Source organism: Mesorhizobium sp. B2-4-18 (assembly GCF_006441385.1).
Classification (GTDB): domain Bacteria; phylum Pseudomonadota; class Alphaproteobacteria; order Rhizobiales; family Rhizobiaceae; genus Mesorhizobium; species Mesorhizobium australicum.
The window spans coordinates 164,578-276,926 of sequence record NZ_VFUW01000003.1 but is presented as its reverse complement, the minus strand read 5'-3'; the positions used below and the strand labels follow the sequence as shown (position 1 = coordinate 276,926).

The 112,349-nt window shown below is 63.6% G+C and carries 113 protein-coding genes, 1 tRNA gene, 1 other RNA gene, 1 pseudogene and 1 riboswitch (2 of these 117 only partly in view); of the genes and pseudogenes, 78 read left to right on the top strand and 38 right to left on the bottom strand.

Annotated features, from left to right (window positions below; all coding sequences use genetic code 11):
- From FJ527_RS08485 to FJ527_RS08475, 3 genes are all read right to left on the bottom strand, one after another.
- Positions 1–1,329, bottom strand: partial view of a phospholipase D-like domain-containing protein gene (locus FJ527_RS08485; protein ID WP_015315186.1) — the 5' portion only. Its footprint begins 15 nt before the window's first position; 1,329 of the gene's 1,344 nt are visible here — the first part of the coding sequence; its start codon is at positions 1,327–1,329; the stop codon falls past the left edge of the window.
- A 1-nt stretch (position 1,330) separates the two neighbouring features.
- A complete protein-coding gene (locus FJ527_RS08480; RefSeq protein ID WP_348642613.1) occupies positions 1,331–1,723 on the bottom strand; it encodes a low affinity iron permease family protein in 393 nt (130 codons plus the stop codon).
- A 559-nt stretch (positions 1,724–2,282) separates the two neighbouring features.
- A tRNA-Ser gene (locus FJ527_RS08475) sits at positions 2,283–2,372 on the bottom strand.
- Positions 2,373–2,696: 324 nt separating this feature from the next.
- Between FJ527_RS08475 and FJ527_RS08470 the strand changes: the two genes are divergently transcribed.
- The 3 genes from FJ527_RS08470 (at position 2,697) to FJ527_RS08460 (ending at position 4,444) form a co-directional block, all read left to right on the top strand.
- Positions 2,697–3,368, top strand: coding sequence for a 50S ribosomal protein L21 (locus FJ527_RS08470; protein WP_140822654.1), 672 nt, complete (start codon positions 2,697–2,699; stop codon positions 3,366–3,368).
- A 100-nt stretch (positions 3,369–3,468) separates the two neighbouring features.
- Positions 3,469–3,738 carry a 50S ribosomal protein L27 gene (rpmA, locus tag FJ527_RS08465; protein ID WP_015315190.1) on the top strand — a complete coding sequence of 90 codons (270 nt, stop codon included), beginning with the start codon at positions 3,469–3,471 and terminating at the stop codon, positions 3,736–3,738.
- A gap of 118 nt (positions 3,739–3,856) precedes the next feature.
- Positions 3,857–4,444, top strand: coding sequence for a GNAT family protein (locus FJ527_RS08460; protein ID WP_140712513.1), 588 nt, complete (start codon positions 3,857–3,859; stop codon positions 4,442–4,444).
- A gap of 99 nt (positions 4,445–4,543) precedes the next feature.
- Here FJ527_RS08460 and FJ527_RS08455 read toward each other — a convergent pair whose 3' ends face one another.
- Positions 4,544–5,413: an endonuclease/exonuclease/phosphatase family protein gene (locus tag FJ527_RS08455; RefSeq protein ID WP_015315191.1), complete on the bottom strand. Its 870-nt coding sequence runs from the start codon at positions 5,411–5,413 to the stop codon at positions 4,544–4,546.
- A 132-nt stretch (positions 5,414–5,545) separates the two neighbouring features.
- On the opposite strand from FJ527_RS08455, the gene obgE reads away from it, so the two are divergent.
- From obgE to FJ527_RS08430, 5 genes are all read left to right on the top strand, one after another.
- A complete protein-coding gene (gene obgE / locus FJ527_RS08450) occupies positions 5,546–6,577 on the top strand; it encodes a GTPase ObgE (protein WP_140822653.1) in 1,032 nt (343 codons plus the stop codon).
- A gap of 4 nt (positions 6,578–6,581) precedes the next feature.
- Complete coding sequence (proB, locus tag FJ527_RS08445; protein WP_015315193.1) at positions 6,582–7,718, top strand: glutamate 5-kinase; 1,137 nt, start codon at positions 6,582–6,584, stop codon at positions 7,716–7,718.
- A 3-nt stretch (positions 7,719–7,721) separates the two neighbouring features.
- Complete coding sequence (locus FJ527_RS08440) at positions 7,722–9,008, top strand: glutamate-5-semialdehyde dehydrogenase (protein ID WP_140822651.1); 1,287 nt, start codon at positions 7,722–7,724, stop codon at positions 9,006–9,008.
- 27 nt (positions 9,009–9,035) lie between these two features.
- On the top strand, positions 9,036–9,668 hold the full coding sequence (locus FJ527_RS08435; protein WP_224591736.1) for a nicotinate-nucleotide adenylyltransferase: 633 nt from the start codon (positions 9,036–9,038) through the stop codon (positions 9,666–9,668).
- Positions 9,669–9,739: 71 nt separating this feature from the next.
- Positions 9,740–11,038, top strand: coding sequence for an MFS transporter (locus FJ527_RS08430; protein WP_140822649.1), 1,299 nt, complete (start codon positions 9,740–9,742; stop codon positions 11,036–11,038).
- Here FJ527_RS08430 and FJ527_RS08425 read toward each other — a convergent pair whose 3' ends face one another.
- Entirely contained in the window at positions 11,039–11,890 is an 852-nt protein-coding gene (locus tag FJ527_RS08425) for a mechanosensitive ion channel domain-containing protein (RefSeq protein WP_140822647.1), read from the bottom strand.
- Between the two features lie 242 nt (positions 11,891–12,132).
- On the opposite strand from FJ527_RS08425, the gene rsfS reads away from it, so the two are divergent.
- From rsfS to FJ527_RS08375, 10 genes are all read left to right on the top strand, one after another.
- Positions 12,133–12,510: a ribosome silencing factor gene (rsfS, locus tag FJ527_RS08420; RefSeq protein WP_015315198.1), complete on the top strand. Its 378-nt coding sequence runs from the start codon at positions 12,133–12,135 to the stop codon at positions 12,508–12,510.
- Between the two features lie 82 nt (positions 12,511–12,592).
- A complete protein-coding gene (gene rlmH, locus FJ527_RS08415; RefSeq protein WP_140822645.1) occupies positions 12,593–13,075 on the top strand; it encodes a 23S rRNA (pseudouridine(1915)-N(3))-methyltransferase RlmH in 483 nt (160 codons plus the stop codon).
- Positions 13,076–13,232: 157 nt separating this feature from the next.
- Positions 13,233–14,582, top strand: a complete 1,350-nt coding sequence (locus FJ527_RS08410) for a murein hydrolase activator EnvC (protein ID WP_140822643.1) — start codon at positions 13,233–13,235, stop codon at positions 14,580–14,582.
- 1 nt (position 14,583) lies between these two features.
- Entirely contained in the window at positions 14,584–15,915 is a 1,332-nt protein-coding gene (locus FJ527_RS08405; protein ID WP_015315201.1) for a S41 family peptidase, read from the top strand.
- A 182-nt stretch (positions 15,916–16,097) separates the two neighbouring features.
- On the top strand, positions 16,098–17,279 hold the full coding sequence (locus tag FJ527_RS08400) for a divergent polysaccharide deacetylase family protein (protein ID WP_140822641.1): 1,182 nt from the start codon (positions 16,098–16,100) through the stop codon (positions 17,277–17,279).
- A gap of 36 nt (positions 17,280–17,315) precedes the next feature.
- Complete coding sequence (locus tag FJ527_RS08395) at positions 17,316–17,837, top strand: RNA pyrophosphohydrolase (protein WP_140662582.1); 522 nt, start codon at positions 17,316–17,318, stop codon at positions 17,835–17,837.
- 97 nt (positions 17,838–17,934) lie between these two features.
- Positions 17,935–19,074, top strand: a complete 1,140-nt coding sequence (alr, locus tag FJ527_RS08390) for an alanine racemase (RefSeq protein WP_140822639.1) — start codon at positions 17,935–17,937, stop codon at positions 19,072–19,074.
- Positions 19,075–19,345: 271 nt separating this feature from the next.
- Positions 19,346–19,768, top strand: a complete 423-nt coding sequence (rnk, locus tag FJ527_RS08385; RefSeq protein ID WP_140822637.1) for a nucleoside diphosphate kinase regulator — start codon at positions 19,346–19,348, stop codon at positions 19,766–19,768.
- A gap of 14 nt (positions 19,769–19,782) precedes the next feature.
- A complete protein-coding gene (locus FJ527_RS08380) occupies positions 19,783–20,325 on the top strand; it encodes a nucleoside-diphosphate kinase (RefSeq protein WP_140822635.1) in 543 nt (180 codons plus the stop codon).
- A gap of 121 nt (positions 20,326–20,446) precedes the next feature.
- Positions 20,447–21,703, top strand: a complete 1,257-nt coding sequence (locus tag FJ527_RS08375) for a D-amino acid dehydrogenase (protein ID WP_140822633.1) — start codon at positions 20,447–20,449, stop codon at positions 21,701–21,703.
- Positions 21,704–21,764: 61 nt separating this feature from the next.
- Here the strand turns inward: FJ527_RS08375 and FJ527_RS08370 are convergent, their stop codons facing one another.
- The 3 genes from FJ527_RS08370 to FJ527_RS08360 form a co-directional block, all read right to left on the bottom strand.
- Complete coding sequence (locus FJ527_RS08370) at positions 21,765–23,909, bottom strand: phosphatidylserine/phosphatidylglycerophosphate/cardiolipin synthase family protein (protein WP_140822631.1); 2,145 nt, start codon at positions 23,907–23,909, stop codon at positions 21,765–21,767.
- Positions 23,906–24,349 (bottom strand): hypothetical protein, encoded by a 444-nt coding sequence (locus FJ527_RS08365; RefSeq protein WP_015315209.1) that lies wholly within the window; start codon positions 24,347–24,349, stop codon positions 23,906–23,908. Before FJ527_RS08365 ends, FJ527_RS08370 begins: the two co-directional genes overlap by 4 nt.
- Positions 24,350–24,537: 188 nt before the next feature.
- Positions 24,538–25,419, bottom strand: coding sequence for a LysR family transcriptional regulator (locus FJ527_RS08360; RefSeq protein WP_140662594.1), 882 nt, complete (start codon positions 25,417–25,419; stop codon positions 24,538–24,540).
- Between the two features lie 159 nt (positions 25,420–25,578).
- On the opposite strand from FJ527_RS08360, the gene FJ527_RS08355 reads away from it, so the two are divergent.
- Both FJ527_RS08355 and FJ527_RS08350 read left to right on the top strand, forming a co-directional pair.
- Positions 25,579–27,075 (top strand): CoA-acylating methylmalonate-semialdehyde dehydrogenase, encoded by a 1,497-nt coding sequence (locus tag FJ527_RS08355; protein WP_140822629.1) that lies wholly within the window; start codon positions 25,579–25,581, stop codon positions 27,073–27,075.
- 236 nt (positions 27,076–27,311) lie between these two features.
- Complete coding sequence (locus FJ527_RS08350) at positions 27,312–27,617, top strand: hypothetical protein (protein ID WP_015315212.1); 306 nt, start codon at positions 27,312–27,314, stop codon at positions 27,615–27,617.
- Between the two features lie 25 nt (positions 27,618–27,642).
- Here FJ527_RS08350 and FJ527_RS08345 read toward each other — a convergent pair whose 3' ends face one another.
- Positions 27,643–28,293 carry a GntR family transcriptional regulator gene (locus tag FJ527_RS08345; protein ID WP_246677695.1) on the bottom strand — a complete coding sequence of 217 codons (651 nt, stop codon included), beginning with the start codon at positions 28,291–28,293 and terminating at the stop codon, positions 27,643–27,645.
- 110 nt (positions 28,294–28,403) lie between these two features.
- Here FJ527_RS08345 and FJ527_RS08340 point away from each other — a divergent pair, with 110 nt between their 5' ends.
- From FJ527_RS08340 to FJ527_RS08280, 13 genes are all read left to right on the top strand, one after another.
- Positions 28,404–29,297, top strand: coding sequence for a dihydrodipicolinate synthase family protein (locus FJ527_RS08340; protein WP_015315214.1), 894 nt, complete (start codon positions 28,404–28,406; stop codon positions 29,295–29,297).
- A gap of 19 nt (positions 29,298–29,316) precedes the next feature.
- Positions 29,317–30,654, top strand: coding sequence for an FAD-dependent oxidoreductase (locus FJ527_RS08335; RefSeq protein WP_181166304.1), 1,338 nt, complete (start codon positions 29,317–29,319; stop codon positions 30,652–30,654).
- Positions 30,655–30,668: 14 nt separating this feature from the next.
- Positions 30,669–31,670, top strand: coding sequence for a 4-hydroxyproline epimerase (locus FJ527_RS08330; protein ID WP_140822620.1), 1,002 nt, complete (start codon positions 30,669–30,671; stop codon positions 31,668–31,670).
- Between the two features lie 335 nt (positions 31,671–32,005).
- Positions 32,006–32,908 carry a branched-chain amino acid ABC transporter permease gene (locus tag FJ527_RS08325; protein WP_015315217.1) on the top strand — a complete coding sequence of 301 codons (903 nt, stop codon included), beginning with the start codon at positions 32,006–32,008 and terminating at the stop codon, positions 32,906–32,908.
- Positions 32,909–32,912: 4 nt separating this feature from the next.
- The gene (livM, locus tag FJ527_RS08320; RefSeq protein ID WP_140822614.1) at positions 32,913–34,508 is read left to right on the top strand and encodes a high-affinity branched-chain amino acid ABC transporter permease LivM; all 1,596 of its coding nucleotides are present in this window, start codon (positions 32,913–32,915) and stop codon (positions 34,506–34,508) included.
- A complete protein-coding gene (locus FJ527_RS08315) occupies positions 34,508–35,989 on the top strand; it encodes an ATP-binding cassette domain-containing protein (protein WP_140822612.1) in 1,482 nt (493 codons plus the stop codon). The genes livM and FJ527_RS08315 overlap by 1 nt, the downstream gene beginning before the upstream one ends.
- A complete protein-coding gene (locus FJ527_RS08310) occupies positions 35,989–36,717 on the top strand; it encodes an ABC transporter ATP-binding protein (RefSeq protein ID WP_015315220.1) in 729 nt (242 codons plus the stop codon). The genes FJ527_RS08315 and FJ527_RS08310 overlap by 1 nt, the downstream gene beginning before the upstream one ends.
- A gap of 16 nt (positions 36,718–36,733) precedes the next feature.
- Positions 36,734–37,081 carry a DUF6867 family protein gene (locus tag FJ527_RS08305; protein ID WP_013892487.1) on the top strand — a complete coding sequence of 116 codons (348 nt, stop codon included), beginning with the start codon at positions 36,734–36,736 and terminating at the stop codon, positions 37,079–37,081.
- Between the two features lie 137 nt (positions 37,082–37,218).
- The gene (locus FJ527_RS08300) at positions 37,219–38,337 is read left to right on the top strand and encodes a branched-chain amino acid ABC transporter substrate-binding protein (RefSeq protein ID WP_015315221.1); all 1,119 of its coding nucleotides are present in this window, start codon (positions 37,219–37,221) and stop codon (positions 38,335–38,337) included.
- Positions 38,338–38,626: 289 nt separating this feature from the next.
- Positions 38,627–42,085, top strand: a complete 3,459-nt coding sequence (gene pyc, locus FJ527_RS08295; protein WP_140822610.1) for a pyruvate carboxylase — start codon at positions 38,627–38,629, stop codon at positions 42,083–42,085.
- Positions 42,086–42,244: 159 nt separating this feature from the next.
- Positions 42,245–42,505: a DUF2312 domain-containing protein gene (locus tag FJ527_RS08290; RefSeq protein WP_015315223.1), complete on the top strand. Its 261-nt coding sequence runs from the start codon at positions 42,245–42,247 to the stop codon at positions 42,503–42,505.
- 49 nt (positions 42,506–42,554) lie between these two features.
- Positions 42,555–42,995, top strand: coding sequence for a hypothetical protein (locus FJ527_RS08285; RefSeq protein ID WP_140616613.1), 441 nt, complete (start codon positions 42,555–42,557; stop codon positions 42,993–42,995).
- On the top strand, positions 42,996–43,295 hold the full coding sequence (locus FJ527_RS08280) for a hypothetical protein (protein WP_140822608.1): 300 nt from the start codon (positions 42,996–42,998) through the stop codon (positions 43,293–43,295).
- Positions 43,296–43,359: 64 nt separating this feature from the next.
- Here the strand turns inward: FJ527_RS08280 and msrB are convergent, their stop codons facing one another.
- The 4 genes from msrB to FJ527_RS08260 all read right to left on the bottom strand — a co-directional run bounded on the left by msrB (position 43,360) and on the right by FJ527_RS08260 (position 46,434).
- Positions 43,360–43,764 (bottom strand): peptide-methionine (R)-S-oxide reductase MsrB, encoded by a 405-nt coding sequence (gene msrB, locus FJ527_RS08275; RefSeq protein WP_140793055.1) that lies wholly within the window; start codon positions 43,762–43,764, stop codon positions 43,360–43,362.
- A 103-nt stretch (positions 43,765–43,867) separates the two neighbouring features.
- Positions 43,868–45,058, bottom strand: coding sequence for a VWA domain-containing protein (locus FJ527_RS08270; protein WP_140719972.1), 1,191 nt, complete (start codon positions 45,056–45,058; stop codon positions 43,868–43,870).
- A gap of 6 nt (positions 45,059–45,064) precedes the next feature.
- A complete protein-coding gene (locus tag FJ527_RS08265) occupies positions 45,065–45,511 on the bottom strand; it encodes a GNAT family N-acetyltransferase (RefSeq protein WP_015315228.1) in 447 nt (148 codons plus the stop codon).
- Between the two features lie 83 nt (positions 45,512–45,594).
- Entirely contained in the window at positions 45,595–46,434 is an 840-nt protein-coding gene (locus FJ527_RS08260; protein ID WP_140822606.1) for a MoxR family ATPase, read from the bottom strand.
- Positions 46,435–46,570: 136 nt separating this feature from the next.
- On the opposite strand from FJ527_RS08260, the gene ssrS reads away from it, so the two are divergent.
- From ssrS to FJ527_RS08240, 4 genes are all read left to right on the top strand, one after another.
- Positions 46,571–46,726, top strand: a non-coding RNA gene (ssrS, locus tag FJ527_RS08255) — 6S RNA.
- A gap of 96 nt (positions 46,727–46,822) precedes the next feature.
- Positions 46,823–47,410, top strand: coding sequence for a 5-formyltetrahydrofolate cyclo-ligase (locus tag FJ527_RS08250; protein WP_041163649.1), 588 nt, complete (start codon positions 46,823–46,825; stop codon positions 47,408–47,410).
- 63 nt (positions 47,411–47,473) lie between these two features.
- The gene (locus FJ527_RS08245) at positions 47,474–48,298 is read left to right on the top strand and encodes a YmdB family metallophosphoesterase (RefSeq protein ID WP_015315231.1); all 825 of its coding nucleotides are present in this window, start codon (positions 47,474–47,476) and stop codon (positions 48,296–48,298) included.
- A 68-nt stretch (positions 48,299–48,366) separates the two neighbouring features.
- Positions 48,367–49,134, top strand: a complete 768-nt coding sequence (locus tag FJ527_RS08240) for a TerC family protein (RefSeq protein ID WP_140712561.1) — start codon at positions 48,367–48,369, stop codon at positions 49,132–49,134.
- A gap of 21 nt (positions 49,135–49,155) precedes the next feature.
- On the opposite strand, the gene FJ527_RS08235 is transcribed toward FJ527_RS08240, so the two are convergent.
- From FJ527_RS08235 to FJ527_RS08225, 3 genes and pseudogenes are all read right to left on the bottom strand, one after another.
- Entirely contained in the window at positions 49,156–49,623 is a 468-nt protein-coding gene (locus FJ527_RS08235; protein ID WP_140822604.1) for an SRPBCC family protein, read from the bottom strand.
- A 24-nt stretch (positions 49,624–49,647) separates the two neighbouring features.
- Positions 49,648–50,010 carry a hypothetical protein gene (locus tag FJ527_RS08230; RefSeq protein WP_140822602.1) on the bottom strand — a complete coding sequence of 121 codons (363 nt, stop codon included), beginning with the start codon at positions 50,008–50,010 and terminating at the stop codon, positions 49,648–49,650.
- Between the two features lie 16 nt (positions 50,011–50,026).
- Positions 50,027–50,508: pseudogene (locus FJ527_RS08225) on the bottom strand (SRPBCC domain-containing protein).
- Between the two features lie 51 nt (positions 50,509–50,559).
- Here FJ527_RS08225 and FJ527_RS08220 point away from each other — a divergent pair.
- The 3 genes from FJ527_RS08220 to FJ527_RS08210 all read left to right on the top strand — a co-directional run bounded on the left by FJ527_RS08220 (position 50,560) and on the right by FJ527_RS08210 (position 52,202).
- A complete protein-coding gene (locus FJ527_RS08220; protein WP_140616621.1) occupies positions 50,560–50,883 on the top strand; it encodes a helix-turn-helix domain-containing protein in 324 nt (107 codons plus the stop codon).
- Between the two features lie 232 nt (positions 50,884–51,115).
- A complete protein-coding gene (locus tag FJ527_RS08215; RefSeq protein WP_015315237.1) occupies positions 51,116–51,865 on the top strand; it encodes a YebC/PmpR family DNA-binding transcriptional regulator in 750 nt (249 codons plus the stop codon).
- Between the two features lie 16 nt (positions 51,866–51,881).
- Positions 51,882–52,202 carry a SelT/SelW/SelH family protein gene (locus FJ527_RS08210; protein WP_140822600.1) on the top strand — a complete coding sequence of 107 codons (321 nt, stop codon included), beginning with the start codon at positions 51,882–51,884 and terminating at the stop codon, positions 52,200–52,202.
- A 31-nt stretch (positions 52,203–52,233) separates the two neighbouring features.
- On the opposite strand, the gene FJ527_RS08205 is transcribed toward FJ527_RS08210, so the two are convergent.
- Positions 52,234–52,710, bottom strand: coding sequence for a DUF1772 domain-containing protein (locus tag FJ527_RS08205; RefSeq protein ID WP_015315239.1), 477 nt, complete (start codon positions 52,708–52,710; stop codon positions 52,234–52,236).
- Between the two features lie 144 nt (positions 52,711–52,854).
- On the opposite strand from FJ527_RS08205, the gene FJ527_RS08200 reads away from it, so the two are divergent.
- Complete coding sequence (locus tag FJ527_RS08200; protein ID WP_140822598.1) at positions 52,855–53,484, top strand: TetR/AcrR family transcriptional regulator; 630 nt, start codon at positions 52,855–52,857, stop codon at positions 53,482–53,484.
- An 81-nt stretch (positions 53,485–53,565) separates the two neighbouring features.
- Here FJ527_RS08200 and rpmE read toward each other — a convergent pair whose 3' ends face one another.
- Positions 53,566–53,787 (bottom strand): 50S ribosomal protein L31, encoded by a 222-nt coding sequence (gene rpmE, locus FJ527_RS08195; RefSeq protein WP_010912060.1) that lies wholly within the window; start codon positions 53,785–53,787, stop codon positions 53,566–53,568.
- Positions 53,788–53,991: 204 nt separating this feature from the next.
- Between rpmE and FJ527_RS08190 the strand changes: the two genes are divergently transcribed.
- Complete coding sequence (locus tag FJ527_RS08190) at positions 53,992–55,791, top strand: ABC transporter transmembrane domain-containing protein (RefSeq protein ID WP_140822596.1); 1,800 nt, start codon at positions 53,992–53,994, stop codon at positions 55,789–55,791.
- Between the two features lie 50 nt (positions 55,792–55,841).
- On the opposite strand, the gene FJ527_RS08185 is transcribed toward FJ527_RS08190, so the two are convergent.
- Positions 55,842–57,326 (bottom strand): carboxypeptidase M32, encoded by a 1,485-nt coding sequence (locus FJ527_RS08185; protein WP_140822594.1) that lies wholly within the window; start codon positions 57,324–57,326, stop codon positions 55,842–55,844.
- 142 nt (positions 57,327–57,468) lie between these two features.
- Here FJ527_RS08185 and FJ527_RS08180 point away from each other — a divergent pair, with 142 nt between their 5' ends.
- Entirely contained in the window at positions 57,469–57,822 is a 354-nt protein-coding gene (locus tag FJ527_RS08180) for a DUF1304 domain-containing protein (RefSeq protein ID WP_015315243.1), read from the top strand.
- Between the two features lie 103 nt (positions 57,823–57,925).
- On the opposite strand, the gene FJ527_RS08175 is transcribed toward FJ527_RS08180, so the two are convergent.
- From FJ527_RS08175 to FJ527_RS08135, 9 genes are all read right to left on the bottom strand, one after another.
- Positions 57,926–58,351, bottom strand: coding sequence for a hypothetical protein (locus FJ527_RS08175; protein WP_140793042.1), 426 nt, complete (start codon positions 58,349–58,351; stop codon positions 57,926–57,928).
- Positions 58,352–58,602: 251 nt separating this feature from the next.
- Positions 58,603–59,634, bottom strand: coding sequence for a peptidoglycan -binding protein (locus tag FJ527_RS08170; protein WP_109664719.1), 1,032 nt, complete (start codon positions 59,632–59,634; stop codon positions 58,603–58,605).
- 1 nt (position 59,635) lies between these two features.
- Positions 59,636–60,661, bottom strand: a complete 1,026-nt coding sequence (locus tag FJ527_RS08165) for a MotA/TolQ/ExbB proton channel family protein (RefSeq protein ID WP_041163650.1) — start codon at positions 60,659–60,661, stop codon at positions 59,636–59,638.
- Between the two features lie 120 nt (positions 60,662–60,781).
- Positions 60,782–61,468 carry a hemolysin III family protein gene (locus FJ527_RS08160; protein WP_140822592.1) on the bottom strand — a complete coding sequence of 229 codons (687 nt, stop codon included), beginning with the start codon at positions 61,466–61,468 and terminating at the stop codon, positions 60,782–60,784.
- A 135-nt stretch (positions 61,469–61,603) separates the two neighbouring features.
- Complete coding sequence (locus FJ527_RS08155; protein ID WP_140616630.1) at positions 61,604–62,404, bottom strand: inositol monophosphatase family protein; 801 nt, start codon at positions 62,402–62,404, stop codon at positions 61,604–61,606.
- An 85-nt stretch (positions 62,405–62,489) separates the two neighbouring features.
- Positions 62,490–63,056: an elongation factor P gene (gene efp / locus FJ527_RS08150; RefSeq protein ID WP_015315249.1), complete on the bottom strand. Its 567-nt coding sequence runs from the start codon at positions 63,054–63,056 to the stop codon at positions 62,490–62,492.
- Positions 63,057–63,221: 165 nt separating this feature from the next.
- Positions 63,222–64,262, bottom strand: coding sequence for a tetratricopeptide repeat protein (locus tag FJ527_RS08145; RefSeq protein WP_181166303.1), 1,041 nt, complete (start codon positions 64,260–64,262; stop codon positions 63,222–63,224).
- 1 nt (position 64,263) lies between these two features.
- On the bottom strand, positions 64,264–64,911 hold the full coding sequence (locus FJ527_RS08140; protein WP_140616631.1) for a thiamine phosphate synthase: 648 nt from the start codon (positions 64,909–64,911) through the stop codon (positions 64,264–64,266).
- A 133-nt stretch (positions 64,912–65,044) separates the two neighbouring features.
- Positions 65,045–65,950 carry a DMT family transporter gene (locus FJ527_RS08135; protein WP_140822590.1) on the bottom strand — a complete coding sequence of 302 codons (906 nt, stop codon included), beginning with the start codon at positions 65,948–65,950 and terminating at the stop codon, positions 65,045–65,047.
- Between the two features lie 132 nt (positions 65,951–66,082).
- Here FJ527_RS08135 and FJ527_RS08130 point away from each other — a divergent pair, with 132 nt between their 5' ends.
- The 3 genes from FJ527_RS08130 to FJ527_RS08120 all read left to right on the top strand — a co-directional run bounded on the left by FJ527_RS08130 (position 66,083) and on the right by FJ527_RS08120 (position 68,230).
- A complete protein-coding gene (locus FJ527_RS08130; RefSeq protein WP_140822588.1) occupies positions 66,083–66,535 on the top strand; it encodes an Lrp/AsnC family transcriptional regulator in 453 nt (150 codons plus the stop codon).
- Between the two features lie 90 nt (positions 66,536–66,625).
- Positions 66,626–67,354 (top strand): class I SAM-dependent methyltransferase, encoded by a 729-nt coding sequence (locus FJ527_RS08125; protein ID WP_140822586.1) that lies wholly within the window; start codon positions 66,626–66,628, stop codon positions 67,352–67,354.
- Positions 67,355–67,459: 105 nt separating this feature from the next.
- Positions 67,460–68,230: a sulfite exporter TauE/SafE family protein gene (locus tag FJ527_RS08120; RefSeq protein ID WP_015315255.1), complete on the top strand. Its 771-nt coding sequence runs from the start codon at positions 67,460–67,462 to the stop codon at positions 68,228–68,230.
- A 13-nt stretch (positions 68,231–68,243) separates the two neighbouring features.
- On the opposite strand, the gene FJ527_RS08115 is transcribed toward FJ527_RS08120, so the two are convergent.
- Entirely contained in the window at positions 68,244–68,795 is a 552-nt protein-coding gene (locus FJ527_RS08115; protein WP_140616634.1) for a DUF2269 family protein, read from the bottom strand.
- Between the two features lie 327 nt (positions 68,796–69,122).
- On the opposite strand from FJ527_RS08115, the gene FJ527_RS08110 reads away from it, so the two are divergent.
- The 8 genes from FJ527_RS08110 (at position 69,123) to FJ527_RS08075 (ending at position 74,583) form a co-directional block, all read left to right on the top strand.
- Positions 69,123–69,515, top strand: coding sequence for a hypothetical protein (locus tag FJ527_RS08110; protein WP_015315257.1), 393 nt, complete (start codon positions 69,123–69,125; stop codon positions 69,513–69,515).
- Between the two features lie 373 nt (positions 69,516–69,888).
- The gene (locus tag FJ527_RS08105; RefSeq protein ID WP_015315258.1) at positions 69,889–70,422 is read left to right on the top strand and encodes a DUF1465 family protein; all 534 of its coding nucleotides are present in this window, start codon (positions 69,889–69,891) and stop codon (positions 70,420–70,422) included.
- Between the two features lie 92 nt (positions 70,423–70,514).
- The gene (gene ruvC, locus FJ527_RS08100; protein ID WP_140719994.1) at positions 70,515–71,024 is read left to right on the top strand and encodes a crossover junction endodeoxyribonuclease RuvC; all 510 of its coding nucleotides are present in this window, start codon (positions 70,515–70,517) and stop codon (positions 71,022–71,024) included.
- Positions 71,025–71,079: 55 nt separating this feature from the next.
- Positions 71,080–71,349 carry an AbrB/MazE/SpoVT family DNA-binding domain-containing protein gene (locus FJ527_RS08095; protein ID WP_015315260.1) on the top strand — a complete coding sequence of 90 codons (270 nt, stop codon included), beginning with the start codon at positions 71,080–71,082 and terminating at the stop codon, positions 71,347–71,349.
- Positions 71,327–71,746, top strand: coding sequence for a type II toxin-antitoxin system VapC family toxin (locus FJ527_RS08090; RefSeq protein WP_140822584.1), 420 nt, complete (start codon positions 71,327–71,329; stop codon positions 71,744–71,746). Before FJ527_RS08095 ends, FJ527_RS08090 begins: the two co-directional genes overlap by 23 nt.
- A gap of 28 nt (positions 71,747–71,774) precedes the next feature.
- Positions 71,775–72,395 (top strand): Holliday junction branch migration protein RuvA, encoded by a 621-nt coding sequence (ruvA, locus tag FJ527_RS08085; protein ID WP_140822582.1) that lies wholly within the window; start codon positions 71,775–71,777, stop codon positions 72,393–72,395.
- A gap of 43 nt (positions 72,396–72,438) precedes the next feature.
- Positions 72,439–73,476 carry a Holliday junction branch migration DNA helicase RuvB gene (gene ruvB / locus FJ527_RS08080; RefSeq protein WP_015315263.1) on the top strand — a complete coding sequence of 346 codons (1,038 nt, stop codon included), beginning with the start codon at positions 72,439–72,441 and terminating at the stop codon, positions 73,474–73,476.
- A 210-nt stretch (positions 73,477–73,686) separates the two neighbouring features.
- Positions 73,687–74,583, top strand: coding sequence for a metallophosphoesterase (locus FJ527_RS08075; protein ID WP_140616637.1), 897 nt, complete (start codon positions 73,687–73,689; stop codon positions 74,581–74,583).
- A gap of 25 nt (positions 74,584–74,608) precedes the next feature.
- On the opposite strand, the gene FJ527_RS08070 is transcribed toward FJ527_RS08075, so the two are convergent.
- A complete protein-coding gene (locus FJ527_RS08070; RefSeq protein ID WP_140822580.1) occupies positions 74,609–75,859 on the bottom strand; it encodes a cellulase family glycosylhydrolase in 1,251 nt (416 codons plus the stop codon).
- Positions 75,860–75,912: 53 nt separating this feature from the next.
- On the opposite strand from FJ527_RS08070, the gene ybgC reads away from it, so the two are divergent.
- From ybgC to ftsH, 10 genes are all read left to right on the top strand, one after another.
- Positions 75,913–76,392, top strand: coding sequence for a tol-pal system-associated acyl-CoA thioesterase (gene ybgC / locus FJ527_RS08065; protein ID WP_140822578.1), 480 nt, complete (start codon positions 75,913–75,915; stop codon positions 76,390–76,392).
- A gap of 269 nt (positions 76,393–76,661) precedes the next feature.
- Positions 76,662–77,372, top strand: coding sequence for a protein TolQ (gene tolQ, locus FJ527_RS08060; protein WP_015315267.1), 711 nt, complete (start codon positions 76,662–76,664; stop codon positions 77,370–77,372).
- A 9-nt stretch (positions 77,373–77,381) separates the two neighbouring features.
- Entirely contained in the window at positions 77,382–77,837 is a 456-nt protein-coding gene (gene tolR / locus FJ527_RS08055; protein ID WP_015315268.1) for a protein TolR, read from the top strand.
- A gap of 7 nt (positions 77,838–77,844) precedes the next feature.
- The gene (locus FJ527_RS08050) at positions 77,845–79,002 is read left to right on the top strand and encodes a TonB family protein (protein ID WP_140822576.1); all 1,158 of its coding nucleotides are present in this window, start codon (positions 77,845–77,847) and stop codon (positions 79,000–79,002) included.
- A gap of 78 nt (positions 79,003–79,080) precedes the next feature.
- Entirely contained in the window at positions 79,081–80,352 is a 1,272-nt protein-coding gene (gene tolB / locus FJ527_RS08045) for a Tol-Pal system beta propeller repeat protein TolB (protein WP_224531044.1), read from the top strand.
- A gap of 32 nt (positions 80,353–80,384) precedes the next feature.
- Positions 80,385–80,789 carry a four helix bundle protein gene (locus tag FJ527_RS08040; RefSeq protein WP_140822574.1) on the top strand — a complete coding sequence of 135 codons (405 nt, stop codon included), beginning with the start codon at positions 80,385–80,387 and terminating at the stop codon, positions 80,787–80,789.
- A gap of 258 nt (positions 80,790–81,047) precedes the next feature.
- Positions 81,048–81,554: a peptidoglycan-associated lipoprotein Pal gene (gene pal / locus FJ527_RS08035; RefSeq protein WP_015315272.1), complete on the top strand. Its 507-nt coding sequence runs from the start codon at positions 81,048–81,050 to the stop codon at positions 81,552–81,554.
- Between the two features lie 212 nt (positions 81,555–81,766).
- Positions 81,767–82,861, top strand: a complete 1,095-nt coding sequence (gene ybgF, locus FJ527_RS08030) for a tol-pal system protein YbgF (RefSeq protein ID WP_140822572.1) — start codon at positions 81,767–81,769, stop codon at positions 82,859–82,861.
- A gap of 58 nt (positions 82,862–82,919) precedes the next feature.
- Positions 82,920–84,287 (top strand): tRNA lysidine(34) synthetase TilS, encoded by a 1,368-nt coding sequence (gene tilS, locus FJ527_RS08025; RefSeq protein WP_140823066.1) that lies wholly within the window; start codon positions 82,920–82,922, stop codon positions 84,285–84,287.
- Positions 84,288–84,409: 122 nt separating this feature from the next.
- On the top strand, positions 84,410–86,338 hold the full coding sequence (ftsH, locus tag FJ527_RS08020) for an ATP-dependent zinc metalloprotease FtsH (protein WP_015315275.1): 1,929 nt from the start codon (positions 84,410–84,412) through the stop codon (positions 86,336–86,338).
- Between the two features lie 276 nt (positions 86,339–86,614).
- On the opposite strand, the gene FJ527_RS08015 is transcribed toward ftsH, so the two are convergent.
- Positions 86,615–87,073: a hypothetical protein gene (locus FJ527_RS08015; protein ID WP_015315276.1), complete on the bottom strand. Its 459-nt coding sequence runs from the start codon at positions 87,071–87,073 to the stop codon at positions 86,615–86,617.
- Between the two features lie 296 nt (positions 87,074–87,369).
- Positions 87,370–88,227, bottom strand: coding sequence for a hypothetical protein (locus FJ527_RS08010; protein WP_015315277.1), 858 nt, complete (start codon positions 88,225–88,227; stop codon positions 87,370–87,372).
- A gap of 367 nt (positions 88,228–88,594) precedes the next feature.
- Here FJ527_RS08010 and glmM point away from each other — a divergent pair, with 367 nt between their 5' ends.
- From glmM to FJ527_RS07970, 8 genes are all read left to right on the top strand, one after another.
- Complete coding sequence (gene glmM, locus FJ527_RS08005) at positions 88,595–89,950, top strand: phosphoglucosamine mutase (protein ID WP_015315278.1); 1,356 nt, start codon at positions 88,595–88,597, stop codon at positions 89,948–89,950.
- Positions 89,951–90,201: 251 nt separating this feature from the next.
- A complete protein-coding gene (locus FJ527_RS08000) occupies positions 90,202–91,062 on the top strand; it encodes an outer membrane protein (RefSeq protein ID WP_015315279.1) in 861 nt (286 codons plus the stop codon).
- A 208-nt stretch (positions 91,063–91,270) separates the two neighbouring features.
- Positions 91,271–92,125, top strand: a complete 855-nt coding sequence (locus FJ527_RS07995; protein ID WP_140822569.1) for an outer membrane beta-barrel protein — start codon at positions 91,271–91,273, stop codon at positions 92,123–92,125.
- Positions 92,126–92,382: 257 nt separating this feature from the next.
- Positions 92,383–93,558, top strand: coding sequence for a phosphoserine transaminase (locus tag FJ527_RS07990; protein WP_140822567.1), 1,176 nt, complete (start codon positions 92,383–92,385; stop codon positions 93,556–93,558).
- Between the two features lie 65 nt (positions 93,559–93,623).
- Positions 93,624–95,225, top strand: coding sequence for a phosphoglycerate dehydrogenase (gene serA / locus FJ527_RS07985; protein WP_140616645.1), 1,602 nt, complete (start codon positions 93,624–93,626; stop codon positions 95,223–95,225).
- A 467-nt stretch (positions 95,226–95,692) separates the two neighbouring features.
- Positions 95,693–96,346, top strand: a complete 654-nt coding sequence (locus FJ527_RS07980; protein ID WP_246677694.1) for a gluconate 2-dehydrogenase subunit 3 family protein — start codon at positions 95,693–95,695, stop codon at positions 96,344–96,346.
- 2 nt (positions 96,347–96,348) lie between these two features.
- Positions 96,349–98,115, top strand: a complete 1,767-nt coding sequence (locus FJ527_RS07975) for a GMC family oxidoreductase (protein ID WP_015315284.1) — start codon at positions 96,349–96,351, stop codon at positions 98,113–98,115.
- Positions 98,112–99,323 (top strand): cytochrome c, encoded by a 1,212-nt coding sequence (locus FJ527_RS07970; RefSeq protein ID WP_140822564.1) that lies wholly within the window; start codon positions 98,112–98,114, stop codon positions 99,321–99,323. Before FJ527_RS07975 ends, FJ527_RS07970 begins: the two co-directional genes overlap by 4 nt.
- Positions 99,324–99,335: 12 nt before the next feature.
- On the opposite strand, the gene FJ527_RS07965 is transcribed toward FJ527_RS07970, so the two are convergent.
- Positions 99,336–100,232: a DMT family transporter gene (locus FJ527_RS07965; RefSeq protein ID WP_140822562.1), complete on the bottom strand. Its 897-nt coding sequence runs from the start codon at positions 100,230–100,232 to the stop codon at positions 99,336–99,338.
- Between the two features lie 211 nt (positions 100,233–100,443).
- Here FJ527_RS07965 and FJ527_RS07960 point away from each other — a divergent pair, with 211 nt between their 5' ends.
- Together FJ527_RS07960 and FJ527_RS07955 are read left to right on the top strand one after the other, a co-directional pair.
- The gene (locus FJ527_RS07960; protein WP_015315287.1) at positions 100,444–101,742 is read left to right on the top strand and encodes an adenylosuccinate synthase; all 1,299 of its coding nucleotides are present in this window, start codon (positions 100,444–100,446) and stop codon (positions 101,740–101,742) included.
- Between the two features lie 78 nt (positions 101,743–101,820).
- Positions 101,821–103,584, top strand: coding sequence for a hypothetical protein (locus FJ527_RS07955; RefSeq protein ID WP_140822560.1), 1,764 nt, complete (start codon positions 101,821–101,823; stop codon positions 103,582–103,584).
- A gap of 27 nt (positions 103,585–103,611) precedes the next feature.
- On the opposite strand, the gene FJ527_RS07950 is transcribed toward FJ527_RS07955, so the two are convergent.
- From FJ527_RS07950 to FJ527_RS07935, 4 genes are all read right to left on the bottom strand, one after another.
- Complete coding sequence (locus FJ527_RS07950; protein ID WP_015315289.1) at positions 103,612–103,911, bottom strand: CcdB family protein; 300 nt, start codon at positions 103,909–103,911, stop codon at positions 103,612–103,614.
- The gene (locus FJ527_RS07945; RefSeq protein WP_140822558.1) at positions 103,911–104,153 is read right to left on the bottom strand and encodes a type II toxin-antitoxin system CcdA family antitoxin; all 243 of its coding nucleotides are present in this window, start codon (positions 104,151–104,153) and stop codon (positions 103,911–103,913) included. Before FJ527_RS07945 ends, FJ527_RS07950 begins: the two co-directional genes overlap by 1 nt.
- Before the next feature lie 151 nt (positions 104,154–104,304).
- Positions 104,305–106,125: an ABC-F family ATP-binding cassette domain-containing protein gene (locus tag FJ527_RS07940; RefSeq protein ID WP_140822556.1), complete on the bottom strand. Its 1,821-nt coding sequence runs from the start codon at positions 106,123–106,125 to the stop codon at positions 104,305–104,307.
- A 1-nt stretch (position 106,126) separates the two neighbouring features.
- A complete protein-coding gene (locus tag FJ527_RS07935; RefSeq protein ID WP_140662666.1) occupies positions 106,127–106,786 on the bottom strand; it encodes a thiamine diphosphokinase in 660 nt (219 codons plus the stop codon).
- A gap of 86 nt (positions 106,787–106,872) precedes the next feature.
- Positions 106,873–106,987, top strand: a riboswitch (TPP riboswitch).
- Positions 106,988–107,030: 43 nt separating this feature from the next.
- Here FJ527_RS07935 and thiB point away from each other — a divergent pair.
- The 4 genes from thiB (at position 107,031) to FJ527_RS07915 (ending at position 112,193) form a co-directional block, all read left to right on the top strand.
- Positions 107,031–108,029, top strand: coding sequence for a thiamine ABC transporter substrate binding subunit (gene thiB, locus FJ527_RS07930; protein ID WP_140822554.1), 999 nt, complete (start codon positions 107,031–107,033; stop codon positions 108,027–108,029).
- A 68-nt stretch (positions 108,030–108,097) separates the two neighbouring features.
- Complete coding sequence (gene thiP / locus FJ527_RS07925; RefSeq protein WP_140822551.1) at positions 108,098–109,726, top strand: thiamine/thiamine pyrophosphate ABC transporter permease; 1,629 nt, start codon at positions 108,098–108,100, stop codon at positions 109,724–109,726.
- Entirely contained in the window at positions 109,719–110,495 is a 777-nt protein-coding gene (gene thiQ / locus FJ527_RS07920; RefSeq protein WP_140822549.1) for a thiamine ABC transporter ATP-binding protein, read from the top strand. The genes thiP and thiQ overlap by 8 nt, the downstream gene beginning before the upstream one ends.
- Positions 110,496–110,723: 228 nt before the next feature.
- The gene (locus tag FJ527_RS07915; RefSeq protein ID WP_023784820.1) at positions 110,724–112,193 is read left to right on the top strand and encodes a M48 family metalloprotease; all 1,470 of its coding nucleotides are present in this window, start codon (positions 110,724–110,726) and stop codon (positions 112,191–112,193) included.
- A 16-nt stretch (positions 112,194–112,209) separates the two neighbouring features.
- On the opposite strand, the gene FJ527_RS07910 is transcribed toward FJ527_RS07915, so the two are convergent.
- On the bottom strand, positions 112,210–112,349 hold the final stretch of the coding sequence (locus tag FJ527_RS07910) for an RNA polymerase factor sigma-32 (protein WP_015315297.1). It continues 724 nt past the right edge of the window; 140 of the gene's 864 nt are visible here — the last part of the coding sequence; its start codon lies beyond the right edge, outside the window — the gene reads right to left on this strand; its stop codon occupies positions 112,210–112,212.

Sequence of the window (112,349 nt, the reverse complement as noted above, 5' to 3'; positions counted from 1 at the left end):
CAGCCTGCTGGCCAGCCAGTCCGAAATTTTTTCCCGCAGGGGACGCGCTTCCCATTCGGCCAGGGTAACTTGCCGGGATCTCCCAAGGTCTTGGTTGAACAGGTCGATCTGCGTGTTCGCGAAATCCCTGCCATAGACGTTCAGACTGGCTTCATCGTTCAGCCGCAAGGAGCGTTCGTCCAGATTGGTGGAACCAAAGCTCGTCCAGATGTCGTCAACGATCAGCAGCTTGGGATGATACATGGTGGGTTGAAACTCGTAGATACGCACTCCAGCCCTAAGCAAGTCGCCCCAGAAATAGCGCGAGCCCTTCCGAACCAAAGGCACGTCGGTGAGCGCATTCGGAACGATCACATCGACAGACACGCCTCGCTTCCTGGCGTCCAGGATCTGCTGGAGGGCGATGTCGTCGGGGACGAAATAGGCCATTCCGATTCGCAGGTGATCCCTCGCGGCGGCTATCGCGGCCAGCATCATCAATTCCATGTTCTCCGAGCCATTTGGCTGCGAAGAAAGTATCAGCTGGGCGCCGAGCGACCCCGCCGGTTCGGGCGGAGGGTAGAACTTCCGACCCTGCAATGTCTCACCGGTCGTCTCCAACCAATTTTCGGCAAAGGCTGCCTGGAAAGCAGGCACGGCGGTCCCTTCGATCCGATAGTGCGTATCGCGCCATTCATCCGGATTGCGGGCGTCTCCCCGCCATTTGTCGGCGATGCCGACGCCGCCCGTAAAGGCCACCCGTCCGTCGACGATGAGCAGTTTGCGATGGGTTCGGTTGTTCACGCGGTCCAACGTATACCAATGGATCGGCCGGTAGCGCTGGAACCTCACGCCGGCTCCTGTCATGATATGGATCAGGTTTTCATCGAAAGGCAGACTGCCGACCCAGTCGACAAGCACCCGGACCTCGACACCTTGCCGCGCCTTGGCCGCCAAGGCTTGTGCGAATTCATATCCAACGGCCCCAGACCAATAGATATAGGTCTCAAAATCGATGGTGGACCGGGCCGCGCCGATCGCCTGGAGCATCGAAGGAAAAATCTCGTCGCCGTTCACAAGGGTCTGCACCGCGTTCGCGTTTGACATCTGTCCCAGCGAGTAGCTGCTCATCGACCTCGCGAACTGCGGATCCGATGCGTCGAAGCGATGCGGGACAATCGTCCGCAAAACCCGCGGTTCAGGGGTCAGGTTTATGGCCGCCAACGTGGCCAGACCGGCGACAACCGCAACGGCCACATAGCTTAATCCCTTGAGCAGCGGGCTGAATTTTCGATCCAACCGCGTTGGCTTCGCGCCCCTCAGGAACGCCACGAGACCGGCAGCGCGCATGTTAGTCGCCCTGCTGCTTGCGATCGCGATGTTTCTCGATGTCCTCGGGCTCTTCATCGTCGATGCGGGTGATGGTCGAAGCCGAACTGTTTGATCTCAGCATTTCGTCCAACTTGGCATGAATGGCCTGGGTATCGCGATGTTCAGCCCGCTGAATGAAGAGCGTCATGGCCCAGGTGAGGAGCGTAGCCGCGCCATGCCAGTTCAAGCTTTGCCGGTCGAAAACGATCCAGAAGATCGCATAGGCCAGCAGGACCAGGAATGCTGCCGGACGAGAGGTCCACGTGCCGATCGAGGTGAGCGCGCCGGTAATGGGGTGATTTGCCATCAGCAGGAACTTTCCACGGTAACGCAGGTTCCCGCGAGCGCGTCGGCGAAGGCTGCCGTACGGCACAGTTGTCTGCAGAAAGCGCCGCCAGGCCCTGACCATCCGTCTGGGGTGGGCGTTGGCTCGAATGGCTGCAGCGTCAGAGGCTGCAATGGGAGCCTTGCGATCGCGGGCCTGTCTCGGAGCGCCGCAGCGTCGGGACGTCGTCAAGCAGGCAGCCCGGCGAGTACTGCGCCAATACCCTTTCCAGACGCGCCAGAAGGACTTTCCTCGACTTTATCTCGTACCCCAACCGCAATGTGCCTCCCATGCTTTTGCGGTTGGTGGTCAACTCCTGCTGGAGGATGCCGATGCGGATGCGTACCTCATCGGCCTGTGCTCGAAGTGCTGCCTTGATTGGCCCTCGACCTTGCATGCTGAACTCGATCTCCCCTGGAAACGGATATCGAACTTGAGGGACATGCTTTGGTTCCTCGGCATCGCTTCTTATTTTCCGACCCGCGACAGCCGGTCGCGTCCCGCCGCGTGCATGCCGGCGCCTGTCGGCGATCATTATCGCCGAGGATGGGGACGAACCCGCGAATTGGCGGTAGCCGATGCCGCCGGCATTTTCTATTTGGGGGAATGGCGGAGAGGGAGGGATTCGAACCCCCGATGGGCTTGCACCCATGCCGCATTTCGAGTGCGGTGCATTCGACCACTCTGCCACCTCTCCGCGGTCATGGTCGGCCGTTGCCGGCGCGGCGCACTAGATAACGGCTGAACGGGCAGGTTACAAGGCCAAATCCACCGGAAATTCAGCTTCCTGTCCGGGCTCGTTCGGAGTGCCACGCTCCGTCCTGGGCAGGAGTCTCGCCCGCATCGCAGGGAAACCGGCCCGTTGCCTTGACTCCCACGCAACCTTCGGTTAGGGACAGCGCGCAATCGGCGTGGAGGGTTCTTCCACGCCGCTTGTTTTTTGAACCCGCAGACTGACAAAAAGACGGCCGAACCGCCAGAGGCGGTTCATCAAGGCCGACCGAACAGCGAAAGGCAAAAAATGTTCGCAGTCATTAAAACGGGCGGTAAGCAGTATCGCGTTGCCGCCAACGATCTCCTGAAGATCGAAAAAGTCGAAGCCAATGTCGGCGACATCGTCGAGATCGGCCACGTGCTCGCTCATGGCGAGGGCGAGAATGTCACGTTCGGCGCGCCGTTCGTCGATGGCGCCCTGGTGACCGCCGAAGTCGTCGAGCAGGGCAAGAACCGCACGGTCATCGCTTTCAAGAAGCGTCGCCGCCAGAATTCGCGCCGCAAGATCGGCCATCGCCAGCTTTTGACCACCGTGCGGATCTCCGAGATCCTGCTGGGTGGCGCCAAGCCCGCCAAGAAGGCGGCCGTCAAGGCGGAAGCCAAGGCTGAGGTCGCTCCCGAGGCCGCGCCGAAGGAAGCCAAGGCCAAGAAGGACGCCGCCCCCAAGGTAGACGCGAGGGCCGAGGCCGTCGCCGCGCCGCTGTTCAAGGCGCCGAAGGGCGAGCCGGACGACCTGACCGTGATCAAGGGCATCGGCCCGGTCGCCGCCAAGGATCTCGCCGAGCAGGGCATCATCACCTTCGCGCAGCTCGCCAAGCTGACCGAGAAGGACGTTGCCAAGATCGACGAGAACATGCCGTTCAGCGCCGACCAGATCAAGGACTGGCGCGAGCAGGCCAAGGAGCTGGCCAAGAAGTAAGGCGAACCGGCGCGAAACGTCGCCGGATCGGACTTGAAACGGAACGCGAACGCGTTCATAAGACCATTCAAGCGCCCATGGGCGCATCGGAGTTAGTTAGATGGCACACAAGAAAGCTGGCGGCTCGTCGCGCAACGGTCGCGACTCGCATTCCAAGCGTCTGGGCGTGAAGAAGTTCGGCGGCGAAGCCGTCATCCCGGGCAACATCATCATTCGTCAACGCGGCACCACCTGGCATCCCGGCGTCAATGTCGGCATGGGCACGGACCACACCCTTTTCGCGCTCGAAACCGGCGCCGTGACGTTCAACAAAAAAGCCAACGGCCGAACCTACGTATCGGTCAACCCGATTACCAAAGCCGCGGAGTAGCCGGTTCCGCACTAGAACACCGGCGCCCATCTCGGGACCGGTGTCTGGCAAAACCAGGAAAAGGATCAGGGGAGATGGGTTTCCATCTCCCCTTTTTCTTGTGCCTGGAGGACTTCAAATGGTTGCCGAAGCGGAAGATTCAGAAGACGAAAGTTACGCGATAGATTGCCCGGTGCTGGTCACCGAGCGGCTGGTGATGCGCGCTCCCGATGAGCGGGATATCGCGCAACTGGTCGAACTTGCCGACAACCGTCACGTTGCCGAGATGCTGGCGCGCATGCCGCACCCCTATGGGGAGGCCGAGGGACGTGCTTTCCTCGCCATGACCAAGGCGCGGCGCGCCGGCATCGCCTATGCCTTGACGCTGGCCGGCACCGACACTTTCGTCGGCTGCGCCGGGCTGAACACCACCGATCGCGGCCTTGAGCTCGGCTACTGGATCGGCGAGCCCTACTGGAAGAAGGGCTACGCCACGGAAGCCGCGCACGCGCTGGTCGACCTCGCCTTCCAGAAGACGTCGATCCAGGTGCTGCAGGCCTCGACCAGGGTCATCAATCCGGCTTCACGCCGCGTCATCCACAAATGCGGCTTCCAATATGCCGGCCAGGGCATGCTGAATTCGATCGTCGCCGGCCAGGTGCCGGTCGAACGTTATCGGCTCGACAGGAAAACCTGGACGAGCCTGCGCAATTGGATCCACTTCTAGGTGCGTCGATATTCAGGTGAGGCCGGCCTGACCTGAATATCGGCAAACCTTGGCGCGTGGGGCGAAACAGTACAAATCAGCTCGGGACCGGACTTGGGCTTAGCCCAGTTCGACCCAGACCGGCCGGTGGTCGGAACCGACTGATTGTCTGTCGACCCACAGGCGCTTCAGCGACCGGGCAAGCGAGGCGCTGGTGAAGATATAGTCGATGCGCTTGTGGCGGCTGGCGTTGGTGGGGTCGTTGGGATCGACCCAGGAGACGAGATCGTCGCCGGCGACATCGAGGCGCAGGGCGGCATCGACGGCGAAGTCGGCGGTCAGCGGCATGCCGAATTCATGGTCCGGCCGGCCGGCGAGTTCGACATATTCGGGCGAGCCGGCCAGCATGTTGAAATCGCCCATGCCGACAAAGGCTTCCGGATGCGGCAGTTCCGGCAGGCCGATCTCGGCGACGCCGGACAGCGCACCGCCTTCGAGCGCATAGTTCAACAGGCGCTGGCGCAGGAACTGGATCTGGCTGGCGCGTTCGACCGGGCTGCGGTGATCGAGATGGATGGAATAGAAGCGGATGAAACCAAGCGGCGTCTCGATCAGGGCTTCCAGCGCGCCGCGCTGGAAGTTCATCATCTCGAAGCTGCGGCTGCGCGGCAACAACAGGTTGCGCGACAGATGAATGGGCGTTTTCGACAAGACCATGTTGCCGAGCTGGAAGGTCGTGGTGATGGCGCGGCCGTCCTCGATGCGCGAGCCGATATTGGCCTCGAAATTGCTGCCATAGACGGCGAAATAATCGGGCAGCGCCTCGCCGATCTCGGCCACCATGTCGCGGCTGCCGTTCCGGGGATTGTTGCGGGTGACCTCCTGCAGCGCGATTACGTCGGCTCCGCGCACCGCGTCGGCGATGCGCCCGAGATCGTAGCGTCCATCGAGACCGATGCCGTACTGGATGTTGTAGGTTACAAGCTTCATTCCGACGTCTCTCCGGCCAACCCCGCGCGGCCATCGTCACAAAACGGCCTCGCCCTTCGCCGCGCCTTGGTTTAGAGCAAGGCCCAAGGTTTAGAGCAATGCCGCAAGGCCAATAAAAGAAACTGCAGTCCCATGAAATTTCTCGATCAAGCCAAGGTCTATGTCCGCTCCGGTGACGGGGGCGCCGGTTCGGTGTCGTTCCGGCGCGAGAAGTTCATCGAGTTCGGTGGGCCGGATGGCGGCGATGGCGGCCGCGGCGGCGATGTCTGGCTGGAAGCGGTCGACGGGCTGAACACGTTGATCGACTATCGCTACCAGCAGCATTTCAAGGCCAAGACCGGCGTCCACGGCATGGGCCGCAACATGACCGGCGCCAAGGGCGCCGATGTCACGCTGAAAGTGCCGGCCGGAACGCAGGTCTTCGAAGAGGACAATGAGACGCTGATCTGCGACCTGACCGTCGTCGGCCAGCGCTTTCTCCTGGCCAAGGGCGGCAATGGCGGCTTCGGCAACCAGCATTTCAAGACCTCGACCAACCAGGCGCCGCGACGCGCCAATCCCGGCCTTCCCGGCGAAGAACTCAACATCTGGCTCAGGCTGAAGCTGATTGCCGATGCCGGTCTGGTCGGGCTGCCCAATGCCGGCAAGTCGACATTCCTTGCCGCGGTCACCGCGGCAAAGCCGAAGATCGCCGACTATCCGTTCACGACGCTGCATCCGGGTCTCGGCGTCGCCCGCATCGATGCGCGCGAATTCGTCATCGCCGACATTCCAGGTCTGATCGAAGGCGCGCATGAGGGCGTCGGCATCGGCGACCGCTTCCTCGGCCATGTCGAGCGCACGCGCGTGCTGCTGCACCTGGTCTCCGCGCAGGAGGAGAACCCGGGCAAGGCCTACAAGACCGTGCGGGCCGAGCTCGAGGCCTATGGCCACGGCTTGACCGACAAGGCCGAGATCTTGGCGCTGAGCCAGGTCGACACGCTCGACGCAGACGCGCGCAAGAAGAAGGTTGCCTCGCTGAAGCGTGCCGCCGGCCGCGCGCCGATGCTGCTGTCGGCGGTCACCGGCGAGGGCGTCGAGGCGGTGCAGCGGGCGTTGATGGCTGTCATCGCGGAGGCGCGTGCGCGGATCGCCGCGCCGGTCGAGTCGCGCTGGGAAAAGTAAGGCCATGCAGCCGCTCAGGAAATACCGGCGCATCACCGTCAAGATCGGCTCGGCATTGCTCGTCGACCGCGCGAGCGGCCTGAAGCGCGACTGGCTGGCCTCGCTCGCCGACGACATCGCGGTGCTTGCCCAGGGAGGCGCCGAAATCCTCGTCGTGTCGTCGGGCGCCATCGCGCTCGGCCGCACCATCCTTGGCCTTGGCAAGCGCGCCCTGAAGCTCGAGGAGAGCCAGGCCGCCGCCGCCGTAGGGCAGATCGCGCTCGCCGGCGCATGGTCGGACGCGCTCGGCAAGGGTGCCTTGAAATCGGGCCAGATCCTTTTGACGCTCGGCGACACCGAGGAGCGCCGGCGTTATCTCAACGCGCGGGCCACCATATCGACGCTGCTCAAGATGAAGGCGGTGCCGGTCATCAACGAGAACGACACGGTGGCGACCTCCGAAATCCGCTATGGCGACAATGACCGGCTGGCGGCCCGCGTCGCCACCATGATGGGCGCGGACCTTCTGGTGCTGCTCTCCGACATTGACGGGCTCTACACCGCGCCGCCAGCGTCGGACCCCGGTGCAAAGTTCATTCCGGTGGTCGACCGCATCACACCAGACATCGAAGCGATGGCGGGAGCCGCCGCGTCCGAGCTGTCGCGCGGCGGCATGCGTACCAAACTCGACGCGGGCAAGATCGCCAATGCTGCGGGCACGGCGATGATCATCACCTCCGGCACAAGGCTGTCGCCGCTGATGGCGATCGAGCGCGGCGAGCGCGCGACGTTCTTCAAGCCCAGCGCCAATCCGGTGAAAGGCTACAAGACCTGGATCGCCGGCCAGCTCGAACCGGCCGGGCGGCTGACCGTCGATGCCGGCGCCATCGGCGCGCTCATTTCGGGCAAGTCGCTGCTGCCGGCCGGCGTCAAGCTGGTCAGCGGCAATTTCTCCCGCGGCGACACGGTGGCGATCCTGTCGCCCGAAGGCCGCGAGATCGCGCGCGGGCTGGTTGCCTACGATGCCGCCGATGCCGTAAGGATCGCAGGCCTGAAGACGGCCGAGATCGAGACGGTGCTCGGTTACGAGGCGCGTTCGGCGATGATCCACCGCGACGATCTCGTCGTAAGTCACGCCGGAAGCGACACAAGCGGAGGATGAGCCATGCTGAAGCTGCATGAAAAATCCGGGGACGACACCGTGGCGCTGATGGCCGATATCGGGCGCCGCGCCCGCGCTGCCGCCCGACCGCTGGCCATCGCCACCGCCGCCGCCAAGAACGCCGCTCTTGTCGCTATGGCCGACGCGATCATTTCCCGCGCGCGGGACATTCTCGACGCCAACGCCATCGATGTCTCGAATGGCCACGAATCCGGGCTTTCCGGCTCTTTCATGGATCGGCTGAAGCTCGATCCGGCACGCATCCGCGCCATGGCGGACGGTATTCGCGAAATCGCTGCCCTGCCCGATCCAGTCGGTGATGTCATCGCCGCGTGGGAGCGGCCGAACGGTCTGCGCATAGAGCGCGTACGTACGCCGCTCGGTGTTGTCGGCGTCATCTATGAAAGCCGACCGAACGTGACGGCGGATGCCGGCGCTCTCTGCCTCAAGGCCGGCAATCCGGTCATCTTGCGCGGCGGCTCGGATTCGCTCAATTCCTCCTCGGCGATCCATGCCTGCCTGGTCGAGGGACTGAAGGCGGCCGGTCTGCCCGCGGATGCCATCCAGCTGGTGCCGACCACCGACCGCGCCGCGGTCGGCGAGATGCTCAAGGGGCTTGGCGGCAATCTGGACGTCATCATCCCGCGCGGCGGCAAAAGCCTGGTCGGGCGGGTGCAGAGCGAGGCGCGGGTGCCGGTCTTCGCCCATCTCGAAGGCATCTGCCATCTTTATATCGACCGCTCCGCCGAGCTCGACATGGCGGTGCGGATCGCCGTCAACGCCAAGATGCGGCGCACCGGCGTCTGCGGTGCCGCCGAAACGCTGCTGGTCGACCGTGCGGTCGCCGCCACCCATCTGGTGCCGATCCTCGACGCGCTGCGCGCCGCCGGCTGCGAGATCCATGCCGATCAAGAAGTGATGAAAATGTTCTTCGACGCCAAGCCAGCGACCGATGCCGACTGGGTGACCGAATATCTGGACGCCGTCATCGCGGTGAAGCTGGTTGACGGCGTCGATGGCGCAATCGAGCATATCGAGACTTTCTCCTCGCACCACACCGAGGCGATCGTCGCCGAGGACGCGAAGGCGGTCGAACGGTTCTTCAACGAGATCGATTCGGCGATCCTGCTGCACAACGCCTCGACGCAGTTCGCCGATGGCGGCGAGTTCGGCATGGGTGCCGAGATCGGCATCGCCACCGGCAAGATGCACGCGCGCGGGCCGGTCGGCGTCGAGCAGTTGACCTCGTTCAAATATCGCGTGCGCGGGTCGGGACAGGTGAGGCCTTGAAGCTTTTCGTCGCCAGAGCCTGAAGCGATGCTGGCCTCTTCCGAACCGGCGATACCCTCCAGCTATCTGAAGATGCCGCATGCCGAGAAAGGGCTGGCCGTCGGACTGTTCGGCGGTTCGTTCAACCCGCCGCATGCCGGCCACGCATTGGTCGCCGAAATCGCTTTGCGGCGTCTGGCGCTTGACCAGCTTTGGTGGATGGTGACCCCAGGCAATCCGCTGAAGAGCACGCGCGAACTGGCGCCGCTGGGCGAGCGCATCGTGCTTTCCGAGAAGATCGCCAAGAACCCGAAGATCAAGGTCACCGCCTTCGAGGCGGCACACAATGTGCGCTACACCGCCGACACGCTGGCGCTGGTCAAGGCGCGCAATCCCGGCGTCGACTTCGTCTGGATCATGGGCGCCGATTCCCTGCGGGACTTCCATCGCTGGCAGCGCTGGCGCGAGATCGTCATGACCTTTCCGATCGCGGTCATCGACCGACCCGGCGCGACACTGTCCTTTCTGTCGTCGGTTGTCGCCAAGACCTTCGATTACGCCCGCATCGACGAAGGCGACGCGCCAAGGCTTGCGCGGATGAAGGCGCCGGCCTGGACCTTCATCCACGGTCCGCGTTCCTTGCTGTCGTCGAGCGCGATCCGGAAGATGGCGAAGGGTTGAGCGTCTCGTCCGTCCGGCCATGTCGTTTTTACAGCGGCGTCCGCCTGACCCATGGGCGATGCTGACCAGCCATGGCGATTCACAAGAAAACCCATCCCACGATCGATCCCGACCAGGGCAGCACGCCTGCGCCGCTGATCGCGATTGCCAGTGTCATCGTGTCGATGGCGCTGATTGCCATCGGCAACGGGCTGATGTTCGCCTATATCCCCGTCCGGCTCGGCGTCGAAGGGTTCGATCCGGTCTGGGCAGGGCTGATCGTCACCGGCCTGTCGGCCGGCGGCCTCGCCGGCTGTATCCTGACCGGTCCGCTGGTGCGCCGGGTCGGCCACGCCCGCGCCTTCATGGTGCTGTCGGCGCTGATCGCGCTGTCCAATGCCGCCATCGGCGCCGGACCGCACCCGCTGCTGTGGATCGTGGCGCGCGCGCTTTACGGCTTTGCCATATGCGGCCTGTTCATCGTCGCGCAAAGCTGGCTCAACGACGCGCTGCCGAACGCCGTACGCGGCCGGGTGATGGCCGTGTTCTATGTCGCCTACATTGCCGGTCTTGGCGTTGGTTATGCGACGCTTGCCGTGATCGACATCCACACGGCCACCGCGTCGCTGATCGGCATCGCCTTTACCGCTCTGTCGATCCTGCCTGTCGGCATGACACGCCTTGCCCAGCCGCCGGCGCCGCAGGCGGCTTCGGTGGCGTTGCGCCAAGCCTGGCGAATTTCGCCGGTCGGCGTCGCCGGCATGCTGGCGGTCGGCGGCCTGTCGATGATCATTTCCGGCTTCGCGCCCATCCACGCGACGGCCAAGGGCTACAGCCAGGCCGATGTCGCGCTGCTGCTGTCGGCAATGCCGGTCGGCACGCTGATCCTGCAGATACCGCTCGGCTGGCTCTCCGACCGTACTGATCGGCGCTACGTGCTTGCCGGCGCCGCGGCGCTGGCGGTCGTTGCCAGCGTGCTCGCCATCGCCTTCGACGGCGGTGCGCTGATGGCGCTGGTGGTGATCTACCTGATCTGGGACGGGGCGGCGGAATCGATCTATGCGCTCTCCAGCGCGCATGCCGCCGACCGCGCCAGGAAGGATGAACTGCTTGCCCTGTCCAGCTCGATGCTGTTTGCCTGGTCACTCGCCGGCTTCATCGTGCCGGGCATTGTCACGGCGCTTTCCGCCGTCTTCGGCACGGCAACCTTCATCTATGTCGGCATCGTCATCGCCTCGGCATTCTGCCTTTTCGTGCTGTGGCGGGTGATCGCGGCGGTCCGCGTTCCGGCGGCCGCCACGGGCAGTTTCGCACCGATGTCGGCGCAAGCGCCCTTGCCGGTCGAACTCGCCTTCGCGCCGGACGAAGTGGTCCGCCACAGGGGCGACTGATTACTGTTTGCGGGCCTCGGGTGGCGGTGCCTTCGGAGGCGGCTGCGGGATCGAGATGCCCTCGCTGTCGAAGGCCTGCTTGGCGCGTTTCGTCATGTCGATCTGGGTGGCGAAATGGTCCGCCGCCGCGGTCCAGTAGCGCAAGGTGAGCGAAACGGTCGTATCGCCGAGCCCGGCCACGAAGGCGATCGGCGCCGGTTCGCGGCGGATGCGCTTCTCGGCACCGGCAATGGCAAGCAATGTCTTCTGGGCGCCGTCTATGTCGTTCCAGGAGCCGATGCTGAGCGTGATGTCGGTGCGGCGCACGCCGTTGCGGGTGAAATTGCGCACCGGCTGATTCCACAGCGTCGAATTCGGCGCCAATATGTAGATGCCGTCGGCGGTCCTGAGCTTGGTGGCGAAAAGGCCGATTTCCTCGACCGAACCGGCAATGGAACCGACCTCAACGGACTCGCCAATGCGGAATGGCCGCAACGCGAGCAGCATGATGCCGGCGGCGATGTTCTGCAGCGTGCCTTGCAGGGCGAGACCGATGGCGAGGCCGATGGCGCCGATCGCGGCGATGATCGATGCAGTCTGCACGCCGAACTGGCCGAGCACCATGATGGCCACGAGGATCAGAATGGCGTAGCGCGCGATCTTTGAAAAGAAATGCCGCAGCGTCGCGTCGAAACCATGGATATGGCCGAGGCCAGCCGAGATCGAGCGCTCGGCAAGGTTGGCAACGATGTAGCCGACCACCAGGAGGATGACGGCGCCGATGGCGGAAAAGGAATAGGAGACGATCAGCGTACTCAGCTGCGCGAGGCCGGTCTGGACGGTGAGAAGGGTGTCTTGCGGGTCGATCGGCATGGCGGGATTCCGGTTGGTCGGTCAGCCGGTAACCGCTGTGGAAGGCCTGGGTTCCGATGTTTTTGCGTCACCCGTGGAACAACAGTCCACTCGGCGAGTTCGCGTCGATCGGGGTTCCGTCTTGAAACTGCAACGGAACTCTGCCTATCTAAGTGGTGTCACCTGCTTTAAGGGGTGATTTGGTTGTTCTTGCTGCGAAAGGAAATACACTGAGAACAGCACTGCGGAAGAAGGCCGACATCGTGCCTTCGCCGGCCAGGATCAGCGTAGACGACGCCGTGTCCCGTGCCATCAAGACAGTCCTTGCCAGTCTGGAAGACTCCAAGGCCGAAAACATTGTCTCAATCGACATTCAGGGGAAATCGAGCCTCGGCGACTACATGGTCGTTGCGTCGGGCCGATCGCACCGTCATGTCGCGGCTGTCGCCGACCATCTCCTCAAGGCGCTCAAGGATGCCGGCCTCGGCACCGCGCGCGTCGAGGGACTGTCAGGCGCCGACTGGGTCCTGATCGATTCTGGCGATATCATCGTCCATGTCTTCCGCCCCGAAGTCCGCGAATTCTACAATCTCGAAAAGATGTGGCAGGCGCCGGATCTCGAGGAAGAGACCCTCCACTAAGCCGATTGTGTTCGATGCATGTCGTTGCCGTAAACCGGTTCCCCCTGTCGGGTGACATGCATTAGCGGCTATAGAGGCGAGGATGAGGATTTCAGTTCATGCCGTGGGCCGAATGAAAGCCGGCCCCGAGCGGGAGTTAGCCGACCGCTATTTCGAGCGGTTCGCCAAGAGCGGACCCGGCGTGGGGCTCGAATTCGCCGGGATCACCGAGATCGTCGAGGGCCGCGCGCAGAGCGCCGCCGAGCGCCAGCGCGACGAAGGTTCGCGGCTGCAGGCACAACTGCAGCCAGGTACGGCCCTCATCCTGCTCGACGAGCGAGGCAAGAGCCTGTCTTCACAGGATTTCGCCGGCAGTCTCGGACAGTTGCGCGACGGCGGACGCAAGGCGCTGGTCCTCGCCATTGGTGGCGCCGACGGCCACGATCCGTCGCTGCGCGGCCAGGCCGAGCTGGTGATGTCGTTCGGGGCGCTCACCTGGCCGCATCAGCTGGTGCGGGTGATGCTGGGTGAACAACTCTACAGGGTGGCGACGATCCTGTCGGGTCATCCCTACCACAGGTCCTGAAAGCCGCCGGATCGCACCGAATTTGGCCCCAAATGCCGCGCAAGATTCGACGTGGGCCTGTTTTTCCGTTGCATTGCGTTATTGCGAACCCTTTGGGCGACAGGCGCTAACATGGTTGATGATTCGTTAACGAAGGCGCGGATAGAATCGATCGCGAATGTCTGAAGGCTGGAAATCGACGACGGGCCCATCGACGGGAGGCTCCTGGCGCATGCGCTGCGGTGTCGCGGCGGTGGCGGCGCTTCTGTCGTTGCATGCGGTGCGGGCCGAAAACACGCTCGACATGGCGCCCGATCCGGACCAGAGCCGTGCCGAATACGAGCAGGTTTCGAAGGAAATAACGCTGTCGTCCGAACGGCTGGCCAAGCTCGCCGCCGATATCGCAACGGTCAAGAAGGACCACGCCTCGATCACCGCGGCACTCATCCAGTCGGCGATGACCGAGCAGAAGCTCGGCCAGGACATCGAGGACATCGGCGCCAAGCTGGAAGGGCTGAAGGGCCAGCAACAGAAGATCCGTACTTCGCTGGCGGCGCGGCGCGACGTGCTGGCCGAAGTGCTGGGCGCCCTGCAGCGCATGGGGCTCAACCCGCCCCCGGCGATCCTGGTCAAGCCGGAAGATGCGCTGTCGTCGGTGCGCAGCGCCATCCTGCTCGGCGCCGTGGTGCCGGAACTGCGCCAGCAGACCGACAGCCTGCTGGCCGATCTCAAGGAGCAGACCCGGGTGACGGCTTCGATCGAAGCCGAACGGGCGCGGCTGACGGCGGCGGTCGGCGATCAGACGGCGGAAAAGAAGCGGCTCGGCATGCTGCTCGAAGCCAAGCAGAAGCTCGAGACCGACACCAAGGCGCAGATGGCGGCCGAACAGCAGCGTTCCGAGCAATTGGCGGCCAGAGCGAGCAGCCTGAAGGATCTGATCGCCTCGCTCGAAGCGCAGGCAGACAAGAACCGCAAGGCGGCGGATGCCGCAAAGGCAGCCGCCGCTGGCCAGGCCGGCGGCACCGACCCCGGTGGCGACCAGACAGCATCGCTGCCGGTTCCCGAAGGCAACAGGTTGACCGCCGCGGCGCCTTTCTCGGCACTGCAAGGACAGGTCGCCCTGCCGGTCACCGGCCGCATCAAACGCAGGTTTGGCGCCGACGACGGTAACGGCGCCTTGATGCTTGGGGACATGGTTGCGACACAATCGGGAGCCATCGTTACCGCGCCGGCGGATGGGAATGTGCTTTATGCGGGGCCGTTTCGCTCCTACGGTCAACTCTTGATCCTCAATGCCGGCGACGGTTATCATGTCGTCTTGGCTGGGATGAGCAGAATCAGCGTCGCGACTGGCCAGTCGGTGCTTGCAGGAGAGCCGGTCGGCGCGATGGGAGAAGCCCGGGTGGCAAGCACCTCGGTTTCGAAGAATGGAAATGCCACGCCGGAGCTCTATGTCGAGTTCCGCAAGGATGGAAAACCCGTCGATCCGGCCCCATGGTGGGCGGACCGTTTTTCTGGAAGGACGTGAAATGATGCGGAAACTGTCGCTTCTGTTTGCCGGTGCGCTGATGGGCGCGTCCGCCATGAGCCTTGTCTATGGCGCACCCGGCTCGGCGGCGAACGCTGCGGGGTCGGAGACCTACAAGCAACTGGCGATCTTCGGCGACATCTTCGAGCGGGTGCGGGCGCAGTATGTGACCCCGCCCGACGACAAGTCGCTGGTCGAGAACGCCATTAACGGCATGCTTTCCTCGCTCGACCCGCACTCCTCCTACATGAACGCCGAACAGGCGCAGGACATGCGCGTGCAGACCAAGGGCGAGTTCGGCGGCCTCGGCATCGAGGTCACCATGGAGAACGACCTGGTCAAGGTGATCACGCCGATCGACGATACGCCGGCCGCCAAGGCTGGCGTGCTGGCCGGCGACTATATCGCCAAGATCGACGGCGAGGAGGTTCGCGGCCTGACGCTCAACGACGCGGTCGACAAGATGCGCGGCCTGGTCAACACGCCGATCAAGCTGACCATCCTGCGCCAGGGCGCCGACAAGCCGATCGAGCTGACGGTGGTGCGCGACATCATCAAGGTCAAGGCGGTCAAGTTCCGGGTCGAGAACGATATCGGCTACATGAAGATCACCTCCTTTACCGAGAAGACCTATGACGACCTCGAGAACGCCATCGAGACCATCAAGAAGCAGGTGCCGGACGACAAGCTGAAGGGCTATGTGCTCGACCTGCGCCTCAATCCGGGCGGCCTGCTCGACCAGGCGGTGAGCGTGTCGGACGCCTTCCTCAAGCGCGGCGAGATCGTCTCGACGCGCGGACGCGATCCAAAGGACGTCACCCGCTTCGACGCCAAGCCGAAGCAGACCGACGACATCAACGGCAAGCCGATGATCGTGCTCGTCAATGGCGGCTCGGCCAGCGCTTCGGAAATCGTCGCCGGCGCGCTGCAGGACCTGCGCCGCGTCACGGTGGTCGGCACGCAGTCCTTCGGCAAGGGCTCGGTCCAGACCATCATCCCGCTCGGCGAGAATGGCGCGCTCAGGCTGACGACGGCGCTCTATTACACGCCATCGGGCAAATCGATCCAGGGCAAGGGCATCACGCCCGACATCAAGGTCGACCAGCCCCTGCCGCCCGAACTGCAGGGCAGGGACCTGACGCGCGGCGAATCCGATCTCAAGGGCCATATCAAGGGCGCCGACGAGAGCAAGACCGGCTCGGGCTCCGCGGCCTATGTGCCACCGGATCCGAAGGACGACCTGCAGCTCATCTATGCCGAGCAGCTGCTGCGCGGCCAGAAGACCGATCCGGCCTTCCCGCCCAATCCGGAAAAGGCCGTGCTCAACCAGTAAGGCAACCGGTCTGGCCGGTTGAACGAAGCAATGCAATGCTGCCGGGACCGAAAGGTTCCGGCAGTTTGATTCGGGGGGCAGGACCAGGCCTCCAGATATGGCGCCTAGGCGCCAGGATTGATGAATTCGTGCATGTGTTGCCGAAGGAGGTCACCTTCGGAACCGTGCATCGGGGATAGGGCTTGGCTGATATCGGCAAGGACATCGAACGCCCGCTTGGACAGGCCGTCCGGGCGCCTCGCGGCGCCGGCAAGATCAGCGTCGGTGTGATCGCGGCGAGCGCGATCGTGCTTGCCGTGGTCGGCGTCTCGGCCGCGATCGCGTTCAGGGAAAAGCCGTTTCGAAAGCCGCAGGAAGTCGCCGTCTCGACGCCGAAAGTGACCGCGGCGGCCGAGCCCGCCGCGTCGCCTCCCGCATTGGCCCCGGCGGCGGCGCCAAAGGTGGAGATGCCGGCCAAGACGGGCGGTCCGCAGATCATTCATGTGCAGACCGAAGAAGGCGATGGCCCGCCAAAGGCGGCAATCGTCATTCGCGATCCATCGACCGTCGGCCAGAACCTCAAGATCGCGCATATTCCCGACAAGGCGCTGATCGAAACCAGTGAAACCGGGCCCTTGCCGATGCGCTCCGCCGACGGAAGGCGACCGTTCGACGTCTATGCGCGGCCATGGTCCGGCACGCGTGGCGCGCGTGTGGCGATCATCATCGGCGGGCTCGCGGTTTCACAGACTGGTACCCAGGCGGCGATCGCCAAGCTGCCGGCGGAAGTGACGCTGGCCTTCGCGCCACAGGGCAACAGCATCGGCCGCTGGATGCAGGCTGCAAGGCAGAGCGGCCACGAGGTCGTCATGCAGGTGCCGCTCGAGCCGTTCGACTATCCCAAAGTCAACCCCGGCCGCAACACGCTGACGGTGGCGGCGAGCGCGGAAGAAAACCTGAAGAACCTGCACTGGGCGCTGTCGCGGACGACGAACTACACCGGTGTCATGAACTATATGGGCGCGCGGTTTTCCGCCGACTCCGCGGCGATGGAGCCGTTCATGGCCGAACTTGGCAAAAGGGGCCTCGCCTATATCGACGACGGCTCGTCGGCGCGCAGCTTGGCTCCGGACATGGCGCTGAGGAATGGCGTCCCTTTTGTCGCCGGCGACACGGCGATCGATGCGGTGCAGGATCGCGGCGCCATCCTGAAGAAGCTCGACAGTCTCGAAGCGATCGCGCGTGCCAAAGGCACGGCCGTCGGCATCGGCTCGGCTTTCGACCTGACGGTCGACACGGTCTCGTCATGGGTGGCCGAGGCCAAGAAGCGCGGCATCGAGATCGTGCCGATTTCAGCGGTGGCCGTCGATCCGCAAAAGGGTTAGCCAAGGCCTTCGGAAGGCGACTGGAGAGACTAAGTGATGCCGCAGACGAAAAAAGTCGACCGCGAAACGCTGCCCTACCGACCCTGTGTCGGGCTGATGATCCTCAATGGCGAGGGGCTGGTCTGGGTCGGGCATCGCATTGCCGAACCCGACAGCGAGTTCGCCGGCACGACGCAGCTCTGGCAGATGCCGCAAGGCGGCATCGACAAGGGCGAGGAGCCGTTGCAGGCCGCCGAGCGCGAGCTCTACGAGGAGACCGGCATGCGCAGCGTCTCGCTGTTGGCAGAAGCGCCGGACTGGATCAACTATGACCTGCCGGACCATCTGGTCGGTATCGCCTTCAAGGGGCGGTATCGCGGCCAGACGCAGAAATGGTACGCCTTCCGCTTCCATGGCGATGCCAGCGAGATCCAGATCAATCCGCCGCCGGGCGGCCACACAGCCGAATTCGACAAATGGTCATGGCGGCCGATGCAAGACCTGCCCGACCTGATCGTGCCGTTCAAGCGCAAGGTCTATGAAGAGGTGGTGGGCGCGTTCCGTCACCTTGTGCCATAGCTGGACGGGCTCCGGCCGCGGTTCAAACGCCCGCGGTTGCCGCGCCGGTTCGACCGCCTTATTGATTTGATGTCTGTCCGTCACAAGAAGGGCCGCCATGTACGACGCCCCCAAAAGATCACTGCCCGAGGAAGCCGACGCCCCGAGCGAGGCTGCTGCCGGGGCCATCCTCACCATCGATCTTGGCGCGATCCGTGAAAATTACCGGCGACTGAAGGCGCGGCTGGGCGGCGTGCGCTGCGCGGGCGTGGTCAAGGCCGACGGCTACGGTCTGGGTGCGAGCCAAGTGGCATCGGCGCTGATGAAAGAAGGCTGCGACATCTTCTTCGTCGCTCTGCTGGACGAAGGAATCGCGCTCCGCAAGGCGATCGGGGCCGGACCCGCGATCTATGTGCTGAACGGTCTGCCGCCAGGTTCCGAGGGGGAAGCGGTCGCATCTGGTCTTTGCGCGGTCATCAACAGTGGCGCACAGTTGAGGGCCTGGCGCGCGGCGGCCCATCGCGTTGGCCAAAGACTTCCGGCCGCGATCCAGATCGACAGCGGCATGTCGCGGCTTGGCATGGCGCCGCCCGAAGTCGAGGCCATGGCCGGCGACACCGCCGCGTTCGATGGCATCGCCATCAGGTATGTAATGAGCCACCTGGCCTGCGCCGACGAGCCGCACCATCCCGCCAACGAACAGCAGCGGCGGGCCTTCGAGCGGTTGCGTGCCATGCTGCCCGGGGCACCCGCCTCGCTCGCCAATTCCTCCGGCATCTTTCTGGGACCGTCCTACCATTATGATCTCGCCCGCCCTGGCGCCGCGCTCTATGGCATCAATCCGACGCCTGCCGAACCCAACCCGATGCTGCCCGTGGTGCGGCTGCAGGCCAAGGTGGCGCAGACGCGCAGCGTCGAAAAGGGCACCGGCATCGGCTATGGCCACACCTACCATGCGGAAGGGCCGCTCAGCCTGGCGACGATCTCGTTCGGCTACGCGGATGGCTGGCTGCGCCGGTCCGCGTCGGCCGCCTGGTTCGAGGGCGCGCGCCTGCCCTTCCTCGGACGCGTGTCGATGGATTCGATCATTCTCGACATCTCGGCCTTGCCGCCCGGCAGGCTCCGCGAAGGGGATCTCGTCGAACTGCTCGGCCCTTCACAGAGCGTCGACGATGCCGCCGGCCATGCCGGCACCATCGGCTACGAAATCCTGGCCAGCTTTGGGACGCGGTTTCATCGGCGCTATGTCGGCGGCTGAGCGGTTTGGCCGCGCTTGACAAGCGGACGCCTGTCGGCAAGGTTCGGCGCATGAGCAACCTCGCTTATAGCACAACTTTGTTCAGGGTCTGCCCGATCGCGGGATCGTAGCCCCGGCGCGGCCGCCTTCTGGCGTCCGTCCGTACCGGGGCATCCATACATCCACAAGCGCAAGCCGAACAGCTCTTCGCGGCTGCCGGCCTTTCATCACGCCGCCATCAGTGCGGCGGCAGGCGCGCATCCGTTCGATGCGCCGATCCATGAGGTTTGCCATGCAACATGCAAAAGAACTGCGTCCAAACAGCCATATTCTGATCAGCGAAGCCGACCATGACAGGCTGACCGGCCTGGCGAGGGCGTTGCTCGATCGCGCGCCCGAGAGGGCCGAGGAGCTGCTTTCGGAAATGGACCGGGCCGTCGTCACGAACGCGGCGGCGATGCCGGCCGGTGTGGTGCGAATGGGCTCGACGGTTATGGTGCGCGGCGAAAGCGGGGACACCCAGCGCATCATGCTGGTCTACCCGGGCGAGGCCGACATAGCCGAGAACCGGATCTCGGTGCTGACGCCGATGGGAACCGCGCTCATCGGCGCGAGCGTTGGGCAGGCGGTTTGCTGGAGCGGTCGTGGTGGTCGGGAACTGTCAGTGACCGTCGAAGCCGTCGATACGCCGGCTTCCGGCCCGCAACGAGCTTGAAGGCGGAGACGGTGATGACGAGCACGAATTGCTGCCTGACGACGAAGGACTTTGCCGTTCTCGAAGTCATGCTGGAGCGGCGGCGGGCATTCGCGGATCCGATCGTGCGCATGCTCGAACACAAGCTTTCACGCGCCGATGTCGTGCCGATCGATTCGGTCGGCCTTGACATCGTCACGCTGAACAGCAGGGTAGTGTTCGGCGTCGATACCGGTCCCGCGGAGACGCGAACCCTGGTGCCGCACGAGGTGCGCGGGCCGGTCGGCTCCAGCCTGTCGGTCGCAACGAGGCGCGGGCTCTGCATGCTTGGCATGGCGCAAGGCCAGACGGCAATGGTCGAACACGCCGACGGCCGGCGGGAGTCGATCCTGATCCGGGCCGTGCTTTACCAGCCGGAGGCTGCCCGGCGCACGGTCAGGCAGAAACACCAGGCTGACGCGCAGCGACCGCACGGGCTCAGGCTTGTCTACAGTGCCGCAGCCGATTGGAGGCCTCTTGGCGAGACGGCCGGAATGCGGCAGACAGACGACGACGACCTCGGTCCCTCGGCGGCGTGAATGGGCAACAGCGCGTGGTCTCGAAGATCGGCATCGATTTTCGCTCGGGATCATGCGCAAATCGAAAAATACGGCTGCGTCCACGCGCGTCCTGAGGACGCTCGGCGGCAAGGAGTGAATGATGAAAATTATGGTGCTGGGCAGTGGCGTGATCGGGGTGACCACGGCCTACTATCTCGCCGAGGCCGGCCACGAGGTGACCGTGATCGACCGCCAGAAAGGGCCGGGGCTGGAAACCAGCTTTGCCAATGCCGGCGAGATTTCGCCCGGCTATGCCTCGCCTTGGGCCGGCCCCGGCATCCCGCTCAAGGCGATCAAGTGGCTCTTGATGAAGCATGGTCCGCTGGTGGTGCGGCCGGCCTTCGATCTGCACATGTGGACGTGGCTGGTCAAGATGCTGCGCAACTGCACCGCCGAGCGCTACGCGATCAACAAATCGCGCATGGTGCCGCTGGCGGAATACAGCCGCGACACGCTGAAGGCGCTGCGCGAGGCGACCGGCATCGCCTATGACGAGCGGGCGCAGGGCACGCTGCAGCTGTTTCGCACGCAAAAGCAGCTCGATGGCACCGGAGGCGATGTCGAGGTGCTGAAGAAATATGGCGTGCCCTATGAGGTCCTTGATCCCGACGGCTGCATCGCGGCGGAACCGGCGCTGGCCGGGGTGCGTGAAAAATTCGTCGGCGGCCTGAGGCTGCCGGGCGACGAGACCGGCGACTGCAAGATGTTCACCGATAGGCTGGCCGAGCTCTGCGTGGCGCGCGGCGTCAAGTTCGAATACGACACGACGATATGGCGCGTCATCCGCAGCCGCAACCGCGTCAACAATATGAGCACCAGCAAGGGCTGGCTGACCGCCGACGCCTATGTGATGGCGCTGGGCAGCTATTCGGCTGGTTTCATGCGCCGGATGAAGCGACCGATCCCGGTCTATCCGGTCAAGGGCTATTCGATCACGGTGCCGATCAAGGACGCCGCCGCCGCACCGGTGTCGACGGTGATGGACGAAACCTACAAGGTCGCGATCACCCGGCTCGGCGATCGCATCCGCGTCGGCGGCACGGCCGAGATTTCCGGCTTCGACCTCAGGCTGCATGAATCGCGCCGGCGCACGCTCGAACACTCGGTCGGCGACCTGTTTCCGGGAGCCGGCGCGATGCGCGATGCGACGTTCTGGTGCGGGCTGCGGCCGATGACGCCGGACGGACCGCCGCTGATCGGCCGCACGGAGTTGTCCAATCTCTATCTCAACACCGGCCATGGCACGCTCGGCTGGACCATGGCCTGCGGCTCGGCCAAGGTGCTGGCCGACATCGTCTCCAACCGGGTGCCCGACATCGACGTGCGTGCCTTGGCGCAGGAGCGTTACCTGAAATAGCAGCCGCGCGTCTCGCGCTTTTTTCTTTGCTTATATCGTTGCCCCGGTACCGGGGGCGATATCAGAACGCCTGCCTGACCCACGCCTCGTCGAACAGCAGCCGGTAGGCCCACGGGATCGTCACATTGGTGGCGACCGGGTTCGAGTGGGCGAGGTAGTCGTCATAGACCGGCTTCATCCTGGCGTAGAAGGCGGGGTCGAGCACCATCATGCCGTTCTCCGAATCGTGGAAGAAGCTGCGGTTGTTGAGGTTGACCGAGGAGATGGCAACCAGCCTTTCATCGATCATCATGATTTTGGAATGCAGCACCACGTCAGGCGCCTTGAACTCGCGGATATCGATACGGTCGCCATATTTCTCGACGAACAGCTTGTTGAGTGCGGTGAGAAACCTGCCCCCGATATCGCCCTTGAGGTCGATGCGGCCGACAACGTCGATCCTGACGCCGCGGGCGAGCGCCCGGTCAAAAGCTTTGGCGAGGCTCGGCGTCAGATTGAGGTAGGGGTTGACGATCTGGATATGGTGCCGGGCGGCATCGACCAGTTCGACGAAATAGGCCTCCAGCGCATGGTCATCCTCATAGGGCATCGAGATGAAATGCCGGGCATTGCCCCGGGGGCCATCTCCGCGGACCGGGATGGAGAAGGGGCGCGCCAGGTTGGTGTCGGCGTCGCGCAGCCATATCGTCGACAGCTGCGCGGCGAGCGTCTCGACCGTCGCCCGGTCGGCGAACTCGATGTCGAAGTCGCTCCAGTTCGAGTAGTAATTCAGCGAAAACCCGTCGGTCTTGCCGTATTGCTCGAGGTCCGGATAGCGCGACAGATCGATCGGCTGGTGGAACAGGAAACCGTCATGGATGTTGCGGCCGCCGATGATGACGCGCGAGCGCGCGGGGTCCTGCGCCAGCGTGGCCAGCATCTTGACATGATGGACCTTGTGCAGTTGTGAAATCTGCTCGTCGATCGGCGCGCCGTGGTCCGCCCGCCAGCGATATTCCTGCAGCTCCACATTGGGGAATTCGGCGGCCAGCCGGTGCAGCATGGCGTCGTCCTTTTCGCGCTCCAGCACGTCGGTGACCATGATGCGCACCTTGGTGCCAAGCGCGGCATGATGGCGGATCAGCCGTTCGATGACCCGGCCGGAAAAATCGGCCTTGAATTCCAGCGAGGACAGATAGATCAGCTTCAGCCTTGGCGCCTTCGAGAAATCGAGCGGCAGTTCCGGATCGCCCCTGTCTATTGCCGCATCGGGCAGCGGCGCGCCCATCAGCGCCTCGACCTTGGCGTTGAAGCCGTCGCGCGACTTGCGCAGCAGCCTGGGCTCGCCGATCGGCATGGCGCAGGTCTGCGACAGCCAGCGGCCGGCATAGAAGGCGCGCTCGAGCGCATCGAGGCCGGCACCGCCGGGGACTGGGCAGCGCTGGTAGCGGCTGTCCAAGCTGGCAAGCGCCGGATCCGCGGTTTCTTCGCGCCGGATGGTGAGCGGTGTACCGGTGGGCGCAAGGCTGGAGCGGATCCTCGCCGTGCACCGGTTCAGGCTGTCGCCCGGGAACAGGCTGACCGTGTCGTCCTCGCCGGAGAGGTGAAAGCGGAATGCCGCGCCGGCGGCGATGGTGCGTGAGGCTCCGCCAGCGCGGAGCGCCAACGCGCCGTCGCAATTGCCTTCGATGTCGGCCGGCTGTTTGCCCGCCTGTCGCACGACGATCTCGGTGCTGCGTGCCTGCAAGCCGGAGAAATCGAAAATCCCGGGGGCCGAGGGCCGCGCCGCCGCATCGATATAGAGCGTCTGCCGCGACACCCGCCAGCGGCCGTCGAAATGACCGTCGCCGCTGCCCCCACCGACCGGCGGCAGATGAGCGTTGGCGACTGGTCCGGCCAGGTGCTGGAGCGTCGAATAGGTCGCCTGGAAATCGCGGTTCTGGACATCGAGGCGGTTGCGCCCGAAGGGGCCGGTGCCGTTGGCACGGTCCATGGCGCCGAGCTGGTTGTGGGCGAGCAGTGCCAGGAACCGTCTTTCATAGTCGCTGCCGCCGTCATTGCCGAAGAACTGCTCAGCCGCGACCCGCGACCCGGGCGTGCCAGCCGACAGCGAGGGCCGTGCGCAAGCCTCCTGCCCGGCCGATAGTTCGCAGGCATTGCGGCCCGCACCGCAGCCGGCAAGGGCGGCCAGCCCGAACAGGGCGAGGATGGCCGTGCGGATGTTCACCCCGTCGCCCCGGCCTTCATGACGCTCAACTGCGCCGGGTCGCGGGGCGGCATGAAACCTTGCGGGAAAACCTTGCAGACAGGGATGGCGAAGGTGGCGATCAGCAGGTCCGCCTCGCCGCGCATCTTGCGGGGGGCCGTCATGTCATCGCGGATCGCCCTCGCCGAGGCGACAAGGGCGCCGTCGCAGTCGCAATGGTTGCGGCGGGCGATGTAGCAGGCATCATGGGTTCGGCAAACGGCGTCGAGGCGATCGACAGGCCGGGCCGACAGATCGCCGGTGCGGGTGCCGGGACCGCAGTAATTGCCGATGACGAAAGGCGAGGGACGCGCCATGGCGTAGCGGATCGGTTTCGGCAATTCGGCTTCCGGAACTTTTGTCCATGGGTTGGCGCATGCGGAGACGAACAGCAGCGGCAGGATGGCAAGAACGGCTCGCATGTCTATCCGCGCCAGCTTTCTGAAAGATTTCCCCACCCGACCTGTCCCATGGCCGGCGACCGCACGCCTGATGCCACACTGGTCGGTTTTGTGGCAAGGAAAAGGCGGCGTGCGTGATCCAGGCCCGCGTTATTGTGATGTCGGCACCCTGCCTGAAGGGCGCGAAACCCGCAGGCATCTGGGCGAAATCAGGTAAACAACCCCCGCTCCCGTTCCACCGCCTTGGTGATGAAGGAGGCAACGATCTGGACGCGGCGCAGCGGTCTCACCGATTCGTGATAGACCAGCCAGTAGGCGCGGCGGATGGGCGCGACCACATCGACGGCGACCAACTCCGGCATCGAGCGGGCGACGAAGGTGTGCAGGATGCCGATGCCGGCGCTCGAGCGCACCGCTTCGGCCTGACCAAGTGCGGAGGAGATGGCAAAGCTGGTCCGCCAATCGGCGCTGAATTCGGCGGCGTAGTCGAGCGACGGGCTGACGATCAGGTCAGGCACATAGCCGATGAGGGTGTGCTGGCCAAGTTCGGCGGCGGTTTTGGGCAGGCCATGCGCGTCGACATAGCCGCGGGAGGCAAACAGCCCGAGCGAGTAGTCGACCAGTTTTCCCGCCACCAGCCGGCCTTCGGTCGGCCGCTCGACGGTTATGGCAATGTCGGCCTCGCGTCGCGACAGGGAGAAGGAGCGCGGCACCGGGACGAGCTGGATGGTGAGTTCGCGGTGCTGGGCGGTGAGTTCGCCCAGCCGCTTGGCCAGGAAAGCGACGCCGAAGCCGTCAGGCGCGCCGATGCGCACGGTTCCGGACACGTCGTCGCCTTCGCCCGATATGGTCGAGCGGGCGGCGATCATGTCGCCCTCCATGCGCTCGGCGATGTCGAGGAAGCGCTCGCCGGCCGGGGTCAGTTCGCTGCCGGTGGTCAGCCGGCGGAAGAGTTTCGTGCGTAACGCGTCTTCAAGGGCCGCGATGCGGCGCGAGACCGTGGCGTGGTTCAGCTCCAGCCGCCTGGCGGCGCCAAGGATCTGGCCGGCCCGCGCCACGGCGAGAAAGATGCGGACGTCATCCCAGTTCATGGCGTTCCCCTGATGGAGATCTCGGGCGAGTATTTGCGAGAATTGATGCTCACGCGTCAATCGATATCTATTTTACGCACAACGGTTGCGTTCTCCCTCGCGTTGCCATCGGCCGGCCAAAGGCGGACAATGCGACATCACAACCCAGGGAGAGAAATCATGATCGACTACGGTCATTTCATCGGCGGCAAGCGTGTCGCCGGCACCAGCGGCCGCAAGCGGGACGTCATGCAGCCGATGGACGGCACTGTGCGCGGCACGGTGGCACTGGCCTCGCAGGCGGAATTGCGCGCCGCGGTCGAGAACGCCAAGGCCGCACAGCCCAAATGGGCCGCGACCAATCCGCAGCGCCGCGTGCGCGTGCTGATGAAGTTCCTCGAACTGGTCGCCCGCGACTATGACGAACTGGCCGAGATCCTTGCGCGCGAACATGGCAAGACCATCGCCGACGCCAAGGGCGATATCCAGCGCGGCCTGGAAGTGGTCGAGGTTTGCATCGGCGCTCCGCACATGATGAAGGGCGAGTTCACCGACGGCGCCGGCCCCGGCATCGATGTCTATTCGATGCGCCAGCCGCTCGGCGTCGTCGCCGGCATCACGCCGTTCAATTTCCCGGCGATGATCCCGCTGTGGAAGATCGCGCCGGCGATCGCCTGCGGCAACGCCTTCATCCTGAAGCCTTCGGAGCGTGATCCGGGTGTGCCGATGCGCATTGCCGAACTGTTCATCGAGGCCGGTCTGCCGGCCGGCATCCTCAATGTCGTCAACGGCGACAAGGATGTCGTCGACGCCATCCTCGACGATCCCGACATCAAGGCCATCGGTTTTGTCGGCTCGACGCCGATCGCGCACTACATCTATTCGCGCGGCACGGCGGCCGGCAAGCGCGTGCAGTGCTTCGGCGGCGCCAAGAACCACATGATCATCATGCCCGACGCCGACATGGACCAGACTGTCGACGCGCTGATCGGCGCGGGCTACGGCTCGGCCGGCGAGCGCTGCATGGCCATCTCGGTGGCCGTTCCGGTCGGCAACGACACCGCCAACCGGCTGATGGAAAAGCTGATTCCGCGCGTCGAAAGCCTGAAGGTCGGTCCCTCGACGGATTCGGCAGCGGATTTCGGCCCGCTGGTTACCGCCCAGGCGCTGGAGCGCGTCAAGGGTTACGTCGACACCGGTGTCAAGGAAGGCGCCAAGCTTGTCGTCGATGGCCGCGGCTTCAAGATGCAGGGCTATGAGGACGGCTACTATATGGGCGGTTGCCTTTTCGACAATGTCACGGCCGATATGCGCATCTACAAGGAAGAGATCTTTGGGCCGGTGCTCTCGGTGGTGCGCGCGCCGACCTATGAGAACGCCATCAAACTCGCCAACGATCATGAGATGGGCAATGGCGTTGCCATCTTCACCCGCGATGGCGACGCCGCGCGCGACTTCGCCAGCCGTGTCCAAGTCGGCATGGTCGGCGTCAACGTACCGATCCCGGTGCCGATCGCCTATTACACTTTCGGCGGCTGGAAGGCGTCTTCCTTCGGCGACCTCAACCAGCATGGCCCGGACGCGTTCCGCTTCTACACCAAGACCAAGACGGTTACCTCGCGCTGGCCGTCCGGCATCAAGGACGGCGCCGAGTTCGTTATCCCGACGATGAATTGACCGGACGCTTTTTTATCTGGTCTTCCTCGCTGCAGGGCGGATGAGAAGATCGATTGAACCTGAGGCCTAAGTCCCCGGACTTAGGCCTTTTGTTTTTGCAAACGCTAATGTGATGGAACCGGTGGGGGATTGCGCGACTTAGGGCTGCAATCCTGCCGTGGAGGAGGCGCGGCAGACAACCAGGGCGCCGACGGCGGGCCGGTGGCATTGCATCGTCCGGCGCAAGGAGGTGTCAAATGACACGACGTCTTACGGCGACAATGTTCGTTGCGGCGATGGCGATGTGCTCGTGCGCTGCTCAGGCAAATGCAGCTGGGCAATGCGCGCCACGCGCCGATATCGTGAAGGCGCTCGGCGAGAACTTCCACGAAAGCGAAGCCGGGCGCGGCCTGATCAACCCCAATGTGGTCCTCGAGGTCTTCGTTTCGGAACAAGGCAGCTGGACGGTCTTGGCTTCCGATACGAAAGGCCAGAGTTGTATCCTGTCGGTTGGCGAAGGCTGGGACAGCCCGACACTCAAGGCGGCCTTGCCGGGCGCCTGAGCGATTTGCCTTCGCGCTCTTGCAACTAGCGCGTGGCGGCGACCTCGGCATGGCCGCGCAGCAGTGCCATCAGTTTCTTGGCGTCCTTGGCGGCGCCTTCCTCATCGCCGTCCAGGATCGAGCGGATCAATGCAACATGGTGCTCGGCGGACTCCGCCAGCCCGGTGTCGGCCTTGTAGCGGAACCAGAAGCGGCGGCTGTGGGTCTGCAGGGGGGCGGCCAGCCGGGCGGCGAACGGGTTGTCGGCGGCCAGCGCCAGCGCCTCGTCGAGCGCCTTGTCGGCCTGGATGAAGGCGAGCACATTGCCTGATATCACTGCTTTCTGCATGGCGAGCGCCGCCTCGTGGAACAGGTCGGCGGCCTCGCGGGTGACGAAGCGTGCGGCCGAACGGGCGAGCACCACCTCGACGCCGCGCCTTGCGTCGAGCACGCGCAGCCAGTCGCCGGGGTGCAGTGGCGCGATCGAGATGCCGGCGCGGGGCCTGACGTCGAGCAATCCCTCCCAGGCAAGCCGTTGGATCGCCTCGCGCACCGGCGTGCGGCCGAGCGCCAGCCGCTCGATCAGGGAACCCTCGGTGACAAAACTCGCCGGGGCCAGTTCGAGCGTGACGATCATGTTTTCGAGGACGCGATAGGCCTTGGTCGCCGCGGGCTCCGACACGATGCTTGCTTCCATGGATATCAAAGGCTCTCTCCTGATATATCTGGAATATATCATACAGATTCCGCATTGACAGCAGCTTTCCTAACAGATATACGGCTGATATATCAGATGGAGAGATAGCTATGTGGACCGGAGTTTTCCCCGCCGTCACGACCAAATTCACCGCCGACGACCGGCTCGATCACGCCGAGATGGAGCGCTGCTTCGGCCTGCAAATGGATGCCGGCTGCGATGGCATCATCGTCTGCGGCTCGCTGGGCGAGGGACCGATGCTGTCGCCTGACGAGAAGATCGAGGTGCTGAAGACCGCGCAGAAGATCGCTGGCAAGAAGCCGGTGCTGCTGACGGTCAACGAGGCCGGCACCCGCGAGGCCGCCAGTATCGCCAAGCGCGCCGCCAAGGAAGGCGCCAATGGCCTGATGGTGGTGCCGAGCCCGATCTACCACACCAACGCGGAAGAGACGGTGGCGGCGCTGCGCGCAGTGGCGGAAGCCGGCGACTTGCCGGTCATGATCTATTCCAACCGACTCGCCTACCGCGTCGATGTAAGCGTCGACCAAATGGAGGAGCTGGCGTCGGACAAGCGCTTCGTCGCCATCAAGGAATCCTCCGACGACATCCGCCGCTCGACCGAGATCATCAACCGCCTGGGCAGCCGCTACGACCTGTTCACCGGCGTCGACAACCTGGCCTTCGAGGCGCTCTCCGTGGGTGCCATCGGCTGGGTGGCCGGTCTGGTCACCGCCTTCCCGCGCGAGACCGTCGCCATCTACCAGCTTATGAAGCAGGGGCGCCGCGAAGAGGCGCTCGCCATCTACCGCTGGTTTCGGCCGCTGCTCGACCTCGATGTCTCGACCTATCTGGTGCAGAACATCAAGCTTGCCGAAGTGTTCGCAATCAACACCAATGACCGCGTGCGCATGCCGCGCATGCCGCTGTCGGGCGAACGCCGCAAGGCTGTCGAGAAGATCATCAAGGATGCGCTGGCGGCGCGGCCGACACTGCCGCAGTTCTAAAGAGGGTGGCGACAGCCAGATGAGAGGCAGCGCCCAGGTGCAAGGAAAGTCCAAATCGACAGACAAGGGGCGGCGCTCCTCATCCGCCCTGCGGGCACCTTCTCCCCGTGAACGGGGAGAAGGGAGAGACATCGCCATCGTCGGTGGCGGCATCATCGGCATTTGCGCGGCTGCCTTCCTTGCCGAGGCGGGACTGGACGTCACGCTCTTCGACCGCACGGGTATCTGCGAGGAGACGAGCTCCGGCAACGCGGCCGCCTTTGCCTTCTCCGACGTGTTGCCGCTGGCGCACAAGGGCGTGATCCGGCAGCTGCCAAAATGGCTCGCCGATCCACTCGGCCCGCTCAGCATTCCGCCCGCCTACCTGCCGAAGCTGCTGCCTTGGCTGATCCGGTTCTGGCGCGCCGGCGCGCCTGGGAAATACGAGGCGAGCCTGACGGCGCAGGCCGGCATGATGAAGCTTGCCGAGGCCGAATGGATGGATCTGCTCGATCGTTCCGGCACCCGGCCGATGCTGCGCGAGGACGGTTCGCTCGAACTCTACGAAGGCGAGGCCGAGTTCCGCGCCTCGCTGTCGGGCTGGGCGGCGCGCGAGCGCTTCGGCATCGGCTTCCGCCATGTCGAGGGCGAGATCCTGGCGGACCTGCAGCCGGGGCTGTCACCGCGCTTCGTCAAAGGCACTTTCGTGCCTGGATGGAAGACCGTCGCCGATCCAAAACTGCTCGGCAAGGCGGTGTGGGCGTACGCGCAGTCCAAGGGCGCCCGCTTCGAGATGGCCCGCATCGACCGCGTCGCGGCGGATCAGGATGCCGTGACGCTGACGCTGGCCGACGGCACGAGCAGGCAAGCCAGGCGCCTTGTCATCGCGGCGGGCGCCTGGTCGCATCTGCTGACGCGGCAACTCGGCGATCGCATTCCGCTGGAGACCGAACGCGGCTACAACACGACGCTGCCGACGAGCGCCTTCGACGTGAGGCGACAGTTGATCTTTTCCGGCCATGGCTTCGTCATCACCCCGCTCGAAACCGGCCTGCGTGTCGGCGGTGCCGTGGAACTCGGCGGCATCGAGCGGCCGCCCAATTTCAACAGGTCGAAAGCGCTCTTGCGGAAGGCGCGGGAATTCCTGCCGGGGCTCGATCCCTCGGGCGGGCGCGAATGGATGGGGTTCCGGCCCTCCCTGCCGGATTCGGTGCCCGTCATCGGCAAGGCGGCGCGAAGCCAGTCCGTGATCTACGCCTTCGGCCACGGCCATCTCGGCCTGACGCAGGCCGCGGCAACCGGGCGGTTGATCAGGGAATTCGTTCTGGGACAGACTTCATCCGTTGATCTGGCCCCCTTCAGTCCACAACGGTTTTGATCTCGAGGAGCGACATGGCCAAGAAATCCTTCTTCTGCATCGACGGCCACACTTGCGGCAACCCGGTGCGGCTGGTCGCCGGCGGCGGCCCGCTGCTGCAGGGCTCGACCATGATGGAGCGACGGGCGCATTTCCTGGCCGAATACGACTGGATCCGCACCGGCCTGATGTTCGAACCGCGCGGCCATGACGTGATGTCCGGCTCGATCCTCTACCCGCCGACCCGTGAGGATTGCGACATCGCCATCCTGTTCATCGAGACGTCCGGCTGCCTGCCGATGTGCGGTCACGGCACCATCGGCACGGTGACGATGGCGGTCGAACATGGGCTGATCAAGCCGAAGACGCCGGGTGTGCTGCGGCTCGACACGCCCGCCGGCCTGGTCATCGCGGAATACAAGCAGGTCGGCGAGTATGTCGAGGAGGTGCGCATCACCAACGTGCCGTCCTTCCTTTATGCCGAAGGACTGGCGGTAGAATGTCCGGGGCTCGGCGAGATCACCGTCGATGTCGCCTATGGCGGCAATTTCTACGCCATCGTGGAGCCGCAGGCGAACTATCGCGATATGGCCGACTATTCCGCCGGCGACCTCATCGCCTGGAGCCCGGTGGTGCGGCAGCGGCTCAACGAGAAGTATTCCTTCGTGCATCCGGAGAATCCCGGGATCACCGGGTTGTCGCACATGCTGTGGACCGGCAAGCCGACGGTCGAGGGAGCCGATGCCCGCAATGCCGTCTTCTACGGCGACAAGGCGATCGATCGCTCGCCCTGCGGCACCGGCACCTCGGCACGCATGGCGCAACTCCATGCCAAGGGCAAGCTCAAGGCGGGGGATGCGTTCGTCCATGAATCGATCATCGGCTCGCTGTTCAAGGGCAAGGTTGAAAAGGACGTCACCGTCGCCGGCAAGCCGGCCATCATCCCTTCGATCGGCGGCTGGGCCCGCATGACTGGACTGAACACGATCTTCATCGACGACCGCGATCCGTTCGCACATGGTTTCGTGGTCAAGTAGGAGAATCCTGACCCTGCGGAAAGGAGCGTGACGAAAAAACGAACCGTGTCAGGAATGCAACGATTCCTCTCATCACCTAATTTTGACGGTGATTTCTTCGAAACGGAGCGCATGATGCGGCTCAATCGTCAAAGACATTGCGTTATGCCAATGATAGGGTCCGCGATAGTCCAGGGGCTGGGTGCGAAAAGCGGGCGATCGGGAAGACGTGACTTGCAAACACGCGGAGCGGTCAAAAAAATCACGTTGCAATCCGGGCTCGAAACTTTACGACTAGGGGAAATACGAAAAGGAATGCGTCTGCATGGGCGACATTCCAGGGGAGCCATGTACACATGCAGTACTTTGTCCAGCAGCTTATCAATGGGCTGACGCTGGGATCGATCTATGGGCTGATCGCGATCGGCTACACGATGGTCTACGGCATCATCGGCATGATCAATTTCGCCCATGGCGACATCTTCATGGTGGGCGCTTTCACGGCGCTGATCGTCTTCCTCATCCTCGGCGCGCTGTTTTATTCGGTGCCCGTGGTCATCGCGCTGCTGGTCATGATGATCGTGGCGATGCTGCTCACCAGCCTCTACAATTGGACGATCGAGAAAGTGGCCTACCGGCCGCTGCGCGGTTCGTTCCGGCTGGCGCCGCTGATCACCGCCATCGGCATGTCGATCGCGCTGTCGAACTTCGTCCAGGTGACGCAAGGCCCGCGCAACAAGCCGATCCCGCCGATGGTCAGCCAAGTCTACAACATCAACGGCGTCAGCGTTTCGCTGAAGCAGATCATCATCGTCATCGTCACGGCTTTGCTGTTGGCGCTGTTCTGGTACCTGGTCAACAAGACCTCGCTTGGCCGGGCGCAACGCGCTTGCGAGCAGGACCGCAAGATGGCCGCACTGCTGGGCATCGACGTCGACCGCACCATCTCGATCACCTTCATCATGGGCGCCGCTCTTGCCGCCGTCGCCGGCACGCTGTTCCTGATGTACTACGGCGTCATCGCCTTCTCGGACGGCTTTACCCCCGGGGTCAAAGCATTCACGGCGGCGGTTCTTGGCGGCATCGGCTCATTGCCAGGTGCGGTGCTGGGCGGCCTCCTGATCGGCTTCATCGAGAGCATGTGGTCGGCCTATTTCTCGATCGACTACAAGGACGTCGCCGCGTTCTCGATCCTGGCAATCGTGCTGATCTTCCTGCCTTCCGGCATATTGGGCCGGCCAGAAGTCGAAAAGGTCTGAGACCATGGCCGTGACCGTATCTCCAGAGCGCGACACCGTCGCCAGCCCCATGCAGCGCGCGCTGCGCGAGGGCTTCTATGCCGGCGCCATCTCGCTTGGCCTGTTCGTGCTGTTCATCGGCCTCAAGACAGACCAGAACATCTCCAATGAACTGGTCCTGGTGAAGCGCTGGGGCCTCTTGGCCGCCGTGGTGATCGCCACGGCTATCGGCCGTTTCCTTTATGTCGCCTATGGTCAACCCTTCATGGCCAACCAGAAGATCGCCGATGTCGCCACCGGCCTGTTGCCGGCCAGTGCGGCGTCGCGCTTCTTCCTGTTGCCGGCGTTTGTCGTGGCGATCATCGCGGTGGTGCTGCTGTTCGTGTTCAACGGCTCGCTTCCCGGATGGATAGGAGCAGAGGCGGCCGGCTATCTGCAGTTCCTGCGCGCGCTCGCAATCATCTATGCGCTGGCCTGCGTGATCTACTATTACCGCGGCTTCATCCACGCCAACTTCACCAGGCTCGGCATTGCCGCGCTGGTGCTCTATCCGATCCTTGTCATCGTCGTGCTGTCGCTGATGTCGTGGTCGGTCGCCACCGGATTGCAGGGCTCGCTGAAATGGGTCGACAATTTCGGCATCCAGATCCTGATCTACGTGATGCTGGCCTGGGGGCTGAACATCGTCGTCGGCCTCGCCGGCCTGCTCGATCTGGGCTACGTCGCCTTCTACGCCGTCGGGGCCTACGCCTATGCGCTGCTTGGCACAACCTACGGCCTGTCGTTCTGGATACTGCTTCCGGCGGCCGGCGCCATGGCCGCCTTCTGGGGCGTGCTGCTCGGCTTTCCGGTGCTGCGCCTGCGCGGCGATTACCTGGCGATCGTCACCCTTGCCTTCGGGGAGATCATCCGCCTGGTGCTGATCAACTGGCGCGATGTGACCAACGGTTCGGCCGGTATCTCCGGCATCCCGAAAGTCACCTTTTTCGGCTTGATGACCTTCAACGTCTCGGACCCCAACTACATCGCCAAGGTCCTGCACCTCGCAACCTCGAGCGCCTACTACAAGATCTTCCTCTATTACCTGATCCTGGCGCTTTGTATGCTCACCGCCTTCGTCACCATCAGGCTGAGGCGCATGCCCGTCGGGCGTGCCTGGGAAGCGCTGCGCGAGGACGAGATTGCCTGCCGCTCGCTCGGCATCAACACCACCACGACCAAGCTGACGGCGTTTGCCACCGGTGCCATGTTCGGCGGTTTTGCCGGGGCATTCTTCGCCGCGCGGCAAGGCTTCGTCAGCCCGGAATCCTTCGTCTTCCTGGAATCGGCCATCATCCTGGCCATCGTCGTCCTTGGCGGCATGGGGTCGCTGGTCGGCATCGCCGTCGCCGCGATGGTGATGATCGGCGGCACCGAGGCGCTGCGCGAGCTCGACTTCCTCAAACAGGTCTTCGGGCAAGATTTCACCCCCGAACTCTACCGCATGCTTCTGTTCGGCATGGCCATGGTCATCGTCATGCTGTGGAAGCCGCGGGGCTTTGTCGGCAGTCGTGAACCGACAGCCTTCCTCAAGGAGCGAAGGGCTGTCTCAAGCTCCTTCACCAAGGAGGGTCACGGCTGATGAATGCGAACGCACAAATGAACGACGCCATCCTGCAGGTCGATCATCTGTCGATGAAGTTCGGCGGCCTGGTCGCCATCGGCGACCTGTCCTTCACTGCCAGGCGCGGCGAAATCACCGCGCTGATCGGCCCCAACGGCGCCGGCAAGACCACCGTGTTCAATTGCATCACCGGCTTCTACAAGCCGTCGGAAGGCATGATCACGCTCAACCGGGCCGATGGCTCCAGCTACCTGCTGGAACGGCTGCCCAACCATGAGATCCCGGCGCGCGCCAAGGTGGCGCGCACCTTCCAGAACATCCGCCTGTTCTCGGGCATGACGCTGCTGGAGAACCTGCTCGTCGCCCAGCACAACAAGCTGATGAAGGCGTCCGGGTATACGATCCTGGGCCTGTTTGGCTTCAGCGGCTACCGCAAGGCCTCGGCCGAATCGGTGGAGCTTGCCAAGCACTGGCTGGAAAAGGCCGATCTCGTTGATCGCGCCGACGATCCGGCCGGCGACTTGCCCTACGGCGCACAGCGGCGGCTCGAGATCGCGCGCGCCATGTGCACCGGTCCCGAGCTTCTGTGCCTCGACGAACCGGCGGCCGGCCTCAACCCGAAGGAATCGGCGGCTCTCAACGAACTGCTGATGGGGATCAAGCACACGACAGGCACCTCGATCCTCCTGATCGAGCACGACATGTCGGTGGTCATGCAGATCTCCGACCATGTCGTGGTGCTGGAATATGGCCGCAAGATCTCCGACGGCAATCCGCAGTCGGTGCGCACCGACCCGCGCGTTATCGCTGCCTATCTTGGCGTCGACGACGAGGAGGTCGAGACCGTACTTACCGAAGTCGGCGACGAGGACGTCATCGAACAGCTCGACATCGGCCCCGATTCCGCGCATGGCCCGGGGACATCGTCGTCGTATCTGGCCGGGCCGGTGAGCGACACCGTCGGCCATAGCCAAGGCGAACGCGTAACCGTGTCGAAAGGCGCCTCGAAGGCAGCGCAGGTCGATGCCCGCGTCGCCAGCGTGGCAAGCAGGCCTGTTGCCCCGACACCGGCGCCGGCCAAGCCCGCCGCGAAGAAAGCGGCACCAAGGAAAACGGCCGCCAAGGCGCCCGCCGCGAAGGCCGAAGGCGTTTCGAACCGCCTCGCTGCCCCCCGTGGCGGGAAGGCCGACAATCTGACCCGCATCAAGGGCATCGGCACGGTCAACGAGAAGAAGCTCAACGAACACGGCATCTTCCACTTCGACCAGATCGGCGCCTGGAAGAAGGCAGACGTCGAGGCGGTCGAGGCCTATCTCGCCTTTGACGGACGCATCGCGCGCGAGGAGTGGGTCAAGCAGGCCAAGCTGCTCGGCCAAGGCAAGGATACGGAATTCTCGCGCCGCGTCGATGCAGGCAAGGTGGCGACCAGTCATGTGTCCGGCAAAGCCAAGGCGAGCACAGCCAAGCCCGTTCAGGGCAAGCGTGGAGGGGGCAAGTGATGGCCACGACAACGCTGCTCGATATCAAGGGCGTGGAGACTTATTACGGCAACATCCGTGCGCTGAACGGCGTCAATGTCAGCGTCAAGCAAGGTGAGATCGTGGCGCTGATCGGCGCCAACGGCGCCGGCAAGTCGACGCTGATGATGACCATCTTCGGGGCTCCACGCGCCCGCACGGGCACCATCACTTTCAACGGGACCGATATCACCCAGTTGCCGACACACGAAATCGCGCGCATGCGCATTGCTCAGTCACCGGAGGGCCGGCGCATCTTTCCGCGCATGACGGTGATGGAAAACCTGCAGATGGGCGCCAGCCTCGACAACCTCAAATATTATGGCGAGGACGTCGAGAAGGTGTTCACGCTGTTCCCCAGGCTGAAGGAGCGCATCGCCCAGCGTGGCGGTACGCTGTCGGGCGGCGAACAGCAGATGCTGTCGATCGGACGCGCACTGATGGCGCGGCCGAAACTGCTTCTGCTCGACGAGCCGTCGCTGGGTCTGGCGCCGCTGATCGTCAAGCAGATCTTCGATGCCATCCGCGAGTTGAACCGCACCCAAGGGCTGACCGTGTTCCTGGTCGAGCAGAACGCGTTCGGCGCGCTCAAGCTTGCCACGCGCGGCTATGTCATGGTCAACGGCAATGTGACGATGAGCGGCACCGGCAAGGAGCTGCTCGCCAATCCGGAAGTGCGCGCCGCCTATCTCGAAGGCGGACATCACTGAGTTCAGGAGACTTCCCATGCAAGGCATTCTCTACGAGGAACCGTCGATCTGGCAGTTCTTCTTCGTCACCTGCCTGCTCGGCGGATGGGCGGCCTGGATGACCGGCAAGGCCAGTGCCCAGACATGGCGCAGCTTCATCCAGCTGTTTGCCTATCTGCTCGGGCTCGGCATCGGAATCCGCTTCATCCATCACGCGCTGTTCGACGGCACGATGTTCTCGCTGCATTACTATATCGTCGACACCATCGTGCTGATGATACTGGGCTTCGTCGGCTATCAATACACACGAACCAACCAGATGGTCACACAGTATAATTGGCTCTACGAAAGAGCTTCAATCTTGAGCTGGAAACCGAAAGGTTGACGTTCATCATTAACGCCGCGTCAGGGATGAATCGGCGTGACAAGTGCCTGAAAATCGGCAAACTATGCTTTCTGCGATAAGGGTGGGCATCGCATGAAAGCTTCATCCACGCCCACTCCGTTAATGGGAGCGTTTAAATGAAAAAGTCACTTTTGTCCGCCGTGGCCCTGACCGCGCTCGTCGCGTTCGGCGGCAACGCGTGGGCTGATGTAATGTTCGCCGTCGCCGGGCCGATCACCGGTCCGAACGCGGCCTTCGGCGCACAGTTGCAGAAGGGCGCCGAAGCGGCGGTCGCCGAGATCAATGCCAAGGGCGGCATCAATGGCGAGCAGATCAAGCTCGAAGTCGGCGACGATGTCTCCGATCCGAAGCAGGGCATCTCGGTCGCCAACAAGTTCGTCGGCGACGGCGTCAAGTTCGTGATCGGCCACTTCAACTCGGGCGTGTCGATCCCGGCCTCCGAAGTGTACGCCGAAAACAACATCGTCGAAATCACGCCGGCCGCAACCAACCCGAAGTTTACCGAGCGCGGCTTGTGGAATGTGTTCCGTACCTGCGGACGCGACGACCAGCAGGGCAGCATCGCTGGCGCCTATATCGCCGCGAACTTCAAGGATGCCAAAGTCGCCGTGATCCATGACAAGACCCCTTATGGCCAGGGCCTCGCGGACGAAACCAAGAAGGCGATGAACGCCGCCGGCATCAAGGAAGTGATGTATGAAGGCGTCAATGTCGGCGACAAGGACTTCTCGGCGCTGATCGCCAAGATGAAGGAAGCCGGCGTCACCCTGATCTACTGGGGTGGCCTGCATACCGAAGCCGGTCTGATCATCCGTCAATCGGCGGACCAGGGCCTCAAGGCGCCGATGATGTCGGGTGACGGCATCGTGACGGACGAACTCGCCGCCATCGCGGGCGACGCTGTCGCCGGCACCCTCAACACGTTCGGCCCCGACCCGCGTCTGATCCCGGCCAATAAGGAACTCGTCGAGAAGTTCCGCGCGCAGGGTTTCGAGCCGGAAGCCTACACGCTCTACGCCTATGCCGCCGTGCAGGTGGTCGCCGAGGCGGCCGCTGCCGCCAAGACGAACGATCCGCAGGCCGTCGCCAAGGCGATGCATGAAAGCGGACCGTTCCCGACCGTTCTGGGCGATCTCGCCTATGACGCCAAGGGTGATCCGAAGCTGCCAGGCTACATCATGTACGAATGGAAGAAGAAGGACGACGGGAAGTATTCCTGGTTCCCGAAGTCGTAATTCATTCGGATCCGAAACCAACGATGCCCGGCGCCTCGCGCCGGGCATTTTCTTTTGATGCGCGCCGGCAGCCGGGTTACGTCACGGCGAGCCTTCCCTGGCCAGGAAGATCGCATCCAGGATCGAAATTGTCGCCATTGTTCCGTCCACTCGAACCGATGCATGCGAGTGTTGGCCGGACAATCGATCTAAATCGGTTTAAATCAGCGTCGATTTTGTTTGCACTGCAGCATTTTCGCGCTAATCATTGCCCCGATTTCCCGTTCCTTCCGCTGCTGGAGCCCAGTCCTTGGCCATCACGAAGATCCTCGTCGCCAACCGGTCAGAAATCGCCATCCGCGTCTTTCGCGCGGCCAATGAGCTGGGCCTCAAAACCGTGGCGATCTGGGCCGAGGAAGACAAATACTCGCTGCACCGCTTCAAGGCCGATGAGAGCTACCAGGTCGGGCGCGGCCCGCATCTCGGCAAGGACATGGGTCCGATCGAGAGCTATCTGTCGATCGAGGAGGTGATCCGCGTCGCCAGACTTTCAGGCGCCGATGCCATCCACCCCGGCTACGGGCTGCTGTCGGAAAGCCCCGAATTCGCCGAAGCCTGCGCTCAAGCAGGCATCACCTTTATTGGCCCGAAACCCGACACGATGCGCCGGCTGGGCAACAAGGTCGCCGCGCGCAATCTGGCCATCGAGGTCGGCGTGCCCGTGGTGCCGGCGACCGATCCGTTGCCGGACGACATGGAGGCGGTCAAGGAACTCGCCAAGACGGTCGGTTATCCGGTCATGCTCAAAGCCTCGTGGGGTGGCGGTGGCCGCGGCATGCGCGCCATCCGCTCCGAGGCCGACCTCGCCCGCGAGGTCATGGAAGGCAAGCGCGAGGCGAAGGCCGCCTTCGGCAAGGACGAGGTCTATCTCGAAAAGCTGATCGAGCGCGCCCGCCATGTCGAGGTGCAGGTGCTTGGCGACACACACGGCAATGCAGTGCACCTGTTCGAGCGCGACTGCTCGATCCAGCGCCGCAACCAGAAGGTCGTCGAGCGCGCGCCGGCGCCCTATCTCGGCGAGGAGCTGCGCCAGGAGCTTTGCGGCTACGCGCTGAAGATCGCGCGCGAGACCAGCTATATCGGCGCTGGCACGGTCGAATTCCTGCAGGACGCCGATACCGGCAAGTTCTACTTCATCGAGGTCAATCCGCGCATCCAGGTCGAGCACACCGTCACCGAAATGGTGACCGGCATCGACATCGTGAAGGCGCAGATCCACATCCTCGACGGTTTCGCCATCGGCACGCCGGAATCGGGTGTGCCGGCGCAGAGGGATATCCGGCTGAACGGCAATGCCTTGCAGTGCCGCATCACCACGGAAGATCCCGAACACAATTTCATTCCGGACTACGGCCGCATCACCGCCTATCGCGGCGCCACCGGCTTCGGCATCCGCCTCGATGGCGGCACGGCCTATTCCGGCGCGGTCATCACCCGCTTCTACGATCCGCTGCTGGAGAAGGTCACCGCGTGGGCGCCGACGCCGGCCGAGACGATCGCCCGCATGAACCGCGCTCTGCGCGAGTTCCGCATCCGCGGCGTCGCCACCAACCTCACCTTCCTCGAAGCGATCATCAATCACCCGAGCTTCGCCGACAATTCCTATACGACCAGGTTCATCGACACGACGCCGGAGCTGTTCCAGCAGGTCAAGCGCCAGGACCGCGCCACCAAGCTGCTCAACTACCTGGCCGACGTCAGCGTCAACGGGCATCCCGAAACGCGCGGCCGGCCGACGCCAAAGGCCGACGCGGCGCCGCCCGTGGTGCCCTATATCAACGGCAATGTGCCGAGCGGCAGCAAGCAGAAGCTCGACGTGCTCGGGCCGGAAAAGTTCGCCGCCTGGATGCGCGAGCAGAAGGAAGTGCTGGTCACCGACACGACGATGCGCGACGGCCACCAGTCGCTGCTCGCCACTCGCATGCGCACGCACGACATTGCGGGCATCGCCGGCACCTATGCGCGTGCCTTGCCGCAGTTGCTGTCGCTCGAATGCTGGGGCGGCGCCACTTTCGACGTCGCCATGCGCTTCCTCACCGAGGATCCATGGGAGCGGCTGTCGCTGGTGCGGGAAGCCGCCCCCAACCTGTTGCTGCAGATGCTGCTGCGCGGCGCCAACGGTGTTGGCTACACCAATTATCCCGACAATGTCGTGCAGCATTTCGTCAAGCAGGCGGCGTCGGGCGGCGTCGACCTGTTCCGCGTCTTCGACTGCCTGAACTGGGTCGAGAACATGCGCGTCGCCATGGACGCGGTCGGCGCCGAGGGCAAGCTGATCGAGGCGGCGATGTGCTATACCGGCGACATTCTCGATCCGGCGAGGGCCAAGTACGACCTGAAATACTATGTCGGGCTCGCCACGGAATTGCAGGCCGCCGGCGCCCATATCATCGCGGTCAAGGACATGGCCGGCCTGTTGAAGCCGAGCGCTGCCCGCGTGCTGTTCAAGGCGCTGCGCGAGGCGACCGACCTGCCGATCCATTTTCACACCCACGACACATCGGGTCTGTCGGCGGCAACCGTGCTGGCGGCCGTGGAAAGCGGTGTCGATGCCATCGACGCGGCGATGGACGCCTTCTCCGGCAACACCTCGCAGCCGTGCCTGGGTTCAATCGTCGAAGCGCTGAAAGGCACCGAACGCGATCCAGGCCTCGACCCGCTGTGGATCCGCAAGATCTCGTTCTACTGGGAAGCCGTTCGCAATCAGTACGCTGCTTTCGAGAGCGACCTGAAAGGCCCGGCTTCCGAGGTCTACCTGCACGAAATGCCGGGCGGGCAGTTCACCAATTTGAAGGAACAGGCGCGTTCGCTTGGGCTGGAGACACGCTGGCATGAAGTGGCGCAGACCTATCACGACGTCAACCTGATGTTCGGCGACATCGTCAAGGTGACGCCGTCCTCCAAGGTCGTGGGCGACATGGCGCTGATGATGGTGAGCCAGGACCTGACCGTCGCCGATGTCGAGAACCCGGCCCGCGACATCGCCTTCCCGGACTCGGTCGTTTCGATGCTGCGCGGCGATCTTGGCCAATCCCCTGGCGGCTGGCCGCAGGCGCTGCAGAAGAAGGCGCTCAAGGGCGACAAGCCGATCACGGCGCGGCCCGGCTCATTGCTCAAGCCGGCCGACCTCGAGAAGAGCCGCAAGGAGATCGAGGACAAGCTCGAGCGCAAGCTGTCGGAATACGAATTCGCCTCGTGGCTGATGTATCCGAAGGTGTTTTCCGACTTCGTCGCCGCGCAGGAGACCTACGGCCCGGTCAGCGTCCTGCCGACGCCGACCTATTTCTACGGCATGAAATCGGAAGACGAGATTTTCGTCGATATCGAAAGGGGCAAGACCTTGGTCGTGCGCTGCCAGGCGTTCGGCGATGTCGACGACAAGGGCATGGTCACGGTGTTCTTCGAGCTCAACGGCCAGCCGCGGCGCGTGAAGGTGCCCGACCGCGCGCATGGTGCGTCGGCGGCCAAGGCGCGTCGCAAGGCGGAGCCCGGCAACGAGGCGCATGTCGGGGCGCCGATGCCGGGTGTGGTCTCCGCACTTTCGGTCGCCGCCGGCCAGGCGGTCAAGGCCGGCGACGTGCTGCTCTCCATCGAAGCGATGAAGATGGAAACGGCGCTGCATGCCGAGCGCGACGGGACGGTCGCTGAGGTGCTGGTGAAGGCCGGCGACCAGATCGATGCGAAGGATCTCCTGATCGCGTTCAACTGAGAGCTCGCAAGGAACGGGCAGGCTGTCGGCTTATGGCGGCAGGCCTTGGCGAGCTGTTCGATAACGGCTTGACCCGCCGGCTCCGGTCGGGCATCGAACCGCTGAAATTCGTCGCGGCACGTTCCCCGAGTCGCGGCGCGGAACCGATTTGGAGAAAACATGGCCGACGATATCACCGAGACCAGCCAGACTGTTGCCGCCGGCCAGCTGCGTGCCTTGATCGAGCGCATCGAGCGGCTCGAGGAAGAAAAGAAGACGATTTCCGACGACATCAAGGAAGTCTTCGCCGAAGCCAAGGGCACCGGCTTCGACACCAAGGCAATCCGCACCATCATCCGTCTGCGCAAGAAGGACCAGGCCGAGCGCCAGGAGGAGGACGCCATCCTCGATCTGTACATGGCCGCCCTCGGCATGGTGTAAGACTAACCGGCCGGAGCCCGACGCGGTTGCCGGAGATGCGGTTCGAACCATGAGCGAATTCGACTTCGGCGGTCGCCGCGCCTCGGAATTCCGCCATCGCGGCTTCTGGTCGCTGTTTGCCGAACGGCATCCGGAAGAAAGAGCCCGGCTGGCGCGACGCGGACCCTGGTTCTGGCAGCGCGGACTGCCCGATTTCGCTCTGGTGCTTTCCATGTATGTCGCGCCGGCGCAGAACCATGTCGGCGTCTTCTTCGGCCGCAACGAGAAGTTCGGCGCCACGCAAAGCTGGTCGCGGCTGAAGCCGTTCCGACCGGCGATCGAAGACAGGCTGAAGCTCAGGCCGGAACAAAGCTGCGAAGGCCTTGGCATCAATTCGATGTGGCGCGTCAACTGCTTTGCCGAGGACAACTGGCCTGCCATGACCGACTGGCTGGTGACGGAATGCTCGCGGGTCGAGTGCGCCGTGACCGAAGTGCTGAGGCAGGGGTAAGTGATCGCGGATTTCTTCCGCTCGCGTTGGCTTGGCGAGGTGCCGATCGACCGGCTGTTCTGGCGCGACATGATGCTTGTCGGAACCGCGATCAATATTGGGTCGTCTGCCGCGGCGCTGATCCTGCTTGGGCTGAAGATGCCGCTCGGCCTCGTCCTGGCGGTGCATTTCGCACCGGTGCCCTACAGCATCTTCCTGGCTTTGGCGGTCTGGCGCACGGCTGACAAGGCCGGTGGTGCCAGGGCTTCGCTCTTCATGCTGGGATCAGCACTCTGGCTGATCGCCACGATCGTCGTCTGACGAAGCTGCCCGTACGAAAAAGGGCGGCCGGAGCCGCCCTTGGCAAGCGTTCATGACGCGTTGTTCAGGCGGCCGGCTCGAATTTCAGCGCCACGCCATTGATGCAGTAGCGCAGGCCGGTCGGCGGCGGGCCGTCCTCGAAGACATGGCCGAGATGGCTGCCGCAACGGGCGCAATGGCATTCGGTGCGGACCATGCCGTAGCTGCGGTCGACGGTGTTCTCGACCGAGCCCGGCACGGGATCGTTGAAGCTCGGCCAGCCGGTGCCGCTCTCGAATTTCAGCGTGGATTGGAACAGCGGCTGGTCGCAGCCGACGCAGGAAAAAGTACCGGCGCGCTTCTCGTACAGCAGGGCACAGCTTCCCGGCCGCTCGGTGCCATGGTTGCGCATGACGGCGTATTGCTCCGGCGTCAGCCGGGCGCGCCATTCGGCGTCGGTGCGGGTGACGGGGTAGGTGTGGGTGTCCATTTGATCTCCTCAGCCTTGGCGGCTCGTTCTTGGTTGCAACCGGATATTCGCAACAAGATAGGGGTTTGTTACAGACCTGCCCAGTCCGACCGCTCCGGATATCTCAATGTTTGCGCGACAATTGCCTCGTGGCGCCCTCCAGTCCGGCCAGTGTCAACGGGAACATGCGGCCGCCGAAGATGTCACGGATTATCGCGATCGAATGAGTAAAGCCCCAGTTCTTCTCGTTCTCGGGGTTAAGCCACACCGCGTTCGGCCATTGCCGCAGCAGCCGGCCGAGCCAGACGGCTCCGGCCTCGGGGTTCCAGTGTTCCACCGAGCCGCCTGGGTGGGCGATCTCGTATGGGCTCATCGAGGCATCACCGACGACGATGACCTTGTAGTCGGGGCCATATTTGTGGATGAGATCGAAGGTCGAGATCGTCTCGGCATGGCGGCGGCGATTGTCCTTCCACACGCCTTCGTAGAGGCAGTTGTGGAAATAGAAATATTCGAGCTGGCGGAATTCGGCGCGGGCGGCGGAAAACAGCTCCTCGACGCTCTTGATATGATCGTCCATCGAGCCGCCGACATCGAAGAACATCAGGAGCTTCACCGCATTGCGGCGCTCGGGCCGTGTCTGGACGTCGAGATAGCCGTGCTCGGCGGTGGCGTGGATGGTACCGGGCAGGTCGAATTCTTCCTCGGCGCCCTCGCGCACCCAGCGGCGCAGGCGCTTCAGCGCGATCTTGATGTTGCGGGTGCCGAGTTCGACCGCATCGTCGAGATTCCGGAACTCGCGCTTGTCCCAGACTTTCACCGCGCGACGGTTGCGGCTTTCGTTCTGGCCGATGCGCACGCCTTCGGGGTTGTAGCCATAGGCGCCGAAGGGAGAGGTGCCGCCGGTGCCGATCCATTTCGAACCGCCCTGGTGGCGGCCCTTCTGTTCCTCGAGCCGCTGCTTTAGCGTCTCCATCAGCCTGTCGAAACCGCCCAGCGCCTCGACCAGCTTTTTCTCTTCCTCGGTCAGGTGCTTTTCGGCGAGCCGGCGCAGCCATTCCTCGGGAATATTGGCGACGTCGACCGCATCCGGCCCGCCCAGTGCCTCGACGCCCTTGAAGACATGCGCGAAGACCTGGTCGAAGCGGTCGATATGGCGTTCGTCCTTCACCAAAGCGGCACGGGCGAGATAATAAAAACCCTCGACGTCGTAATCGACCAGCCCGGCGGCCAGCCCCTCCAGCAGAGAGAGGTATTCCCTGAGCGAGACGGGAACGCGCGCTGCCTTCAGCTCGAGGAAGAAGGGGATGAACATGGCCGGTTACAGCAAATCATACTCGATAAAGCCCGTCCTGCGCGCGACATGGTCGTAGAGCTTGCGGGCGGTGGCATTGGTTTCGTGCGTCATCCAATAGACGTTCTTCACGCCGATTTTGCCGGCCTCCTGCTTCACCGCCTCGATGAGGGCCGCGCCGATGCCCTTTCCGCGCACATCCGGGTCGGCGAACAGATCCTGCAGGTAGCAGTTGTTTTTCTCCGACCAGCCGGAGCGATGGTAGAGATAATGGGTGAGGCCGACGGCCTTGCCGCCCGATGTGGCGATAAAACCCTTCGGCTCGAACTCGCCTTCGGTGAATAACCGTTTCCAGGTGATGGCATAGACCTCTTCCGGCAGCTTGGTTTCGTAGAAGGTCAGATAATCGGTCCACAGGCGGTGCCAGTCGGCGTGGTCGGATTGCGCGAGCGGGCGGACAACGATCTCAGACATTTTATCTCCTCCGAAGGGTTCTGGCCGAAGCTGACCTTCTCTTCGGCCCGCGGCAACGGTCCACAGCCGGGGAAAGCGCTGCCCTATTGCTGTCTTCTCGCCATGAATGCCAGCCGCTCGAACAGATGCATGTCCTGCTCGTTCTTCAACAGGGCGCCATGCAGTTTAGGCAATGCGTTCTTGGGGTCGGCGCGCAAATCCTCCGGCGCGATGTCGTCGGCGACCAGCAGGCGGATCCAGTCGAGCGCCTCGGAGGTCGATGGCTTCTTCTTCAAGCCTGGCACGTCGCGAATTTCATAGAACTGGGTGAGGGCCGCGCGCACCAGGTTCTGCTTGATGCCAGGATAGTGCACGTCAACGATTCTGTGCAGCGTGTCGACGTCGGGAAAGCGGATGTAGTGGAAGAAGCAGCGGCGCAGGAAAGCGTCCGGCAACTCCTTCTCGTTGTTGGAGGTGATGATGACGATCGGGCGAACGGCGGCACGGATGGTCTCGCCGGTCTCGTAGACGAAGAACTCCATCCGATCGAGTTCCTGCAGCAGGTCGTTGGGGAATTCGATGTCGGCCTTGTCGATCTCGTCGATCAGAAGCACGACCTTCTTGTCGGCCGCGAATGCCTCCCAAAGCTTGCCGCGCTTGATGTAGTTCTTGATGTCGTTGAACCTGACATCGCCGAGCTGGCTGTCGCGCAGCCGCGACACCGCATCGTATTCGTAGAGGCCTTGCTGCGCCCGCGTCGTCGATTTGACGTGCCACTCGATCAGGTCGAGGCCGAGTGCCGCCGCCACCTGGCGGGCGAGTTCCGTCTTGCCGGTGCCGGGCTCGCCCTTGACCAGCAAGGGCCGCTCTAGCGCGATCGCCGCGTTGACCGCCACCATCAGATCCTTGTCGGCGACATAGGCCGCCGTGCCTTCGAAACGCATTTTTGCTCCTTGGTTGGTCGTCGCGACCGTAAGGACGCCGCCGCGGCTGTGCAAGGGTTGCGCCGGATGGCGAATAAAGCCGCCGTGACTGCCTGCGTCACTGGCGCTTGAGCCACCAGCGGCCTATATTGGGCAGGACGGTCTGTGCTTCCCGGCAGGAGAACATTTTCCCCGGGGCCTTAACGATCCTTAGGGAGCTGTCCCTGGGAAGACCCGTGGGTTTTCTCACACGGCGCCCACCTACTTTGTAGGTTCCCGGGATCGCTCTCTCCACCGGTTGTGTGGATCGTCACTTGTCGCAACGTATCCACGCATCTTGGTGGATGATGCGGTGGAAAACGTCGCACTTGAGACCCCGCACAGCTCTGACCTTTTCTACCTTGGCCGCATGACCTCTCCCAAAGACTTGAAGAAAAAGCTGCGTCTCGAGGCACTCGCCCGCCGCGACGGTCTCGATGCATTCTGGCGGGTGGAGGCTGCGCTCGAAATGGCGGAGACGGCGCGCGACCATCTGGAGATCGGGCCCGGTCAGATCGTCTCCGGTTTCTGGCCGATGCGCTCGGAGGTCGATGTCAGGCCGCTGATGTTCGCCTTGCGAGAGAAGGGCGCACGGCTCTGCCTGCCTGCCATTCTCGACAAGACCACCATCGTCTTTCGCGAACTGGTTCGCGGCGCGCCGATGGTCGACATGGGCTTTGGCACGGTCGGGCCGCATGCTGAGGCCGAAGTTCTCGATCCTTCGGTCGTGCTGGTGCCGCTCGCCGCCTTCGACGCGCGCGGTCACCGCATCGGATATGGCGCCGGCTATTACGACCGGGCGATCGCGAAGCTCGTCGACAAGGGGCTCGCGCCCCGGCTGATCGGCATCGCCTTCGACTGCCAAGAAGTTTCGCAAGTTCCAGACGAACCCCATGACGTGGTCATCCCGGAAATACTCACCGAGAGCGGGTTGCGCCGCTTTGCGCCAAAATTGTAGATAGTTCTTTGAAACGCATGATCTTTGCCGAAAAGTCATGCAACTTTTCGGGATCAGGCATAGATGCGACTTCTTTTCCTCGGGGACATGGTCGGCAAGACGGGGCGCACCGCGGTATGGGAACAACTGCCTGGCCTGATCTCCGACTTCAAGCTCGATTTCGTCATCGTCAACGGCGAGAACGCGGCCGGCGGCTTCGGCATCACCGAAGAGATCTTGCGTGAGACGATCGCGGCGGGCTGCGATGTCGTGACCACCGGCAACCATGTTTGGGACCAGCGCGACGCTCTGGCCTTCGCGCCGCGCGAGCAGCGGTTCCTGCGGCCTTCCAATTTCCCCAAAGGCACGCCCGGGCGCGGCTCCGGTGTCTACATCGCCAAAAACGGCGCGCGCGTGCTGGTCGCCAACATTATGGGCCGGGTGTTCATGCACCCGGAACTCGACGATCCCTTCCAGGCCGGCGAACGCGAGCTTGCCGCCTGTCCGCTCGGCGAGCAGGCGGATGCGGTGGTGATCGACTTCCATGCCGAGGCAACCTCGGAAAAAATGTGCTTCGCGCATTTTGTCGATGGCCGCGCCAGTCTCGTCGTCGGCACCCACACGCACCAGCCCACCGCCGACCACCAGATCCTCAATGGCGGCACCGGGTACCTGTCGGATGCCGGCATGTGCGGTGACTATGATTCCTCGCTCGGCATGGACAAGGAAGAACCGCTCAACCGGTTCCTGTCGAAAGTGCCGAAAGGGCGTTTCGAGGCAGCGACGGGACCGGCGACGTTGTGCGGCGTCGGCGTCGATATTTCCGACCGCACGGGGCTGACCGAGAAGATCGCGCCGTTTCGTCGCGGGCCAAGGCTGGAAGAAACGGCTCCGTCCTTCTGGGCGTGACATTGATATAGGGGGTCGCAGTACCTAATTGCCGGCGACACTGCTCTAGATCGTAGGGGACGACCTCCATGCAGCTTATCGAATTCCTGGCGCCGCATTTTCAATTCGTTTCCGACCCGACCGCCTGGGTCGCGCTGCTGACGCTGGTGGTGCTCGAGATCGTGCTCGGCATCGACAACCTGATCTTCATCTCGATCCTCACCAACAAGCTGCCCGTGGAGCAGAGGGCTCGCGCGCGGCGTCTTGGCATCTCGGCGGCGCTGGTCATGCGCCTGGTGCTGCTCGCCACCATTTCCGTCATCGTCCAACTGACGACGCCGGTCTTCACGGCGTTCGGCCACGGCTTCTCCTGGCGCGACCTGATTCTGATCGCCGGCGGTCTGTTCCTGGTGTGGAAGGCGACCAAGGAGATCCACCACACGGTCGATCCCGACGACCATCAGGACACGATGCTGGGCGAAACGCTCAAGATCTCGCTTGCCGGCGCGATCTTCCAGATCCTGCTGCTCGACCTCGTCTTCTCCATCGATTCCATCATCACCGCCGTCGGCATGACCGACGAGATCGCCATCATGTATATCGCGGTCATCGCGGCCGTGACCGTGATGATGCTGGCGGCCGGACCGCTGGCGGACTTCATCGCCAAGAACCCCAGCATCGTCATGCTGGCGCTGGGCTTCCTGCTGATGATCGGCATGACGCTGATCGCCGACGGCATGGGCTATCATGTGCCCAAGGGCTACATCTATGCGGCGATGGGTTTTTCGGCGCTGGTCGAGGGGCTCAACATGCTGGCGCGGCGGCGCAAGAAAGCGAAAACCGGCGACGGCCACTGATACTGGTCGGCCGGGGCGAGCCTAGTGCCCCGGAACACCCTTCGGATGGCGGTCACCCATCAAGCCGAGCGTCAGGCCCTGTTCCAGCCAGGCCTTGGCGCCGGCGAGCACAAGCGCAAAGCCGTCGGTTGAGCCGACCGCTTGTTTCACCTGCTCGTCGCCATTGCCGGCAAAGCCGAAATTGTGGACCTCGAGGAATGTCGCTTCGCCAAGCATTTCGGTGAAGGTCCAGACCACCGTGGTCGGCGGATCGCTCCACGTCATGACGATCTTCTTGTCCCTGACGATCTCGCTGACCTCGACTGTCGTCGAGACCCCATACATGCGCCACTCCCACTGAACCGGTTTGCCGCCATCAAGCCGGCCGCTGCCATGGGTGAACCAGAATTTGGTCGTGATCGCCGGATCGACGACGGCTTCGAAAACCTCAGCGACCGGCCGCCGGATCAGCATGGCGGCTTCGGCTGTCGGTGTCTCACGGATTTCCATGGCGATCTCCTTTCGAATACGCCCTCACCAGGCGTCGGGTTCGCGCACCATATGGATGATGTTGGCCGGATTGGTGATCCAACCACCTCGGAAACCCGCGTCCAAGGGCTCGACGGCATCGCAACGCACAATTCCTGCCTTGGCCAGATGATCCGCGGCGCCCGGAAAATCCCGCGTGAAAAGCTCCAGCCAGATCTCGGCCTGGCTCATCGTCGGCGCCTCGTCGATCCAAAGCCTGTTGGGGCCGAGTTTGAAGCCGATGGCCGGCGCCTTGGCTGTGAACGGCTTGAGGCCGACGACATCGCGGTAGAAGGCGATCGTCGCTTCGTACTGGTGCGATGGCACCTTCATGGCGATGTTGATGCCGCCGGTGATCTTCGCGGTCATGACTGGGCTCCGTTTTTCAAATGTTGTTTTCGCTGGCGGGTTCGCCCTTCATCTCGCTGCGGTAATAGCCGTCGCGCAGATTGATGCCGTATTCGACATAGGCCTTCATGCAGGCCAGCATCTGCGACCAGCCCTCGCAATTCAGGTAGGACTTCTTCAGGCCGACCGCGCCTTCCTGCCAGCCGCTCTCGGCGATGGTGACGAAGGTGCCGCCATCGTCGAGCGGCTCGAAATTCATCTCGATGCGGGTTTTGTAGGCGGGCTTGCCGTCGGCTCGGTGGCATCCCAGCGCAGCACGATGCGGCTGTCCTTGACCACTTCGTCGACCTCGACCGGCACCTTGCCCCACCAAACGACACCCGAACCGGCCACCAATGGCGCGCTGGCACCGCCGATGGTGGTGAAATAGCCGCTCAGCTTCTTTGGGTTGACGACCGCGTCGAAGACTTCGGCGACCGGTTTGCCGATGCGCCCTGAAACGCTGAATCCAAGAGACATATCCACAGCTCCTTGCTTGAACGAGCCAACGTTATGTTATAGAAATATAACATGTCAAGCCGATCGCAGGACGACAATGTTTTCAAGGCGCTGGCGCATCCGCGCCGGCGCGAAATGCTGGATCGGTTGAAAGACGAGCCAAAGACCACCGGCATGCTGTGCGAAGCCTTTCCCGATATCGACCGCTGCACGGTCATGCTGCATCTCAAGGTGCTGGAGGAGGCGGACCTGATCGTCGCGCGCCGCGACGGACGCGAGCGCTGGAACCATCTCAATGCGTTGCCGATCAAGCAGATACACGACCGCTGGATCAGCCAGTATGCCGGCCATGCGCTCAGCATCATCGACCGGCTGAAGTCCGATCTGGAAGGGTAGGACAAAGGCCGGGCAAAGCCTGCTTGCCGGGCCGCCGCATGCCGAGTGCCCGGCAACGCGGCGCGGCTGGACGAATTGAGCCGATTTATCTATAAGCCGGCCATTCCGACACAGGGCGCCGTACGTTCACCCGGACGCATCGGGACGCTCTGAAATTGAATTCGAGCCTTTTGCAAAGGCGAGATGACGCATCTCGCGGCAAGACGCTCTAGCCGAACACGACAGGGGTGCCATGGCTGGCCATTCACAGTTCAAGAACATCATGCACCGCAAGGGCCGTCAGGACGCGGTGCGGTCGAAAATGTTTTCCAAGCTGGCGCGCGAAATCACCGTCGCCGCCAAGAGCGGAACGCCGGACCCATCGATGAACCCGCGCCTGCGCCTGGCGATCCAGAACGCCAAGGCGGTGTCGATGCCCAAGGACAACATCCAGCGCGCCATCAACAAGGCCTCGATGGGCGACGCCGAAAACTACGAAGCGGTGCGCTACGAAGGGTATGGGCCTGGTGGCGTCGCCGTGATCGTCGAGGCGCTGACCGACAACCGCAACCGTTCGGCGTCCAATGTGCGCGCCGCCTTCACCAAGGCCGGCGGCGCGCTCGGCGAAACCGGATCGGTGTCGTTCATGTGGGACCGCGCCGGCGAAATCTACTATCCGGCCTCGGCCGGCAGCGCCGACAAGATCATGGATGCGGCGATCGAAGCCGGCGCCGACGATGTCGAATCGGACGAGGAAGGCCACACGATCTATTGCTCCTTCGAGACTCTCGGCGAGGTGTCCAAGGCGCTTGAAACCTCGCTCGGCGAGGCCGAATCGGTCAAGGCGATCTGGAAGCCGCAGAACAATGTCCCCGTCGACGAAGAGCGGGCGCAATCGCTGATGAAGCTGGTTGCCACGCTCGAGGATGATGACGACGTGCAAAGCGTCTACGCCAACTTCGAAGTCGACGACGAGACGATGGCGAAGCTCAGCGCGGCGTGAGCGAAGGTCGTCCGATATGAGCAAAGCTGAGTTGCCGGCCATCCGCATCACCTATTGCACGCAGTGCCAGTGGCTGCTGCGTGCCGGCTGGATGGCGCAGGAGCTGCTCTCCACCTTCGGCACCGATCTCGGCGAGGTGACGCTGGTGCCGGGCACCGGCGGCATCTTCACCATCTCCTGCAATGAAGTGCTGGTCTGGGATCGCAAGCGCGACGGCGGCTTTCCGGACGCGGCCAAACTCAAGCAGCTGGTCCGCGACGTGATCGATCCGGATCGGGATCTCGGTCACGCCGACCGCAAAGGCCACAAGGGTGACGCGCAGAAAAACCCCGCCTGAGCGGAATTTTTCTGCGTCTCGTTAGGCCTCTTCAGAGCAATGCGAAGATAAAGCACGCCATCGCCACGATGGCGGTGACGGTGCGGACGTGGTTCCACATCACCCATTGGCTCAGATGGTTCGCCCACACGGCAGCGCCGTTGCTGCTGGCCGGGTCGACGGCGGCGAGAGCATCGTTGAGCGGCACGTTGAAGACCATGGTCACGATAGGGTTGCCGACCAGATAGATCACCGCGCCGGCCAGTAACCAGTACGAGCCGGACTGGCTCCAGCCCAAGAGAGCGGCGGCAATGAGAACGAGGCAGATGAGGCCGGTGCCAAACAGCGCTGTCATGAAGGTCGGGGTGATCACCGTGACATTGATCGAATTCATCGCGGCGATGCCCGCTGGGACGGGCAGCCGGGCAAGGGCCGCCATGACGAAGTTGGAAAAGGCGAAGAATACGCCACCGACGACGCCCGCGCCGATCGCGGCAATGAAGGTGAGGGTTGGAAGAAGCTTGATCATCTCAGTTGCTCCAGACGCCGGTTGCGGCGGTTTGCTCTCTAAAATGTGAGCATACCTCACATTTGCAAAACGTGATAAACCCTCGTATTTTGTAAGTCAAGTCGTTCCCAGCGATTTTGCCGGGCGCGTTTGTTGGAGACGGTCATGGAAGGCACGCAAACCAATGAGCGGATCGGTTCGCCGCGCCGGGCGCCAAGCCAGCAGCGCAGCCGCGAGCGGGTCGAGCGCATGCTGGCCGCCGCCTCGGCGCTGATTGCCGAACAAGGCAGCGACGCAATGCGCATGGGCGAGGTGGCGGAGCGGGCTGGGGTGTCGATCGGCTCGCTCTACCAGTTCTTTCCGGACAAGAGGGCGATCGTCTGGGCGCTGGCCGAACGCTACACAGCGGAAAGCCAGGCTTGTATCTCGGCGGCACTCAGGGATGTCAGCGACGCCAAAGGCCTGCGGCAGGCTTTCTCGGAGCTGGTCGATATTTACTACGAGCTGTTCCTGGCCGAGCCGGTGATGCGCGACATCTGGTCGGGCACGCAGGCCGACAAGGCGCTGCGCCAGCTCGAACTCGCCGACAGCCGCGCGAGCGCGGAATTTCTGATCGCGGTACTCAAGCGCCTGCGGCCCGATGCCGATCCGGTGGCGCTCGACACGACGGCATTCTTGGTGTGGCAGATGGGCGAGGCGGCCATGCGGCTGGCGATCTCGGTCGACAGGCAGGAGGGCGACAGCCTGGTCGCGGCCTACAAGCGCATGGCACTCAGGGAATTGCTGGCCGAATAGGGCCGAAGACCCAGCCTTCGGCCAAGCAACAAAAAACCCGCCACAAGGGCGGGCTCTTGATCCGCGAAAAAGCTCTTCGCCTTAGAGGCCGAAACCTTCGAAACGCTTCTTGAACTTCGACAGGCGGCCGCCGCGGTCGAGCAGGGTCTGCTGGCCGCCGGTCCAGGCCGGGTGGGTGGTCGGGTCGATATCGAGGTTCATCGTATCGCCTTCCTTGCCCCAGGTCGAACGGGTCGTGTATTCGGTGCCGTCGGTCATGACGACCTTGATGGTGTGGTAGTCGGGATGGATTGCGCTCTTCATGGCTCTGTTCCTGGCTTGCCGGCGCGGCGGACGGGCATAAGCCTGCGTCGATGCGCCTCTTTTTAAAACTCGAAGCCGCAGCTATTGAGGAGCCACGGCTTCTAAAACGGTCGGCGTGCCTATACATCAGCCGGAATTGAATCACAAGGCCGCGGCAAGCGCATATTGAGGCGCATAGGCTGAAGTGGCTAGAGGAACACCGAGATGGCGCAATCAAGCAGCGCAGACGAGCGCCGACGCTCGCTCAAGCCGCTCAGGCGCCTGTTTCCGTATATCGCCGGATATCGCACGCTGGTCATCGGCGCCCTTATTTCACTGGCCATCGCCGCGGCAACGACATTGGCACTGCCGCTGGCCGTCCGGCGCATGATCGACCACGGTTTCTCGTCGGCCAGCACCACCTTCATCGCTGAATATTTCGGCGCCCTCGTGGCGATGGCCGCCGTGCTGGCCGCGGCGTCGGCCGGCCGTTACTATTTCGTCATCACGCTCGGCGAGCGCGTCGTCGCCGACATCAGGCGCGATGTCTTTGCCCATGTGACGACGCTGTCGCCTGCCTTCTTCGACACCGCCCAGTCGGGGGAAATCGTGTCACGGCTCGCCGCCGACACCACGCAGGTCAAGTCGGCGGTAGGCGCCACCGCTTCGGTGGCGCTGCGCAATGTCATCCTCGGCCTCGGCGCGGTGGGCATGATGGTCGTCACCAGCCCGAAACTCTCCGGCCTGGTCATCGGGGCGATCCCCGTGATCGTGCTGCCGCTGGTCGCCTTCGGCCGCTCGGTGCGGCGCAAGTCAAGGCAGGCCCAGGACACGCTTGCCGACGCGACGGCCTATGCCAGCGAGCAGATCGGCGCGGTGCGCACGCTGCAGGCCTTCACCAATGAGAGACTGGTCACCGGACGATTCTCGGGCGCGGTGGAAGCGGCCTTCGAGGCAGCGCGCGCTTCGATCTTCGCGCGCTCCTTCCTCACCTTCTTTGCCATCTTCACCATTTTCTCCTCGGTCGTGGCGGTGCTGTGGTTCGGCTCGCGCGACGTGCTCGACGGCACGATATCGCCTGGCACGCTTGGCCAATTCCTCCTCTATTCGGTGTTCGCCGCTGGCGCGCTCGGCGCGCTGTCGGAAGTCTGGGGCGAACTCGCGCAAGCCGCAGGTGCCGCCGAACGGCTGACCGAGATTCTGGCCGAGACGCCGGCGATCCAGGCGCCGGCCGATCCGAAGCCGCTGCCGGCGGTTGCCAAGGGCGCGATCGTCTTCGAGAATGTGTCCTTCTCCTATCCGGCGAGGCCCGATCGCGCCGCCGTCCACGGCCTGAGTTTTCAAGTCATGCCCGGCGAGACGGTCGCCATCGTCGGCCCCTCGGGTGCCGGCAAGAGCACGGTGTTCTCGCTGATCCTGCGCTTCTACGATCCGGAAACCGGCAAGATCCTGATCGATGGCGTCGATGTGCGCGAGGCCGATCCCGTCGTGGTCAGGCAGCGCATCGCCATCGTCCCGCAGGACGTCACCATCTTCGCGGCGAGCGCGCGCGACAATATCGGCTTCGGCCGGCCAGGCGCCAGCGAGGCCGAGATCGAGGCCGCGGCCAGGGACGCACTGGCCGACGAGTTTATCCTCAGGCTCGAGAACGGCTATGACAGCCAGGTCGGCGAGCGTGGCGTGACGCTGTCCGGCGGCCAGCGCCAGCGTGTGGCGATCGCACGTGCCATCCTGCGCGACGCGCCGATCCTGCTGCTCGACGAGGCGACCTCGGCCCTCGACGCCGAAAGCGAGACACTGGTGCAGACCGCGCTCGAGCGGCTGATGCGGGGGCGCACCACCATCGTCATCGCCCACCGGCTGGCGACGGTGCTGAAGGCCAACAGGATCCTGGTGATGGATGGCGGCCGCATCGTCGAGGAAGGCACGCATCAGAGCCTGGTCGCCAAGGGTGGCATCTATGCACGGCTCGCCAAGTTGCAGTTCGAGACCGGCGCCAGCGCCTTCAGGGGCGCGGCGGAGTAGCAGGTTCAGTTCGCCTCGGCGCAACGAAAATTGTCGTCTCAGGCGGCATCTCAGCCGCCGTAGCGCTGCCTCAAATGGTTGACGAAGTACGTGGCGTTGAGCTTCTCGCCGGTGGCGCGCTCAAGCAGGTCCGGCGTCGACCAGCGCGACCCCTGCGACCAGATTTTCTCGCGGCGCCAACCGTTGATCGCCTCGAAATTCCCCTTTGCAAGGTCTTCGTCGGCTGAAGGATGCTCGCGCGTCAGCGCGGTCCATTGCTGCGCCGCCATCATCGCGCCCAGCGTATAGGACGGGAAATAACCGAAGGCGGCACCCGGCCAATGGACGTCCTGCATCGGCCCGTCGGCGGGGTTGTCGATGGTCGAGAGACCAAGATAGTCGCGCATCCTGGCATCCCAGGCTTCGGGCAAATCAGCCACTTCGAGGCTGCCCGAAACAAGCTCCTGCTCCAGTTCGTAGCGAAGGATGACGTGCAAGGGATAGGTCACCTCGTCGGCGTCGACGCGGATCAGGCCACGTTCGACACGATGCACATGCGGCAGGATATCGTCGAGCGACCAGGCTTCGCCGAGATGCTTCTCCACCACCGGCAGCGCCCAGCGCCAGAAGGCAGGATTGCGCCCGATCTGCTTTTCGACGAACAGGCTCTGGCTCTCATGCACGGCCATGCCGCGGGCCTTGCCGAGCGGCCAGTGCGCCCACGCCTTGGGCAGGTTCTGTTCGTAGAGCGCATGACCGGTCTCGTGCAGCACGCCCATCAGCGCCGACAGGAAATCCGAGGTCTTGTAGCGCGTGGTGATGCGCACGTCGCTGGGCACGCCGCCGCAGAACGGATGGTGCGACACCGACAGTGAGCCGTGCGTCAGGTCGAAGCCGACCGCCGCCATCATGGCAAGGCCGAGTTCGCGCTGCCGGTCGATGGCATAGGTACCCGAAAGCGGTTTCAGCGGATGCTTGCGCAGCCGCGCTTCCTGGATCGCCAGCGCCTCCGGCACGAAACCCTTGAGGAAGGCCTTGAGGTCGGCGAAGACGGGCGTGATGTCGGCCGTGCGATTGCCGGGATCGTATTGTTCCATCAGCGCGTCATAGGGGGCAAGGCCGAGCACGTCGGAGCGCAGGGCGGCCTCTTCGCGCACCAGCGCCACCACGCCTTCAAGCGCCGGCTGAAAACCCGCCCAATCGTTCTTGGCGCGCAGGGCACGCCACAATTGCTCGCAGCGCATGCGCGCCGTCGTCTGGCGCTCGACGAATTGGACCGGCAGGCAGGTCAGGTTGGTGTATTGCCGCCGCAGCTCGGCGAGAGCCGCCCGCTGCTCATCGTCCAATGCCTCGCCTTCGGCCGCGGCGATCCAGTCCGATATTTCCGGCGCGGTCGCCCTGGTGTGATACATGCCGGCAAGGGCCGCCATCGCCTCGGCGCGCTTCTCGCCACCACCGACGGCCATGTGGGTCGCCTCATCGGCGCCGAGGATGGCCAGCGCATGCTCAAGCGCTTCGAGCTTGTGGCCGAGATCGTCGAGTTTGTGAAAGGACATGGCGGCTTCCGTGGTTGAGGACGGGGCGAAAAGACACCAACGCAAAAGCATTGGCAACCCTCGGATGCCATCCGGCAGATGCAGCTTGCGCAAGCGAGGTTGGGCATGAAATGCTGCCGGCGACGGATGAAGGGGGAGCAGAATGATCGGCAACATCCTGGTCGGGCTGGTGGCCTTGATCCATGTCTACATCGTCTATCTCGAGATGGTGCTTTGGGACACGCCGCGCGGGCACAAGACATTCCGCCTGACGCCGGAATTCGCCGGTGCCTCCAAAGTGCTCGCCGCCAATCAGGGTCTCTATAACGGCTTTCTCGCCGCCGGCCTGATCTGGGGGCTTTACCTCGGCGCCGCCGGTTTCCAGGTCGAGGTCTTCTTCCTGTTGTGCGTGACCATTGCCGGTCTCTATGGCGCGGCGACGGTCGGCCGCAAGATCCTGTACATCCAGACCGTGCCGGCGGTGGTCGCCCTGGTCGCGGCCTGGCTCGGTTGGTAGGCAGGATGGGCTGGTAAGGAAAGAAAAAGGACGCCAGCGGGATTGGGGTCCCGAAGGCGTCAATGGGTCCCTTCCTTCAGGACGTTTCCAGGCCGGAATAGCCTCAGCCGTTCGGATAGTTTCCGCCGTCGGCGCCATCACCCATCAGGAAACCGCTGCCGGTGTCGACCATCAGACGTTGATCCACATTGTCGAGCCGGCGCAGCAGGTCATGGTATTGCGCGGCCGGGATCCTGCCGTGATCCGACGCGGCTATTCTCTCGGCGACCTGACTGATGCGGGCGGTGCGCATTTCCAGGCGCTCCGCGACGGCCGGGGTGATGTGGTTGGCTTGCCTGGCGTCGACGATGCCCTGATGAACACCCTGGACCTGCTGAACGAGCGCCTCGACACGGGGGCCTGCCATGTCGGTGGGGGCGGTCGCATCGAGAGCACCCTTGTGGTGGCCCGCGGCATAGGCGCCGGCAAGCGGGACGGCAATGAGAATTGCGGCAAGCGTTGCAGTCTTGAGAGATGCTGATGAGCGCATGGTGCGCTTCCTCCTGCTGGGAAGGGAGAGCGGCCGCGCCGCCTCGCCTCCCGACCATTTTGGGTCGTCCAGTCCCGTCGCGTCGCGATGGGAGGCATCGCCGGCGGTTCTCGGCCCTGCGCAGCAAGCTAGGAGCGCTTCGGCGCGAAGTGTAATTAAAAAAAGATAATCTTTTCAGGCCTTGCCGGCGGATGCCTGCGCCCTAGAGTTGAGCCGGCGAACAATTTCGCGTGAGTTCGCGTGATGATGGATCAACGTTCGGTGAGCTTCAGTTCAATGCGGCGGTTCTTGTTGCGCGCCTCTTCGGTGTCGGCGGGATCGAGCGGCTGGAATTCCCCGAAGCCGGCGGCGACGAGCCGGTTGGCCGGCACGCCATTTTCGATCAGGAACTTGACCACCGAGGTCGAGCGCGCCGTCGACAGTTCCCAATTGTCGCGATAACGGCCGGTGCCGGACAGCGGCTTGTTGTCGGTGTGGCCGTCCACGCGCAGCACCCAGTTGATCTCCGGCGGGATCTCTTTCTGCAGTTCGATGATGGCGTCGGCGAGCTTCTTCATCTCGACCTTGCCGGCATCGTTGATCACTTCGGATCCGGTCGGGAACAGAACCTCCGACTGGAACACGAAGCGGTCGCCGACGATGCGGATGTTCTCGCGATCGGCCAGGATTTCGCGCAGACGTCCGAAGAAATCGGAGCGGTAGCGGTTCAGCTCCTGCACACGCTGCGCCAGCGCCACGTTCAGGCGACGGCCGAGATCGGCGATCTTGGTGTTGGAATCGCGGTCGCGCGTTTCGGAGACGTTGAGGGCATCCTCGAGCGCGCCGATCTGCTTGCGCAATGCCGCGATCTGCTGGTTGAGGATCTCGACCTGGCTCAGCGCCTGCTGGCTGATCTGGCGCTGGCTGTCCAGTTCGCCGCCCAGCGCCGCGGCTCGCTGGTTGGCGGCGTCGCCGGCACCCGCACCTTGCGCCAGCAACTGTTCGAGCCGGCTCTTCTCCGCCTCCGCCGCCGACAGCGACGCCTGCAGGTTGGCCAGCGAATCGTCCTTGTCCTGTGCCGTCGAGCGCTCCAGCGCCAGAAGCTGGGTCAGTTCGTTGATCTGCGAATTGAGGCGCGACAGCGCCGTATCCTTGCCGGAGATTTCGCGCCCGAGCAGGAACTGCGCCAACACGAAGACGGTGAGCAGGAACATGATGGCGAGCAACAGCGTCGAAAGCGCGTCGACGAAGCCCGGCCAATAGTCGATGCGGCGATCGGTACGCCGGCCCCTGGCAAGCGCCATGCTAGTGCACCCCGGGCTTCTTCAGCGCGTCGGCGATCTTTTCCAGCGTGTTGCGCATCGCCTTTTGTTCGTCCGACTGGGCTTCGACCCAGTCGCGCATGATCTGCTGTTCGGAGCGCATGTTCTTGACCAAGCCGGAAATGCCGTCGGCGAGATTGGCCATGGCGGTGGCGACGCGCGGGTTGGAGCCGCCGCCATTCTCCTGCATGCTGCGCAGCCGCTCCGACAGGACGCGGATCTCGTCGGAAGAGTCGGCCTTGGCCGGGTCGGAAACGACGATGTCGGACGACAGATCCGTAACCGAGGATAGCCAGTTCTCGAGCTCGGTGTAGAAGCGCGTCTGGGCGCGGCCGGCCTGCAAGTCGAGGAAGCCGAGCACGAGCGAGCCGGACAGGCCGAACAGCGAGGATGAGAAGGCTGTGCCCATGCCGGCCAGCGGCGCCGACAGGCCCTGTTTCAGCGAATCGAGCACCGCGGCGGCGTCACCCGTGCCGGGATCGAGCGATTCGATGGTCTCGCGGATCGAGCCGATCGTATTCAGCAGGCCCCAGAAAGTGCCAAGCAGGCCGAGGAACACCAAAAGGCCCACAAGGTAGCGCGAGGTGTCGCGGCTTTCGTCGAGGCGGGTGGCGATGGAATCGAGCATTGTGCGCATCGATGAGGTCGAAAAGGCCATGGACGAGGAACGGCCGATCATCGCCTTCATCGGCGCCAGCAGCACCGGTTCGGTGGTTTCGGAGCCGGCTCGGAAAGAGTTGACCCAGCGGACCTCGCGAAACAGCCGCCCGACCTGCGTGAAGGCCAGCAGGATACCGACGACGAGCACGCCGACGATCAGGCCGTTAAGGCCGGGGTTGGTGACGAAAGCGGTGGTGACCTGGCGGGTCAGGATGGCGGCGATGAAAGCGACGATGGCCAGGAAGATGACCATGGTCAGCAGGAAGACCTGCGGACTGGACAGTTTATGCGGGTCGTAGATCAGCACGTCGGAGCGCCTGCCCATGCCGAAGGATCTGAGAAAAGCCATCCGTGCCCCGTTTCCGATGCCGCTGCCGCCGATCACGTAGTTGGCAACTCTAAACGGAATTATGACCAAATTGAATGGTGCTTGGCAATATTGCCACAGGCGGCCTTTGGAGCCGGCGCATCAGAGGCGGTTGATGACGAGGCAGTCGACCATGGCCGCCAAATGCAGGCCGGCGCCGGTGACGACGAAGCCGTGCCACAGTGCGTTGTGGAAGCGCAGCGCCTTCCAGGCGAAGAAAATCACGCCGCAGGAATAGACGACGCCCCCGGCGACGATGAGCACGATCGACGTGGTCGGCAGCGTCTCGACGAGCGGCTTGACGAGAACGATGCCGCTCCAGCCGATGGCAAGATAGAAGACGATCGCCAGCCTGTCGAAACGGCCGGGGAAAAACACCTTGATGGCAATGCCCGTTGCGGCCGCGGCCCAGACCAGGACGATCATCCAGCGCGCCAGCGCAGAGTTTCCCAACTGGGCGAGAAAGGGTGTGTAGGTGGCGGCGATCAAGAGATAGATAGCGGCATGATCGGAGCGCCGCAGGATCCATTTCGCGGGCGAGGTCACCGGCCACAGATTGTAGGTCAGCGATACCGAGAGCACGGTGAGCAGCGACACGACATAGAAGGCGGCGGCGATATATTCGCCAGGCCCGACCCGGAAGGCAGCGAGCGCCAGCAGTGCCGAACCGGCCGCGATCGCCAGCACGATCCCGACAGCATGGACGATCCCGTCGGCGATCATCTCGGCGCGCGAATAGTGCCAGCGTCCGATGAAGGGGATCTCGATCTGTGGCGGGGTACTGGTCATCTATCGTCCTGCATCACCCCATATCTGGGCAACCGACGGACAGTATTTCAAGCTTTGTTTGCGGTTTTACGACTGCGCGCTTTGCCTTGACGCAATGCCAGATGCAAAACCGCGAACATTTTTCCCGGAATTGCTTCAGCGCGGCGGGAGCGGCTTTTTCACCGTCTTCAGCAATGCGCGCTGGATGATCTCGTTGCCGGCGACGACCGTGCCGGTGTCCAGCATGTCCTGTCCGCCATCCATGTCGGAGGCGAAGCCGCCCGCTTCGCGGATCAAGAGCAGGCCGGCGGCCATGTCCCAAGCCGACAGGCCCACTTCCCAGAAGCCGTCCATGCGGCCGGCGGCGACATAGGCAAGATCGAGCGAGGCGGACCCCATGCGGCGGACGCCGGAGACCTCGGCCATGACGTTGCGCAGTTCGACCAGGAAATTGCCGTGATGGCCCCGGCCGAGATGCGGCACGCCGCAGCCGATCACCGTGTCGACAAGCTTGGTACGGCCGGCAACGCGCAGGCGGCGATCATTCATGAAGGCGCCGCCGCCGCGCTCGGTGGTGTAGAGCTCGTCCATGGCGGGATTGTAGACCACGCCAGCCACGATCTGGCCCTGGCGCTCGAGCGCGATCGAGACGGCGAACAGCGGGATGCCGTGCAGGAAATTGGTGGTGCCGTCGAGCGGGTCGACGATCCAGCGGTGCTGGCTGTCATCGCCGGCGATGGCGCCGCGCTCTTCCATCAGGAAGCCGTAGCCAGGACGTGCCTTCGACAGTTCGGCGAAAACGATGTCCTCGGCCTTGCGGTCGGCCTGGCTGACATAGTCGCCGGGGCCCTTCATCGAGACTTGCAGGTTCTGGACCTCGCCGAAGTCGCGCGACAGCGAGCGGCCGGCCTTCATTGCGGCCTGAACCATGACGTTGAGGAGGGCTGAGCGTGCCATAGTGCTTCTTCCTGGTGCGGCGCTTTAAATTCTGTCTCGATGCATGCCGGTGACCCAAACCGGGGCCACGGGCGACATGCATGCATCAGTCGGCGCGGCGCACGTAAGTGATTTCGTTGGTGTCGACGATGATGCGTTCGCCGGCGCCGATGAAGGGTGGCACCAGCACGCGAATGCCATTTTCCAGCACCGCCGGCTTGTAGGAGGATGCCGCCGTCTGGCCCCTCACCACGGGATCCGCCTCGGTGATGGTCAGCGTCACGTAATCGGGCAGCGAAATGCCGATCGGCCGCTCCTCGTAGAGCTGAACCGTCACCATCATGCCGTCCTGCAGGAACGCGGCACGGTCGCCGACGAAATCCTTGTTCAGTTCGAGCTGCTCATAGCTTTGGGTGTCCATGAACACCAGCGCGTCGTCCTGCTCGTAGAGGAAGGAAAAGTCCTTCAGGTCTAGCCGGATCTGCTCGACCGTCTCGGCCGAACGGAAGCGCTCGTTGAGCTTGGTGCCGTTGATGAGGTTCTTCAGCTCAACCTGGTTGTAGGCGCCGCCCTTGCCGGGCTTGACGGTGTTGGTCCTGACCGCCACCCAGAGGCCGCCATCGTGTTCGATGACGTAGCCGGGGCGGATTTCGTTGCCATTGATCTTGGCCATGATGATGGGATCCGGGATGCTGCCAACGGCCGGGCCATTGGGATGGGATGTTCGCCGTGACAGGCGATTTTAGGCTCCAAGACCACAAATCGCCCGGAGAGGCAAGGGAGGGCGGGTTGCGGCTGAGCAACGGGGGCGGGCACCGGCCGGTTCCGCCTACCGCCATCAGGGCAGGCGGTTGGCCTTCTGCAGGGCCTGCTTGGTCTGGTCATCGCTCAGCCCTTGCAGGAAATCGTCCATCTGCTGATCGATGAGGCCGGCGCGGCGGGCGACGATGTACCAGGCGCCGGCGAGCACGAGGTCGGGATCGGTGCCGATGCCTTGCATATAGAGTTTTGCCAGCCGGTTCTGGGCCGCGACATTGCCGCCTTCGGCGGCCTGCTTCGTCCAGCCGAAGGCCGATTTCAGGTCGCGCGCGCCGCCGCGGCCCTCGATCATCCAGGCGGCGAGATCGATCTGCGCGGTGTCGTAGTTCTGACGGGCGGCCTGCGCCAGCAGCCGCCGTGCCTGTGCATCGTCGCGCGGCTTGCCGCCGACGCCGTTGGCATAGATCTGCGACATGGCGTACTGCGCGTCGGCAAGACCGGTCGCGGCGGCGCGCTCATAGTAGGAAACCGCCTTGGCCAGGCCGGCGTTGCCGGGATCCTGCTGGACCAGCATCTGCGCGAAATTGAACTGCGCAAGCTGATTGCCGGCTTCGGCGGCGGCCTGCATCAGGGCATAGGCTTCCTTCGCGTCCTTCTTGACGTAGCGGCCGTCGAGCAGCATCAGCGCATATTGAAACTGCGATTCCGGCACACCCTGCTCGGCGGCAAGCGCATACCATTTCGCGGCTTCGGCCGCGTTCAACGGCACGCCCAACCCACGCGACAGGATCTCGGCCACCAGCGTCTGCGCCGCCGGATCGCCATTCTGCGCGCGGACCAGCGCCAGATTATAGGCGGTCTTGTAAAGACCACGCTGGAAGGCACCATAGGCAGCGTCCGCCGGCTTGGCGCCAAAGCGGTCGGGATTGACGCTGTCGGCCGATGGCAACGGCGCGGGCTCGGATGTAGTGGCGGGCTGCGGCAGCTGCTTTTCGATCGGCTTGTCGGTGTGCACGCCGGTTTCAGGCTTGGGCTGCGGCAAGGGTATGGTTTCGGCGGCGGCGGCCTGGATCATCACCGCCGCGAGCATGGCCTGAAGGGAAAGCCTTGCCAGGAACACGTCAGTCCTCGAGGCGCGGCGCTGTTTCGTCGAGCAGCGCATTGGCCCGGGCGATCGCCGCCTTCGGATCGATGCCGTCGGCGAACACGGCGCTCGACAGCGCGACGAATTCGGCGCCGGTGGCGGCCACGGTTTCGACAGAGGCAAGATCGGAACCGGCCTCGACGATGCAGGGGATCTGGATCATCTGCGCCCACCATTGCCCCAATGACAGGTTGCGCGGATGCGGCTCGGGCTTGTTGTCGTAGCCGAACCGGCCGAAGAAAATGTAGTCGGGCCGGGCTTCGCCGAGTTCGAGCGCGTCGTCACGCGTCTTGGCGCCGCCGGCGCCGACCGTCATTTTCGCCTGGAAATGTTCGATCGTCTCGGCGAGTTCGGCCTTGGAGACCTCGACATGGATGCCGTCGGCCTGGACGCGGCCCGCGATGCGGGTGTCGCCAGCGATAATGACGGCCACTCCGGCGGCCTGCGCGACCGGCACGATACGCTCGGCGAAGGCCTGGAAGGAGGCCTCGTCCATGCCGTTCTCGGGCAGGATCAGCGAGGCAACATCGCCGCCGTCGAAAGCGGCCGTGATCCGATCCGCCGGTACGCCGGACGGCGCGATCAGCACGATGCGGCAGCGGTTGGGGGGCGTTGCGTCATTCATGGTTCTTCGATCCCGGGTTTCGCCTATGCCGGGCGAAGATGGTTGGATTGCGGCATAGAGCAAACTGCCCGCTTTGAACAGGCGGGCAGCCGGGATCGCGATTTTTGATCCGCCGGACAGCCGGCGCGTCGCCTTACTTGATCGGCTCGGGGCTCGCGGCGGCCGGTCTCGGTTTCCACAATGTCCAGCCGAGGTTCATGCTGGCGGCCGCGATCAGGATGGCGGCGGCGCCGGCGACCTGACTGAGGTGCAGCCGGTGGCCGAAGGCGGTGACATCGACCAGGATGGCAACGACCGGATAAATGAAGGATAGCGACCCCTGCAGATGCGTCGGCAGCTTCTGGATGGCGCCGTACATAAGGATGTACATCAGGCCGGTGTGGACGATGCCGAGCGTTGCCAGCATGGCCCAGCTCCATGGATCGCCGGGGAGATGCGCGAGATTGGCGAAGGGCGCGAGCATGACGACGCCGACGCAGACCTGAATCAGCGCGATCAGATGCGGTGGCGTGCCCTTGAGCTTCTTGGTGACGATTGCCGCGACGGCCCAGAAAAAGGCGGCGGCCAGGGCCATCAGGATGCCGGCGAAATAGTTCGTGCCGAGATCAGCGGCATCGGGAGCAGCGGCGACGATCAGCAGCATGCCGGCGAAGGCGATTGCCAGCCATGTCAGCTTGGTCAATGTCAGCCGCTCGGCGAACAAGAGCGCGCCGAAGCCGACCAGCATGAAAGGCTGCGTGTTGTAGACGGCGGTGGCGATCGAGATCGACGCGCGCGAGAAGGCGCTGAACAAGAGCAGCCAGTTGATGACGATCGCCGCACCCCCAAGCGCAGCAAGGCCGATGACGCGCAACGACAGCCTGTTGCGCAGCAATCCAAGCGAAGCGCAGATGAAGAGCAGCGTCAGCGCGCCGAACGCGCAGCGCCAGAACACGACATCCATGATCGGCTGACCGGACATGATGACGAACCAGCCGATCGTTCCCAGGATCGCCATTGCGGCCGACATTTCGACCGTGCCTCGTACCGTATCGTTCATAATAAGCCTCTGAACCCGTTGATGCGGCATAATCTCATGTGAGGCCTGGGCTATCCATCTTCTAGAAAAGGCGATATGATGATATTGCCTAATTAAATTAGGCGCCCGCTTGAAATCTACGAGAAATAGAAAATGCTAGATGATTTGGACCGAAAACTGCTTGAAATCCTGGTCAGGGATGCGCGAACCTCGCTGAAGGATCTGGCGGCCCAGGTCGGGCTATCGCCGCCGAGCGTTTCGGAGCGGCTGCGGCGCCTCGAGGAGCGCGGCGTCATCCGGGCGTTCACCGTCGAGATCGATCCGTTGGCACTCGGCTATACGCTGCAGGCGATCGTGCGGATCAAGCCTCTGCCGGGCAAGCTGCACATCGTTCAGAAATTGATCGAGGAGATTGAAGCTTTTGGCGAGTGCGACAAGGTGACCGGCGACGACTGCTTCGTCGCCCGGCTGTTCGTGCGCTCGATCGGCGACCTCGACGGCATTCTCGATCGCATCGCCGACAAGGCCGAGACCAGCACCGCCATCATCAAGGCGCAGCCGATCCGGCGGCGACCGCCGCCACTGGGTTTGCCGGCGGCCTCGTAAGCTTGACACTCATGGCAGTGGTGGAAAGGCGCGGCCAGTCCACCAAATGTCAGTCTTCCGCCGGATGACCGTCCGAGGAGCCAAAAAAAGATGGCGCAGAACATTTACGATCAACCCGATTTCTTTGCGGGCTACAGCCAGCTTGGCCGCTCCGTCGAAGGCCTGGATGGTGCCGCCGAGTGGCCGGCGTTGCGCGCGATGCTGCCCGATGTCGGTGGCCTGAGGGTCGTCGACCTCGGCTGCGGCTTTGGCTGGTTCTGCCGCTGGGCACATGAAAATGGAGCGAGGGAAGTCCTTGGGCTGGACCTGTCGGAGAAGATGCTGGCCCGTGCGAGAGCGGCCGGCCCGGACACCGGCATCACCTACGAGAGAGCCGACCTCGACCAGCTCAGCCTGCCGCAAGGCGGCTTCGACCTCGCCCACAGTTCGCTCGCCTTGCATTACGTCGAAGACATTGAGCGCCTGTTCGGGGCAGTGCACGAAGCCCTGTCGCCCGGCGGGCATTTCGTCTTCTCGACCGAGCATCCGATCTACATGGCGCCGACCAATCCGGGCTGGTCGATCGATGGGGAGGGGAAAAGGACCTGGCCTGTCGACCAGTATCTGGTGGAAGGGCCGCGCAAGACCAACTGGCTGACCAAGGGGGTGGTGAAACATCACCGCACCATCGGCACCACGCTCAACGCCCTGATCCGCGCGGGTTTCACGATCGAGCATGTCGAGGAATTCCGTCCGACGGACGCGCAGATCGCGGCCAGACCGGACCTGGCGGAAGAACTCGAGCGGCCGATGTTCCTGCTGGTTTCGGCGTGCCGATAGAATAGGGGCATGGCGAGGCGCGCGGGTTGCTTTTGCTGTCGCTCGACTCAAGATTGTGGGCTATTCAGGCGTCGACGCGCTTTCCCTCCAGATCAGTTCCTCCTCATGTCAGGCCTGCTTCTCGATCCGTGGTTCTACGCGGCCGCCATTCCGGCGGTCATCCTGGTCGGCCTGTCCAAGGGCGGCTTCGGCGGCGCGGTTGGTTTCGTCGGCGTGCCGCTGATGGCGCTGACCATGCCGCCGGTTCAAGCGGCCGCCATCCTGCTGCCCATCCTGTGCCTGATGGACATCGTCTCGGTGTGGACATGGTGGGGCGTGTACGACCGCAAGATGCTGGTCGACATGATGCCGGGCGCCATCGTGGGCATCGGGCTTGGCTGGCTGACGGCGGCACTGGTCACCGAGGAAGCGGTGCGGCTCATCGTCGGCGCCGTTGCCATCATCTTCGTGCTGCGCTGGCTTTACCTGCAATTTCGTCATGGTTCCGACCATGCGGCCGCACCTAATCGCGTGGCCGCGGCCATATGGGGCACGGTCGCAGGCTTCACCAGCTTCGTCGCCCATGTCGGCGGCCCGCCCTTCCAGGTCTATGCCTTGCCGATCCGGCTCGACCCCAAGGTGTTGTCGGGCACGGCAGCGATCTTCTTCGCCGCTACCAACGCCCTGAAACTCATCCCCTATTTCGCGCTCGGCCAGTTCGACACCGCCAATCTGACGGCGTCCGCCGTGCTGATGCCGCTGGCGCCACTGTCGACCATCGCCGGTGCCTGGCTGGTGCGGCGGATGCGGCCAGAAATTTTTTATCCCTTCACCTATGCGACCGTGGCGGTCGTGGCAGTGAAGCTTCTGTGGGACGGGATCGCCGGCATCATGTAGCGCTCCAGCCGCGTCAGGCGGCGCTGGGCACCATGCGTCTTGGCCGGCTGAGCGCCATTGTGGCACCGGCGGCAAGGACCACCACCATGCCGGCGAGAATCCCGACGTCGTGCAGGGTAGGCTTCAGAACCATGTCGGTGATGATGATGAGCATGACCGCATAGTCGAAGCGCGCCGCCCGCAGGATGCGCTGTCCATAGCCAAGTGCCGCAGGCGTCACGCCATCCCTGGCGATCATCGCGCCCATGCGGTCGGCGGTCGGCTTGAAGACGAACATGCCAATGCAGAAGGTCGTGGCGTAGCCGGCAAGCCCGATCAGGACCCAGAGATCGGAGAAGCCGACCCAGAACGAGCACATGATCAATCCGAAGACCAATGTCAGCATCGACATCGGAGCGAAGAAGCGGTTGCCCAGTTCGCCAGTGGCGCGCATCGCCTGCAGCGTTCCCTGGATGTTGCCGGCGCGATCCGCCAGCGTCGCCAGCACCATCAGCGTGAAGCCGCCGCCGACCCAAAGCATCGCCGAAAGGATGTGCAGCAATTTGATGATGGAATACCAATCCATGGCTTTTTCCCCGATGTCCAATGGTTGCTGGCGAGGCCGCGCCATTGCCCGCCCGCCGCTTCGATGCCGCAGCGTTTAGCGCCGCGGCTGTTTCAGGACGATGTCGTGGAAAAACCGGCTGTGTTTCAGGCTGCCGGCTAACGAAAGGAGAAACTAATATGATGAACCCACCGCCCGGTTTTCTGCTATCGTCGGCAGCGTCGGGGAGCGACATCGTCCGGAAACACTGCCGATGCTAGTGCCGACGCCGGAAGTCCGGCGGCGACAGCGCTCGCCTGACGATCAACCCATTCCCAGCTTGGGAAAAAGGCAATTCGGGGGACTAATATGCAAGGGGTAGCACGGAATTTCTTCACGCTGGCGATCATCTACGCGTTGTGCGGCATGGCGCTCGGCATCCACATGGCGATCAGCGAAGACCACGGCCAGATGCCGACCCACGCCCACACGATGGTGGCCGGTTGGTTGATGTCGGCGGTTTTCGCGTTCTTTTACCACCTGTTTCCGGCTGCCGGGCAAAAGACGCTGGCCCTTGTCCATTTCTGGCTGACGGCAATCAGCGGCATCGGGCTGATGATCGGCCTTTATATACTGCTTGCCGGAAATCCGGGGATCGAGCCGTTGCTGGGGATATCTTCGATCGGCTTCTACGCAGGCATGCTGCTGTTTGCCTTCATCGCCTTGCCGGTGGTGTGGAAAAAAAGCCTGAGTGAAGGCTGAAACCCAGCCGGTGCGGCTGTGTTGTTACGGCACAGGAGCACGGTGTTGGGTAAAAAAACATCAGAGCCGTTAAGGGTTCATTAAGCTTTACAGGCGTTTACTATGTCCATCCAGTGATCTGGATTCTTACCGAGTGGTTGGAGCCACTTTGTTTGACGCCTCCCTGTTAAACTCCTGAGAGCCGCCTTATCCGCGGCTCTTTTTTTGTCCGCACCCAGGCGGCATTCCGCACGGCCGAACGCCGTTAACCTTCTGTTAAACATGTGCTTGCCTTCACCCCGGACGAAGCGCATTTTCAAGCTTCAGTTTTATAGGGTCACGGGTGTATCGGCAGAGAGCCGAATCGGCCGGTCGCAAGTGCAGGGGCGTATCAATGAACGAGCCTTCGAAGGGCATTGCGAAAACCGTCAAGCTGGCGGAACGCCGGGTGTTTTCGCACTCCTTCAAACCGCTTTACCAGGAAGGCATGGGCCTGGTCGAACAGGCGGCGGAGTATCTCGACGGCAAGGGCCGGGCAGAGGCCAAGAAACTGTCGCGGCTGGCGGCCACGCTCTACGCGGCCGAATCGATGCGGCTGACCACCAGGCTGATGCAGGTTGCCTCGTGGCTGCTTTTGCAGCGTGCGGCGAATTCCGGCGAGATGACCCGCGATCAGGTCGCTTCGGAAAAATCCAAGGTGCGTCTCGACACCGCTTCCGCCCATGACGAGGCGGCCGGCTGGGCTGAACTGCCGACCGACTTTCTCGATCTCGTCAACCGGTCGTTGCGCCTGCAGGCATTGGTGCGCCGCATGGACGAAGAGATATATGGCGCAGGCGCCGTGGTCGACATGCAGCCCGTGGCTCGCCGGCCCAATCCGGTGTCGGACCAGATCAGCTTGCTCAACACGGCGTTCGCCCGAAACTGAGAACGTCGAGGCCTTCCCGGTTGGTCGGGCAAACGTTTCCGGTTTGTTCACTTTTCGCTGGCATCGCTGTCCGCCGGAGGTACACTCACGGCATGGGGGACGCGATTCGCATCATCGGGATCGATCCGGGGCTCAGGCGCACCGGCTGGGGCATCGTCGAGAGCCTCGGCAATTCCTTGCGCTTTGTTGCTGCGGGCACCGTGCGCTCGGAGGACAAGGCGGCGCTGGCGACGCGGCTCTGCCAGCTGCATGACGGGCTTGCCGAGATCCTGCATCGGGCGATGCCGCATGAAGCCGCGGTCGAACAGACCTTCGTCAACAAGGATGCCGTGGCGACGCTGAAGCTCGGCCAGGCGCGCGGCATCGCCATGCTGGTGCCGGCGCGCGCCGGCCTCGTCGTCGCCGAATATGCGCCGAACGCGGTGAAGAAAGCGGTGATCGGCGTCGGTCATGGCGACAAGAAGCAGATCCACATGATGGTGAAGGTGCTGTTGCCGAAAGCGATCTTCGACACCGAACATGCCGCCGACGCGCTGGCCATCGCGATTTGTCACGCGCATCACCGGCAAAGTGCCGCTTACCGGATGGCGCTTGCCGAATAGCAATGTTCTTGACTTGTTCACGCTGCGCGTGTAGTAATACCCTAGAGGTATTACCATGCGCGTGACCACCAAGGGCCAAGTCACAATCCCCAAGCCGATAAGGGACCATCTGGGCATCGGACCGGGCTCCGAGGTTGAGTTCGTGGCCACCGAGGAAGGGGCTCGGCTCGTTGCCGTCAATGAAAACCTGTCCGATGAAGAAGTCGCGCGCAGGTTCAGGAATATTCTCCACGGCATGGCGGGCACACTGGATCTGGGAGGCATGACCGCCGACGCTTACATGGAGTGGTTGAGAGGCCCGCGTGAAGATCTCGACGTTGATTGACACCAATGTCCTCATCGACGTTTGGGGGCCAACCGGGCCGCTGACGGAATGGTCAGCGTCTGCAATCGTTTCATGCCGTAGCGACGGCGCATTGGTCGTCAATACAATCGTCTGGTCTGAGCTCGCGCCGCTGATCCCGACGGAGACGGCGCTTCGAAGAGCCGTCGACATGCTCGAAATGGATCGCGAACTTGTACCTTGGGACGCGGCATTCCTTGCGGGCGTCACGCATTCCCGCTATCGCCGGGCCGGCGGCGTTCGGGAACGCATCTTGCCTGATTTCTTTATTGGTGCTCATGCGGCTGTTGCCGGACATCGTCTTTTGACCCGCGACGCCGCGCGCTATCGCAGTTATTTCCCCGATCTCGATATCATCTCTCCGGAAACGCACCCATGAGGGGCTTATCTCCCATGAAAGATCTGGCATGATCGGCAAGCTCAAGGGTACGCTCGACGAGGTCGACGAAGACCATTGTCTCGTCGATATCCACGGCGTCGGCTACGTCGCGTACTGCTCGACCCGCACGCTTGCCGCGCTGCCTTCGCCTGGCGAAGCGGTGGTGCTGTTCATCGAGACCTATGTGCGAGAGGACATGATCCGGCTCTATGGTTTCCAGTCGCAGCTCGAGCGCGAATGGTTTCGGCTGCTGATGAACAATGTGCCGGGTGTCGGCGCCAAGGTGGCGCTGGCCATCCTGTCGACGCTGGCGCCGGCTGACCTTGCCAATGCCATTGCACTGCGCGACATCGCCATGGTTTCCCGCGCGCCCGGCGTCGGCAAGAAGGTGGCCGAGCGCATCGTCACCGAATTGAAGGCCAAGGCGCCGGCCTATGCGGGCACCGCCACCGGCACCATTGGGCTCAAGCAGGAACTCGGCGAAGGCGTAGCGCCGGAACCGATCACCGACGCCGTCTCGGCGCTGGTCAATCTCGGCTATTCCCGCGACACCGCCGCCAACGCCGTGTCAGCAGCGCTGAAGACGGCGGGCGAGGGCGCCGATGCGTCCAAACTGATCCGTTTCGGGCTGAAGGAACTGGCACGGTGAGCCATCGCTTGTCCGGGGCGCTGCCCTGTGCAAGGAAGGTCCCATGAGCCTTTCCCCCCGCCTCATTGCACCGGAAAAGCGCGGCGAGGATGCCGAGCAGACCTTGCGGCCACAAACGCTTGACGATTTCGTCGGCCAGGCGGCGGTGCGGGCCAATCTCAAAGTCTTCATAGAGGCCGCCAAGGGCCGCAAGGAAGCGCTCGACCATGTGCTGTTCGTCGGACCGCCGGGGCTGGGCAAGACGACGCTGGCGCAGATCATGGCGCGCGAACTCGGTGTCAATTTCCGCTCGACCTCCGGGCCGGTCATCGCCAAGGCCGGCGATCTCGCGGCATTGCTGACCAATCTCGAAGAAGGCGACGTGCTGTTCATCGACGAGATCCACAGGCTCAACCCGGCGGTGGAGGAAATCCTTTATCCGGCGATGGAGGATTTCCAGCTCGACCTGATCATCGGCGAGGGTCCGGCGGCGCGTTCGGTGAAGATCGACCTAGCGCACTTCACGCTGGTCGCCGCCACCACGCGGCTCGGCCTGCTCACCAATCCGCTGCGCGACCGCTTCGGCATCCCGGTGCGGCTCAACTTCTACACCGTCGAGGAGTTGGAGCAGATCGTGCGGCGCGGCGCGCGCATCCTGCAGATGCCACTCGGCGACGACGGTGCGCTGGAAATCGCGCGGCGCGCGCGCGGCACGCCACGCATTGCCGGACGGCTGCTGCGGCGCGTGCGCGATTTCGCCTCGGTGGCCGGCGACGGCCATGTCGACCGCCTGATCGCCGACGAGGCCTTGACCCGGCTCGAAGTCGACGCGCTTGGCCTCGACGCCCTCGACCGCCGCTATCTCAGCATGATCGCCCGTAATTTCGGCGGCGGTCCGGTCGGCATCGAGACCATCGCCGCCGGCTTGTCCGAGCCGCGCGATGCCATCGAGGACATCATCGAGCCCTATCTGATCCAGCAGGGGTTCATCCAGCGCACACCACGCGGACGCATGCTGACCGCCAATGCCTGGCGCCATCTCGGCCTCGATGCGCCGAAGGATTTGGCGCAGCAGCAGATCAATCTGTTCCAGGAAGAATAGCCACGCAAGCGATCAGGCGCGGGTTTCGCGGACCAGCGATCAAGCATCAGTGAACGGGCCTGCGCAAATTCTCCTCATCTTCGCCGGCTTACCGGCGTATTGCTGGATTGTATCGGGTTCGCTGCATCCATGCATGTCCTCCTCCCGACCGAGATCGCTTTTGGGCGACATGTAGCAGCGCATGCCGAAATGAGGTGCCGGAGCCACTTGATGATAACCAGACGCGGGTTCCTGCGCTTTATCGGCGGGTCGTTCCTGTCGGTCGCCTCCTTCAGCGCCTACGCCGTCGGTATCGAGCCGATGCTGCTGACGCATGTGAAGCGCTATGCGCTGACGCCACCGCATTGGCCGGCCGGATTGAAGCTGCGCGTCGTCGCGCTCGCCGACATCCATGCTTGCCGGCCGTGGATGACGCCGGAGCGGATCGCGTCGCTTGCCGAAGAGGCGAATGCCTTGCAGCCGGACCTGATCGTGCTGCTCGGCGACTACATAGCCGGCATGCGCCTGGTGTCGCAAAGGGTGACGCCGCCGGAATGGGCTGGCGCCCTGTCGGGCCTCAAGGCGCCGCTCGGCGTGGTGTCGATCCTCGGCAATCACGACTGGTGGGCCGACGGCTTTGCGCAGCGTGCCGAAGTCGGCCCGACGATCGCGCGCAAGGCTCTGGAGAAAGCCGGCATCCCGGTGCTGGAGAACGACGCCGTGCGTCTGGAAAAGGACGGACATGGCGTCTGGATCGCGGGCCTCGCCGATCAGTTGGCGCTGTTGCCGAAAAAGAAGCACGAGCCTCCCAGGGGATTGGACGATCTCGACGGCACGCTGGCCAAAATCAGCGACGCCGCGCCCGTCATCCTGCTGGCGCACGAACCGGACATTTTTCCAAAAGTGCCGTGGCGTGTGTCGCTGACGCTATCGGGACACACCCATGGCGGGCAGGTGCGGCTGTTCGGCTATTCGCCGATCGTGCCATCCCAGTTCGGCAATCGCTACGCCTATGGCCATGTCGTCGAGAACGACCGCAACCTCATCGTCTCGGGCGGGCTTGGCTTCAGCAATTTGCCGATCCGTTTCGGAATGCGCCCGGAAATCCTGCAGATAGACCTCGGCTGACCGGCGCGTCATGGCAGGCTTCGGGTCATGGCAGGCTTCGGATTGCGTCCAGCACGTCAGGCTCGGCCTTGTCGCCATTGAATGCGTCGACGATGCCGAAAGCCCCGCCATAGCTCCACACCGACCATGAGAAGCCATGCGCTTCGGCCCGAGCGATCATGTCCCTGACATAGGCGGCCCGATACTCGGCCGGCATCACATAGGCATTGCCATACTCCTGGCGGATCATGCCGAACTCGCCCAGCGTGATGTCTCCCGGCTTGATGCCGTCGGCCCTCGCCCAAGCCTCGACAGCCTTGAACGGCGCATCCATCAGGCCAAGCAGCTTGTCGGCGCTGTCCATGCTGGCGACCTGCTCGTCGAGATAGGCAAGCAGGCCATTCTGCCGTGTCCACGGCGCCTCGGCCTTGATCCGGGCGCGGATGGTGTCCAGCGTCACATCAAGCTGCGCCTTCGGCACCGCGGTCAAAGGATAGGGCAGGCCGGTCACATAGGGAATGAAGTCGCCGGCCCAGGTCGCGCCCTGATGGGTGAGCAGGAACGGGTCATAGGAGTGGAAGGTCCAGATGACGTTGTCGTCGGGGATCGTCTTGGGGTCGATCTTTTCCAGAGACGAAGCAGCGGAATAGCAAGCTCCGGTCAGGATCAGCGTCAGTTTCGTCGCCGAGGCGCGCGCCGCCGCGAACAGCTTGCGCTGGCGGTCGGGCCACAGGCTGGTGCCGTCGCTGTCGCAATCGACGATCGGCTCGTTCATGGGTTCGAAAGCGACCTTTTCGGGATCTTCGGCGGCCAGCGTGCGCGCCATGCCGCGAACCACCTCGACATAGCGGTCGAAGGTCGCGGGGTCGTCCATCACTTCGCCCATGCCGATCTTGCGGCCGCCGCCGGCCGGGATCAGGTGCATGTCGACGATGACCTTCAGTCCGGCGCGATTGATCATGCGCGCCGAGTCCAGCACGCTGGCATAGAGTTGGTCACGAAGGTCCGTTGTCTTGTCCGAGAGAAAAGGCGACGGATCGACCGGCATGCGCAGGAAATCGAAGCCGGCATCCTTCAGCGCCTTGAGGTCGTCCTCGTTGAGGAATTTGCGCCATTCCGGGTAGGGCAGGATGGCCTTGGCATCACCCCACTGGTCCTCGCCGGGCCAGGTGACCCACTGGTCGAGATTGAGACCGCGCTTCATCGTGAAGGTCGCCGCCTCACCCGACAGTGTAGAAGCGGCCAGCGCCAGCACGACCGCCATCAAGGTCTTGATCATCGTCGTTAACAGTGCCATCGGGTTCATGCGCCAAAAATACCTGCCGCGTCGGCATCCAAAAGGGAAGCGCAATGGGCGATCATGGTGAATCCGCGGCATTGCTGGCAGGGCTTTCCGGTGCGCTGACCGCGTTCGGCCACCGGCTGATGGCGCGGGTCTATTATGCCGATACCGATTTCTCGGGTGTCGTCTATCACGCGCGCTATCTGGAATTCCTCGAGCGCGGCCGCTCCGACTATCTCAGGCTCACCGGCGTGCATCACACCGAACTCGCCGACGGCAAGCACGGCGAGAAGATCGTGTGGGTGGTGCGCCGCATGGAGATCGACTTCCGCATCCCCGCCCGTATCGATGACATCCTGACCGTCGATACCCGCACCGAGACCATTTCCGGCGCGCGTATCTTCATGGCGCAGCAGCTCAAGCGCGGCGACGAGGTGCTGGTCGAGGCCAAGGTCGAGGCGGCGATCATCGGCGAAAACGGCCGGCCGAGGCGTTTTCCCAGGGAATGGGTGGCGGCGTTCATGCCCAAGGTCGTTCCCCAGGACTGATTGGGCGGATCGCGTGCTGACTTCGCCGGCGGCGTGCCGGGGCGCGGCAATGCGCCGCGCCTTATGGACTAACCCATCCTTAACCATAACGGTTCATGAAGAGATTGGTGAAGATTGGCATTATCCAGCGCCTTCCTTTCACCAATATTTGCCCCGAAAAGGCCGCTAACGGCACGGTTTGGGGTGTCCGGTAGCTTCGTGCGAACCGACCACAAGGGATGCCATGGGCCAGCCGCCAGCTTCGCCCGGAAAATCTTAAGGACGTAACGATGGAAAATATCGCACTCGCCGAACCGGGCGCGCAATTGTCGATTTGGGCCTTGTTCATGCAGGCCAGCTGGGTGGTCAAGCTGGTCATGATCGGGCTGCTCTGCGCCTCGGTGTGGACCTGGGCGATCATCGTCGACAAGCTGGTTGCCTATGGCCGCATGCGCCTGGCGCTGAACCGCTTCGAGCAGGTTTTCTGGTCCGGGCAGTCGCTGGAGGAGCTCTATCGCACCCTTGCCGACCGCAAGACGACAGGCATGGGCGCCATCTTCGTCGCCGCCATGCGCGAATGGAAGAAGAGTTTCGAGAAAGGCGCCAAGTCGCCGCTCGGCCTGCAGACCCGCATCGACAAGGCCATGGACCTGGCGCTGACCCGTGAGATGGAAAAGCTGGAGGGCCGCCTCGGCTTTCTCGCCACCACCGGCTCGGCGGCACCTTTCATCGGCCTGTTCGGCACCGTCATCGGCATCATGACCTCGTTCCAGGCCATCGCCGGCTCAAAGAACACCAGTCTCGCGGTGGTCGCGCCCGGCATCGCCGAGGCGCTGCTGGCGACGGCCATCGGCCTGCTCGCCGCCATTCCGGCGGTCATCGCCTATAACAAGCTGTCATCGGATGCGAGCAAGATCGCCGTGCGGATGGAGGGGTTCTCCGACGAGTTCTCCGCCATACTCTCGCGCCAAATCGATGAAAAAGTCGCGCCGAAGGCCTGAGGGACGATCATGGGAATGTCTGTAGGCGCAGGTGGTGGACGTGGCGGCAGGGGTCATCGACGGCGCGGCCGTCACCATGCATTGATGTCGGAGATCAATGTTACGCCGATGGTCGACGTGATGCTGGTGCTGCTGATCATCTTCATGGTCGCCGCACCGATGCTGACGGTCGGCGTGCCGATCGACCTGCCCGACACGCAGGCCAAGGCGATGAATGCCGACACCCAGCCGATCACCGTGTCGATCGATGCGACCGGCAAGATCTTCCTGCAGGAAACCGAGATTCCGATCGAGGAGCTGGTGGCCAAGCTGCAGGCGATCTCGAAGACCGGCTATGAAGAGCGCATCTTCATCCGAGGCGACAGGTCGACCGACTACGGCACGGCGATGAAGGTGATGGCCCGCATTTCGGCCGCTGGCTACAAGAACATCGGCCTGGTTTCACTGCAGGAACAGGATCAATAGACACACGATGAGGACCGGCCTCACCACATCGGTGATCTTGCATACGGCGGTGCTGGCCTTCGGCCTGTTCACGCTGTCGGCGCCGGCCGCGCTTCCGTCCGCCGATGTCGAGTCCGTTGCGGTCGATATCGTGCCGATGGAAGCCATTGCGCAGACCCTGCAGGGCGACAAGAAGGCCGTGATGCATGAAAAGCCGGCGCCGTTGCCGACGCAGCGTCCCGATATCGTGCCGAATGCACAGAAGGTCGGCGAAAACAGCGTCGACACCGACAAGCCGATAACGCCTGAAGCCAAGCCGAAACCCGTCGACACGACCTCGGCTCCGGCGCCCGCGCCGACCCCGAAGGAAATCCCGAAGACCGAGGACGTGCCGAAGCCGCAGGAAAAGCCCAAGCCCATTCCGGCGACGGAAGTGGCGCCAGCGCCGACGCCCAAGGAAGAGGTCAAGCCTGAGCCGGTCAAGCAGACCGAGCCGAAGCCCACTCCGGCAAAGCCCGCGCCGACACCGCCGCCGCAGGACAAGACCGCCGCCATCGATCCGACGCCCGAGGTCAAGCCCGACGCCGTCGCCGAGGCAATAGCCAAGGACCCGCCCACCGAGGAGGCGCAGTTGCCGAATTCGGCGCCCGCGCCGGAGGCCCGGCCGAAGCCGCAGCCGGCACAGGCCGAAAGCGCCAAGGCGCCTGAACGCAAGGATGCCGACAAGCCAGTCAAGGAAGCCTCGTCCAAGCCAAAGTCGGACGACAAGCAGTTCAACGCCAACGAGATTTCGGCGCTGCTCGACAAGCAGAAGCCGTCCGGCGGCGGCGCCAAGCGCTCGACGCAGCAAGCGTCGCTCGGCGGCGACAAGGATCAGGGCCAGAAGCTGTCGAAGTCGGAGCAGGGCGCCCTGGAAAGCCAGCTCGGCGGTTGCTGGACCTTGCCAGCCGGGCTTGAAGGTTCGGAGAATTTCGTCGTCGTCGTCCGTTTCAACCTGAACAACTCCGGCAAGCTCGACGGCCGTCCTTCCGTTGAAACGTCGAGCGGCAACAGGCAGTTCGATGAGAGCGCGGTGCGCGCCGTTCAGAAATGCGACATGGCCGGCCTGCAGGTTCCCGCCGGCAAGCAGGACATCTGGAACGACATCCGGGTCACATTCGACCCAAGGGAGATGCTCGGCCTCTAGGCCCTGATATCCGAAGATCAGTATGAGAAGCGAGAAGACATGAAATCAATCCTCAAGCCGCTCCTGACCATTGCAGCCATGGCGCTGGGCATGACGGCCATCGTTCCGATGCCTGCCTGGGCGCTGGTCGAACTCAACGTCAACAAGGGCAATGTCGAGCCGTTGCCGATCGCCATCACCGATTTCCAGGGCGGCGACGCACTTGGCGCGCAGATTTCCCAGATCGTCACCGCCGACTTGAAGCGCTCCGGGCTGTTCGCGCCGATCGACAAGAGCGCCTTCATCGAGAAGATCGCCAATCCGGACGCAACCCCCCGCTTCGACGACTGGAAGGTGATCAATGCGCAGGCTCTGGTCACCGGCAGCGTCAGCAAGGAAGCAGACGGCCGCATCCGCGCCCAGTACCGGCTGTGGGACACATTCGCGGGGCAGCAGATGGCCGGTGAGCAGTTCTTCGCCAACGACGCCAATCAGCGCCGCGTCGCCCATATCATCGCCGACGCCATCTATGAGCGGCTGACCGGCGAGAAGGGCTATTTCGACACGCGTGTCGTGTTCATCGACGAGTCCGGCGCCAAGAACGCGCGCAAGAAGCGCCTCGCCATCATGGACCAGGACGGCGCCAACGTCCGCTACCTTTCGGACGGCAGGTCGATCGTGCTGACGCCGCGCTTCTCGCCGAACCGGCAGGAAATCACCTACATGTCCTATGAGAGCGGCCAGCCCAGGGTCTATCTCCTGCAGATCGAGACCGGGCAGCGTGAACTGGTAGGCAATTTTCCAGGCATGACCTTTGCACCGCGCTTCTCGCCCGACGGCCAGAAGGTGATCATGAGCCTGCTGCGCGACGACGGCAATTCCAACATCTTCGCCATGGACCTGCGCAGCCGTTCGACGACGCGGCTGACCAACTCGACCGCCATCGACACCTCGCCTTCCTACTCGCCCGACGGCAGCAAGGTGGTGTTCACCTCCGACCGTGGCGGTCGCGCGCAGATCTACGTCATGGGCGCCGACGGATCGGGCCAGACCCGCATCTCGTTCGGCGACGGCGTCTATTCGACGCCGGTGTGGTCGCCGCGCGGCGACCTCATCGCCTTCACCAAGCAGAGCGGCGGCGAATTCCAGATCGGCGTCATGAAGACCGACGGCTCGGGCGAGCGCATACTGTCGTCCGGCTTCCAGCAGGAAGGCCCGACCTGGGCGCCGAACGGCCGCGTGCTGATGTTCTTCCGCGACGCCAATGGCGGCCCGAAACTGGTTTCCGTCGACCTCACCGGCCGCAACGAGCAGCCGATCCCGACGACGAACTTTGCTTCGGATCCGGCCTGGTCGCCGCTGCTGGAATAGAACGGGAATTGGCGAACTGAAGAATTGAAGAGATGGTGAAAGCAGAGGGCTACGTTAAGCGAGCAAAGGATCTAGAGGTCTACAAGCGCGCTTACGTGGTCTCTCTGGCGGTTCACAAGGCCACCCTCGCTTTTCCCAAGATAGAGCAATACGCGCTGGCCGATCAGTTGCGGCGTTCCAGCAAGGGGATTTGCGCCAATCTGGCCGAGGGATTTGCCAAACAGACCCACTCCAAAGCTGAATTTGCCCGGTTCATTTCGATGGCCATAGGATCGTGCAGTGAAGTGGAGACGTGGATTTCATACGCGTTCGATCTCGAATACATCTCGCAGGCGCAACGGGACGAGTGGCTACAATCGTATGGCCAGGTGTACGGGCTACAATCGTATGGCCAGGTGTACGGAATGCTGGTGAAACTCAGAGTGAAGCTAGGGTGAACATCCTTCTTCAATTCTTCAGTTCTCCAACTCTTCAATTCCCCCTTACATTCCCCTTTTCCATGCCTTCGTCGCGTTTTGGCCGCATTTCCGCCTAGGGTCCGCGCCAACTGTGGCCTACGACAAAACAGCTGCGGACGGGCAGCCTAAACCAAATTTTAACCGTGTTTCTTGAATGCCGGTTAACCCAAACGTGGTTACTGGGTGATCAACGAAATCACTCGAAACATGATCACTCGAATACGAAGGAGAGGCGGCATGGGCCGTATCGCAGCACTGACCAGAAACCCGGCCATGATCGCGCTGGTGGCGATGCTCGCCATCACCGGTTGCGCTTCGAAGAAGACGCCGAACAGCGCCGCTGACCTTGGCCTCAATGGCGCGGGTGCCGCAACACCCGGCTCGGCACAGGACTTCACCGTCAACATCGGCGACCGTATCTTCTTCGATACGGACTCGACCTCGATCCGTGCCGACGCACAGACGACGCTGTCGCGCCAGGCACAGTGGCTGAACCAGTACAAGCAGTATGCCATCGTCGTCGAAGGCCATGCCGACGAACGCGGCACGCGCGAATACAATCTGGCGCTCGGTGCCCGCCGTGCCGCCGCCACGCGCGACTTCCTGGTTTCCAAGGGCGTTTCGGCGAGCCGTCTCAAGACGATTTCCTACGGCAAGGAACGTCCGGTCGCCGTATGCGACGACATCTCCTGTTGGTCGCAGAACCGCCGCGCCGTCACCACGCTCAGCGGCGCTGGTTCCTGAGGCGTCGCGCGCCGAAAGGCGCGCACGGCACAGATGGCAAAAATACAACACCTCTTTGCGAAAGGCGGTCCTCGGGCCGCCTTTTTCATGTCCTGACACCCGAAACAAAATTTGGCCGAAGTCTCGCGCCCTGCTATGAGCCGAGGGCGCTTGGCTGGTCTCACATCGATTGGAAGGCGCGAACAAGCTAACGATTGGACGGCGAGAGACACATGCATTTGAGATCGGTTCTGAGCGGCACGCTGGCGCTGCTGCTCCTATCAGGCGTAACCGCTTCGGCGAGCGGTACAGGGCAATCAGCCGAGACCGGCTTTTCCTTCCATCTGCCGACACTCGAGTTGCCCAGCCTTTTCGGCGAGAAGAAAAAGCAAGATCAGGTCCAGCTCGCCCAGTCGAGCGGCGCCGGCGTGACCGGGCTCGAGGACCAAATGCGGCAGCTGACCGGCAAGGTCGAGGAACTCAATTTCCAGATCCTGCAGATGCAGGAGCAGATCCGCAAACAGCAGGAAGACAACGAGTTCCGCTTCCAGCAGCTTGAAGGCGGCTCGCAAGGTGGACAACCGCCGGCGCAGAAGAAATCAGATGCCACCACCGGGACCAACACCGACGTGGCCTCGGCCCCGGCAACCCAGGCGCCGGCCGATGCCGGGGCCGCGCCCGGCGGCGATCAATCCACAGGCGGCAAGACGGTCGAGGACGTCATCGTCGAGTCACCCGACGGTGACCCCGGCAAGGTGATCCCCGGCAAGGGAGCGCCCGAAAAGACCTTTGGATCCATCACTGTCGACAAGAACGGCAATGTGATCGATGCCGGCGGCAGCACGCAGGCAACCGTGCCGGCACAGGACACGGCACCAGCCGCCAGCGCGCCAGCCAAGGCCGGCAAGTCCGGCGGCACGGTGGTCGCGGCGCTGCCCGCGACCAACAATCCCGAAGAGCTCTATCGCAACTCCTACCAGTTCATCCTGTCGGGTGACTACGGCACCGCCGAACAGGGTTTCCGCGATCATATCTCGCGCTTCCCCAAGGACGCGAAGGCGGCGGACGCGCATTACTGGCTGGGGGAATCGCTGCTTGGCCAGCAGAAATACCGCGATGCGGCGGAAGTGTTCCTCGCCGCCAGCAAGGATTATCCCAAAGCCAAGAAGGCGCCCGACATGCTGTTGAAGCTGGGCGTGTCGCTGGTCGGTCTCAAGCAGCACGATGTTGCCTGCGCCACCTTCAGCGAGGTCGGCAAGCGCTATCCCGATATTTCCAGCACACTCAAGGAACGCGTCAAGCAGGAGAAGGCCCTGGCTGCGTGCTGATTTTTTCTGGGGGTCTCGCAGTCCCAAAACCGGGACCGCTTTTTGGCGACATGGATTGATGCTCGATACCGGGCCTGATCTTTCGACCGGACTCTTTTCGCATATCGATTTTTCCAACGGCGCCGTAGCGGCCGTATCCGGGGGCAGCGACTCGACTGCGCTCCTTCTCCTTCTCAAACAGCATCTCGACAAAACCGCACCGTCCGCGAAGCTGCTCGCGGTCACAATCGACCACGGCTTGCGGCAAGGTTCGGCCGATGAGGCGCGGACCGTGGCGAAGCTTTGCGCGGAACGCGGCATCGCCCACCGCATGCTAGCCTGGTCCGGCGCCAAGCCGTCGACCGGCCTGCCGGCGGCGGCGCGCGAGGCGCGCTACCGGCTGCTGGCCAGCGCCGCCCGGGCGGAAGGCATCGGCCTGATCGTGACCGGACATACCGCGGACGATCAGGCCGAGACGGTGCTGATGCGGCGCGATCGCAACGATGCGACCCGCGACGAGGGACGGGGCCTCGCCGGCATGGCGCCCGCCACCCTGCATGACTGGCGCGACTGGATCGTGCGACCGCTTCTTGGCGTCCGGCGCCATGCGCTGCGCGATTTCCTGGGGCGCCAACAGGTCGGCTGGGCCGAGGACCCGACCAATGCCGATGAAGCCTTCGAGCGGCCGCGCATGCGCGCAGCCCTTGCCGGGGAGGCCGGCGCGCAGCGCGTGAACGACGCGCTGGCGTTGGCCGCGCGGCAGGCCGGCGACCGGACGCGGCTTGGCGGTGAGGCCGCCCGTCTGATCGAGCGCTTTGCCAGCCAGCCGGCGGCGGGCCTCATCCGGCTCGATCCGGCCCTGCTCGGCGCCGGCGCCGATCGGGCGGCGATATACGCACTGCGCGTTCTCCTGGCGACGTCAGGCGGGATTGCCTTCCTGCCGGACCAGGCCCGCGGCGAGGCGTTGTTCGCCCGGCTGAAAGCCGGATTTCTTTGCGCCACATTGTCGCGGACAGTGGTCGACTTCCGGCGCGCCGGCATCTTCCTGCGTCGGGAGATGCGCGGTTTGCCGGCGGCGGCGGCAACGATCGACGGCGCCATCTGGGATGGGCGCCGCCAAATCACATTGAACGACGCCGGCGGCGCATTGTTGATCGCGCCATTCGGGGCAATGGCGGCGAAGCGGCTGGCTGTAGGCCGGGACGAAACCCCGCCAAGCCTGCTGCGTGCGGCATTGGCGGCGGAGCCAGGATGGCTGCAAGCCGTCGAGAAGGTGGGTCCGGAGCCTGATAGGCCGACATCGCAAGGGTTCGCGGCCTCGCCGGTCGTTGCTCCCTTTGCCCGCTTCCTGCCGTCCTTCGACCTGGCCTCGGCGCGCGCCGTCGCCGGGTTGATCGGCGCGGCGCCGCTTCCCGCCCTGCCATTGCGTGGCCCTAGTGCCGGTTGATGCTGGGCGAAAGCTTAACCCAGACATGCTGTTCTGCTTGGCAAGGGGGTACGCTCTCCCTATGTTAGGCCCAAGTTTCCTCTCATGATGCTGTCCGCTCGCGGACGCCAACGGGACAATTGATGAATCCGAACTATCGCAACCTCGCGCTCTGGGCGATCATAGCGGTCCTGCTCATCGCCCTCTTCAATCTGTTCCAGACGCCGCAGACGCGCGGGGCTTCGAGCGATGTGCCTTATTCGCAGTTCCTGCAGGACGTCGCGGCCGGCCGGGTCAAGACGGTGACCATCGCGGGCGCCCGCATCACCGGCAACTACACCGACAATTCCAGCGGCTTCCAGACCTATTCGCCCGGCGATCCCCAGCTGGTCTCGCGGCTGCAGGACAAGAACGTCACCATCAATGCGCGGCCCGAGACCGACGGCTCCAATTCGCTGTTCGGCTATCTGATCTCGTGGCTGCCGATGATCCTGATCCTCGGCGTGTGGATATTCTTCATGCGCCAGATGCAGTCCGGCTCCGGGCGCGCCATGGGCTTCGGCAAGTCGAAGGCCAAGCTGCTTACCGAGGCGCATGGCCGCGTCACCTTCCAGGATGTCGCCGGCGTCGACGAGGCCAAGGAAGACCTCGAAGAGATCGTCGAATTCCTGCGCGATCCGCAGAAGTTCCAGCGCCTCGGCGGCAAGATTCCGCGCGGCGTGCTGCTGGTCGGCCCTCCCGGCACCGGCAAGACGCTGCTTGCCCGTTCGGTCGCCGGTGAAGCCAACGTGCCGTTCTTTACCATTTCGGGTTCGGATTTCGTCGAGATGTTCGTCGGCGTCGGCGCATCCCGTGTCCGCGACATGTTCGACCAGGCCAAGAAGAATGCGCCCTGCATCATCTTCATCGACGAAATCGACGCCGTCGGCCGCCATCGCGGTGCCGGCCTCGGCGGTGGCAATGACGAGCGCGAGCAGACTCTGAACCAGCTGCTCGTCGAGATGGACGGCTTCGAGTCCAACGAAAGCATCATCCTGATCGCCGCCACCAACCGGCCCGACGTGCTCGATCCGGCGTTGCTGCGTCCAGGCCGTTTCGACCGCCAGGTGGTGGTGCCGAACCCAGACATCGTCGGCCGCGAGAAGATCCTCAAGGTGCATGTGCGCAACGTGCCGCTGGCGCCCAATGTCGACCTCAAGGTCGTCGCCCGTGGTACGCCCGGCTTCTCCGGCGCCGACCTGATGAACCTGGTCAACGAATCCGCGCTGATGGCGGCGCGGCGCAACAAGCGCCTCGTCACCATGGCCGAGTTCGAGGACGCCAAGGACAAGATCATGATGGGCGCCGAGCGCCGCTCGTCGGCCATGACCCAGGCCGAGAAGGAACTGACCGCCTATCACGAGGCCGGACACGCCATCCTGGCGCTCAACGTGCCGTCGGCCGATCCGCTGCACAAGGCGACCATCATCCCGCGCGGCCGCGCGCTCGGCATGGTCATGCAGTTGCCGGAAGGCGACCGCTATTCCATGAGCTACAAATACATGGTCTCGCGCCTCGCCATCATGATGGGCGGCCGCGTTGCCGAGGAGTTCAAGTTCGGCAAGGAGAACATCACGTCCGGTGCTTCCTCCGACATCGAGCAGGCGACCAAGCTGGCGCGCGCCATGGTCACGCGCTGGGGCTTCTCCGACAAGCTCGGCCATGTCGCCTATGGCGACAACCAGGAGGAAGTGTTCCTCGGCCATTCGGTGGCGCGCACGCAGAACATTTCGGAAGAGACCGCGCAGATCATCGACGGCGAGGTGCGCCGCCTGATCGACGAGGCCTATTCGACGGCGAAGTCGGTGCTGACCAAGAAGAAGAAGGAATGGATCGCGCTGGCGCAGGGCCTGCTCGAATACGAGACGCTGTCGGGCGAGGAGATCAAGCAGCTGATCGCGGGCAACAAGCCCTCGCGCGACCTCGGCGACGACACGCCGCCGAGCCGTGGCTCGGCCGTGCCGAAGTCCGGCGGCCGCCGCAAGAAGGGTCCCGAGCCCGAAGGCGGCATGGAGCCACAGCCGTCAAGCTAGACCAGAGCGGTTCACCGTTTCACGGAACGCAGAACCGCTCTGTTCTTTGACGCTATCCCCGACGCGCTTTAAGTCTTTGCTTCTAAGTATGTCGTCGCTCCCAAACCACCTTTGGGCGACATCGCATCAGGAGGCTGGCCGGACGTACATTTGGAAGGTCAACCTCGGGCTAGCCCGAGGTCCAGATATCGCCCGACAGCAGATCCTCGGGACAGCCTGAGGATAACGGCCACGTCTGCGGGAAAAACGGTGAACCGCTTTCCGCCGTTATCCCTTTTATGATTCAGCTTTCAGCCGCGCATTGCACAGGCTGTAATAACCACCGCCCTTCTGGATCCAGCGAAGGCCGTTCAACGTACCTGCCTCCTTGTTGCCATGGTAACCCTGCAGGCAGGTCTTCATCCGTGCCTTCGCGGGCTTTTCGGTCTCGAACTCGGCGGCGAGGGTGGTCGGGAATGTTACGCCCGCTGGCGCTACGGTGGGGGCAAGTGCCGCGCTGGTTTCCTTTTTCGGCTGCGGTGCGGTTTCGACCTTATCCGCGCTGACACTCTCCGCAGCCGACGTCGCGCATTTCTCCTTGCGGAAAGCGGCCCAGTCCATGCCATTCAGAGTGCCGCTCTCCTTGGCTGTCCGATAGGTCTCGCCACATTCCTTCATCGTCAATGCGCTTGCAGGGGCGACGCCGCAAGCAACCAATGCCGTCACAGCCAATACCGCCAATTTTAAACTGGGCATAAGATCCTCCTGGTTGATGACAAGTTCAGACGTCTTTTGTATACTGTTTGTTCCTGATATGTTCAATCAGAATTTTCATGAGTTACCAATCAGCCTCGCGGCGAGAGTGTAAGCGAATTGATGATGCAGGCAGCTTCCGCGATATGCAGACGCGAGCAAGACCCTGGCGTCTTCGTGCGCAACAAAAGGGCCCGCGAAGCAGATGCATCGCGGGCCTTTGCCTGGCCTTGCCAGATTTCATCTAATTCAATTCACCGTCATGCCCCATCGATCCCGGGGGGGATGCTATGCGCGGCTCAGCCCTTCAGCTTGGCATTGCAGAGGCTGTAGAAGCCGCCGCCCTTCTGGATCCACTTCAGACCGCCGAGTGCGTTGGCGTCCTTGAGGACATAGTACTGGTCAAGGCAGGTATGCATGCGGCCTTTTCCGGGGGTCTCGCTGGCATATTTCGCCGAGATCGCGGACGGGAAGGTGACGCCCTTGGGGGCAACCGTCGTCGGCTTTGCGGGTTCCTTGGTGTAGCTCGCCTCGCTTGGAGCGGGCACGCTGTCGTCATCCGAGGCACTGGCGCCGCATTCGGCCTTGCGGAAGTCGTTCCACTTCATGCCCTTCAGCGTGTTCGCCGTCTTGGCCGCCTGGTACTTGGTGCTGCATTCGGCCATGCTCAGGCCCTTGCCAGAAGCTGCGGCCGTCGTGGTCGCAGCCTTGGTGGTCGCCGGCTTGACGGTGTCGGCGGCGGCGGATGCGCCAGCGGCGCATTCGGCCTTGCGGAAGTCGTTCCACTTCATGCCGTTCAATGTGCCGGCGGCCTTGGCCGCCTGGTACTTGGTGCTGCATTCCTTGGCGGTCAGGCCCTTGGCCGTGCTGTCGCTGGCCGCTGCGGCGGCCTTGGTGGTCTTGGCCGGCTTGGCTTCGGCCGGCTTGGTTTCAGCAGCCTTGGTCGTGGCCGCCTTGGTGTCGGTGGTGGCGGCGGCGTCAGTGCCGCACTGTGCCTTGCGGAACTGGTTCCAGGTCGCCCCGGCAAGTGTCCCAGCGTCCTTGGCGGCGTTGTACTTCGTGCTGCACTCGGCCATCGTCAGCGCGTTGGCTGGCGCGGCCAGGAACAACGTCGCGACCGCAAGGCCGGTCAGAGTAGCAATTCGGTGGATGAGCATAGCGTTTCTCCGTGGCTGCAGCCCATTATACGTCCCAGCGAATCAATAACGCTCAACGGTCGGTTGCGCCAGATGCCAGGCGGCTTATATATCGCCGAAATCGCTTTCTAACGACAAGGTGATGAAATCATTCGGCCTGACTGCCGCCGAGGCAAGAATTCTCGGGATGTATCCGCGCCGAATGGCTGGCAAAACTGGTATATGTGACGCCACAGCGTCTCCGTGCTAGGCTGCGGCCATGTTGTGTGCAACGCACAACAATGATTTTCTAAGGATTGGTAACATATAATCACACAATGTGATCGAGGCGCGACGGCCAATTGTGGCATGACGTGCCGGCTAAGGACAACCAAGGAAACTGACTGGCATGGCAGGGAATTACTTCGGCACGGACGGCATTCGCGGGCGCGCCAACAAGTTTCCGATGACCGCGGAAATCGCCATGCGGGTCGGCATGGCCGCCGGCCTTTCGTTCCAGCGCGGCAGCCATCGCCATCGTGTCGTGCTCGGCAAGGACACCCGGCTGTCCGGCTATATGATCGAAAACGCGATGGTGGCCGGCCTTTGCGCCGCCGGCATGGACGTGTTTCTGCTCGGCCCGATCCCGACCCCGGCGGTTGCCATGCTGGTGCGCTCGCTGCGCGCCGACATTGGCGTCATGATCTCGGCCTCTCACAATCCCTACTACGACAACGGCATCAAGCTGTTCGGCCCAGACGGCTACAAGCTGTCCGACGAGATCGAAGAGCGCATCGAGAGCATGCTCGACAAGGATATCGAACTGGCGCTCGCCGATTCCGACGGGCTTGGCCGCGCCAAGCGCGTCGACGGCGTGCATGACCGTTACATCGAATTCGCCAAGCGCACCTTGCCGCGCTCGATGTCGCTTTCGGGTCTGCGGATCGTCGTCGACTGTGCCAATGGCGCGGCCTACAAGGTGGCGCCCGAGGCGCTGTGGGAACTGGGCGCCGAAGTCGTGGCCATCAATGTCGAACCCAATGGCTTCAACATCAACAAGGAATGCGGCTCGACCCATCCCGCCGATCTGCAGAAAAAGGTGCACGAAGTGCGCGCCGACATCGGCATCGCGCTTGATGGCGATGCGGACCGGGTCGTCATCGTCGACGAGAACGGCGCCATCGTCGACGGCGACCAGATCATGGCGCTGATTGCCGAGTCCTGGCACCAGAGCGGGCGGCTGGCTGGCGGTGGCGTCGTTTCGACGGTCATGTCCAATCTCGGCCTCGAGCGCTTTCTCGGCGACATGAAGCTGCAATTGCATCGCACCAAGGTCGGTGACCGCTATGTCGTGGAGCATATGCGCGCGCATGGGCTCAATGTCGGTGGTGAGCAGTCGGGCCACATCGTGCTGTCCGACTTCTCGACCACCGGCGACGGGCTGGTCTCGGCACTGCAGGTGCTGGCCTGCATCAAGCGGCAAGGCCGCCCGGTCAGCGAACTGTCGAAGAAGTTCGAGCCGGTGCCGCAACTGCTGAAGAACGTTCGCATCGCCGGCGGAAAACCGTTGGAGGAAGCCCCGGTCAAGGCCGCGATCGAGGACGCCCGCCATCGTCTCGGCAAGGCCGGGCGGCTGGTCATCCGTCCATCCGGCACCGAGCCGCTGATCCGTGTGATGGCCGAGGGCGACGATCCGCAACTGGTCGAGGCCGTCGTCAACGACATCGTCGGGGTCATCTCGGAAACCCGCAGCAGCGCCGCCTGATCCCCGCCAGCCTCGAAGGCGTCACGCCGCCGCCTTCATTGCATCGAAGCCCGCCCCTCCGGCGGGCTTTTTTGTTCGCAAAGGATCGGTCTCTTTCTGTCGAAATCCTTGCCAGATCTCCGGGATTCTGGAGATTCGTGGTTAATCGACAGGGTTAAACGCCTTTTAACTTTTGCAATTCATTATCCACGCCTGAAAGCCAATCTTATTCGGACGCGATCGCCGTTCCGAGGTTTCTAGGGGTGACAAGCATGTTCAATACAGCAAGAAAGGCCCTGTTCGCGCTGCTGTTCGCGGGCTTGGCCTGGCCGGTGTTCGCAGCTGACCTGCCCGAGCCGCAAGTCGAAGAAGCGCCGCCGCCGGTCTATGAGCAACCGGTCGATGTCGGCGGCTGGTATATCCGTGGCGACCTCGACTATCACAAGTCGAAGGTCGGTGACATCGACTACATCACCTACGGCGCCGCGCCTTGCCCGTGCGGGCCTCCTGTCGGGGTCGCCGGGAGCAAGTCCTTCGACTATGGCAAGCTCAAGGGCGGCTTCTCGCTTGGCGGCGGCGTCGGCTACAAGATCAATGAACACTTCCGCACCGACCTGACCGCCGACTACTGGTTCAAGTCGAACTTCAACGGCGGCACCTCGGATCTCACCACGGTCTCGGTCGAGTCGTCGAAGATGAGCGCCTTGCTGCTTCTGGCAAATGCCTATGTCGATATCGGCACCTGGCACGGCATCACGCCCTATGTCGGCGCCGGTATCGGCGGAGCGCGCGTCAAATGGGATACTGTCTACGACCCGACCCCGGGCGCAACCGAGTCCAACCCCGGAACATCCAGCTGGCGCTTCGCGTACGCGGTAATGGCCGGCGCCTCCTACTGCTTGACCGACAAAGTCATCCTCGATGCTGGTTACCGTTTCTCCCATATTCAAGGCGGTCGCATGTTCGAGTATGGTCCAGCCGGCGCCACGCCGGGCGCCGGGCCGGGCTTCGATCACGGCTTCAACACCCACGAGGTGCGCGGCGGTCTGCGTTACCAGTTCGGCGGCAACAACGGTTGCGCCGCGCCGGTGGTGGCCTATCAGCCGGAGCCCGAGCCGATCTACACCAAGTAATCGCTTCGAAGTTTCCAGGAATTCGTCGACCGCCCGGCATCAGCCGGGCGGTTTTCGTTTGAGATGAGCCGAGGTCAGCCCGTTCGAAATCAATTCGCTAACCCTCTGTTAGCCTTAACCGGCACTTAACCACTATGGTTAACAATGGCTCATGAAACGTTGGCCGCCGTTGCTTGTTTGACGGCGCCGAATTCGGGAGCCGGGGACCATGATACCAATATCGCGTATGGCGCTGGCGCTTGCCGCACTGCTGTTGCCGCTGGCGCCTGCAATCGCCGCCGACTACGATCCGCCGATCTATGTCGACCAGGCGCCGGATTATGTGCCGGTCGAGGTCGGCTCGGGGTGGTATCTGCGCGGCGATGTTGGATATGCGTTCAACAAGCCATATGAGATTTCGGAAACGCCGGCCGGCTTGACCCACGACACCAGCCCGCTATCCGCCTCGATAGGCATGGGGTATCATTTCAACGACTATTTCCGCGGTGAATTGAATTTCGGTCTGCTGCCGACAAGCAAATTCTCCAGCAAATTCGACAGCACTTGCGATGGGACGCAGACGGTGAGCGTTACCAGCGGCGGCAGTACAAGCGTATTCGCAGGCCCAAGCACCCGCGGGTGCGAAAGCTCCAACAGCGGCGACAACAAGGCTTACCATGTGATGGCCAGCGCGTTTGTCGATCTGGGCACCTATGTTGGTATCACGCCCTATGTCGGAGGCGGTGTTGGCATAGCGTACAGCACCTACAAGTACGCTGAAGGCGCTCGCAATTGCCGCAATTCCTCGACGACAGTGGGTTCGACCACGACGATCTTTGAATGCGACGATCCAAGCGGCTACGATGGGACGACGAAGTCGGAGAAGCAGTTCAGCCTGGCATATACGCTGGGCGCCGGCTTTGCTTATCAGGTCAGCAAGAATGTTGCCGTCGATGTTGGCTATCAATACACGGCGCTGCCTTCGGCGAAATACGTGACGGCAGATGATGTCGGCAACCCTGTCTTCAAAAAGGGCCTGGATTATCATCAGGTCAAGGTCGGTCTGCGCTACGATCTCTGGTAGCCATATGTCGCCTGGCACGAACACGGCGGATCCCTGTGGTCCGCCGTTTGCGTTTGAAGTCACGCATCCTGATCGCGGAGCCTCCTGTTTGATGCCTGCCGTAGCCCCAAAACCGCCGCGCACTTTTGGGCGACATGCATCCGGTATCCCGGCAGCGACAAAAACTTTCCTCTTGACGCCCGAAGCCTGAACGCATATCGCCGTCCGTGGGCCACCCCTCCCCAACGAGGGGCCACTATCTGGAAGGATAGACCACGATGACGACGCTTACGAAGCCCGGACTCCGTCCGGCAAATCCCAATTTTTCCTCTGGTCCCTGCGCAAAACGTCCCGGCTGGTCGGTCGAGGCGCTGAAAGCTGCCGCGCTCGGCCGTTCCCACCGCGCCAAGATCGGCAAGACCAAGCTCGAACAGGCGATCGCGCTGACCCGCGAAATCCTCCAGGTTCCTGCCGATTACCGCATCGGCATCGTGCCGGCTTCCGACACAGGTGCCGTCGAGATGGCGCTGTGGTCTCTTCTCGGCGAACGCGGCGTCGACATGGTCGCCTGGGAAAGCTTCGGCTCCGGCTGGGTCACCGACGTGGTCAAGCAGCTGAAACTCGCCGATATCAGAAAGATCGAGGCCGGTTATGGCGCGCTGCCTGATCTGACCAAGATCGATTTCGATCGCGACGTGGTCTTCACTTGGAACGGCACGACCTCGGGCGTGCGCGTGCCGGACGGTGACTTCATTCCCGCCGATCGCAAGGGTCTGACCATTTGCGACGCTACTTCAGCGGCCTTCGCGCAAAGGCTCGACTTCGAGAAGCTCGATGTCGTGACCTTCTCCTGGCAGAAGGTGCTGGGCGGCGAGGGCGCGCATGGCATGCTGATCCTGTCGCCGCGCGCCGTAGCGCGGCTGGAGAGCTACAAGCCTTCATGGCCGCTGCCGAAAATCTTCCGCCTGACCTCGGGCGGCAAGCTGATCGAGGGCATTTTCAAGGGCGAAACCATCAACACGCCGTCGATGCTTTGCGTCGAGGATTATCTCGACGCGTTGAACTGGGCGAAGTCGGTCGGCGGCCTCGATGCGCTGATTGCCAGGGCGGATGCCAATGCCGCCGTGCTCGACCGGTTCGTGGAAAGATCATCCTGGCTCGGCAATCTTGCGGTGGCCCCGGCGACACGCTCGAACACGTCGGTCTGTCTGTCCTTCACCGACGCCGATATCGCGGCGCTCGACGCTGATGGACAGGCGGCGTTTGCCAAGGGCCTGGTCTCGACGCTCGACAAGGAAGGCGTCGCCTACGACATCGGTTCTTATCGCGATGCCCCGCCGGGATTGCGCATCTGGTGCGGCGCAACCGTCGAGACCTCCGATCTCGAAGCGCTGCTGCCTTGGCTCGACTGGGCCTTTGCCAGCCAGAAGGCGTCGCTCAAAGCGGCCGCCTGAGAGTTTCCGTGGCGGCCCCGAGGGCCGTCCGTTCCCGGATCAATTTCATTTTCAAGGAGGCCGCCATGGCGCCCCGCGTTCTCGTCTCTGACAAACTCTCTCCCACCGCCGTGCAGATATTCAAGGATCGCGGCGTCGAGGTCGACTATCTGCCCGACCTCGGCAAGGACAAGGAAAAGCTGCTCGAAGTGATCGGCAAGTATGACGGTCTCGCCATCCGTTCGGCGACCAAGGTCACCGAGAAGCTGATCAACGCGGCCACCAATCTCAAGGTCGTCGGCCGCGCCGGCATCGGCGTCGACAATGTCGATATCCCGGCGGCAAGCCGCAAGGGTATCATCGTGATGAACACGCCCTTCGGCAATTCGATCACGACGGCCGAACACGCCGTGGCGATGATCTTCGCGCTCGCCCGCCAGATCCCGGAAGCCAACGCTTCGACCCATGCCGGCAAATGGGAGAAGAACCGCTTCATGGGCGTCGAGATCACCGGCAAGACGCTGGGCGTCATCGGCTGCGGCAATATCGGTTCGATCGTCGCCACACGCGGCGTCGGGCTGAAGATGCACGTCGTCGCCTTTGATCCGTTCCTGTCGGACAAGCGCGCCGAGGAGCTCGGCGTCGACAAGGTGGAACTGGACGAACTCTTCGCCCGCGCCGACTTCATCACGCTGCACACGCCGTTGACCGATAAGACCCGCAACATCATCGATGCGGCGGCGATCGCCAAGATGAAGAATGGCGTGCGTATCATCAACTGCGCGCGTGGCGGGCTGGTGGTCGAGGCCGACCTGGTCGCGGCGCTGAAGAGCGGCAAGGTGGCAGGCGCCGGCATCGATGTGTTCGAGGTCGAACCGGCGGAGCAGAATGCGCTGTTCGGCATGGAGAACGTGGTGGCGACACCACACCTTGGCGCCTCGACGGCGGAAGCGCAGGAGAATGTCGCGCTGCAGGTCGCCGAGCAGATGGCCGACTACCTGATCAAGGGCGCGGTCTCCAACGCCATCAACATGCCCTCGATCACGGCGGAAGAGGCGCCGCGGCTGAAGCCTTTCGTCAAGCTCGCCGAAGTGCTGGGCGCCTTTGTCGGACAGGTCACCGAGGATCCGATCAGCGAGGTCGAGATCCTGTTCGACGGCTCGACCGCGACGATGAACACGCGGGCGCTGATCAGTGCCGCCCTGGCCGGACTGATCCGGCCGCAGGTCGCCGACGTCAACATGGTGTCGGCGCCGATCATGGTGAAGGAGCGCGGCATCATCGTCGCCGAAGTCAAGCGCGACAAATCTGGCGTCTTCGACGGTTACATCAAGCTGACCGTCAAGACCGAGCACATGACGCGCTCGATCGCCGGTACCTGCTTTTCGGACGGCAAGCCGCGCTTCATTCAGATCAAGGGCATCAATCTCGACGCCGAGGTCGGCCAACACATGCTGTATACGACCAATGCCGATGCGCCCGGCATTATCGGCCTGCTCGGCACTGTCTGCGGCGAGAACGACGTCAACATCGCCAACTTCCAGCTCGGCCGCAACCGGCCGGGCGGTGACGCTATCGCACTGCTCTATCTCGACGCCCCGTTCCCGGAGAAAGTGCTGGAGCAGGTGCGCGACCACAAGTCGATCGATTCGGCAAAGCGGCTGCGGTTCGATGTGGGCGGGATCTAGCTCTCCACATCCTCTGAGGTGACAAGCCATACATCAGACGCCCCGTTTGCCGGCATGCATGCGGGGCGTTTCCACGACCGCTGGCGCCGCCCGACGGTTTGCGTCGTTGCGGGCGCCGCCGCAGGCGTCGCGCCAACGGCGTCCTTGCGTCAAGCTGCTGCAAGATATCCTTTTTAGCCGTCAGTACATTAGCGGATGTAGATAAGCATAAGGTCTGGCCCAATCTAACGATTTGTGATCTGCTTGACGATCCCGGTTTCTTTCCGCACGCTGCGGTCAATTGATGGATGCGATCTAAACTTAACTGAGTTGGTCATGATTTTGCGCGCAACATCCGGCGCGCTTCTGTTGCTGTCTGGGTGCCTTCGATGGATCATCGCAATACTGTCCGACTGAGCCGGCGTCTTTTTCTGTCTTCGGCTGCGATGTTTACAGTGACGGCAACATCGGCAGGTTTTGCCCGATCCTTGTCTGGCTCGCTGCCCTGGGCGCCGCTGTCTTCCGATCCTCCGGTGCAGGTGGTGTCCGGCGGCTGGCAGTTCTTCACGCCGCAGGAAGCCGCGCTGGTCGAGGCTATCGTCGACCGCATCATCCCCGCCGACGATCTGTCGATGGGCGGCAAGGAGGCCGGCTGCGCCGTCTATATAGACCGTCAGTTGACGGGCGCGTTCGGAACGTCGAGCCGGCTCTACACAAAAAGACCGTTTTTGCCGGCATTGCCGACGCAGGGCTACCAGGGCGAGGCAAACCCGGCCCAGCGCTACCGCTCCGGCCTGGCCGCCATAGACGCTTTCCTGAAACAGCGCGATGGCAAGGCATTCACCGAACTCCAGCCGGCCGATCAGGATACGTTCCTGGCCGCGATGGAGGCTGGAAAGGTCGACTTGCCCAATGGAGTCAAGGCTGCCGGCTTCTTCGGACTTCTGCTGCAGAACACGATGGAAGGGTTCTTTGCCGATCCGGTCTATGGCGGCAACAAGGACATGGTGTCGTGGCGCATGCTTGGTTTCCCCGGCGCGCGCTATGACTACCGGGATCACGTCAGCAAGCACAATCAGCCCTATCCGCGGCCGCCCGTCTCGATCGAGGGCAGCCCGGAATGGCTCGTGAAAAGGAGCTGACCATGACGACGATACTGCCCCGCAAGGACGTCGTGATCGTCGGCCTCGGCTGGACGGGGTCCATCCTTGCTCATGAATTGACCGATCAGGGCCTGGACGTGCTGGCCATCGAGCGTGGTCCCTGGCGCGACACGGCGACCGATTTCAACATCGGCTATGCGCAGGACGAGTTGCGCTACAGCGTGCGGCGCGACCTGTTCCTGCAGCCAGCAGTCGAAACCATGACGATGCGCAACGACCCTTCGCAGACGGCGCTGCCGATGCGCGATTTCGGCTCGTTCCTGCCCGGCAACGGCGTCGGCGGCGCAGGCGTCCATTGGAACGGCCACACTTGGCGGTTCTGGGACTCCGACTTCCAGATCAAGACCAACCTGACCAAGAAGTATGGCGCGGCGCGGATCGCCGATCTCCAGGTCGAGGACTGGGGCGTGACCGGCGCCGAGATGGAGCCGTATTACGACCAGTTCGAATATCTGGCGGGAATCTCGGGCAAGGCCGGCAATATCAAGGGGCAGATACAGGAAGGTGGCAACCCGTTCGAGGATCCGAGGTCCCGGGATTACCCAAATCCGCCAATGGAGATGACCTACGCGCCGACCCTGTTCGCCAATGCCGGCCGGTCCATGGGACTGCACCCGTTCCCGACACCGTCCGCCAACATGTCGCGGACCTATGTCAATCCGCTCGGCATCACCATGGGGCAGTGCACCTACTGCGGATTCTGCGAGCGGTTCGGCTGCGCCAACTACTCCAAATCCAGCGCCCAGACCACCATCCTTCCCGTGCTGATGAAGAAGGCCAATTTCGAGGTGCGCACCGACAGCGAGGTGCTGCATGTCGATCTCGCCGCCGGCGGCAAGTCCGCGCGAGGTGTCACCTACGTCGATACGTCGGGGCAGGAATTCTTCCAGCCGGCCGATCTCGTGCTTCTGTGCGCCTACGGCCTGCACAATGCCCGGCTGATGATGCTGTCGGGCATCGGCAAGATCTACGATCCCGCTACCGGCGAGGGCACCGTCGGGCGCAATTATTGCTACCAGACCAATGCCGGCGTGCAGGTGTTCTTCGACGATAAGAACTTCAATCCGTTCATTGCCGCGGGCGCGCTCGGACAGACGATCGACGACTATAATGGCGACGCCTTCGACCATGGCGGCCTCGATTTCGTCGGCGGCGCGGGCATCAACTGCATTCCCACCAATGGACGTCCGATCGGGACGAGGCCGACGCTGCCCGGCACGCCGAAATGGGGTAGCGCCTGGAAGAAGGCGACCGTCGCGGGCTACAAAAGCACGCTTGGCTTCTCCTCGCAGGGCAGCAGCTATGCGACGCGCACCAACTACCTCGACCTCGATCCGACCTACAAGGATCGCTTCGGCCGGCCGCTCATGCGCATGACCTTCGATTTTCCCGACAATGATATCCGAATGTCGAATTATCTCTGCGACCGGATGGAGGAGATCGCCAAGACGCTTGGGGGCAAGCAGTACAATGTCGGCCGCCGCAAGAAGGGCTGGGACAGCGTCCCTTATCAAAGCACCCATAATACGGGCGGCGCCATCATGGGAACGGACCCTAGGAAGAGTGCGGTCAACAGCTTCCTGCAAAGCTGGGATGTGCCCAACGTCTTCGTCATCGGCGCCTCGGCCTTTCCGCAGAATGCCGGCAAGAATCCGACGGGAACGGTCGGCGCGCTCGCCTACCGCGCCGCCGACGGCATCCGCAATCACTATTTGCGCAATCCCGGCGCCCCCTTGGTGCAGGCATGAGGACGCTCGCCGCCGCCGCCGGCGCCGCCGTGCTGGCGATCACGCCGGCGCTCGCCGCCGACCAGGCCGACCAGATCATCCATGGCCAGTATCAGGCCGTGCTCGGCGATTGCGCGGGCTGTCATACCAGGCCGGGCGGCAAGCCGCTGGCCGGCGGCCTGCCGCTCGAAACGCCTTTCGGCGCACTGGTGCCGCCCAACATCACGCCCGACCACGAGACGGGCATCGGCAATTGGTCCGAGGGCGATTTCCGCAACATGATGAAGACCGGCGTCGGCCACAATGGCGTGCGGCTTTATCCCGCCATGCCTTACCCCGCCTATACCAGGATGAACGAGCAGGACATTTCCGACCTGTGGGCCTACATGACCACGGTCGACCCGGTCTCGAACAAGGTCGAAGCCAACCAGCTGCCGTTCCCGCTGAACATCCGGCTGGCGATGTGGGGCTGGAACCTTCTCAACTTCAGCGAGGCAAGCTTCCAGGCCGACCCCTCCAAATCGGCGGAATGGAACCGCGGCGCCTATATCGTCCAGGGCGCCGGGCACTGCGGCACCTGCCACACGCCCAAATCGTTCCTTGGAGCGGACCAAGACAGCGGCTTCCTGCAAGGCGCTTCGCTGCAAGGCTGGTTCGCCCCCGACATCACCAACAATGCCCAATCCGGCCTGGGCAAATGGTCGCAAGAGGATGTGGTCGCCTACCTCAGGACCGGCGTCAACGCGCATTCGATCGCATCCGGTCCGATGGCCGAGGCGATCGAGAACTCGACCTCCAAAATGACGGATCCCGACCTCAAGGCCGTGGCCGTCTATCTTAAGAGCCTGGGGCCGGACACCGGCAATGCGCAGGCGCCCAAGCCCGACGAGGCGCGGATGGTGGCGGGCGCGGCGATCTATCATGACAATTGCTCAGCCTGCCATGGCGGCGATGGCGCCGGGGCCGGAGCGCTTTTCCCAGCGCTTGTCGGCAACTCGATCGTCGCGCAGGGCAATCCCGAGACCCTGGCCCGCGTCGTTCTCGCCGGAAGCCAGGCCGTGCACACGGCCGGCGCGCCGACGACGCCTTCGATGCCCTCGCTGGCATGGCGGCTGAAGGACCAGGAAATCGCCGACGTGCTGACCTATGTGCGCGGCAGCTGGGGCAATTCCGCTTCGGCGGTCTCGTCGGACGATATCGCGGCGGTGCGCAAGGAATTGGTGCAGTAATTTAGGCGCGCGTTAAACGCCGGATGCCATCTTGCGCCCGCTGTATTCCGCGAGCCCGATGCCGCCCAGAACGAGAACCAGCGCCAGCGCCTGATAGAGCTGGAAGGTCTCGCCGACGATCAGCACCGAAAGCAGCGTGCCGAAGATCGGCACCAGATTGATGAACAAGCCGGCGCGATTGGCGCCGATCAGTTCGTTGCCCCTGATATAGGTTATCTGCGAGATGACCGAAGCGCCGATCGCCGTGTAGACGATGACGGCCCAGCCGCGGGCGTCGGGCACGATCACCTTGCCGGCGGCGGCTTCCCACAGGAAGAAGGGCAGTGAGGTGATGAGCGCGGCGAACGACATGGCCAGCATCAGGCTTTGCCAGCGCATCGCCGGCTTCAGCCGTAACCCGACCGAATAGCTGCTGTAGAGAACGACCGCGACGAGCATGATGGCGTCGCCGAAATTGAGCTCCAGCGTCAGCAGCCGGCGCGGATCACCATGGCAGGCGGTCAGGATGACGCCCAAGATGGTCAGCACCACGCCGGCGATCTGCGCCCAGTTCACGCGAAGGCGGAAGAAAACGAAATTGGCTGTCATGATCAGGATCGGCATCGCCGCCTGTTCGATCGAGACATTGATCGCCGTGGTGTAGTTGAGGGCGGTGTAGAAGATGGTGTTGAACAGGGTGAAGCCGCTGGCGCCAAGCGCCGCCAGCACGAGCCAGTGCCGGCGCACGACGGGCCAATCCTCCTGGATCGTGCGCCAGCCGATCGGCAGCAGGATCGCCACGGCCAGCATCCAGCGCAGGAAGACCAGCGTCATCGGCGAGACGTGGCCGACCGCCAGCTTGCCGGCCACCGAATTGCCGCCCCACAGCAAGGTGGTGAGCAGCAGGAACATGTAGGCGTTTCGATGCATCGCTGGCTTCCGGCCGCGGGATGGGCCGCGGTGTTTGCCGGCCTATTGCCCCGGTCAGCCCAAGTAAATGATGTCAAAGCCGAAAATTGTTGTGCCTCAGGGCATTTTCGGCGGCAAAGAAAGGTCGCACTCGCGAGGTCTTGACGCTATAGAGGCCTGTCGTTTCGAACCATATCCAAGCCGCGCGGCGGCGTCTCAAGGGAAAAGAAACATGGCCAATGTGGTGGTCGTCGGCTCGCAGTGGGGCGACGAAGGCAAGGGCAAGATCGTCGACTGGCTGTCGGAGCGCGCCGATGTCGTGGTGCGTTTCCAGGGCGGCCACAATGCCGGCCACACGCTGGTCGTCGACGGCAAGGTCTACAAGCTGTCGCTGCTGCCTTCGGGCGTCGTGCGGGAAGGCAAGCTGTCCATCATCGGCAATGGCGTGGTCTTCGATCCGCATGCTTTCGTCGCCGAGGTGCAGAAACTGAAAGGCCAGGGCGTGGACGTGACGCCGGATCGCCTGAAAATAGCCGAAAACACGGCGCTTATCCTGTCCGTACACCGGGAGCTGGACGGGTTTCGCGAGGATGCCGCTTCGAATTCCGGAACAAAGATTGGCACGACCCGACGCGGGATCGGCCCCGCCTACGAGGACAAGGTGGGGCGGCGCGCGGTGCGGGTGATGGATCTGGCGGATTTGGAAACTTTGCCCCTGAAGGTCGACAGGCTGCTGACGCACCACAATGCGCTGCGTCGCGGGCTCGGCCATGACGAAGTCACGCATGATGCGATCATGCAGGAATTGACCTCGGTCGCGAACGACATCCTGCCCTACATGGACCGCGTCTGGAAGGTGCTCGACGACAAGCGCCGCGCCGGCGAGCGCATCCTGTTCGAGGGCGCGCAAGGCACGCTGCTCGACATCGACCACGGCACCTATCCGTTCGTCACCTCGTCCAACACGGTCGCCGGCCAGGCCGCCGCCGGCTCCGGCGTCGGCCCGGGCGCCATCGGCTATGTTCTCGGCATCACCAAGGCCTACACGACGCGTGTCGGCGAAGGTCCGTTCCCGACCGAGCAGAAGAACGAGATCGGCGAGTTCCTCGGCACGCGCGGCCATGAATTCGGTGTCGTCACCGGGCGCAAGCGGCGCTGCGGCTGGTTCGACGCTGTGCTGGTGCGCCAGGCGGTTGCCGTCAACGGCATCAAAGGCATCGCGCTGACCAAGCTCGACGTGCTCGACGGGTTGGATGAGATCAAGGTCTGCACCGGCTACAGGCTGGACGGCGAGACGATCGACTATCTGCCGGCAAGCCAGGGCGCCCAGGCCCGCGTGGAACCCATCTACGAGACCTTGGAAGGCTGGAAGGGCACCACCGCCGGCGCACGCAGCTGGAACGACCTTCCGGCCCAGGCCGTCAAATATGTCCGATACATAGAGGAGTTGATCGGCGCGCCGGTCGCACTCCTTTCCACCAGCCCGGAACGGGACGACACGATACTTGTGACTGATCCGTTTCAAGACTAGTTTCTGAAGCCTTTCCGGGCATCGCGGCTGATTTGCGGGGGCCGGCGCGGAGGCAAAAAAATACAGGTCGACTGAAGCATGGCAGATTTCGTTGCTGTTCTGAAAAACGCGTTCGAGAAGCACGGCGACGAGACGCCCGAGAAGCGTACGCGCATCTATAACAGCGTGCGCGCCATGCTGGCGAAGAAGCTGGCGGAATATTCGCCGCCGCTGGCTTCCGAGGCCATAGACAAACAGAAACGCGCGCTGGACGACGCCATTGCCGGCGTCGAGCGGGACTATGTCAAGAGCGTGCCCGAGCCGGATCCGCTCGCGGAACTGGAACACATCTTTTCCTCCATCGACCGCAACAAGAACCAGTCGAACCACGTCAAGCAGCCGGCCAAGGCGGAGGCTGCCGCAATTCCTGCTCCGTCTCCGTATCGGCCCGCCCCGGCCACGGTCAGGCCGGAGCCGTACAAGCCGGCACAGCCGGCGGCGAACCCCGAACCCTACCGGCCCGCTCCAGCCGCCAAGGTCGAGCCTGGCTGGCAAAGGCCGGCGCCGGTGCAGCCCGCTCCGGACTTTTCCGAGAAGACCTTGCCGGGGATGGACGCGGATCGGGACGACGATCAGGACGACGTCTTTGCCGATGACGAAGCGCCTGCCGCCACCGACACTTTCGAGCGTTTGCGGCCGGCCGAACGCAAGCGCAGCTATGGCGGGCTGATCGCCGCCGTCGTCGCACTGCTGGTCGTTGCCGGCGGCGGCTACGGCATCTGGCTGAACAAGGATGCCTTCGGCAAGATGCTGGGCCTGGACGGCAGCAAGGTTGTTGCCAAAACCGAGCCGGTGAAAACGACGCCGGCCAAGCCGGCGACCGATGCCGCGGCCACGCCGCCGGCGCCCGCGACCGGCGCGGAAGGCACGAAGTTCACGCAGCGGCTGACGCCTGAAGGCGGCGAGACCGACCCCGGCCCAGCCGGCGGGCAAAGCGGCGTAGGCGAGGGCGAATCCGTCGCCGCGCTGACGACACCGCCAACGGCAACGAATGCGCCGGCCACGGCAGCGCCGGCGGTTCCCGCGCCGGCTGCCAATACGCCGGCTGCCAATACGCCTGCTGCCGGTACGCCCGCGGCAGGCGCGCCAGCCGCGACCACGCCCGCGGCGGGCACCCCGCCCGCGACACCGCCCACCAACGGAACCGTGCCCGCGGCCCCGGCCGATGCCGCCGCCACGCCGCCGCCCGCACCGGCAGCCGCAACGCCGCCGGCGGCACCGGCTCCGGCCGTGGCGCCAACCTCGGTTCCGGTCGGCCAGAAGGCGATCTTCTATGAGGAGCGCACCAGCACCGCGCAGGGTTCAGCCGAGCCCGGCAGCATCGTTTGGTCGCTGGTGCAGGAATCGCCCGGCGGCGACCTGCCGCCAGAGCCTGCGATCCGTGCCGAGGCGACCATTCCCGGCAAGGACATCCAGTTGCGCATGACCATCCGTCGCAACACCGACCAGACCCTGCCGGCCAGCCATATCATCGAGATGATCTTCCTGACCCCAGACGGGTTCGAGGGCGGCGGCGTCGACAATATATTGCGCGTTGCCATGAAGAGTTCGGAACAGGACGCCGGCAGCCCGCTGATCGGCATCCCGGCCAAGATCGCCGACGGCTTCTTCCTCGTCGCGCTCAACGACACCAAGGCCGACGAAGACGCCAACATGACCCTGTTGCGCGGCCAGGACTGGATCGACGTGCCGGTCGTCTACAAGACCGGACGGCGGGCACTGCTGACCATGGAAAAGGGCATTCCCGGCGAGAAGGTGTTCGACGAGGCGATCAAGGCCTGGCAGGCCAAGACGGCGGGTTGAGACGGGCGGCGTGACGGTCGCCTCCGTTCAGAATCCTTGGAACAGCATGTCGAGCGCGGCAACGATGTCATCGTGATGCTTCGCCAGGTTCAGCCGACTTTCAACCAATTCGCTTGCGGGAACGGTGGCGATCAGGTGTGTCGCCATGACCAGCTTCCGTCCATTGATCTCGAAGATCGGATGAAGCTTTCGCATTGGCGGCGGCACCGTTGCGACCGGCAGAAGCGGAACGACAACCCGCGTCTTGAAATTGTCGAGCAGGTCGGATTGGACGTCGAGCAAATAGTTGTCTTCAACGCGACCGGCGAAGACATCATAGCGGGGCATCAGAACTGCCGATACTCTTCCAATGGGATGCCGTTCTTGTCGATGTAGTCGTTCCACGCATCCATCGTGGTACGGTTCTCAAGCTTCCACAGCCGCCCCTTTTCAGCTGCCACCGCCTCCGCGATGCCGGCTTCCGCAGCGCGCGAGACATTCACGTTAAGCCCCTTGGCTTCCCGCATGAGGTTCGAGTCGATCGACAGATTTGCTGGCTGACGGATCGCATTCAAGGCAATCTTACGCATAATGGCCTCCGCAACATGCGCATAATGTATGCGCATTCCGATGTGGAGGCAATGCTCAGGCGCAGCAAGGAGCGCCCCACTATGGCTCCGGGCGCTCGTCGCTTCAGTCGACAAATCGTTGTCAATCGATCGGCCTACGGCCGACCGCTCTTCACCCTTCCATCTCCTCGCGCAGCATCTCCAGTTCCAGCCATTCTTCCTCGAGCGCGGCCAGCGTCGCACGCTCCTTGTCGAGGGCGGCGATCGTCTTCTGGAACGAGGCTGGGTCGCGTTCGTAATAGGCCGGGTCGGCGATGTTGTTCTCCAGCCGCGAGATCGACGCGGTCACTGCCTCGATCTTCTTGGGTAGGGACTCCAGCGCGAACTTCTGCTTGAACGACAATTTCTTCGCCGGCCCTTTTGGCGCCGCCAGATCGCTCCTGCCCGGTGCCGGCGCATCGCCGGCTTCCGCCTTGGCGCGCGCCTTGCGGTCGTCAAGCCTGGTGCCGCCGCGCTGCGCCAGCATGTCGGAATAGCCGCCGGCATATTCGACCCAGCGCCCGCCGCCGTCCGGCGCGATCACGCTGGTCACGGTGCGGTCGAGGAAATCGCGGTCGTGGCTGACCAGGATGACGGTGCCGGCAAAGCCGGCGACCAGTTCCTGCAGCAGTTCCAGCGTCTCCATGTCGAGATCGTTGGTCGGCTCATCGAGAACCAGAAGATTTGCAGGCCGTGCCAGCACGCGCGCCAGGATCAGCCGCGCCCGTTCGCCGCCGGACAGCTCGCGCACCGGTGTGCGGGCCTGTTCCGGCTTGAACAGGAAATCCTTCATATAGGACACGACATGGCGCTGCTCGCCATTGATGACGAGGTTCTCGCCGCGCCCGTCGGTCAGATATTGCGCCAGCGTCTCTTGCGGGTCGACCGCCTCGCGCTTCTGGTCGAGCGTGGCGATCTCCAGATTGGTGCCAAGCCGTATCGAACCCGCGTCCGGCGCCAATTCGCCGGTCAGCATCTTCAGAAGTGTCGTCTTGCCGGCGCCGTTCGGCCCGACAAGGCCGACGCGGTCGCCGCGCTGGATGCGGGTCGAGAAGCCCTTGACAACGGTAAGGTCGCCAAAGCTCTTCTCGATGTTCTTGGCCTCGATCACCAGCTTGCCGGATTCGGCGGCGTCGCTTGCCACCATTGTCGCGGTGCCTTCGGCGCCGCGATGGCCGCGAAAACGCTGGCGCATGGTCTGCAACTCGCCGAGGCGCCGCATGTTGCGCTTGCGCCGCGCCGTCACCCCGTAGCGCAGCCAGTGCTCCTCGCGCACGATCTGGCGGCCGAGCTTGTGCTGTTCGCGCTCTTCCTCTTCCAGCACCAGGTCGCGCCATTCCTCGAAATGGCCAAAGCCCTTGTCCAGCCTGCGCGTCTGGCCGCGATCGAGCCAGACTGTGGCGCGCGACACGCGCTCGAGGAAGCGGCGGTCATGCGAGATGACGATGAGCGCCGAGGAGGTCCGGACGAGCTCTTCTTCCAGCCATTCGATGACAGATAAATCAAGATGGTTAGTCGGCTCATCAAGAAGCAGGATGTCGGGCTCCGGCGCCATGACGCGGGCAAGCGCGGCGCGCCTGGCCTCTCCGCCGGACAGGTCGCCAGGCCGTTCTTCGCCCGACAGGCCGAGATGCTCCATCAGATAGCTGGCGCGGTAGGGATCGTCGGCGGGCCCGAGCCCGGCCTCGACATAGGCGCGCACGGTTGCAAAGCCGTCCATGTCGGGCATTTGCGGCAGATAACGCACCGTCGCCGAAGGCTGGCGGAACACCTCGCCGTCCTGTGGTTCGATCAGGCCGGCGGCGATCTTGAGCAGCGTCGACTTGCCGGACCCGTTGCGGCCGACCAGCGCGATCTTGTCGCCGGACGAAGCGGTCAAGGCGGCGCCGTCGAGCAGCGGCGCGCCGCCGAAGGTCAGTCTTATCCCGTCGAGATTGAGAAGAGGCGGGGCCATGTCAGCTTTCGGGCAATGGATAGGGATGGGCGAGCAGCAGCGCGCGGCCATGGCCGAGCGCGATGTCGAGGCGGCCCCCGGTCTTGCCGAACTTGACCTCGTTGGAAATGGTCAGCGACGAACCGAACGCCACCTCGACCTTGTCGAGCGGCCATTTGGCGCCGGTGACGGTCAGGCCGGAGAGTTCGGAGAAGCCGAGAATCGAGAACAGCGTGCCGTCGGCATAATCGAAGCCGGCCCTGCCGGGCAGCAAGGGAACACCTTCCTGGGCGCCGCTGGTCAGAAACACATCCATTCCGGCTTCGGCCAGCCGCAGGCCAAGCGCCAGATGCAGGAAGGCGTGGTCGGCGCGCTTGCCGCCGAAGGCGCCCGCCAGCACAAGGCGGGTCGCCCCGCGCTCCAGTGCGGCCGCGATCGCCAGTTCTCCGTCGGTCTTGTCCTTTTCCGCCGGGAAGGTTTGCCGCGGCACGGCGGCGAGGTCGGCGGGCAGATCAGCCGGGACCGAGTCGAAATCACCCACCCACAGTTCCGGCACGAGGCCCAGCATCCGCGCATGGCCGATGCCGGCGTCGGCGGCGATGACGCGCGAGCCTTCGACCTGGCGGTCGAGCCGAGGCGTGCGGATGAGGTCGCCGCCAAGCAGGATGGTGAATGTGCTCATATCCCGTCGCCTTACCAGCCCGGCACGGGAAACGGAAGGCGGCAAAGTCCCACTTGCGCGGGTCATCGGCCCGGCCTATGTGTCGAAACGCTCTAACGGGGTGCCGGACGCGAATTTCGCGGGCCGGCTGAGAGGCAGTGTCGCCAACCCGCTGAACCTGATCCGGTTTGTACCGGCGGAGGGATTAGACGTTTCGGACACTCCGACGCCTCAATTCCTTTCAACGCAAACGAAGGAGGCGCCGATGCGCACGCTTTTATATTTTCTGATCGCCGCCACGGCAGTGACCCTGTCCGGGCCGGCCTTGGCCAAGGATAAGCTCACCGTCTACACCTATGAGAGCTTCACCGCCGACTGGGGTCCAGGTCCCGTGGTGAAGAAGGAATTCGAGGCAGAATGCGGCTGCGATCTCGAGTTCGTCTCGGTCGCCGATGGCGTGGCGCTGCTCAACCGCGTCAAGCTGGAAGGCGCTTCGACCAAAGCCGACATCGTGCTCGGTCTCGACACCAATCTCACCGCCGATGCCAAGGCCTCGGGCCTGTTCGCGCCACATGGCGCAATAACGGACGTCAACGTGCCGGGTGGCTGGAGCGACGATACTTTTGTTCCCTTCGACTATGGCTACTTCGCCGTCGTCTACGATACCCAGAAGCTGAAATCGCCGCCGAAAAGCCTAAAGGATTTGGTCGAGGGTAGCGCCGACGACAAGATCGTCATCCAGGACCCGCGCACATCGACGCCCGGTCTTGGCCTGCTGTTGTGGATGAAGTCGGTCTATGGCGACAAGGCGCCGGAGGCCTGGGCCAAGCTCAAGACCAAGGTGCTGACCGTGACGCCGGGCTGGAGCGAAGCCTATGGCCTGTTCACCAAGGGCGAGGCACCGATGGTGCTGTCCTACACCACCTCGCCGGCCTACCACATGGTCGCCGAGAACACCGAGCGCTATCAGGCGGCCTCGTTCGAGGAAGGCGAATATCTGCAGATCGAGGTCGCGGGCATCACCACGACCGGCGCCAAGAATCCGCTGGCGGAAAAGTTCATGGCCTTCATGACCGGGCCGAAATTCCAGGACGCCATCCCCGAGACCAACTGGATGTTCCCGGCCGGCAAGACCAACAAGCCGCTCAACCCCGCCTTCGACAAACTGGTCAAGCCGACCAAAACCTTGCTGTTCAGCCCGGAGGAGGTGGCGGCCAACCGCAAGGCCTGGGTCGATGAATGGCTGGCGGTTATGAGCAAGTAGGTTTTGTGGGCTAATCTCGTGAGATGAACGCTCTACGGCGACGCTCCCTAAGCTTCACCCAATCGTTGATGTGCGGTGTGCAAACCCGCTCTGATCCCCGCATCACAGCTGGCGTGATAGGGCTCGCCGCCATCGCCATTTTGATCGGCGGCGCGTTTGCGGGGCTGCTTGTCGAAGGCGCTCGCGATTTTTCCGGCGCTTGGGCTGCGTTCGATCCCTACCTGTTCCGGGTCGTGCGCTTCACGCTCTGGCAGGCGGCCCTGTCGACGCTGCTCTCGGTCGGGCCGGCCCTGCTCGTGGCGCGGGCGCTGTCGCGGCATCCACGGTTTTTCGGCCGTGCCTTCATCCTGCAGCTCTTCGCCGTGCCGCTGGCGCTGCCGGCGATTGTCGCGGCGCTCGGCATCCTTGCGCTCTATGGCCGCGCCGGATATTTCTCCGGCATTCTCAGCGTCGTCGGCGGCCAGGGTTGGCCGGGCATCTATGGCCTGTCCGGCATTCTCGTCGCCCATGTCTTCTTCAATCTGCCGCTGGCCACCCGCCTGTTCCTCGAGGCGCTGCGGACCATTCCCTCCGACCAGTGGCGGCTGGCGAGCCAGCTCGGCATGGGGGCGCCGCCGGCATTCCGGCTGATCGAGTGGCCGACGCTGCGTGCCGCGCTGCCCGGTGTCGCCGGACTTGTCTTCATGCTGTGCATCACATCCTTCACCATCGTGCTGACGCTCGGCGGCGGGCCGGCCGCGACGACGCTCGAAGTCGGCATCTATCAGGCATTGCGCTTCGATTTCGATCCCGCGAGGGCTGTCGCGCTGACAACGCTGCAGATCGCCTTGACCTTCATCGTGGTGCTGGCGTTGACCCGGCTCGGAGCCGACGTCGTCGGCGACGTCAACCTGCCGGTCGCGCCGCGCCGCTACCTCTCCGTCAACAGGACCGAAGCCTGGCTGAACGCGACGCTCATCGTGTTGGCCTTGCTCTTCGTTGCCGGGCCGATGGCGGCGACCGTGGCGGCCGGACTTGGCGCCGACCTCAGCCGGCTTGCCGGCGAGGCCACTGTCCGTCAGGCGACGCTGACCAGTGCTGTGCTCGCTTTCCTTTCGGCCTTGCTTTCGGTGATGCTTTCGCTGGCATTGACCATGGCGCGCAGGGCGCTAGCGTCGAACCGCCGCTTCGGGGCAAGGACACTGCTCGAACATGCCACCGATACGGGCGCCGGGTTTGTCCTGGTCGTGCCGCCGATCGTCGTCGGCGCCGGCTGGTTCCTGTTGCTGCGCCATGTCGGCGATGTCTTTGCCATCGCGCCGCTCATGGTCGTCACCGTCAACGCTGTCATGGCGATGCCTTTTGCGCTGCGCGCCATCCGTCCCGCCTATGACGCGGCAAGCGAGCGTCACGAGCGGCTTTGCGCGCAGCTCGGAATTTCCGGCTGGTCAAGACTGTGGCTGGTCGACTGGCCGACGTTGCGGCGGCCGCTGGCCACCGCTTTTGCCTTCGCCATGGCACTGTCGCTCGGCGATCTCGGCGTCATCGCCCTGTTCGGCAGTGATTCCGTGCAGACCTTGCCCTACCTTCTCCTGGCGCGCATGGGCAGCTACCGAACCGAGGACGCCGCCGGCTTGGCGCTGCTGCTCGGCCTTGTCTGCCTGGCACTGGTGCTGGCAGCGGACCGGCTGGGAAAGGAGACGGCCCGCAATGTCTGACGGGGCGGCTGGCGGCAAAGGGGTTTCGGTGCGGCTGGACAAGGTTTCGTTCAGCTATGGCGAGGCGTCGTTCGCCTTCGATGCCGAGTTCACGGCGGGGCAAATCACCGCCATCATGGGACCGAGCGGCTCCGGAAAGTCGACGCTGCTCAATCTGGTGGCCGGGTTCGAGCCGCCGCGATCCGGCCGCGTGCTGATCGGCGGGGCCGATGTCAGCACCGCGCCACCGGCGGCGCGGCCAGTGTCGATGGTTTTTCAGGAAAACAACCTTTTCGCGCATCTTTCCGTCGAGCAGAATGTCGGGCTCGGCCGTTCGCCATCGTTGCGGCTGGCCGAAGCCGATCGCGCTGCGATCGCCGATGCGCTTGCGCGCACCGGTCTTGCCGGCAAGGAGAAGCGGCTGCCGCGCGAACTTTCCGGCGGCGAGCGCCAGCGCGTTGCCCTGGCTCGCGTGCTGGTGCGTGACCGCCCGGTGCTGCTGCTCGACGAGCCCTTCGCTTCGCTTGGGCCCGCCTTGCGAGACGATATGCTCGACCTGGTTGCCAGCCTGCATGCCGAGCGTGGCATGACGGTGCTGCTCGTCACGCATCAGCCGCAAGATGCCCGCCGCATCGGTCAGAGGCTGGTGTTTCTCGAGAACGGCGCCGTCGCCGCTATCGGCACGGCGGATGATTTTTTTGCCGGGGCTGGTCCGGAGGCATTCCGGCGCTATATCGGAGCCGGTGCCGGGGATTCCTTATCACGGGATATTGCCCGGAAGCGGACATAATTTACGCTCAAACCGGCTCGATGCGATGTGGCGCTTGCTTGCCATGACTGGAGTAGTGTGGCTAGGTCCGCTCGATACCGGTCCGGCACAGGCCGTGATTTGCCTACAGCTTCCGCCGCATGCTCCGAGGGCGCGTGACGGATACTGTAGCAGTTTGTTTTGCGCATGTGGTCATGCGCAGGGACCTGAAAGGAAGCCGTTCTGGCGATCGGCGTTGACAGGCTACGAATGAACCCGCTGGCGCGCTTTCTGGCGCTGGCCGGCTTTGCCGTGGCGCTGGCAAGCTGCCAGATGTTCACGCCTCCGGAAGTCCAGGAATCAGGCTTCCAGCCATCCGACAAGCCGATCACAGTCGACAATGTCGCCGCCAACAACAAGCTCGCGGAACTCGCCAAGGCGCAGCATCCGCGCATCCTGGCGACCTATGGCGGCGAATATTCCGATCCCAAGCTCGAACGCATGGTCGCCAAGGTGGTCGGCAATCTGACCGTGGTGTCGGCGAACCCAACCCAGACCTATCGCATCACCATCCTCAATTCGCCCAACGTCAACGCCTTCGCGCTGCCGGGCGGCTATCTCTACATAACGCGCGGCCTCTTGGCGCTGGCCAATGATTCGTCCGAGCTCGCCGCCGTCATCGCGCATGAGATGGGCCACGTCACCGCCAATCATGGGCTGCAGCGCCAGCAGCTGGAGGCCGAGGAAGGTCTGGCGACCAAGGTCGTTTCCGATGTGCTTGGCGACAGCCCGACCGCCAAGGCTGCACTCATCCGCGGCAAGCTCAGGCTGGCGCAGTTCTCGCGCAACCAGGAGCTTGAGGCTGACGCCATCGGCATCAAGTCGATCGGCGAAGCCGGCTACGATCCCTATGCCGCCGGCCGCTTCCTGCAGTCGATGTCGGCCTATACCGATTTCCGCTCGATCAGCGGCGCCACCGACGCCAGCCTCGACTTCCTGGCGACGCACCCCAACACACCGCAACGCATCGATTTGGCACAGCGGCACGCCCGCCAGTTCGGTGCGCCCGGCTTCGGTACACGCGACCGCGATTCCTTCCTCGCCGGCATAGACGGCCTGCTTTACGGCGACACGCCGGAAGAAGGCTATGTGCGCGGCGAAACCTTCCTGCATCCAGGCTTGGGCGTGTCGTTCACGGTGCCGGACGGTTTCATCATCGACAATTCGGCGGCGGCCGTGACGGCGACCGGTCCCGGCGACATAGCGATCCGCTTCGACGGCGTTTCGATCGACAAGAACCGCGCCCTGACCGACTATATCAGAAGCGGCTGGGTGGCCGGGCTCGACGACAGCACCGTCAAGCAGGAAACCATCAACGGCAATGAGGCGGCGACCGCCCATGCAGGCGCCGAAGGCTGGCAGTTCGATATCGCTGTGATCCGCGCCGGCGGCCAGGTTTACCGATTGCTGACCGCGGCCCCCTCGGCCAGCACCTCGCTTGAAACGGTGGCGCGCTCGGTCAGCGGCTCCTTCCGTATCCTCAGCCCCGCCGAGAAGGCGGCACTGAAGCCACTGCATATTCGTGTGCTCACCGTGCAGCCGGGACAGACCATGGGATCGCTTGCCGCGCAGATGGTTGGCGTCGACCGCAAGCTCGACCTATTCCGCGTGCTCAATGCGCTGTCGCCGGGGGCCGCGGTTTCGGCCGGCGACAAGGTCAAGATCGTCACCGACAAATAAAAGCCCGAGCGGGAGATCAGGCGGCGGTCGCCATGAATTCCGGATTCTGCTTCACCAGCGCGACCTTGAGCTTTTCCATGGCGCGCGCCTCGATCTGGCGGACACGTTCCTTGGAGATGCCGAGCGTCTCGCCGAGCGCCTCGAGCGTGGCCCCCT

Bases quoted from the DNA above. Each gene is read 5' to 3' on its own strand.
- FJ527_RS08245 (WP_015315231.1), top strand. From the start codon at position 47,474: ATGCGACTTCTTTTCCTCGGGGACATGGTCGGCAAGACGGGGCGCACC.
- FJ527_RS08395 (WP_140662582.1), top strand. From the start codon at position 17,316: ATGCCGCAGACGAAAAAAGTCGACCGCGAAACGCTGCCCTACCGACCC.
- FJ527_RS08290 (WP_015315223.1), top strand. From the start codon at position 42,245: ATGGCCGACGATATCACCGAGACCAGCCAGACTGTTGCCGCCGGCCAG.
- FJ527_RS07965 (WP_140822562.1), bottom strand. From the start codon at position 100,232: ATGCATCGAAACGCCTACATGTTCCTGCTGCTCACCACCTTGCTGTGG.
- rpmE (WP_010912060.1), bottom strand. From the start codon at position 53,787: ATGAAGAGCGCAATCCATCCCGACTACCACACCATCAAGGTCGTCATG.
- FJ527_RS08375 (WP_140822633.1), top strand. From the start codon at position 20,447: ATGAAAATTATGGTGCTGGGCAGTGGCGTGATCGGGGTGACCACGGCC.
- FJ527_RS08470 (WP_140822654.1), top strand. From the start codon at position 2,697: ATGTTCGCAGTCATTAAAACGGGCGGTAAGCAGTATCGCGTTGCCGCC.
- FJ527_RS08135 (WP_140822590.1), bottom strand. From the start codon at position 65,950: ATGAACGATACGGTACGAGGCACGGTCGAAATGTCGGCCGCAATGGCG.
- FJ527_RS08305 (WP_013892487.1), top strand. From the start codon at position 36,734: ATGCAAGGCATTCTCTACGAGGAACCGTCGATCTGGCAGTTCTTCTTC.
- rpmA (WP_015315190.1), top strand. From the start codon at position 3,469: ATGGCACACAAGAAAGCTGGCGGCTCGTCGCGCAACGGTCGCGACTCG.
- serA (WP_140616645.1), top strand. From the start codon at position 93,624: ATGGCGCCCCGCGTTCTCGTCTCTGACAAACTCTCTCCCACCGCCGTG.
- FJ527_RS07915 (WP_023784820.1), top strand. From the start codon at position 110,724: ATGAACCCGCTGGCGCGCTTTCTGGCGCTGGCCGGCTTTGCCGTGGCG.
- FJ527_RS08285 (WP_140616613.1), top strand. From the start codon at position 42,555: ATGAGCGAATTCGACTTCGGCGGTCGCCGCGCCTCGGAATTCCGCCAT.
- FJ527_RS08040 (WP_140822574.1), top strand. From the start codon at position 80,385: ATGGTGAAAGCAGAGGGCTACGTTAAGCGAGCAAAGGATCTAGAGGTC.
- FJ527_RS08190 (WP_140822596.1), top strand. From the start codon at position 53,992: ATGGCGCAATCAAGCAGCGCAGACGAGCGCCGACGCTCGCTCAAGCCG.
- FJ527_RS08200 (WP_140822598.1), top strand. From the start codon at position 52,855: ATGGAAGGCACGCAAACCAATGAGCGGATCGGTTCGCCGCGCCGGGCG.
- FJ527_RS08435 (WP_224591736.1), top strand. From the start codon at position 9,036: ATGCTGGCCTCTTCCGAACCGGCGATACCCTCCAGCTATCTGAAGATG.
- FJ527_RS08345 (WP_246677695.1), bottom strand. From the start codon at position 28,293: ATGGAAGCAAGCATCGTGTCGGAGCCCGCGGCGACCAAGGCCTATCGC.
- proB (WP_015315193.1), top strand. From the start codon at position 6,582: ATGCAGCCGCTCAGGAAATACCGGCGCATCACCGTCAAGATCGGCTCG.
- thiP (WP_140822551.1), top strand. From the start codon at position 108,098: ATGTGCGGTGTGCAAACCCGCTCTGATCCCCGCATCACAGCTGGCGTG.
- FJ527_RS08170 (WP_109664719.1), bottom strand. From the start codon at position 59,634: ATGGCGCTTGCCAGGGGCCGGCGTACCGATCGCCGCATCGACTATTGG.
- FJ527_RS08230 (WP_140822602.1), bottom strand. From the start codon at position 50,010: ATGACCGCGAAGATCACCGGCGGCATCAACATCGCCATGAAGGTGCCA.
- tolR (WP_015315268.1), top strand. From the start codon at position 77,382: ATGGGAATGTCTGTAGGCGCAGGTGGTGGACGTGGCGGCAGGGGTCAT.
- FJ527_RS07970 (WP_140822564.1), top strand. From the start codon at position 98,112: ATGAGGACGCTCGCCGCCGCCGCCGGCGCCGCCGTGCTGGCGATCACG.
- FJ527_RS07995 (WP_140822569.1), top strand. From the start codon at position 91,271: ATGATACCAATATCGCGTATGGCGCTGGCGCTTGCCGCACTGCTGTTG.
- msrB (WP_140793055.1), bottom strand. From the start codon at position 43,764: ATGGACACCCACACCTACCCCGTCACCCGCACCGACGCCGAATGGCGC.
- thiQ (WP_140822549.1), top strand. From the start codon at position 109,719: ATGTCTGACGGGGCGGCTGGCGGCAAAGGGGTTTCGGTGCGGCTGGAC.
- FJ527_RS08105 (WP_015315258.1), top strand. From the start codon at position 69,889: ATGAACGAGCCTTCGAAGGGCATTGCGAAAACCGTCAAGCTGGCGGAA.
- FJ527_RS07935 (WP_140662666.1), bottom strand. From the start codon at position 106,786: ATGAGCACATTCACCATCCTGCTTGGCGGCGACCTCATCCGCACGCCT.
- FJ527_RS08350 (WP_015315212.1), top strand. From the start codon at position 27,312: ATGACACGACGTCTTACGGCGACAATGTTCGTTGCGGCGATGGCGATG.
- FJ527_RS08130 (WP_140822588.1), top strand. From the start codon at position 66,083: ATGCTAGATGATTTGGACCGAAAACTGCTTGAAATCCTGGTCAGGGAT.
- FJ527_RS08220 (WP_140616621.1), top strand. From the start codon at position 50,560: ATGTCAAGCCGATCGCAGGACGACAATGTTTTCAAGGCGCTGGCGCAT.
- FJ527_RS07955 (WP_140822560.1), top strand. From the start codon at position 101,821: ATGGCAGATTTCGTTGCTGTTCTGAAAAACGCGTTCGAGAAGCACGGC.
- FJ527_RS08120 (WP_015315255.1), top strand. From the start codon at position 67,460: ATGTCAGGCCTGCTTCTCGATCCGTGGTTCTACGCGGCCGCCATTCCG.
- FJ527_RS08240 (WP_140712561.1), top strand. From the start codon at position 48,367: ATGCAGCTTATCGAATTCCTGGCGCCGCATTTTCAATTCGTTTCCGAC.
- FJ527_RS08455 (WP_015315191.1), bottom strand. From the start codon at position 5,413: ATGAAGCTTGTAACCTACAACATCCAGTACGGCATCGGTCTCGATGGA.
- ybgC (WP_140822578.1), top strand. From the start codon at position 75,913: ATGGGCGATCATGGTGAATCCGCGGCATTGCTGGCAGGGCTTTCCGGT.
- FJ527_RS08265 (WP_015315228.1), bottom strand. From the start codon at position 45,511: ATGTCTGAGATCGTTGTCCGCCCGCTCGCGCAATCCGACCACGCCGAC.
- tolB (WP_224531044.1), top strand. From the start codon at position 79,081: ATGGCGCTGGGCATGACGGCCATCGTTCCGATGCCTGCCTGGGCGCTG.
- FJ527_RS08430 (WP_140822649.1), top strand. From the start codon at position 9,740: ATGGCGATTCACAAGAAAACCCATCCCACGATCGATCCCGACCAGGGC.
- ftsH (WP_015315275.1), top strand. From the start codon at position 84,410: ATGAATCCGAACTATCGCAACCTCGCGCTCTGGGCGATCATAGCGGTC.
- FJ527_RS07960 (WP_015315287.1), top strand. From the start codon at position 100,444: ATGGCCAATGTGGTGGTCGTCGGCTCGCAGTGGGGCGACGAAGGCAAG.
- FJ527_RS08180 (WP_015315243.1), top strand. From the start codon at position 57,469: ATGATCGGCAACATCCTGGTCGGGCTGGTGGCCTTGATCCATGTCTAC.
- FJ527_RS08160 (WP_140822592.1), bottom strand. From the start codon at position 61,468: ATGACCAGTACCCCGCCACAGATCGAGATCCCCTTCATCGGACGCTGG.
- FJ527_RS08330 (WP_140822620.1), top strand. From the start codon at position 30,669: ATGGCCAAGAAATCCTTCTTCTGCATCGACGGCCACACTTGCGGCAAC.
- alr (WP_140822639.1), top strand. From the start codon at position 17,935: ATGTACGACGCCCCCAAAAGATCACTGCCCGAGGAAGCCGACGCCCCG.
- FJ527_RS08110 (WP_015315257.1), top strand. From the start codon at position 69,123: ATGCAAGGGGTAGCACGGAATTTCTTCACGCTGGCGATCATCTACGCG.
- tilS (WP_140823066.1), top strand. From the start codon at position 82,920: ATGCTCGATACCGGGCCTGATCTTTCGACCGGACTCTTTTCGCATATC.
- FJ527_RS08185 (WP_140822594.1), bottom strand. From the start codon at position 57,326: ATGTCCTTTCACAAACTCGACGATCTCGGCCACAAGCTCGAAGCGCTT.
- FJ527_RS08010 (WP_015315277.1), bottom strand. From the start codon at position 88,227: ATGCTCATCCACCGAATTGCTACTCTGACCGGCCTTGCGGTCGCGACG.
- FJ527_RS08165 (WP_041163650.1), bottom strand. From the start codon at position 60,661: ATGGCTTTTCTCAGATCCTTCGGCATGGGCAGGCGCTCCGACGTGCTG.
- FJ527_RS08360 (WP_140662594.1), bottom strand. From the start codon at position 25,419: ATGAACTGGGATGACGTCCGCATCTTTCTCGCCGTGGCGCGGGCCGGC.
- tolQ (WP_015315267.1), top strand. From the start codon at position 76,662: ATGGAAAATATCGCACTCGCCGAACCGGGCGCGCAATTGTCGATTTGG.
- FJ527_RS08335 (WP_181166304.1), top strand. From the start codon at position 29,317: ATGAGAGGCAGCGCCCAGGTGCAAGGAAAGTCCAAATCGACAGACAAG.
- FJ527_RS08315 (WP_140822612.1), top strand. From the start codon at position 34,508: ATGAATGCGAACGCACAAATGAACGACGCCATCCTGCAGGTCGATCAT.
- rnk (WP_140822637.1), top strand. From the start codon at position 19,346: ATGCAACATGCAAAAGAACTGCGTCCAAACAGCCATATTCTGATCAGC.
- FJ527_RS08050 (WP_140822576.1), top strand. From the start codon at position 77,845: ATGAGGACCGGCCTCACCACATCGGTGATCTTGCATACGGCGGTGCTG.
- pal (WP_015315272.1), top strand. From the start codon at position 81,048: ATGGGCCGTATCGCAGCACTGACCAGAAACCCGGCCATGATCGCGCTG.
- FJ527_RS08070 (WP_140822580.1), bottom strand. From the start codon at position 75,859: ATGGCACTGTTAACGACGATGATCAAGACCTTGATGGCGGTCGTGCTG.
- FJ527_RS08380 (WP_140822635.1), top strand. From the start codon at position 19,783: ATGACGAGCACGAATTGCTGCCTGACGACGAAGGACTTTGCCGTTCTC.
- FJ527_RS08355 (WP_140822629.1), top strand. From the start codon at position 25,579: ATGATCGACTACGGTCATTTCATCGGCGGCAAGCGTGTCGCCGGCACC.
- FJ527_RS08410 (WP_140822643.1), top strand. From the start codon at position 13,233: ATGTCTGAAGGCTGGAAATCGACGACGGGCCCATCGACGGGAGGCTCC.
- FJ527_RS07950 (WP_015315289.1), bottom strand. From the start codon at position 103,911: ATGCCCCGCTATGATGTCTTCGCCGGTCGCGTTGAAGACAACTATTTG.
- FJ527_RS08405 (WP_015315201.1), top strand. From the start codon at position 14,584: ATGATGCGGAAACTGTCGCTTCTGTTTGCCGGTGCGCTGATGGGCGCG.
- ybgF (WP_140822572.1), top strand. From the start codon at position 81,767: ATGCATTTGAGATCGGTTCTGAGCGGCACGCTGGCGCTGCTGCTCCTA.
- thiB (WP_140822554.1), top strand. From the start codon at position 107,031: ATGCGCACGCTTTTATATTTTCTGATCGCCGCCACGGCAGTGACCCTG.
- FJ527_RS08440 (WP_140822651.1), top strand. From the start codon at position 7,722: ATGCTGAAGCTGCATGAAAAATCCGGGGACGACACCGTGGCGCTGATG.
- FJ527_RS08365 (WP_015315209.1), bottom strand. From the start codon at position 24,349: ATGCGAGCCGTTCTTGCCATCCTGCCGCTGCTGTTCGTCTCCGCATGC.
- FJ527_RS07990 (WP_140822567.1), top strand. From the start codon at position 92,383: ATGACGACGCTTACGAAGCCCGGACTCCGTCCGGCAAATCCCAATTTT.
- FJ527_RS08015 (WP_015315276.1), bottom strand. From the start codon at position 87,073: ATGCCCAGTTTAAAATTGGCGGTATTGGCTGTGACGGCATTGGTTGCT.
- FJ527_RS08115 (WP_140616634.1), bottom strand. From the start codon at position 68,795: ATGGATTGGTATTCCATCATCAAATTGCTGCACATCCTTTCGGCGATG.
- rlmH (WP_140822645.1), top strand. From the start codon at position 12,593: ATGAGGATTTCAGTTCATGCCGTGGGCCGAATGAAAGCCGGCCCCGAG.
- FJ527_RS08325 (WP_015315217.1), top strand. From the start codon at position 32,006: ATGCAGTACTTTGTCCAGCAGCTTATCAATGGGCTGACGCTGGGATCG.
- efp (WP_015315249.1), bottom strand. From the start codon at position 63,056: ATGGCCAAGATCAATGGCAACGAAATCCGCCCCGGCTACGTCATCGAA.
- FJ527_RS08125 (WP_140822586.1), top strand. From the start codon at position 66,626: ATGGCGCAGAACATTTACGATCAACCCGATTTCTTTGCGGGCTACAGC.
- FJ527_RS08260 (WP_140822606.1), bottom strand. From the start codon at position 46,434: ATGCGTTTCGAAGGCACGGCGGCCTATGTCGCCGACAAGGATCTGATG.
- FJ527_RS08095 (WP_015315260.1), top strand. From the start codon at position 71,080: ATGCGCGTGACCACCAAGGGCCAAGTCACAATCCCCAAGCCGATAAGG.
- FJ527_RS08215 (WP_015315237.1), top strand. From the start codon at position 51,116: ATGGCTGGCCATTCACAGTTCAAGAACATCATGCACCGCAAGGGCCGT.
- ruvC (WP_140719994.1), top strand. From the start codon at position 70,515: ATGGGGGACGCGATTCGCATCATCGGGATCGATCCGGGGCTCAGGCGC.
- FJ527_RS08270 (WP_140719972.1), bottom strand. From the start codon at position 45,058: ATGTTCATCCCCTTCTTCCTCGAGCTGAAGGCAGCGCGCGTTCCCGTC.
- FJ527_RS07975 (WP_015315284.1), top strand. From the start codon at position 96,349: ATGACGACGATACTGCCCCGCAAGGACGTCGTGATCGTCGGCCTCGGC.
- FJ527_RS07940 (WP_140822556.1), bottom strand. From the start codon at position 106,125: ATGGCCCCGCCTCTTCTCAATCTCGACGGGATAAGACTGACCTTCGGC.
- FJ527_RS08340 (WP_015315214.1), top strand. From the start codon at position 28,404: ATGTGGACCGGAGTTTTCCCCGCCGTCACGACCAAATTCACCGCCGAC.
- FJ527_RS07945 (WP_140822558.1), bottom strand. From the start codon at position 104,153: ATGCGTAAGATTGCCTTGAATGCGATCCGTCAGCCAGCAAATCTGTCG.
- obgE (WP_140822653.1), top strand. From the start codon at position 5,546: ATGAAATTTCTCGATCAAGCCAAGGTCTATGTCCGCTCCGGTGACGGG.
- FJ527_RS08175 (WP_140793042.1), bottom strand. From the start codon at position 58,351: ATGCGCTCATCAGCATCTCTCAAGACTGCAACGCTTGCCGCAATTCTC.
- livM (WP_140822614.1), top strand. From the start codon at position 32,913: ATGGCCGTGACCGTATCTCCAGAGCGCGACACCGTCGCCAGCCCCATG.
- FJ527_RS08210 (WP_140822600.1), top strand. From the start codon at position 51,882: ATGAGCAAAGCTGAGTTGCCGGCCATCCGCATCACCTATTGCACGCAG.
- FJ527_RS08140 (WP_140616631.1), bottom strand. From the start codon at position 64,911: ATGAATGACGCAACGCCCCCCAACCGCTGCCGCATCGTGCTGATCGCG.
- FJ527_RS08310 (WP_015315220.1), top strand. From the start codon at position 35,989: ATGGCCACGACAACGCTGCTCGATATCAAGGGCGTGGAGACTTATTAC.
- ruvA (WP_140822582.1), top strand. From the start codon at position 71,775: ATGATCGGCAAGCTCAAGGGTACGCTCGACGAGGTCGACGAAGACCAT.
- FJ527_RS08250 (WP_041163649.1), top strand. From the start codon at position 46,823: ATGACCTCTCCCAAAGACTTGAAGAAAAAGCTGCGTCTCGAGGCACTC.
- FJ527_RS08205 (WP_015315239.1), bottom strand. From the start codon at position 52,710: ATGATCAAGCTTCTTCCAACCCTCACCTTCATTGCCGCGATCGGCGCG.
- FJ527_RS08075 (WP_140616637.1), top strand. From the start codon at position 73,687: ATGATAACCAGACGCGGGTTCCTGCGCTTTATCGGCGGGTCGTTCCTG.
- FJ527_RS08000 (WP_015315279.1), top strand. From the start codon at position 90,202: ATGTTCAATACAGCAAGAAAGGCCCTGTTCGCGCTGCTGTTCGCGGGC.
- FJ527_RS08155 (WP_140616630.1), bottom strand. From the start codon at position 62,404: ATGGCACGCTCAGCCCTCCTCAACGTCATGGTTCAGGCCGCAATGAAG.
- ruvB (WP_015315263.1), top strand. From the start codon at position 72,439: ATGAGCCTTTCCCCCCGCCTCATTGCACCGGAAAAGCGCGGCGAGGAT.
- FJ527_RS08235 (WP_140822604.1), bottom strand. From the start codon at position 49,623: ATGGAAATCCGTGAGACACCGACAGCCGAAGCCGCCATGCTGATCCGG.
- FJ527_RS08425 (WP_140822647.1), bottom strand. From the start codon at position 11,890: ATGCCGATCGACCCGCAAGACACCCTTCTCACCGTCCAGACCGGCCTC.
- FJ527_RS08460 (WP_140712513.1), top strand. From the start codon at position 3,857: ATGGTTGCCGAAGCGGAAGATTCAGAAGACGAAAGTTACGCGATAGAT.
- glmM (WP_015315278.1), top strand. From the start codon at position 88,595: ATGGCAGGGAATTACTTCGGCACGGACGGCATTCGCGGGCGCGCCAAC.
- FJ527_RS08300 (WP_015315221.1), top strand. From the start codon at position 37,219: ATGAAAAAGTCACTTTTGTCCGCCGTGGCCCTGACCGCGCTCGTCGCG.